The 102,600-nt window shown below is 67.4% G+C and carries 96 protein-coding genes and 2 pseudogenes (1 of these 98 running past the window's edge); 54 read left to right on the plus strand and 44 right to left on the minus strand.

The window, feature by feature from the left end; all coding sequences use genetic code 11:
* Positions 1–302 carry the 5' portion of a metalloregulator ArsR/SmtB family transcription factor gene (locus tag TSH64_RS29300; protein ID WP_109450417.1) on the minus strand. The gene continues 685 nt to the left of window position 1, outside the view, so 302 of the gene's 987 nt are visible here — the first part of the coding sequence; it begins with the start codon at positions 300–302; the stop codon falls past the left edge of the window.
* Positions 303–757: 455 nt separating this feature from the next.
* Here TSH64_RS29300 and TSH64_RS29305 point away from each other — a divergent pair, with 455 nt between their 5' ends.
* Positions 758–1,543 carry a VacJ family lipoprotein gene (locus tag TSH64_RS29305; protein ID WP_109450420.1) on the plus strand — a complete coding sequence of 262 codons (786 nt, stop codon included), beginning with the start codon at positions 758–760 and terminating at the stop codon, positions 1,541–1,543.
* 206 nt (positions 1,544–1,749) lie between these two features.
* The gene (locus tag TSH64_RS29310) at positions 1,750–2,379 is read left to right on the plus strand and encodes an ABC transporter substrate-binding protein (protein WP_109450422.1); all 630 of its coding nucleotides are present in this window, start codon (positions 1,750–1,752) and stop codon (positions 2,377–2,379) included.
* Positions 2,380–2,442: 63 nt separating this feature from the next.
* Here the strand turns inward: TSH64_RS29310 and TSH64_RS29315 are convergent, their stop codons facing one another.
* Complete coding sequence (locus TSH64_RS29315; RefSeq protein ID WP_109450425.1) at positions 2,443–3,714, minus strand: MFS transporter; 1,272 nt, start codon at positions 3,712–3,714, stop codon at positions 2,443–2,445.
* 162 nt (positions 3,715–3,876) lie between these two features.
* Here TSH64_RS29315 and TSH64_RS29320 point away from each other — a divergent pair, with 162 nt between their 5' ends.
* From TSH64_RS29320 to TSH64_RS29330, 4 genes are all read left to right on the plus strand, one after another.
* The gene (locus tag TSH64_RS29320) at positions 3,877–5,391 is read left to right on the plus strand and encodes a pentapeptide repeat-containing protein (RefSeq protein ID WP_109450426.1); all 1,515 of its coding nucleotides are present in this window, start codon (positions 3,877–3,879) and stop codon (positions 5,389–5,391) included.
* A 155-nt stretch (positions 5,392–5,546) separates the two neighbouring features.
* The gene (locus tag TSH64_RS35715) at positions 5,547–5,687 is read left to right on the plus strand and encodes a hypothetical protein (RefSeq protein ID WP_158285430.1); all 141 of its coding nucleotides are present in this window, start codon (positions 5,547–5,549) and stop codon (positions 5,685–5,687) included.
* A gap of 19 nt (positions 5,688–5,706) precedes the next feature.
* The gene (locus TSH64_RS29325) at positions 5,707–6,159 is read left to right on the plus strand and encodes a YsnF/AvaK domain-containing protein (RefSeq protein WP_109450428.1); all 453 of its coding nucleotides are present in this window, start codon (positions 5,707–5,709) and stop codon (positions 6,157–6,159) included.
* Between the two features lie 5 nt (positions 6,160–6,164).
* On the plus strand, positions 6,165–7,352 hold the full coding sequence (locus tag TSH64_RS29330; protein WP_109450430.1) for a YsnF/AvaK domain-containing protein: 1,188 nt from the start codon (positions 6,165–6,167) through the stop codon (positions 7,350–7,352).
* A gap of 92 nt (positions 7,353–7,444) precedes the next feature.
* Here TSH64_RS29330 and ettA read toward each other — a convergent pair whose 3' ends face one another.
* Positions 7,445–9,121, minus strand: coding sequence for an energy-dependent translational throttle protein EttA (gene ettA / locus TSH64_RS29335; protein WP_098740304.1), 1,677 nt, complete (start codon positions 9,119–9,121; stop codon positions 7,445–7,447).
* A 162-nt stretch (positions 9,122–9,283) separates the two neighbouring features.
* Between ettA and TSH64_RS29340 the strand changes: the two genes are divergently transcribed.
* Positions 9,284–9,763, plus strand: a complete 480-nt coding sequence (locus TSH64_RS29340) for a YaiI/YqxD family protein (RefSeq protein ID WP_109450432.1) — start codon at positions 9,284–9,286, stop codon at positions 9,761–9,763.
* A gap of 25 nt (positions 9,764–9,788) precedes the next feature.
* Here TSH64_RS29340 and TSH64_RS29345 read toward each other — a convergent pair whose 3' ends face one another.
* Positions 9,789–11,192: an FAD-linked oxidase C-terminal domain-containing protein gene (locus tag TSH64_RS29345; protein ID WP_109450434.1), complete on the minus strand. Its 1,404-nt coding sequence runs from the start codon at positions 11,190–11,192 to the stop codon at positions 9,789–9,791.
* Between the two features lie 332 nt (positions 11,193–11,524).
* Here TSH64_RS29345 and TSH64_RS29350 point away from each other — a divergent pair, with 332 nt between their 5' ends.
* The 7 genes from TSH64_RS29350 to lipA all read left to right on the plus strand — a co-directional run bounded on the left by TSH64_RS29350 (position 11,525) and on the right by lipA (position 18,934).
* Entirely contained in the window at positions 11,525–12,616 is a 1,092-nt protein-coding gene (locus TSH64_RS29350) for an NAD(+)/NADH kinase (protein WP_109450436.1), read from the plus strand.
* 32 nt (positions 12,617–12,648) lie between these two features.
* Positions 12,649–13,632: a thiamine pyrophosphate-dependent dehydrogenase E1 component subunit alpha gene (locus TSH64_RS29355; protein ID WP_098740309.1), complete on the plus strand. Its 984-nt coding sequence runs from the start codon at positions 12,649–12,651 to the stop codon at positions 13,630–13,632.
* Between the two features lie 60 nt (positions 13,633–13,692).
* Complete coding sequence (locus TSH64_RS29360) at positions 13,693–14,727, plus strand: alpha-ketoacid dehydrogenase subunit beta (RefSeq protein ID WP_109450439.1); 1,035 nt, start codon at positions 13,693–13,695, stop codon at positions 14,725–14,727.
* A gap of 121 nt (positions 14,728–14,848) precedes the next feature.
* Positions 14,849–15,973: an acetoin dehydrogenase dihydrolipoyllysine-residue acetyltransferase subunit gene (locus TSH64_RS29365; protein WP_199237695.1), complete on the plus strand. Its 1,125-nt coding sequence runs from the start codon at positions 14,849–14,851 to the stop codon at positions 15,971–15,973.
* Between the two features lie 95 nt (positions 15,974–16,068).
* Positions 16,069–16,854: a glucose 1-dehydrogenase gene (locus TSH64_RS29370; RefSeq protein ID WP_109450441.1), complete on the plus strand. Its 786-nt coding sequence runs from the start codon at positions 16,069–16,071 to the stop codon at positions 16,852–16,854.
* A 47-nt stretch (positions 16,855–16,901) separates the two neighbouring features.
* Positions 16,902–18,014, plus strand: coding sequence for a 2,3-butanediol dehydrogenase (locus TSH64_RS29375; RefSeq protein ID WP_247873209.1), 1,113 nt, complete (start codon positions 16,902–16,904; stop codon positions 18,012–18,014).
* Positions 18,014–18,934, plus strand: a complete 921-nt coding sequence (gene lipA / locus TSH64_RS29380) for a lipoyl synthase (RefSeq protein WP_109450445.1) — start codon at positions 18,014–18,016, stop codon at positions 18,932–18,934. The genes TSH64_RS29375 and lipA overlap by 1 nt, the downstream gene beginning before the upstream one ends.
* Here the strand turns inward: lipA and TSH64_RS29385 are convergent.
* From TSH64_RS29385 to zapE, 3 genes are all read right to left on the minus strand, one after another.
* Positions 18,918–19,379: a hypothetical protein gene (locus tag TSH64_RS29385; RefSeq protein WP_109450447.1), complete on the minus strand. Its 462-nt coding sequence runs from the start codon at positions 19,377–19,379 to the stop codon at positions 18,918–18,920. The genes lipA and TSH64_RS29385 overlap by 17 nt on opposite strands.
* A gap of 221 nt (positions 19,380–19,600) precedes the next feature.
* Positions 19,601–21,271 (minus strand): methyl-accepting chemotaxis protein, encoded by a 1,671-nt coding sequence (locus tag TSH64_RS29390; RefSeq protein WP_247873210.1) that lies wholly within the window; start codon positions 21,269–21,271, stop codon positions 19,601–19,603.
* A 380-nt stretch (positions 21,272–21,651) separates the two neighbouring features.
* Positions 21,652–22,824, minus strand: coding sequence for a cell division protein ZapE (zapE, locus tag TSH64_RS29395; RefSeq protein WP_109450451.1), 1,173 nt, complete (start codon positions 22,822–22,824; stop codon positions 21,652–21,654).
* Between the two features lie 255 nt (positions 22,825–23,079).
* Between zapE and TSH64_RS29400 the strand changes: the two genes are divergently transcribed.
* Positions 23,080–25,254 (plus strand): ATP-binding protein, encoded by a 2,175-nt coding sequence (locus tag TSH64_RS29400; RefSeq protein WP_109450453.1) that lies wholly within the window; start codon positions 23,080–23,082, stop codon positions 25,252–25,254.
* Between the two features lie 31 nt (positions 25,255–25,285).
* Here the strand turns inward: TSH64_RS29400 and pdxY are convergent, their stop codons facing one another.
* Positions 25,286–26,146: a pyridoxal kinase PdxY gene (gene pdxY / locus TSH64_RS29405; RefSeq protein ID WP_109450455.1), complete on the minus strand. Its 861-nt coding sequence runs from the start codon at positions 26,144–26,146 to the stop codon at positions 25,286–25,288.
* A 203-nt stretch (positions 26,147–26,349) separates the two neighbouring features.
* Here pdxY and TSH64_RS29410 point away from each other — a divergent pair, with 203 nt between their 5' ends.
* Positions 26,350–27,219: a CoA ester lyase gene (locus tag TSH64_RS29410; RefSeq protein WP_109450458.1), complete on the plus strand. Its 870-nt coding sequence runs from the start codon at positions 26,350–26,352 to the stop codon at positions 27,217–27,219.
* Between the two features lie 28 nt (positions 27,220–27,247).
* Here the strand turns inward: TSH64_RS29410 and TSH64_RS29415 are convergent, their stop codons facing one another.
* On the minus strand, positions 27,248–28,693 hold the full coding sequence (locus tag TSH64_RS29415) for a hypothetical protein (RefSeq protein ID WP_109450461.1): 1,446 nt from the start codon (positions 28,691–28,693) through the stop codon (positions 27,248–27,250).
* 33 nt (positions 28,694–28,726) lie between these two features.
* Complete coding sequence (locus TSH64_RS29420) at positions 28,727–29,122, minus strand: response regulator (RefSeq protein ID WP_109450464.1); 396 nt, start codon at positions 29,120–29,122, stop codon at positions 28,727–28,729.
* Between the two features lie 528 nt (positions 29,123–29,650).
* Between TSH64_RS29420 and TSH64_RS29425 the strand changes: the two genes are divergently transcribed.
* Entirely contained in the window at positions 29,651–29,941 is a 291-nt protein-coding gene (locus tag TSH64_RS29425; RefSeq protein ID WP_109050568.1) for a KGG domain-containing protein, read from the plus strand.
* Positions 29,942–30,046: 105 nt separating this feature from the next.
* Here TSH64_RS29425 and leuB read toward each other — a convergent pair whose 3' ends face one another.
* Together leuB and leuD are read right to left on the minus strand one after the other, a co-directional pair.
* Complete coding sequence (leuB, locus tag TSH64_RS29430; protein WP_109450466.1) at positions 30,047–31,162, minus strand: 3-isopropylmalate dehydrogenase; 1,116 nt, start codon at positions 31,160–31,162, stop codon at positions 30,047–30,049.
* Positions 31,163–31,234: 72 nt separating this feature from the next.
* Positions 31,235–31,846 carry a 3-isopropylmalate dehydratase small subunit gene (gene leuD, locus TSH64_RS29435; RefSeq protein ID WP_098740325.1) on the minus strand — a complete coding sequence of 204 codons (612 nt, stop codon included), beginning with the start codon at positions 31,844–31,846 and terminating at the stop codon, positions 31,235–31,237.
* Positions 31,847–32,221: 375 nt separating this feature from the next.
* Between leuD and TSH64_RS29440 the strand changes: the two genes are divergently transcribed.
* The 7 genes from TSH64_RS29440 to TSH64_RS29470 all read left to right on the plus strand — a co-directional run bounded on the left by TSH64_RS29440 (position 32,222) and on the right by TSH64_RS29470 (position 40,647).
* Positions 32,222–33,862: a hypothetical protein gene (locus tag TSH64_RS29440; RefSeq protein ID WP_109450468.1), complete on the plus strand. Its 1,641-nt coding sequence runs from the start codon at positions 32,222–32,224 to the stop codon at positions 33,860–33,862.
* Positions 33,863–33,948: 86 nt separating this feature from the next.
* Positions 33,949–35,007: a glycosyltransferase family 2 protein gene (locus TSH64_RS29445; protein ID WP_109450471.1), complete on the plus strand. Its 1,059-nt coding sequence runs from the start codon at positions 33,949–33,951 to the stop codon at positions 35,005–35,007.
* The gene (locus TSH64_RS29450) at positions 35,007–35,435 is read left to right on the plus strand and encodes a GtrA family protein (protein WP_109450473.1); all 429 of its coding nucleotides are present in this window, start codon (positions 35,007–35,009) and stop codon (positions 35,433–35,435) included. The genes TSH64_RS29445 and TSH64_RS29450 overlap by 1 nt, the downstream gene beginning before the upstream one ends.
* A gap of 79 nt (positions 35,436–35,514) precedes the next feature.
* Positions 35,515–36,366 (plus strand): diaminopimelate epimerase, encoded by an 852-nt coding sequence (gene dapF, locus TSH64_RS29455; RefSeq protein ID WP_109450476.1) that lies wholly within the window; start codon positions 35,515–35,517, stop codon positions 36,364–36,366.
* Positions 36,363–37,634, plus strand: coding sequence for a tRNA (N(6)-L-threonylcarbamoyladenosine(37)-C(2))-methylthiotransferase MtaB (gene mtaB, locus TSH64_RS29460; RefSeq protein WP_109450478.1), 1,272 nt, complete (start codon positions 36,363–36,365; stop codon positions 37,632–37,634). Before dapF ends, mtaB begins: the two co-directional genes overlap by 4 nt.
* A 22-nt stretch (positions 37,635–37,656) precedes the next feature.
* Positions 37,657–39,018, plus strand: a complete 1,362-nt coding sequence (ftsY, locus tag TSH64_RS29465) for a signal recognition particle-docking protein FtsY (RefSeq protein ID WP_211099170.1) — start codon at positions 37,657–37,659, stop codon at positions 39,016–39,018.
* A gap of 120 nt (positions 39,019–39,138) precedes the next feature.
* Positions 39,139–40,647: an AMP nucleosidase gene (locus tag TSH64_RS29470; protein WP_109450480.1), complete on the plus strand. Its 1,509-nt coding sequence runs from the start codon at positions 39,139–39,141 to the stop codon at positions 40,645–40,647.
* Positions 40,648–40,698: 51 nt separating this feature from the next.
* Here the strand turns inward: TSH64_RS29470 and TSH64_RS29475 are convergent, their stop codons facing one another.
* The 5 genes from TSH64_RS29475 to TSH64_RS29495 all read right to left on the minus strand — a co-directional run bounded on the left by TSH64_RS29475 (position 40,699) and on the right by TSH64_RS29495 (position 44,607).
* Entirely contained in the window at positions 40,699–41,322 is a 624-nt protein-coding gene (locus tag TSH64_RS29475) for an FMN-dependent NADH-azoreductase (RefSeq protein WP_109450482.1), read from the minus strand.
* Between the two features lie 141 nt (positions 41,323–41,463).
* Positions 41,464–42,234: a class II glutamine amidotransferase gene (locus TSH64_RS29480; protein WP_109450484.1), complete on the minus strand. Its 771-nt coding sequence runs from the start codon at positions 42,232–42,234 to the stop codon at positions 41,464–41,466.
* 114 nt (positions 42,235–42,348) lie between these two features.
* Positions 42,349–42,768, minus strand: coding sequence for an ArsC/Spx/MgsR family protein (locus tag TSH64_RS29485; protein WP_109450486.1), 420 nt, complete (start codon positions 42,766–42,768; stop codon positions 42,349–42,351).
* Between the two features lie 2 nt (positions 42,769–42,770).
* On the minus strand, positions 42,771–43,694 hold the full coding sequence (gene draG / locus TSH64_RS29490; protein WP_109450488.1) for an ADP-ribosyl-[dinitrogen reductase] hydrolase: 924 nt from the start codon (positions 43,692–43,694) through the stop codon (positions 42,771–42,773).
* Between the two features lie 76 nt (positions 43,695–43,770).
* Positions 43,771–44,607 (minus strand): NAD(+)--dinitrogen-reductase ADP-D-ribosyltransferase, encoded by an 837-nt coding sequence (locus TSH64_RS29495; RefSeq protein ID WP_247873211.1) that lies wholly within the window; start codon positions 44,605–44,607, stop codon positions 43,771–43,773.
* A 239-nt stretch (positions 44,608–44,846) separates the two neighbouring features.
* On the opposite strand from TSH64_RS29495, the gene TSH64_RS29500 reads away from it, so the two are divergent.
* From TSH64_RS29500 to TSH64_RS29520, 5 genes are all read left to right on the plus strand, one after another.
* Entirely contained in the window at positions 44,847–46,142 is a 1,296-nt protein-coding gene (locus tag TSH64_RS29500; protein WP_109450492.1) for a hypothetical protein, read from the plus strand.
* A gap of 263 nt (positions 46,143–46,405) precedes the next feature.
* Positions 46,406–47,302 carry a nitrogenase iron protein gene (nifH, locus tag TSH64_RS29505; RefSeq protein WP_063634031.1) on the plus strand — a complete coding sequence of 299 codons (897 nt, stop codon included), beginning with the start codon at positions 46,406–46,408 and terminating at the stop codon, positions 47,300–47,302.
* Between the two features lie 184 nt (positions 47,303–47,486).
* Positions 47,487–48,926, plus strand: a complete 1,440-nt coding sequence (nifD, locus tag TSH64_RS29510) for a nitrogenase molybdenum-iron protein alpha chain (RefSeq protein ID WP_109450494.1) — start codon at positions 47,487–47,489, stop codon at positions 48,924–48,926.
* Between the two features lie 31 nt (positions 48,927–48,957).
* Positions 48,958–50,517 carry a nitrogenase molybdenum-iron protein subunit beta gene (gene nifK, locus TSH64_RS29515; RefSeq protein WP_109450496.1) on the plus strand — a complete coding sequence of 520 codons (1,560 nt, stop codon included), beginning with the start codon at positions 48,958–48,960 and terminating at the stop codon, positions 50,515–50,517.
* Between the two features lie 453 nt (positions 50,518–50,970).
* A complete protein-coding gene (locus TSH64_RS29520; RefSeq protein WP_109450498.1) occupies positions 50,971–52,461 on the plus strand; it encodes a PAS domain-containing methyl-accepting chemotaxis protein in 1,491 nt (496 codons plus the stop codon).
* Positions 52,462–52,516: 55 nt separating this feature from the next.
* On the opposite strand, the gene TSH64_RS29525 is transcribed toward TSH64_RS29520, so the two are convergent.
* The gene (locus TSH64_RS29525) at positions 52,517–53,044 is read right to left on the minus strand and encodes a hypothetical protein (protein WP_109450500.1); all 528 of its coding nucleotides are present in this window, start codon (positions 53,042–53,044) and stop codon (positions 52,517–52,519) included.
* 243 nt (positions 53,045–53,287) lie between these two features.
* On the opposite strand from TSH64_RS29525, the gene nifE reads away from it, so the two are divergent.
* The 6 genes from nifE to fdxB are packed head-to-tail and all read left to right on the plus strand — an operon-like array spanning position 53,288 to position 57,574.
* Positions 53,288–54,706: a nitrogenase iron-molybdenum cofactor biosynthesis protein NifE gene (gene nifE, locus TSH64_RS29530; protein WP_109450502.1), complete on the plus strand. Its 1,419-nt coding sequence runs from the start codon at positions 53,288–53,290 to the stop codon at positions 54,704–54,706.
* A gap of 5 nt (positions 54,707–54,711) precedes the next feature.
* Positions 54,712–56,112, plus strand: coding sequence for a nitrogenase iron-molybdenum cofactor biosynthesis protein NifN (nifN, locus tag TSH64_RS29535; protein WP_109450504.1), 1,401 nt, complete (start codon positions 54,712–54,714; stop codon positions 56,110–56,112).
* Between the two features lie 38 nt (positions 56,113–56,150).
* The gene (gene nifX, locus TSH64_RS29540) at positions 56,151–56,549 is read left to right on the plus strand and encodes a nitrogen fixation protein NifX (protein ID WP_109450505.1); all 399 of its coding nucleotides are present in this window, start codon (positions 56,151–56,153) and stop codon (positions 56,547–56,549) included.
* A 2-nt stretch (positions 56,550–56,551) separates the two neighbouring features.
* Complete coding sequence (locus TSH64_RS29545) at positions 56,552–57,007, plus strand: NifX-associated nitrogen fixation protein (RefSeq protein ID WP_109450506.1); 456 nt, start codon at positions 56,552–56,554, stop codon at positions 57,005–57,007.
* Between the two features lie 16 nt (positions 57,008–57,023).
* Positions 57,024–57,224 carry a CCE_0567 family metalloprotein gene (locus TSH64_RS29550; RefSeq protein WP_012973386.1) on the plus strand — a complete coding sequence of 67 codons (201 nt, stop codon included), beginning with the start codon at positions 57,024–57,026 and terminating at the stop codon, positions 57,222–57,224.
* A gap of 56 nt (positions 57,225–57,280) precedes the next feature.
* Positions 57,281–57,574, plus strand: coding sequence for a ferredoxin III, nif-specific (gene fdxB / locus TSH64_RS29555; RefSeq protein WP_012973385.1), 294 nt, complete (start codon positions 57,281–57,283; stop codon positions 57,572–57,574).
* Between the two features lie 139 nt (positions 57,575–57,713).
* On the opposite strand, the gene TSH64_RS29560 is transcribed toward fdxB, so the two are convergent.
* The 3 genes from TSH64_RS29560 to TSH64_RS29570 form a co-directional block, all read right to left on the minus strand.
* Entirely contained in the window at positions 57,714–59,078 is a 1,365-nt protein-coding gene (locus TSH64_RS29560; RefSeq protein ID WP_109450507.1) for a glutamate--cysteine ligase, read from the minus strand.
* 48 nt (positions 59,079–59,126) lie between these two features.
* The gene (locus TSH64_RS29565; RefSeq protein ID WP_109450509.1) at positions 59,127–59,906 is read right to left on the minus strand and encodes a 16S rRNA (uracil(1498)-N(3))-methyltransferase; all 780 of its coding nucleotides are present in this window, start codon (positions 59,904–59,906) and stop codon (positions 59,127–59,129) included.
* 176 nt (positions 59,907–60,082) lie between these two features.
* Positions 60,083–60,466: a response regulator gene (locus tag TSH64_RS29570; RefSeq protein WP_247873212.1), complete on the minus strand. Its 384-nt coding sequence runs from the start codon at positions 60,464–60,466 to the stop codon at positions 60,083–60,085.
* Positions 60,467–60,686: 220 nt separating this feature from the next.
* Here TSH64_RS29570 and ubiA point away from each other — a divergent pair, with 220 nt between their 5' ends.
* Complete coding sequence (ubiA, locus tag TSH64_RS29575) at positions 60,687–61,634, plus strand: 4-hydroxybenzoate octaprenyltransferase (protein ID WP_109450513.1); 948 nt, start codon at positions 60,687–60,689, stop codon at positions 61,632–61,634.
* Positions 61,635–61,737: 103 nt separating this feature from the next.
* On the opposite strand, the gene TSH64_RS29580 is transcribed toward ubiA, so the two are convergent.
* Positions 61,738–62,583 (minus strand): CHAP domain-containing protein, encoded by an 846-nt coding sequence (locus tag TSH64_RS29580; protein WP_109450515.1) that lies wholly within the window; start codon positions 62,581–62,583, stop codon positions 61,738–61,740.
* A 142-nt stretch (positions 62,584–62,725) separates the two neighbouring features.
* Between TSH64_RS29580 and TSH64_RS29585 the strand changes: the two genes are divergently transcribed.
* Entirely contained in the window at positions 62,726–63,385 is a 660-nt protein-coding gene (locus tag TSH64_RS29585; protein WP_109450517.1) for a 50S ribosomal protein L11 methyltransferase, read from the plus strand.
* Here TSH64_RS29585 and TSH64_RS29590 read toward each other — a convergent pair.
* A complete protein-coding gene (locus TSH64_RS29590; protein WP_109450519.1) occupies positions 63,382–63,987 on the minus strand; it encodes a uracil-DNA glycosylase in 606 nt (201 codons plus the stop codon). The two genes, TSH64_RS29585 and TSH64_RS29590, sit on opposite strands and share 4 nt — an antisense overlap.
* A 141-nt stretch (positions 63,988–64,128) precedes the next feature.
* On the opposite strand from TSH64_RS29590, the gene TSH64_RS29595 reads away from it, so the two are divergent.
* Positions 64,129–64,539: a 4a-hydroxytetrahydrobiopterin dehydratase gene (locus TSH64_RS29595; RefSeq protein WP_109450521.1), complete on the plus strand. Its 411-nt coding sequence runs from the start codon at positions 64,129–64,131 to the stop codon at positions 64,537–64,539.
* A 28-nt stretch (positions 64,540–64,567) separates the two neighbouring features.
* Here TSH64_RS29595 and dgcA read toward each other — a convergent pair whose 3' ends face one another.
* The 8 genes and pseudogenes from dgcA to minC all read right to left on the minus strand — a co-directional run bounded on the left by dgcA (position 64,568) and on the right by minC (position 72,860).
* A complete protein-coding gene (gene dgcA, locus TSH64_RS29600) occupies positions 64,568–65,560 on the minus strand; it encodes an N-acetyl-D-Glu racemase DgcA (protein WP_109453145.1) in 993 nt (330 codons plus the stop codon).
* Between the two features lie 90 nt (positions 65,561–65,650).
* Positions 65,651–66,697 (minus strand): methyl-accepting chemotaxis protein, encoded by a 1,047-nt coding sequence (locus TSH64_RS29605; protein WP_109450523.1) that lies wholly within the window; start codon positions 66,695–66,697, stop codon positions 65,651–65,653.
* Positions 66,698–67,075: 378 nt separating this feature from the next.
* Positions 67,076–68,419, minus strand: coding sequence for a methyl-accepting chemotaxis protein (locus TSH64_RS29610; protein ID WP_109450525.1), 1,344 nt, complete (start codon positions 68,417–68,419; stop codon positions 67,076–67,078).
* On the minus strand, positions 68,394–68,918 hold the full coding sequence (locus TSH64_RS29615; RefSeq protein ID WP_109450527.1) for a PAS domain-containing protein: 525 nt from the start codon (positions 68,916–68,918) through the stop codon (positions 68,394–68,396). The genes TSH64_RS29610 and TSH64_RS29615 overlap by 26 nt, the downstream gene beginning before the upstream one ends.
* 230 nt (positions 68,919–69,148) lie before the next feature.
* Positions 69,149–70,534, minus strand: a complete 1,386-nt coding sequence (locus tag TSH64_RS29620; protein ID WP_109450530.1) for a CRTAC1 family protein — start codon at positions 70,532–70,534, stop codon at positions 69,149–69,151.
* 403 nt (positions 70,535–70,937) lie between these two features.
* A pseudogene (gene minE / locus TSH64_RS29625) lies at positions 70,938–71,186 on the minus strand (cell division topological specificity factor MinE); the annotation flags it as partial.
* Positions 71,183–71,998, minus strand: a complete 816-nt coding sequence (gene minD, locus TSH64_RS29630; protein ID WP_014247062.1) for a septum site-determining protein MinD — start codon at positions 71,996–71,998, stop codon at positions 71,183–71,185. The pseudogene minE and the gene minD, both read right to left, overlap by 4 nt.
* A 94-nt stretch (positions 71,999–72,092) precedes the next feature.
* Positions 72,093–72,860 carry a septum site-determining protein MinC gene (gene minC, locus TSH64_RS29635; protein ID WP_199237696.1) on the minus strand — a complete coding sequence of 256 codons (768 nt, stop codon included), beginning with the start codon at positions 72,858–72,860 and terminating at the stop codon, positions 72,093–72,095.
* An 833-nt stretch (positions 72,861–73,693) separates the two neighbouring features.
* Between minC and TSH64_RS29640 the strand changes: the two genes are divergently transcribed.
* The 10 genes from TSH64_RS29640 (at position 73,694) to TSH64_RS29685 (ending at position 83,674) form a co-directional block, all read left to right on the plus strand.
* Entirely contained in the window at positions 73,694–74,449 is a 756-nt protein-coding gene (locus tag TSH64_RS29640) for a PhoH family protein (RefSeq protein WP_109450535.1), read from the plus strand.
* A 229-nt stretch (positions 74,450–74,678) separates the two neighbouring features.
* Positions 74,679–76,877 carry a bacteriohemerythrin gene (locus TSH64_RS29645; RefSeq protein ID WP_109450537.1) on the plus strand — a complete coding sequence of 733 codons (2,199 nt, stop codon included), beginning with the start codon at positions 74,679–74,681 and terminating at the stop codon, positions 76,875–76,877.
* A gap of 88 nt (positions 76,878–76,965) precedes the next feature.
* Entirely contained in the window at positions 76,966–77,580 is a 615-nt protein-coding gene (locus tag TSH64_RS29650) for an SCO family protein (protein ID WP_109450539.1), read from the plus strand.
* Positions 77,581–77,833: 253 nt separating this feature from the next.
* Positions 77,834–78,202: an AtpZ/AtpI family protein gene (locus TSH64_RS29655; protein ID WP_098740365.1), complete on the plus strand. Its 369-nt coding sequence runs from the start codon at positions 77,834–77,836 to the stop codon at positions 78,200–78,202.
* A 12-nt stretch (positions 78,203–78,214) separates the two neighbouring features.
* Positions 78,215–78,958: a F0F1 ATP synthase subunit A gene (locus TSH64_RS29660; RefSeq protein ID WP_098740366.1), complete on the plus strand. Its 744-nt coding sequence runs from the start codon at positions 78,215–78,217 to the stop codon at positions 78,956–78,958.
* Between the two features lie 78 nt (positions 78,959–79,036).
* A complete protein-coding gene (locus tag TSH64_RS29665) occupies positions 79,037–79,261 on the plus strand; it encodes an ATP synthase subunit C family protein (protein ID WP_012973363.1) in 225 nt (74 codons plus the stop codon).
* A 93-nt stretch (positions 79,262–79,354) separates the two neighbouring features.
* Positions 79,355–80,005 carry an ATPase gene (locus tag TSH64_RS29670; RefSeq protein WP_109450541.1) on the plus strand — a complete coding sequence of 217 codons (651 nt, stop codon included), beginning with the start codon at positions 79,355–79,357 and terminating at the stop codon, positions 80,003–80,005.
* A complete protein-coding gene (locus tag TSH64_RS29675; protein WP_109450543.1) occupies positions 80,002–80,481 on the plus strand; it encodes a F0F1 ATP synthase subunit B in 480 nt (159 codons plus the stop codon). The genes TSH64_RS29670 and TSH64_RS29675 overlap by 4 nt, the downstream gene beginning before the upstream one ends.
* Positions 80,482–80,643: 162 nt before the next feature.
* Positions 80,644–81,432, plus strand: a complete 789-nt coding sequence (locus TSH64_RS29680) for a class III extradiol ring-cleavage dioxygenase (protein ID WP_109450545.1) — start codon at positions 80,644–80,646, stop codon at positions 81,430–81,432.
* Between the two features lie 238 nt (positions 81,433–81,670).
* Entirely contained in the window at positions 81,671–83,674 is a 2,004-nt protein-coding gene (locus TSH64_RS29685; protein WP_247873213.1) for a HAMP domain-containing sensor histidine kinase, read from the plus strand.
* A gap of 23 nt (positions 83,675–83,697) precedes the next feature.
* On the opposite strand, the gene TSH64_RS29690 is transcribed toward TSH64_RS29685, so the two are convergent.
* The 11 genes from TSH64_RS29690 to fdhD all read right to left on the minus strand — a co-directional run bounded on the left by TSH64_RS29690 (position 83,698) and on the right by fdhD (position 93,273).
* Positions 83,698–84,387, minus strand: a complete 690-nt coding sequence (locus TSH64_RS29690; protein ID WP_109450550.1) for a class II aldolase/adducin family protein — start codon at positions 84,385–84,387, stop codon at positions 83,698–83,700.
* Positions 84,388–84,492: 105 nt separating this feature from the next.
* Positions 84,493–85,536, minus strand: coding sequence for a formate dehydrogenase subunit gamma (locus TSH64_RS29695; RefSeq protein WP_247873214.1), 1,044 nt, complete (start codon positions 85,534–85,536; stop codon positions 84,493–84,495).
* 25 nt (positions 85,537–85,561) lie between these two features.
* Positions 85,562–85,750 (minus strand): hypothetical protein, encoded by a 189-nt coding sequence (locus TSH64_RS29700; protein ID WP_146208082.1) that lies wholly within the window; start codon positions 85,748–85,750, stop codon positions 85,562–85,564.
* Positions 85,751–85,752: 2 nt separating this feature from the next.
* Entirely contained in the window at positions 85,753–86,430 is a 678-nt protein-coding gene (gene fdh3B, locus TSH64_RS29705) for a formate dehydrogenase FDH3 subunit beta (protein ID WP_109450556.1), read from the minus strand.
* 18 nt (positions 86,431–86,448) lie between these two features.
* The gene (locus TSH64_RS29710) at positions 86,449–89,349 is read right to left on the minus strand and encodes a formate dehydrogenase subunit alpha (RefSeq protein WP_109450558.1); all 2,901 of its coding nucleotides are present in this window, start codon (positions 89,347–89,349) and stop codon (positions 86,449–86,451) included.
* Positions 89,350–89,362: 13 nt separating this feature from the next.
* A complete protein-coding gene (locus TSH64_RS36465; protein WP_247873215.1) occupies positions 89,363–89,614 on the minus strand; it encodes a formate dehydrogenase in 252 nt (83 codons plus the stop codon).
* Positions 89,615–89,631: 17 nt separating this feature from the next.
* Positions 89,632–90,258, minus strand: a complete 627-nt coding sequence (locus TSH64_RS29720; protein WP_109450560.1) for a molecular chaperone TorD family protein — start codon at positions 90,256–90,258, stop codon at positions 89,632–89,634.
* Positions 90,259–90,712: 454 nt separating this feature from the next.
* Positions 90,713–91,261, minus strand: a complete 549-nt coding sequence (locus TSH64_RS29725; RefSeq protein WP_109450562.1) for a DUF3306 domain-containing protein — start codon at positions 91,259–91,261, stop codon at positions 90,713–90,715.
* Positions 91,258–91,767, minus strand: coding sequence for a DUF3305 domain-containing protein (locus tag TSH64_RS29730; RefSeq protein ID WP_109450564.1), 510 nt, complete (start codon positions 91,765–91,767; stop codon positions 91,258–91,260). Before TSH64_RS29730 ends, TSH64_RS29725 begins: the two co-directional genes overlap by 4 nt.
* Complete coding sequence (gene mobA / locus TSH64_RS29735) at positions 91,764–92,402, minus strand: molybdenum cofactor guanylyltransferase MobA (RefSeq protein WP_109450567.1); 639 nt, start codon at positions 92,400–92,402, stop codon at positions 91,764–91,766. Before mobA ends, TSH64_RS29730 begins: the two co-directional genes overlap by 4 nt.
* A complete protein-coding gene (gene fdhD / locus TSH64_RS29740) occupies positions 92,392–93,273 on the minus strand; it encodes a formate dehydrogenase accessory sulfurtransferase FdhD (protein ID WP_109453151.1) in 882 nt (293 codons plus the stop codon). The genes mobA and fdhD overlap by 11 nt, the downstream gene beginning before the upstream one ends.
* A gap of 86 nt (positions 93,274–93,359) precedes the next feature.
* On the opposite strand from fdhD, the gene TSH64_RS29745 reads away from it, so the two are divergent.
* The 5 genes from TSH64_RS29745 to TSH64_RS29765 all read left to right on the plus strand — a co-directional run bounded on the left by TSH64_RS29745 (position 93,360) and on the right by TSH64_RS29765 (position 99,576).
* Positions 93,360–94,061 carry an ABC transporter permease gene (locus TSH64_RS29745; protein ID WP_109453153.1) on the plus strand — a complete coding sequence of 234 codons (702 nt, stop codon included), beginning with the start codon at positions 93,360–93,362 and terminating at the stop codon, positions 94,059–94,061.
* Between the two features lie 100 nt (positions 94,062–94,161).
* On the plus strand, positions 94,162–95,013 hold the full coding sequence (locus tag TSH64_RS29750; RefSeq protein ID WP_109450569.1) for a substrate-binding domain-containing protein: 852 nt from the start codon (positions 94,162–94,164) through the stop codon (positions 95,011–95,013).
* 172 nt (positions 95,014–95,185) lie between these two features.
* Positions 95,186–97,240, plus strand: a complete 2,055-nt coding sequence (locus TSH64_RS29755; RefSeq protein ID WP_109450571.1) for a 4Fe-4S dicluster domain-containing protein — start codon at positions 95,186–95,188, stop codon at positions 97,238–97,240.
* A 133-nt stretch (positions 97,241–97,373) separates the two neighbouring features.
* Entirely contained in the window at positions 97,374–98,414 is a 1,041-nt protein-coding gene (gene moaA / locus TSH64_RS29760; protein WP_109450573.1) for a GTP 3',8-cyclase MoaA, read from the plus strand.
* A gap of 49 nt (positions 98,415–98,463) precedes the next feature.
* Positions 98,464–99,576 carry a CoA transferase gene (locus TSH64_RS29765; RefSeq protein ID WP_109450575.1) on the plus strand — a complete coding sequence of 371 codons (1,113 nt, stop codon included), beginning with the start codon at positions 98,464–98,466 and terminating at the stop codon, positions 99,574–99,576.
* A gap of 3 nt (positions 99,577–99,579) precedes the next feature.
* Here the strand turns inward: TSH64_RS29765 and TSH64_RS29770 are convergent, their stop codons facing one another.
* Together TSH64_RS29770 and TSH64_RS29775 are read right to left on the minus strand one after the other, a co-directional pair.
* Complete coding sequence (locus TSH64_RS29770) at positions 99,580–100,743, minus strand: GNAT family N-acetyltransferase (protein ID WP_109450577.1); 1,164 nt, start codon at positions 100,741–100,743, stop codon at positions 99,580–99,582.
* 107 nt (positions 100,744–100,850) lie between these two features.
* Positions 100,851–101,318, minus strand: a complete 468-nt coding sequence (locus TSH64_RS29775; protein WP_098740384.1) for a RidA family protein — start codon at positions 101,316–101,318, stop codon at positions 100,851–100,853.
* Between the two features lie 367 nt (positions 101,319–101,685).
* Between TSH64_RS29775 and TSH64_RS29780 the strand changes: the two are divergent.
* Positions 101,686–102,600, plus strand: a pseudogene (locus tag TSH64_RS29780) (flagellin); the annotation flags it as partial.

The following is a 102,600-nucleotide window of genomic DNA, read 5'->3' on the forward strand; positions in this document are numbered from 1 at the left end:
AGCCGCTCCAGATCGAGGATGAGTGTGGCGTCGTCCGCGGGGATGGCGTCGACCAGGACGCGCGCCAGTTCGGCCGACTGCCCCTTCTCGGCCAGCCGGTAAAAGGCGAAGGTCCCCTCGCGGAAGCGGTCGAGCAGGCCGGCATCGCACAGGAGCTTCAGGTGGCGCGAGACGCGCGGCTGGCTCTGGCCCAGGATCTGGGTCAGTTCGGTCACCGTCAGCTCGCCGTGCGCGCAGAGTGCCAGCAGCCGCAGTCGCGTCGTTTCGGCCGCCGCCTTCAGCGTCGCAAGCAGATCGTCCATCGCCTCACGTCCGATTCGGGCCGGGAAAGGAGCCGGCCGGACGGGACACCCCGCCCCACCGGCCTGGATACAGATATAAAGATATCTTTATGCATCGTAAACCGCTTTTCGCAGCCGCTTGCATCGATGCCCGCGACAGGTCCGCGCCGGCCCGACCCGGTGCCGGCAGTCCGCGGCGGAAAGCGGCGGGATGCAAGCTCTCCCGCCGCATTGCGGCAAAGCCGACACAGTCACCGCGCCCTCTCCTGCGACAGGCTGGCGCATGCTGGTCAAAAGGCGAAGCCTGTGTTAGGTCAGGAAACGGTGGAAATTCTGCGATATCTCGCCCAATCTTCCTCCCGACCGCGTAGCCACCTTGCCAGGGTTGAGGACTCCAGCCATCGGGGTCTTCGGTTGTGGACAGGAGATGCGGCGACCCGCACCGAGTCGAGCCCACAGATAAAGAGCCGTCGCACATGAAGCTGGCCAGCCTTTCCCGCTCCCTCCTCCGTTCGGCCACCGTGGTGGCCTTCGCCCTGACGGCCACGGCCTGCGCGACCAACCCGGGCGACTCGGGTGCTGCGGATGCGGCCTACCAGGTCAGCGACCCGCTGGAGATCCCCAACCGCTTCGTCTTCGCCGCCAACGAGGCGGCGGACGTGCTGGTGATCCGCCCGGCGGCCGAGGTCTATGTGGGGGTCGTGCCCGATCCGGTGCGCGACGCCATCCACAACTTCATCGACAACCTGATGTCGCCGCTCTACATCGCCAACAACCTGTTGCAGGGCAATGTGGAGGGGGCGACGAACGCCACCGGCCGCTTCCTGACCAACACCATCCTGGGCGCCGGCGGCATCGCCGACGTCGCGTCGCAGGCGGGCATCCCGCATGCGCCGGAGGATTTCGGCCAGACGCTGGCGGTGTGGGGCGTTGGCGACGGGCCGTATCTGGTCCTGCCGCTGCTGGGTCCGTCGAACCTGCGCGACACCGCCGGCTACGCCGTCGACACCGTGGGCGACCCGATCCGCATCTGGGCCTACGCCAACGACCACAAGGGCGCCTACATGACCCGCGGCATCGTCAGCGCCGTCGACCGCCGGTCGGAGGTGCTGAAGGAGGTCGACGACCTGCGCCGCAACTCGCTGGACTTCTATGCCACCGTGCGCAGCCTGTACCAGCAGCAGCGCCGGGCGGCGATCAGCAACAACAAGGCCGGCACGACTCCGGAATTCCCGGACTTCACCACCGCGCCGAAGCCCTGATCCGTCCCTGACACCTCTTGGCCCCGTCCATCGCGACCGCCGCACGCTCCCTCCGGGAACGGGTGCGGCGACCGCGGCGGCGGGCAAACCGGCGGCCATGGATGCCGGAGCCGGGAGCGTAAGCCTCCTCCAAAAGCATCCGGCGGCAACCCAAAGGCCAGATGACCGTTGACAAAGCCCCAGCAACAGCCACTTTTCGCCCCATCATGCTGACACGCCGCCAGTTTGTCGCGTCCGCTGCCCTGCTCGCGGTGAGCGGTTGGGCCGGGCACTCTCTCATCTCTCCCGCAGCCGCGCAAACCGCGGACCAGGGGGCAAGCGCGTTCATCCAGAAGCTGGGGAACGACGCCATCGCAACCTTCTCGGACAAGAGCCTGTCGCGCGATCAGGCGATCCAGCGCTTCCGCACGCTGCTGTACGCCGGCTTCGACGTGCCGTACATCGGCCGCTGGGTGCTGGGCCGCTACTGGAACAACGCCAACGAGGCGCAGCGGACCGAATACCAGAAGCTGTTCGAACAGCTGATCGTCAACACCTATGCCGAGCGCTTCGTCGAGTATTCCGGCGAGACGTTCAAGATCGCCGGCGTCAGCCCGGCCGGTGAAGCCGACAGCATGGTGACGACGCAGATCGTCCGTCCCAACGGCCCGCCGGTGAATGTCAGCTGGCGTGTCCGCAAGGGCGGCGCCGACTACAAGATCATCGACGTGGTGGTGGAGAATGTCAGCATGGGCGTGACCCAGCGGCAGGAATTCGCCTCCGTCATCGAACAGAATGGCGGCCGCATCGACGGGTTGATCCAGGCGCTGCGCCAGAAGGTCGGCCGCACCGGCTGACCGTTCGACAGCAGTCTAACCTACCGCGAAGCCCGGCCCCTCATGGAGCCGGGCTTCGTCGTTTCAGGCCTCCGATGCGGCCTTTGCGGCGTCGGCCGATGCCATGTCGTCGTCACCGGCCTCCGCAGCACCGACATTGCGGGTCTCCGGCAGAAGCAGCGCCGCGAGCAGCAGGGCCACGCCCGCAGCCGCGGCCAGCATCAGGAAGGCGGCGCTGTAGCCCTCCCGCACCACCATCTGCCCGGCGGCGGCGGTGCTGAGCGAGGCGCCGATGCCCTGGAGGGTGGCGATTGCGCCCTGGCTGACATTGAAGCGCCCGGTCCCCTCGGTCAGGTCGGCGACCACCAGCGGGAACAGCGCACCGAACAGCCCGGCGCCGACCCCGTCCAGCAGTTGGACGCCGACGAGCCAGGCGGAATTGTCCGACAGGGTGTAGAGGACACCGCGCAGGGGCAGCACCAGGAAGGCGGCCAGCAGCAGGGGCTTGCGCCCCCAGCGGTCGGCCCTGGCGCCCACCAGCATCGCCATCGGCACCATGACCAGCTGTGCCGCGACGATGCAGAAGGACATCAGGCTGGTGCCCAGCGCCGGATCCTTCATCGCCAGCTTCTGGCCGACCAGCGGCAGCATCGCCGCATTGGCGAAATGGAAGAGGGCGGCGCATCCGCCGAAGATCAGCAGCGGCCGGCAGCTGAGGATGACGCGCAGACCGGACGGGCTCTCCCGGTCGCCGCCATGGTTGGCGCCATGGAGCCCGCGGGCGACCGCATGGTCGATGGCATTGGCGGGAATGCCGGCGGTGGCGGCGATGCTGCACAGCGCCATCGCGGTCATCAGCCAGAACACCGCGATGGGTCCGAAGGCATAGGCGGCCAGACCGGCGAGCAGGGCCGCCACCGCATTGCCGGCATGGTTGAAGGATTCGTTGCGTCCGACCCGGCGGACGAAGGCGCGCGGCCCCAGCATACCCAGCGTGATTGCCGCGATGGCCGGCGGGAAGACCGCTCCGGCGGCGCCCACCGCCGATTGCAGCACGGCGACGACGGTGAAGCTGTTCAGCCAGGGCAGGGTCAGCGAGCCCACCGTCACCAGAAGCGCTGCGACGACGATCACCGCGCGCTTGTAGCGGGTGCCGTCGACCAGCGCTCCGGCCGGCACCTGGGCTGCGATTCCCGCCAGCCCGGCGAGCGTCATCACCAGCCCGATGTCCGCCTCGTTCCAATGCTGGACGGTCAGCAGATAGATCGCCAGATAAGGGCCGAGCCCATCCCGCACGTCGGCTAGGAAGAAGTTCAGCAGATCGAGAGAACGGTCTGGTCCGGCCACGTCGGTCATCCTGCAGGGAGTCCGCCCCGGATGGAGCTGCGGCAACAGAACGCCGAACGGAGCGATTTGCTCCAGAGCATTCAGAAGCAGTGACGCGCCTGTCCGAACGGGCTATCGTTGCAGCGACTCTGCTGTCTTTCGTCATACGGTTGGATCCGGGAACCCGACGCCATGGCCGAACGCGATCCGAAAGAGATCGACGAACTCCGGACGATCATCCAGGCGCATCAGGCATGGCTGAAACGGCCGTCCAGCGGTCGGCGCGCCGACCTCAGCTTCCGCGATCTCTCGCGGCTGAATCTGGAGCGCGTGTCGCTGGCCGGCGCCAAGCTGGCCGGGGCCAACCTCAGCAACGCCCGCATGGTGAAGGCAAACCTGTCGCAGGCCGACCTGTTCGGCGCCGACATGGAGGCGGTGAACCTGACCGGCGCCGTCCTGACCGGCGCCGACCTGCGCGGCGCCAACCTGCACCGCGCCCTGCTGACCGATGCCAACCTGCGCGGTGCCGATTTCCGCGCGGGCGAGCTGGTGGACAGCAGCGGCCAGGAGGGCGGCCAAGAGGGCAGTGGCCGGACCTCCACCCGCGGCACCGGCACCACCCGGCTGACCGAAGCGAAGATGGAGCGGTCGATCCTGGCCGGCGCCAATTTCTCCGGCTGCGACCTGACCGGCGCCGATCTGAACGACGCCGACCTGACGGGCGCGGAGCTGACCTCCGCCGTGCTGATGGGCACCGATTTCTGCGGCGCCAACCTCGACGGGGCGGTGTTCGGCAACACGGTGATGGACCACGCCACCCTGACCCGCACCTTCATCCCCTTCGCCCTGCCGCCCGACGCCATCGTCCGCCCCAGCTACAGCGCGATGCCGGTCGCCGAATTCCTGGAGCTGGTGGAGCGGCACGAGCGCTGGGTCGACAGCGGCGGGGCGGAGGGGGCCCGGCTCGACCTCGACCTCGTGTCGGTGGCGGGGGCGGACCTGCATGGGCGGACGCTGGCGGCGGCCCGCCTGCGCCGCTGCCGCCTGCCGGGCGCCCGGCTGACCAAGGCCAGCCTGGAGATGGCCGAGCTGTCCTACATCGACCTCGACGAGGCCGACCTGCGCGACGCCGTGCTGCGCGGGGCCACCCTGCGCCGCGCCTATCTGGCTCACACGCTGATGAACGGGGTCGATGCCCGGCCGGTGCCGCTGGCCGGCGGCCGCGACTGGCCGGCCAATTTCGAGGGCGCCGACTTCTCCGACGCCGACCTGCGCGACTCCACCATGGGGCCGGCAATCGTGCGCGGTGCCGTGTTCAACAATGCGCTGACCGACCGCTCCGGCATCGACATCACCGGCGCCACCAGCCCCTTCCCCCCGCCCCCGCCGGAAGAACGGCGGCGGCAGAAGCGCTTCGTCCGCCCCGGCATGGTCGTCCACACCGACCATGGCAGCTTCCCCGCCCGCAACTGGTCGGTCGGCGGACTCTGCCTGCTGGCGGTCAACCAGCCCTACCAGCGCGGCCAGACCTTCCAGGCCCGCGTCGTGCTGGCCGACCAGCAGGAGGTGGCCGCCGTCGCCAACCTCGTCGTCCTGCACCGCGACGAGGAGCGCGGGCAGCTGTCCGTCCGCTTCCACCAGTATGGCGACGACCTGAAGGCGCTGCTGAAGACCGCCTTCCTGGAACACCAGAAGATGGCAGGCTGACACCGGCGGCCGTTCGGAACTCCGCCAAACAGTTTGATTGCACAGGATCGTTGATTCACCGAAACGTTCGCGGAACGATCCAACCGACCTCCTGTTTGAAGGGAGCACACCGGACGGGGACGCAACCCTCCGGTCCACCCCGGAAGGAGGCTCCCATGGCAGACGAGCAGAAGCCCAGGAAAGTTGGCGTGTATGACGGCGCCAATGGTGGAGCCGGCAGTTCCGGCATGAACTGGATGTGGATCATCATCGGACTGATCGTGGTCGCGGTCGTCCTTTATCTCCTGTTCCGCTGACCCGGCGGCACCCGCCGCCATGACGGCCGACACCGGACCGCCACCCGCCCGGCGCAGCGACGGCGGCGATGCGGTCATTCCCCTGCACGACGAGTCGGTGACCGTCGGCAAGCAGCGGGTCGAGCGAAGCCGCGTCCGCGTCACCACCCGCGTGTCCGAACGCGAGCAGATCGTCCGCGAAGCGCTGGAGCATGAGGAGGCCACCGTCACCCGCGTCCCCATCGACCGCGAGATCGACGCCCATCCCGGCATCCGCCAGGAGGGGGACGTCACGGTGATCCCGCTGGTGGAGGAGGTGCTGGTGGTGGAGCGGCGCCTGGTGCTCCGCGAAGAGCTGCACATCCGCAAGAACCGGCGGACCGTCGAGGTCGAGCAACCCGTCACCCTGCGTTCCGAAGACGCGGTGGTGGAGCGTGTGACCGCCCCGCCCTCCCCCGTCCGATCCCCCAATCAGACTTCGCCCGAGGAGTGAGACCGATGACCAAAACCATCGTTGCCCTCTACGACCACCGATCCGACGCCGAAACGGCATCCCGCGATCTGCAGGCCGCCGGTTTCGAGTCAAGCGTCATCGAAATCCTGTCGCACAGCGACCTGTCCAGCGGCGGCTGGGGCGACAGGGATCTCGGCGGCTCCCCCACCGGGACCGCCGCCGGCTCCCTGACCGGCGACAGCTCCATCGGTGCTGCGAGCGGCATGGCCCGCACCGACCTGTCCACCGGCTATGTCGCCTCGCCCAACACGGTGCCGGGCACCGGGCTCGGCATGGAAAGCGGCCTGGGCGCCGGAGCGGGCATGGGCACGATGGGGTCCGGCGGCGTCATGACCGGCAGCGGATCCGGCGGAATGCTGGCCCGGCTGACCGGCTGGGGCATCCCGAACCAGGATGCGCAGGTCTATGCCGAAGGCGTGCGCCGCGGCGGATCGTTGCTGAAACTGCGGCTGGAAGAGGAGGATGTCGACCGCGCCATGGACGTGCTGGAGCGCGGCAACGTGGTGGATGTCGAGGAACGCGGCAGCGCCTACCGCGACTCCGGCTGGGCCGGCTACGACGAAACCGCCGCTTACTACGATGACCAGTCGGCGGAGGAGGAGCGTGTGCGCTACTCGCCGGGCCGCACCGCCATCGACACCACGGGCGCCACGACGATGGGCAGCACGACAGCGGGCACTGCGGCCGGGCTGACCGGAGCCGCCGCCGCCATGCGCGACGTGAACGCCGACAGCACCCGGATCGGCAGCGCCGAACGGGAAGAGCAGATCCCGATCGTCGAGGAGCAGGTCAACATCGGCAAGCGCAGCGTCGAGCGCGGCGGCGTCCGCGTCCGAAGCTATGTCGTCGAGACGCCGGTCGAGGAACAGGTCCGTCTGCGCGACGAGACCGTCACCGTCGAGCGCCGCCCCGGCGGCCTAGTCGGGGGCAGCAGCGAGGTTCCGGCCGACGCCTTCCGCGAGCGCACCATCGAGGTGACGGAGACCGACGAGGAAGCGGTGGTCAGCAAGACCGCCCATGTCCGCGAAACCGTCGTGGTCCGCAAGGATGTCGAGGAACGCGCCCAAAGCGTCCGCGACACCGTCCGCCGCACCGAGGTGGAGATCGAGGACACGCGGGACAAGAGCACCCGCAATCCGCTCTCCGACCGGACGGACGATGTGACCCGCTGACCGGACTGACCGTTCACGGATATGGAAAAGGCCGCCCCTTCCAATCGGAGGGGCGGCCTTTTCCGTTCAGCCACCAGGATCGGCAGCCAGGATCAGCTACGCACCAGCGGCTTGTACTTGATGCGGTGCGGCTGGTCGGCGTCGGCGCCCAGGCGGCGCTTCTTGTCGACCTCGTAATCCTGGAAGTTGCCCTCGAACCATTCGACGTGGCTTTCGCCCTCGAAGGCCAGGATGTGGGTGGCGATGCGGTCGAGGAACCAGCGGTCGTGGCTGATGACCACGGCGCAGCCGGCGAAGCTCTGCAACGCGTCTTCCAGCGCCCGCAGCGTATCGACGTCGAGATCGTTGGTCGGTTCGTCGAGCAGCAGGACGTTGGCGCCGGACTTCAGCATCTTGGCGAGGTGGACGCGGTTGCGCTCACCGCCTGACAGCTGCCCGACCTTCTTCTGCTGGTCGGGACCGCGGAAGTTGAAGCTGGAGACATAGGCGCGGCTGGGCATGGTCTTCTTGCCCAGCTCGACCAGATCCAGCCCGTCGGAGATCTCCTCCCACACCGTCTTCTTGGCGTCGAGGCTGTCGCGGCTCTGGTCGACATAGCCGAGCTTCACCGTGTCGCCGACGCGGAAGGTGCCGGCATCCGGCCCGTCCTGCCCGGTGATCATGCGGAACAGCGTGGTCTTGCCGGCGCCGTTCGGGCCGATGACACCGACGATGCCGCCCGGCGGCAGCCGGAAGGACAGCCCGTCGATCAGCAGCCGGTCGCCGAAGCCCTTGGCGATGCTCTCCGCCTCGATGACGACGTTGCCGAGGCGCGGCGGCACCGGGATGACAATCCGGGTCTCGCCGGACTGCTCCTTGCCGCTTTCGGCCAGCAAGGTCTCGTAGGCGGTGATGCGCGCCTTGCTCTTGGCCTGACGGGCGCGCGGGCTCTGCCGGATCCACTCCAGTTCGGTGGCCAGCTGCTTCTGGCGCGACTCTTCCTGGCGGCCTTCCTGCTCCAGGCGCTTCTGCTTCTGCTCCAGCCAGGACGAGTAGTTGCCTTCCCACGGAATCCCCGACCCGCGGTCGAGTTCGAGGATCCAGCCGGTGACGCTGTCGAGGAAGTAGCGGTCGTGGGTGACCAGCACGACGGTGCCCTTGTAGTCCTCCAGATGCTTCTGCAGCCAAGCGACCGATTCGGCGTCGAGATGGTTGGTCGGTTCGTCGAGCAGCAGCAGGTCGGGCTTCTCGAGCAGCAGCTTGCACAGCGCGATGCGGCGCTTCTCGCCGCCCGACAGCTTGGTCACGTCGGCGTCGCCCGGCGGGCAGCGCAGCGCGTCCATGGCGATCTCGACCGTGCGGTCGATGTCCCAGGCGTCGGCCGCGTCGATCTTCTCCTGCAGCTCGCCCTGTTCGGCCAGCAGCGCGTCGAAGTCGGCGTCCGGGTCGGCCATCAGGTTCGACACTTCGTTGAAGCGGTCGAGCAGCGCCTTGGTCTCGCCCAGCGCTTCCATGACGTTCTCATGGACGTTTTTGGTCGGGTCGAGTTGCGGCTCCTGCGGCAGGTAGCCGACCTTGGCGCCCTCGGCCACCCAGGCCTCGCCGGAGTAGTCCTTGTCCAGCCCGGCCATGATCTTCATCAGGGTCGACTTACCGGAACCGTTGACGCCGAGCACGCCGATCTTCACACCCGGCAGGAACGAGAGCCAGACGTTGTCGAGAACCTTCTTGCCGCCAGGATAGACCTTGGTCAGGCCCTTCATGACATAGACATACTGGTAGGACGCCATGCGCCGCTCCGACCTTCCGAAAAAATGTGAGAATTGGCGCCGCCCCATCCCGATGGTTCTACGGCACCCTGTCGCTAGGGACTGGTTTTAGCGCATAAGGGCCTTGCATGAAACCTTGTTGAGCCACCCGGCGGGGGCCGGGCGGCGACAGGAGGAACAGGATTGGTCAGTCCCAAGGTCGAAATCTACGTCGATGCCGACGCCTGCCCGGTCAAGGCCGAGGTCTACAAGGTCGCCGGCCGCACCGGCTCCAAGGTCTGGCTGGTCGCCAACGCGCCGCTGCGCCTGCCGACGGAGTGCATGGCGGAGTTGGTGGTGGTCAGCGACGGCTTCGACGCCGCCGACAACTGGATCGCCGAGCATGCCGGTCCGACCGACGTCGTGGTGACGGCGGACATCCAGTTGGCCGACCGCTGCGTGAAACGCGACGCGGTGGTGATCGGCCCGACCGGACGCCCCTTCACGCCCGACAGCGTCGGTTCGGCACTGGCGACCCGCGCGCTGATGCAGGATCTGCGCGACATGGGCGTGGTCAGCGGCGGCAACGCCCCGATGAGCCAGCGCGACAAGTCGCAGTTCCTCCAGACGCTGGACCAGGCGGTGCAGGCGCTGAAGGCGGGGCGGCGGCCGAAGTTCCGGTGAGGGGAAGGAGGGGGCCGAGGCCCCCTTACACCCGCACCACCTTGCCCGGATTCAGCAGGTTGTCCGGATCGAAGGCCCGCTTCAGGTCGCCCATGACGTTGAACGCTTCGCCGGTTTCCTGCTCCAGGAAGGCCATCTTGCCGTAGCCGATGCCGTGCTCGCCGGTGCAGGTGCCACCCATCTCCAGCGCACGGGTCACCATCTTGTCGGCAAGGCGCTGCGCCTCGGCCAGCTCCGCCGGGTTCTCGGGGTCGAGGACATAGACGAGGTGGAAGTTGCCATCGCCGACATGTCCGACCATCGGGGCCAGCATGTTGGACCCCGCCAGATCCTGCTTGGTCTCCAGGATGCAGTCGGCAAGCCGCGAGATCGGCACGCAGACGTCGGTCGGCCAGCCCTTCGACCCCGGACGCAAGGCGAGTGCCGCGTAGTAGGCGTCGTGCCGGGCTTGCCACAGCTTCGAGCGGTCCTCCGGCCGGGTGGCCCAGGCGAACTCCATCCCGCCATGCTCGGCGGCGATGGCGGCCACCATCTCCGCCTGCTCCTTCACCCCGGCCTCGGTGCCGTGGAACTCGAAGAACAGGGTCGGGGCGACGGCGTAGTCGAGCTTGGAGTATTTGTTGACGGCGTCGATCTGCACCTCGTCCAGCAGTTCGATGCGGGCGACCGGCACGCCGACCTGAATGGTCTGGATCACCGTGTCGACGGCACCCTTGATGGTCGGGAAGGCGCAGACGGCGGACGAGATGGCTTCCGGGATGCCGTAGAGCTTCAGCGTCACCTCGGTGATGATGCCGAGCGTGCCTTCGGAACCGACGAACAGCCGGGTCAGGTCATAGCCGGCCGCCGACTTGCGCGCCCGCCCGCCGGTCTTGATGACGCGGCCGTCGGCCAGCACCACGGTCAGGCCCAGCACATTCTCGCGCATGGTGCCGTAGCGCACGGCGTTGGTGCCGCTGGCCCTGGTCGCCGACATGCCGCCCAGCGAGGCGTTGGCGCCGGGATCGATGGGGAAGAACAGGCCGGTGTCGCGCAGGTGCTCGTTCAGCTGCTTGCGGGTCACGCCGGCCTGGACGGTCACGTCCAGATCCTCCGGGCTGACGCGCAGGATCTGCTGCATGCCCGACAGGTCGATGGTGATGCCGCCGGCCAGCGCGGCGATGCCGCCTTCCAGCGAGGTGCCAGTGCCGAAGGGGATGATCGGCAGCTTGTGCTTCGCGCAGATCCTGACGATTGCGCTGACCTCTTCGGTCGAGTTGGCGAAGGCGACGCCGTCCGGCGGGAAGGGGGTGTGATAGGATTCGTCCTTGCCGTGATGCTCGCGCACCGGCAGGGAGGTGGTGAACCGGTCGCCCAGCAGAGCCGACAGCTCGGCCCGGGCCTCCTCGGTCAGGGCCGCACGCGGCCGGGTGGTGGCGATGACGGTCATGGGTGTTGTCCTCCCCGCTGGACGGTTCATTGGTATGACCAAAGGAAGCTAGAGCGGCGGACAAGTGCTTGGCAAGACGGGTGTTGCGCAACGGTGGAATGCCGGAGTGCGGCGGGATGGTTCCAATCTCACGCATGAAGCGCCACACCTGTTGCACCGGCGGCGCAACAGTCCGTGCAACAGGTGTTGCAACGCCCCACCCCGCCGCACCACCTCCAACCGTTGAAAATCAAGAAAATCCGCTAAACTGACCATCTGGCACGGCGGTTGCTCTTACTCCCTCGAACCGCGCGTCGATCAACGGCGCGCATCAGCGAGGGGGAGGCGCCATCTTGGCTCCGGTCGTCGGCATCGTCGCCAATCCGGTTTCAGCCCGCGATATCCGCCGGGTCGTCGCCAACGCCACCAGCCTGCAGATCGCCGACCGGGCGAACATCCTGCTGCGTGTGCTGGCGGCGCTGCGTGCCTGCGGCGTCCGCGACGTGCTGATGATGCCGGAGAATGGCGGCATCCGCGCCCATGTCGAGCGCGGCCTGATGCGGGCCAGGGGGAATGGCGCCTCGGGCGGCCAGGACATCTACCCTGCCCTCCACACCGTCTCCATGCCGGTCACCGGCACCGTCGCCGACACCCACCGCGCCACCGCGGAGATGCGGCGGGCCGGCGTGTCGGCTCTGGTGGTGCTGGGCGGCGACGGCACCCATCGGGCGGTGGCGGCGGAATGCGGGACGGTGCCCATCGCCGGCATCTCCACCGGCACCAACAACGCCTTCCCCGAACATCGCGAGCCGACGATCACCGGGCTCGCCACCGGGCTGGCGGTCACCGGGCGGGTGCCGCCGCACATCGCGTTTGCCGCCAACAAGCGGATCGACGTGTCGCTCGACAGCGGGGCGACCGGCGCCACCGTCACCGAGATGGCGCTGGTCGATGTCGCCCTGGTGACGGAGCGCTACATCGGCGCCCGCGCCCTGTGGCGGACCGAGAATTTCCGCGAACTCTACGTCACCTTCGCCGACCCGGAGGTGATCGGCATGTCGGCCATCGCCGGCCTGCTGGAACCCGTCGGCCGCGACGAGAGCGGCGGCCTGATGGTGCGGCTGTCGCCCAATGGCGATGGTGCCGGCGATTGCCGCAGGGGCATCACCACCCTCAACGCTCCCATCGCGCCAGGAATGATGGCCCGGGTCGGCGTCACCGACTGGCGCCGCATGCCGGCCAGCGTGGCCTTCGTGCCGGAGGTCACCGCCGGCTCGGTCGCGCTGGATGGGGAGCGCGAGCTGTCCTTCAGCGAACGCGACCGTCTGTCCCTGACGCTCCGGGACGACGCCTTCCGCACGGTCAACGTCGCCGCGGTCATGCGGCACGCCGGCCAGAACCGGCTGCTGACCGGCACCCCGGTGCCCGTCGCCGCCGCCTTCTAAACATCAAACACACTCCAGGGAGAAAACACCTCATGGCCCAGAATCCCTTCCCCCTCGGCAAGGACGAGCTGCTGAAGGCCTACCGCACCATGCGGACGATCCGCGAGTTCGAGGAGCGGCTGCACGTCGATTTCGCCAAGGGCGACATCCCCGGCTTCGTCCATCTCTATGCCGGCGAGGAGGCCTGCGCCACCGGCATCATGATGCACCTGAACGACAACGACCGCATCGCCTCCACCCACCGCGGCCACGGCCACTGCATCGCCAAGGGCGTCGATGTCCATGCGATGATGGCGGAGATCTACGGCCGCAGCACCGGCGCCTGCCGGGGCAAGGGCGGGTCGATGCACATCGCCGACCTGTCCAAGGGCATGATGGGCGCCAACGGCATCCTCGGCGCCGGCGCTCCGCTGATCTGCGGCGCGGCGCTGGCCGCCAAGGTGCGCGGCGACCGCGGCGTCGGCATCACCTTCGTCGGCGACGGCGCGTCCAACCAGGGCACCTTCCTGGAGAGCCTGAACCTCGCCGCGGTGTGGAACCTGCCGGTGGTCTTCGTGGTGGAGAACAACGGCTATGCCGAATCCACCGCGATGGAGTGGGCGGTGTCCTGCGACAGCTACGTCGACCGCGCCACCGGCTTCGGCATGCCGGGCGTCACGGTGGACGGCACCGACTTCTTCGCGGTGTACGAGGCAGCCGGCGAGATCATCCGCCGCGCCCGCGACGGCGGCGGCCCGGCGCTGCTGGAATGCAACATGGTCCGCTTCTACGGCCATTTCGAGGGCGACGCCCAGACCTACCGCGCCAAGGGCGAGCTGGAGGCGATCCGCGCGTCCCGCGATTGCCTGACCATCCTGTCGGAACGGGTGGTCGAGGCCGGGGTGATCGGCCGCGACGAGCTGCAGGCCATCGACCGCGAGGTGAACGCGCTGATCGAGGACGCCACGCGCGCCGCCAAGGCCGCCCCGCTGCCGGCGCCGGAAGACCTGCTGCGCGACGTTTACGTCGCCTACTGAGCCACGTCTACGTCGCCTACTGAGCCCATTCAAGAAACGCGAAACGCGCGGAGGAAACACATGTCCCGCAAGATCAGCATGAAGCAGGCGATCAACGAGGCCCTGGATCTGGAGATGCGCCGCGACCCCACCGTCATCGTCATGGGCGAGGACATCGTCGGCGGCACCGGCGCCCAGGGCGAGGACGACGCCTGGGGCGGCGTGCTGGGCGTCACCAAGGGTCTGTACGCCAAGCATGGCGACCGGCTGATGGACACGCCGCTGTCGGAATCCGCCTATATCGGTGCCGCCGTCGGGGCCGCCGCCTGCGGGCTGCGGCCGGTGGCGGAGTTGATGTTCCTCGACTTCATGGGCGTCTGCTTCGACCAGATCTTCAACCAGGCCGCCAAGTTCCGCTACATGTTCGGCGGCAAGGCCGAAACCCCGGTGGTGATCCGCGGCATGGTCGGCGCCGGCTTCCGCGCCGCCGCCCAGCATTCGCAGATGCTCACCCCGCTGTTCACCCACATTCCTGGCCTGAAGGTGGTCTGCCCCAGCAACGCCTATGACGCCAAGGGCCTGCTGATCCAGTCGATCCGCGACAACGATCCCGTCATCTTCTGCGAGCACAAGAATCTCTACGGCCTGGAATGCGAGGTTCCGGCCGAGAGCTACGCCATCCCCTTCGGCGAAGCGAACGTGCTGCGCGATGGTGACGACGTGACCATCGTCAGCTACGGCCTGACCGTCCACCGCGCGATGGAGGCGGCGGCGACGCTGGTGAAGGACGGCACAGAGGCCGAGGTGATCGACCTGCGCACCCTGTCGCCCATCGACTGGGACACCATCGTCGAGAGTGTGGAGCGCACCGGCCGGCTGGTGGTGGTCGACGAGGCGCACCCACGCTGCAACCTCGCCACCGACATCGCCGCCTTCGTCGGCCAGAACGCCTTCGGGGCGCTGAAGGCCGGCATCCAGATGGTCACCGCCCCGCACACCCCGGTGCCCTTCGCGCCCTCGTTGGAGGATCTGTACGTTCCCAGCGCCGACAGCATCGCCAGCGCCGTGAAGCGCACCCTGTCGCCCAAGGGCGCATCGCCGCGGATCGCGGCGTAACAGACCGGCCTCACACCACACAGCACGCACGAGCCGCCCCACCCCCCTCATTCCCGCCTCAGCGGGAGTGACGGGAGGGGTGTGCACCAAGCAAAAAAGCATTCCCAGGAGACCGAGTTCCATGTTGAACGAGCGCATCAAGCCCATCGTCATGCCGAAATGGGGCCTGTCCATGTCGGAAGGCAAGGTCACCGGCTGGCTGAAGCGGCCGGGATCCACCATCTCCATCGGCGATGAACTGCTGGAGGTCGAGACCGACAAGATCACCAATGTGGTCGAGGCGGGCGAAACCGGCGTGCTGCGCCGCGTGCTGGGCGAGCCCGGCACAGTCTACCCGGTCAAGGCGCTGATCGCCGTGCTGGCCGACCCCGACGTGCCCGACGACGACATCGATGCCTTCATCAGCGCCTATGCCGTCCCGGCCAGCGAAGACGACGGCGACGCCGAGGCCGGCCCGCAATACCACACCGCGGAAACGCCGGCCGGAACCATCCGCTATGCCAAGCGGGGCGAGACCGGGCCGACCGTCCTGCTCGTCCACGGCTTCGGCGGCGATCTCGACAACTGGCTGTTCACCATCGACGCGCTGGCGGAGAAGGCCACCGTCTACGCGCTCGACCTGCCCGGCCACGGCCAGTCGAACAAGCAGATCGCCGATCCCAGCCTGTCCGGCCTGTCGAAGGCGGTGCTGGGCTTCCTCGATGCGGTCGGGGTGGAGCGCGCCCATTTCGTCGGCCATTCGATGGGCGGGGCGGTGTCGATGCGCACGGCACTCGACGCGCCGGGGCGGGTGGCGTCGCTGTCGCTGATCGCGTCGGCCGGTTTGGGCGAGCAGATCGACCACGGCTACATCCAGGGCTTCGTTGGTGCGACATCGCGCCGCGACCTGAAACCGGTCCTGGAGACGCTGTTCGCCGACCGCGGCCTTGTCAGCCGCCAGATGGTTGACGACCTCCTGAAGTACAAGCGGCTGGACGGTGTGGACGAGGCGCTGCGGGCGCTGTCGGCCTCGCTGTTCGCCGAGGGCCGGCAGGCCAGCGTGCTCGCCTCCGGCATCGCGGATGCCAGGACGCCGACGCTGGTGGTGTGGGGCGAGGAGGACCGCGTCATCCCCGCCGATCATGCCCAGGCGCTGGCGAACACCGCCCAGGTCGCCATCCTCCCCGGCGCCGGCCACATGGTGCAGATGGAGGCGGCCGGCAAGGTGAACGCGCTGCTGAAGGACCACATCGCCAAGGCGGACTGAGGAGGCCAGCCCCCTTCCCGCCCCCTATCCCCGGTTCCCGACCCCCTCGCCACCGGCGTGCGGCTGACCGCCAGCGCGCCGGCAGGAGACCGTTCATGCCCGATCTCAAGAACAAGTGCATCATCGTCACCGGCGCCGGCCGCGGCATCGGCGCCACCATCGCCAAGGCGCTCGCCGCCGACGGTGCCAAGCTGACCATCGCCGACCGCAACGAGGCCGACGCTCAACAGGTCGCCGAAGCCATCCGTACGGCCGGCGGCAGCGCCATCGCCGTCATCGTCGATGTCCGCGACCGCGCCGCCGTCCGCCGCATGATCGACGAGACGGTGAAGGCCCATGGCCGGCTCGATGTCCTCTTCAACAATGCCGGCATCGCCCAGACCAAGCCCTTCCTCGACATCACCGAGGACGACTGGCACACGGTCAACGACGTCAACGCGCTGGGCGTGCTGATCGGCATGCAGGAAGCGATCAAGACGTTCAGGAAACAGGGCGGCGGCGGCAAGATCGTCAACACCGCCTCCATCGCCGGCAAGCAGGGCTACGAGCCGCTGGCCCATTACTCCGCCAGCAAATTCGCCGTGGTGGCATTGACCCAGGCTGCCGCCCGCGGCTTCGGCAAGGACGGCATCACCGCCAACGCCATCTGCCCCGGCGTGGTGGCGACCGAGATGTGGAAGATCATCGACCAGGGCTTCCGCGACACCGGCATCACCAAGTCGGAGAACGAGGCCTTCGACATGTTCGCCGCCGGCGCCGTGCTGGGCCGGCCGTCGCGGGCGGAAGATCTGGTCGGCGTTGCCCGCTTCCTCGCCTCGTCCGACAGCGATTTCATGACCGGCCAGTCCCTGCTGGTCGATGGCGGGATGGTGTTCGCCTGACCGCAGCAGACACTCGCCCCACAACGATAAAACCGGAGGACAACACCATGAGTGCAGCGTCGATGAAGGCCGCCGTCTGGCATGGCCGCAAGGACATCCGGGTCGAGGACGTGCCGCTGCCGGGCGCGCCGCCCGCCGGCTGGGTGCAGATCAAGGTGCATTGGTGCGGCATCTGCGGGTCCGACCTGCATGAGTATGTCGCCGGCCCGGTCTTCATCCCGGTCGACACCCCGCACCCGCTGACCGGCCTGAAGGGCCAGTGCATCCTCGGCCACGAGTTCAGCGGCGAGATCGCGGTGCTCGGCGAGGGCGTGACCGGGTTCAGCGTCGGCGACCGGGTGGCGGCCGACGCCTGCCAGCATTGCGGCGAGTGCTATTACTGCAAGCACGGCATGTACAACATCTGCGAGAAACTGGCCTTCACCGGCCTGATGAACAACGGCGCCTTCGCCAGTCTGGTCAACGTCCCGGCAGAACTGCTCTACAAGCTGCCCGACGGCTTCCCGACCGAGGCCGGCGCCCTGATCGAGCCGCTGGCGGTCGGCATGCATGCGGTGAAGAAGGCCGGCAGCATCGTCGGCGAGACGGTGGTGGTGGTCGGTGCCGGCACCATCGGGCTCTGCACCATCATGTGCGCGAAGGCGGCGGGAGCCGGGCGGATCATCGTTCTGGAGATGTCCGCCGCCCGCAAGGCCAAGGCGCTGGAGGTCGGCGCCTCCCTCGTGCTCGATCCCAAGGAGTGCGACGCGGTGGCGGAGGTCAAGGCGCTGACCGGCGGCTACGGTGCCGACGTGTCGTTCGAGTGCATCGGCCACCGCGACACCGCCAAGCTCGCCATCGACGTGATCCGCAAGGCCGGCAAGACGGTTCTGGTCGGCATCTTCGAGGAACCCAGCTCTTTCAACTTCTTCGAGATCGTCGCCACCGAGAAGCAGATCATCGGCTCGCTGGCCTACAATGGCGAGTTCGCCGACGTCATCCGCTTCATCGCCGACGGCCGGATCGACGTGCAGCCGCTGATCACCGGCCGCATCACGCTGAGCGACATCGTCAGCGGCGGCTTCGAGGAGTTGGTCGCCCACAAGGACCGCAACGTGAAGATCATCGTGCAGCCGCAAGCCGTGGCCGCGGCAGCCGAACAGCCGGAGCTTGTCCACTGATGGCCCTGCCCGCGCTGCATGCACCCCGCCCGGAACACCGGCCCGAGAAGCCGGCCTGGCTCCGCGCCCGCGCGCCCGCCGGTGCGGCGTTCGAGGACACCCGGTCGCTCGTCCGCCGCCACGGCCTGAACACGGTCTGCGAGGAGGCCGCCTGCCCCAACATCGGCGAGTGCTGGAGCAAGCGGCACGCCACGGTGATGATCCTGGGCAGCGTGTGCACGCGGGCCTGCGCCTTCTGCAACGTCGCCACCGGCCGGCCGGACGCGCTCGACCCCCACGAGCCGGACCGGCTGGCCGAGGCGGTGAGCAAGCTGGGCCTTGCCCATGTCGTCATCACCTCGGTCGACCGCGACGACCTGCCGGACGGCGGTGCCGCGCATTTCGCCCGCTGCATCCGCCGCCTGCGCGAGACCGCCCCCGCCACGACGGTGGAGGTGCTGACCCCCGATTTCCGCAACAAGCCAGGGGCGGTGGAGGCGGTCGCCGATGCCCGCCCCGACGTCTACAACCACAATCTGGAGACTGTGCCGCGGCTCTATGCCGAGGTGCGGCCGGGTGCCCGCTATTACGGCTCGCTCCGCCTGCTGGAGCGGGTGAAGGAGCGCGACCCAGGCATCTTCACCAAGTCCGGCATCATGGTCGGGCTGGGCGAGGAGCCGGCGGAGGTGTTGCAGGTGATGGACGATCTGCGGGCGGCGGGCGTCGATTTCCTGACCATCGGCCAGTATCTCCGCCCCACCCCCACCCATCACCCGGTCGCCCGCCACGTCACGCCCGAGGAATTCGAGCGCTATGCGACGGTGGCGCGGGCGAAGGGCTTCCTGATGGTGTCGGCGACGCCGCTGACCCGCTCCTCCCACCATGCCGGCCGCGATTTCGAAGAGCTGCGGCGGCGGGCGGCGGCTATTGCACCACCCTGACAGGCCCCACCTTGGACCCATCCGACTGCGGCGGCTTCATCAGTTTGCAATTGCTCACACAATAGGTCTGCATCTCCATGCGGCCGCCGCAGCTCACAAAACACTCATCGTAATCCTGGGAACAGCTGCTCAATCGGTAGCAATGAATTTCACTTTCAAAGTCCCCAATTCGCCTTTCATGCTTCGCACCTTTGGGAAGATTTTTCTTGTACTCGTAATATGCGGCATGCGCACGGGTCAGCCCTTCGGCCATGCAGGTCTGGTACCCCAATTCGACCGCGGCGTTGCACAGCTGCCTCGTCTGCTGGCATTGGGCGACGCAGCGTTTTCCGGCGTCGGTTGCCGGCATGAAAGTGGTCGTCCTCGTCTGTAAATTCGGAGTTGGGGTACAGCCGGCCATCGCGGCCGCCAGCAGGCAGCCGAGCACAACTAAACGCGTCTTCATCGTGGATGCCCCGCCCTGGAATGACGTTACCTGGCATGAACAGCCAAGCCAGAGGAAGTCATCCGTTCCCAGCGCAGGATTCGCAAAAAAGGTTTCCGGGCCGCAACAGCCACAATCCGGAGACGAAGAAAATCCGCCCGCCGGACCGGACCAACAATGATGCCGGGCCGGTTCGACGGGAGGGTTGAGGACGACGAACGTGGGTGCGGATGCGGGTACGGTCAGGCGGCGCGGACGGTGGCGATGAAGTTGCCGACCTCCGCCTTCAGCCGATCCGCCTCCTTCGCCAGCCCGTTGGCGGTGCTCAGAACCTGATCGGCGGCGGCACCGGTTTCGGTGGCGGCCCTGGTCACGCCGACGATGTTGGTGGACACCTGCTCGCTGCCGCGCGCCGCCTGGGCGACATTGTTGGAGATTTCGGAGGTCGCCGCATTCTGCTCCTCGATGGCGGCGGCGATGGCCGACGAGATTTCGCTCATCCGGCCGATGATCCCGGCGATGCCGGCCACCGCTTCCCGCGCACCGGTGGTGGCGCCCTGGATCTGCTTCACCTTCGTCTGGATCTCGTCGGTGGCCTTCGCCGTCTGGCTGGCCAGCGCCTTCACCTCGCTGGCGACGACGGCGAAGCCCTTGCCGGCCTCGCCGGCGCGGGCGGCCTCGATGGTGGCGTTCAGGGCAAGCAGGTTGGTCTGGCCAGCGATGGAATTGATGAGATCGACCACGGCGCCGATCTGGTTGGCGGTTTCGACCAGAAGCTGCATGCTGGCGTTGGTGCGGTCGGCCTCCTGCACGGCGGTTGCCGAAATGGCGCTCTGGTTCGACACCTGACGCCCGATCTCCAGGATCGAGGCGGCCAGCTCCTCGGTTGCCGCGGCGACCGTCTGCACGTTGGCGCTGGACTGTTCCGATGCCGCCGCGACGGCGGTCGCCTGCGCGGTCGACTGGGTCGCACTGGAGGACAGGCTGCCGGCAGCCCCCTGCATCTGGATGGCGGACGAGGACACATTCTGGACGATGGCGCTGACGCTGCCCTCGAACCGGTCGGCGAGTCGGCGCATCTCCGCCTTGCGCTCCGCCTCTGCGCGCGCCTTCTGTGCCTCCTGCTCGGCGGTCAGGCGCCGGACTTCGAGCGCGCTGCCTTTGAAGACATCCAGGGTGCGGGCGAGCAAGCCGACCTCGTCGCGGCGCTCCGTCCCATCGATGGCGAAATCCAGTTCGCCCTGCGACACGCGGGTCATCGCGGTGATGATGCGCGTCATCGGACGGGTGATCAGAAGCACCACGACGATCAACGACAACCCCAGCCCCAGCAGGATGCCGGCGATGGAGAGCGTCAGGACGACGCTCCGCGTCTGCTCGGTGGCGGCGCTGGCTTCCCGTATCGCCTTCTCGACACCCTTGCGGTTGATTTCGACCCGCTCGTCGATCAGTTCAGACGCCGCGCGGCGCGTCTTGGCGCCTTCGCCGGAACTGAGGGCGAACGCCTCGTCATCCTTGCCCTGAATGGTCAGGTCGATGACCTTGAGGGCGTTCTGTCGGTAGGCGTCGACCAGCGATTTGATCTTCACGCCGGTTTCGCGGCGGATGTCGCTGTCCGCGGTGAGGGCGAGGTCGGCGACGGCCTTGTCGGTCCGCGCCATCGCTTCGTTGAACATGGCGGAAAAACGCCGCATTTCATCGACGTTCTTTTCGATGATGGCGTTCTTCTCGGCCACGGTTGCCGCATTGAGATGTCGGCCGACGTCGAGAATGGTCGCGCGCCGTGCCGCCTCGACGGTCAGCGCATATTCCGAGACCCGCTGAACCAGTTCCAGACGCTGGAGCGCCGTCACGGCAATCGCCGTCATGAAGGCCAGCAGCAGAATCACCGGTGCGAGGATCTTCACGATCATCTTTTGATTGCCGAACCACCCCAACATCCACCACCCCCAAAAGCGATAATTCCGAGCGGGATCAAAACCATTCCCTCGGATTTAGGGTAGTTTTTTCACCAATCCAATCAATAGGGGGTAAACCACTTTATTATTTAAATAATGAAATGTTTATTTTCAGAGCGTAATTCATCAACTTGATGGCGAGATTTTGTCAATATATTGCCATTTTCGCGCAAATATTGTACGAGCTGACTGACAATCAAAAAGAATATTTTATTACTCTCGCAAAGAAATTCCTTCTCTTGTATCGGCAAGAGAAATACAGCCGCCTTGACCAGCCATGGAAGGACCGGGCAAGGCGGCGAACCCCGGTCGAGAGAACCGATCCGGAGCAGCGATCAGGTCAAATGCTGCCGTTGCAGGTAGTCCTCGCTCTGCATCTCCATCAGGCGGCTGACCGTGCGCTCGAACTCGAAGGCGTGGGTGCCTTCGGGATAAAGGCGTTCCGGCGGGCCCTCGGCGGCGATGACGACGTTGACCTTGTGCTCGTACAGCGCATCGATCAGCGTCATGAAGCGCTTGGCCTCGTTGCGCAGTTCGTCCTTCATCGTGGGCACATGGTCGATCAGAACCGTGTGGAAATGGGTGGCGATCGCCAGATAGTCGGCCGCCCCCAGCGGCTTGCCGCACAAATCCCAGAAATCGACCCAGGCCACGCATTTGGCGGCACGCGCGATTTCCACCCGCCGTCCCTGCACCGTGAGGCTGCAAGGCTCGCCCGCCGCACCGCCGGTCAGGTCGGAAAAGGCTTTCGCAAGGGCAGCGTCCGAGGCCGTACCCAGCGGGTGATGGTAGATCGGCACGCCCTTCAGCCGGTCCAGCCGGTAGTCGGTCGGGCCGTCCAGCGACAGGATGTCGAGCTTTTCCTTCAGCAGGGCGATGAAGGGCAGGAACAGCTCGCGCTGGAGACCGTCCTTGTACAGCATGTCGGGCGGCCAGTTGGAGGTCGCCACCACCACCACGCCCAGGTCGAACAGGTTGGTGAACAGGCGCCCCAAAATCATCGCGTCAACGATGTTGGTGACGTGGAACTCGTCGAAACAGAGCAGCCACGCCTCGTCGGCCAGCGCACGGGCCAGTTCGGGTAGCGCCTCGTCCGGGCCATCGTGCTTTCCCTTGCCCGACTGGCGATGGTCGTGGATGCGCTGGTGGATTTCCAGCATGAATTCGTGGAAATGGACGCGCCGCTTCTTGTCGACCGGGGCGGTCTCGTAGAACAGGTCCATCAGCATCGACTTGCCGCGGCCGACGCTGCCGTAGATGTACAGCCCCTGCGGTGCGGTGGAGGCGATGTCCGGCGGCGGCGGCGCGGCGCGGCGGCGGCCCAGACCGAAACGCTCCAGCCACCCTCCCCCTGCCGGCTTGTCGTCGCCGACGGGCTGCGGCTGATAGCCCTTCAACGCCTGATACAGGCTTTGGAACTTCTCCGCCGCCAGTTCCTGGTCGGGATCGGGGCGAAGAGTGCCGCTGCCGCGGCGGGCGCGGTAGAGCGAAAGCGGTCCGTCGGTCATGGGGATATGCGCGATCCGGCTGCCAAGATGGCTCCTTACCTAACGGATGGCGCCGGCTACGGCAACCGCCGACGGGAGGGAGAACAGGGCATGGCAGAGCGGCGTCCACGCTCAAAGCACGCGGCATGAACGGCGCGGCATCTGCGCGCAGTGCAAAGCCCCGCATTTCCGTCCGGTTACACTTTCTTTAAGGCGCCGGCGCGATTAAACAGGGGGGCCATCCGGCCGCAACCGCCACAGGAAATCACGACGCCGATGCCCGTTCCCGGGTCCGCCTCCCCGCCGCCACCCCGCTCCACCGCCGGTCTGGCGGGAGCGTTGCGTGGCCGGCTGGGATCGGTGCGCTTCCTGATGACCGCGTCCGGCCTCGCCTTCATCCTGGTGGTCAACACGCTGATCGGCTACGGCATCCTCCAGGGCCGTCGCGAGGCGCTGGACGCCGGTGAGCGCGCGACCCGCGATCTTGCCCGCATGCTGGAATCGCAGACGCTGCGGACGGCCTTCGCGGTGGACCAGCTGCTGCGCGACCTGTCCTTCGCGCTCGACATGCTTCCCGACGGCCCCCGCCGCGGCAGCACGGCGATCCACGACCATTTGCGCCAGCGGCGCGACACCTTCGCCGAACTGGCCGATCTGGTGGTGGTCGACGGCGACGGCTTCGCCCTGCATCATTCAGCCGAACTGCCGCTGCCGACGGTGCCGTTGTCCGACCGCTCCTATTTCACCGGGCCGCGTGACGGCGGCCGGGATCTGCATGTCAGCGCCGCCATCACCAGCCGGGTGCGGCCCGGCACGCAGATCATCCCGTTCAGCAGGCGCTGGCTGGATACCGACGGCGGCTTCCGCGGCGTGCTGGTCGCCATGGTCGATCCGACACGTCTGGCGGCGACGCTGGAATCGCGGGATATCGACCGCAAGGGCAGCGTGATCCTGGCGCTGGGGGATGGCACCATCCTGCTGGAGCGGCCGCAGGGGCCGGGTGGAAATCACGGCGGACCGGGCCGGCTGACCGACTGGCCGGCGGTGTGGACCGCGCTTGCCATCCATGACGAGACGACCATCCGCGATGCGGTCCCCGGACCCGGGGGCGACACCGACAGCCTGGTCAGCGTGCGGCGGGTGCAGGGTTATCCCTTCGTGATCGTCGCGACCCTGCCGGTGGCGGCGGCGCTGGCCGAATGGCGGCGCGACACGGCGGCCTGGACGTCCATCGGCACGGTGATGACCATCGCCATCGCCCTGCTGACCGCCTTCGTCGTACGCCAGCATGCCCGGCGGGACGAGGATCAGGCCCGGCTGGCCCGCGCCTCCCGCCGGATCCGCGGCATCCTCGAGTCCATGCTGGATGCGGTGGTGACCTTCGACACCGCCGGGCGCATCGTCACCTTCAACCGCGCGGCGGAGATGATGTTCGCCGTGCCGGAGCGGGAGATGATCGGCCAGCCGATCGAGGCGCTGATCCCCGACGCGCGCGGCGGTGCCAACGACCGCGACCTGACCGCCCTGCGCCGTGACGGCCATGCCTTCCCGGTCGGCTTCACCGTCAGCGATCTGCGGCTGGGCGGCGGGACCGGTGCGGCGCGTCCGGACGAACCGCGGATCTATGTCGGCGTCATCCGCGACATGACGCGCCGCAAGCAGCAGGAGGCGGAACTGATCGCCTCCAAGACCCAGGCGGAGCTGGCGAACCGGGCGAAGAGCGAATTCCTGGCCAACATGAGCCATGAGCTGCGCACCCCGCTGAACGCCATCATCGGCTTCGCCGAGGTGCTGGACAGCGAGTTCTTCGGCACGGTCAACGAGCGGCAGAAGTCCTGCATCACCGACATCCATGACAGCGGCCGGCACCTGCTGGACATCGTCAACGCCGTGCTGGACATGTCGAAGCTGGAAGCCGGTCAGTTCGATCTGTGCGAGGAGGCGGTGGAGGTGCATGAGGCGGTCGGCCAATGCCTGATGATGGTGCGCGACCGCGCCGCCTCCGGCGGGGTCGCCATCCACAACGAGGTGACGGCCGCCATCGCCACCCTGTGGGTCGACCGCCGTGCCTTCAAGCAGGTGATCCTGAACCTGCTGTCCAACGCGGTGAAATTCACGCCCGGCGGCGGCAGCATCACCATAACGGCCGGGATGGAGCAGGGTCGCGGCTTCGCACTGGCGGTTGCCGACACCGGGATCGGCATCCCGCCGGACTTCATGGCCGACCTGTTCCAGCCTTTCCGTCAGGCGGAGAATGCCGCCAACCGCCGGTACGAGGGCACCGGGCTGGGCCTGTCGATCTCGAAGAATTTCGTCGACCTGCATGGCGGCACGCTGACCTGCCGCAGCACGCCCGGTGCCGGCACCACGATGACGGTGCGGCTGCCGGCCGGGCGCGTGATCGAACAGCCCAGCCGCATCGGCAGCCACGATCCGGTTCCGGCGGCCTGAGGCGGTTTTGCGCAGGCGGCCTCCGGTCGCGTTATCGCAGACGCGTTGCGGAGAAGCGCCGGGACGGATCGACGAAATCGTCCTGCGCGGCGATCAGCTGAAGCTCGCGCGTGCCCATCCGCCGGGTCGTCTCGAAAATGGCGAAGATCGCCGACGCCGCCTTCTCCAGCGCATCGGCCGGATCGAAGGCGGTCAGGTAATGGGCGAGGAACAGGGCCGCCACCGCGTCGCCCGACCCGTTGGGCGGCGGGTCGAAGGTCAGGCGCGGTGTCGACACCAGCCAGGCGCCGTCGGCGCCGTCCACCAGCATCTCGATGCTGTCGGGATCGGCATCGCTGCGGGTCAGGCTGGTGACCAGGACCAGCCGCGGCCCGCGCGCCCGCAATGCCGCGGTGGCGGCCAGCGCGTCGTCCAGCGTCGCCACCTCGCGGTCGGTCAGATATTCCAGCTCGAACTGGTTCGGCGTCATCAGGTCGGCGGCGGGAACCGCATGGTCGCGGATGAACTCCGGAAGGCCGGGCCGCACGAAGAAACCGCGGCCGACGTCGCCCATCACCGGATCGCAACAGTAGATCGCCTTGGGATTGGCGGCCTTCACCCGCGCCGCCGTCTCGACGATGACCTGCCCCAACTCGACGGCGCCCATATAGCCGGACAGCACCGCATCCTGCGCCGGCAGCACGCCGCGGGCGGCGATGCCGTCGACGATGTCGGCGATGTGCTCCGCCGTGAAGACCTGCCCGGTCCAGGCGCCATAGCCGGTGTGGTTGGAGAACTGGACGGTGTTCACCGCCGTGGCGTCGATCCCCAGCCGCTGCAGCGGAAACACCGCGGCGCGGTTGCCGACATAGCCATAGGCGACGTGCGATTGGATGGTGAGGACGCTTTTCATGGCGGCAAGCGTAAGCGACGCTCCGCCGGGCGTAAAGCCGCCGACTCCGCGGTGACGGCGGAGTCGAGCATCATGGCTGCCATGCGCCGGACCATGCGTCGGACGATGAGGGAACACGGCTGTGACGGCCTGGCCCATGGACAGGGGACCGGCGCCCGTCTAATGCTGGCCCATTCCATCATCCGCAGTTCCGGGATACCGCCATGGCCACCACAGTCCGCCCCCGCCGCAGCGTGCTCTACATGCCGGGCTCGAACGCCCGCGCCCTGGAGAAGGGGCGCAGCCTCCCCGCCGACGGGCTGATTCTGGATTTGGAGGATGCGGTCACCCCGGACGCCAAGGCGGCGGCGCGCGACACCATCGCCGGCGCGCTGGCCGCCGGCGGCTATGGCGGGCGGGAACTGATCGTCCGGGTCAACGGGCTGAACACGCCCTGGGGCTATGACGATCTGCGCATGGCGGCGGCCAGCGGCGCCGATGCCGTTCTGCTGCCAAAAGTGGAGAGCGCCGACGCGGTGCGGCAGGCCGAGGCGGTTCTGCGGGCCGCCGGCGCACCGGCCGGCCAGACCATCTGGTGCATGATAGAGACACCGCTCGGCATCCTGAACGCCAAGGAGATCGCCGGCGCCTCTCCCGCCGTCGGCGGGCTTGTGCTCGGCACCTCGGACCTCGCCAAGGATCTGCACGCCGCCCACACGGCACAGCGGCTGCCGATGATCACCAGCCTGGGGCTGTGCCTGCTGGCGGCGCGGGCCTATGGGCTGGCGGTGCTGGACGGCGTGCATCTGGACCTGAACGACGACGACGGCTTCGCCGCCTCCTGCCGGCAGGGGCGCGAGTTGGGCTTCGACGGCAAGACGCTGATCCACCCGAAGACGATTGCCGCCTGCAACGCCGCCTTCGCCCCCGACGAGGAAGAGATCGCCCAGGCCCACCGCATCATCGCCGCCCATGCGGAGGCTGCCGCCGCCGGCAAGGGCGTGGTGCTGGTCGATGGCAAGCTGGTGGAGAACCTGCATGTCGAGAACGCCCGCCGGCTGGTGACGCTGGCCGAGGCGATCGGCGCGCTCTGAGGCTGGCCGAACCGTCTGACGGACAGAATCACCCATCCTCCCCATCGCGGTACAGGTCGGGCCAGTCGAAGCGGGTCATCGAGCGCGGCCGGTCCTGCGGCGGGCCGATGCGGTTTCCGGCGACCAACCTGACCCCCGATGCCCGCGCCGCCACAACCATGCTGGTGGTCGACAGCCCGGCGACGCAGATCATCAGGCCGGCGCGGTCCGCCGCGGTGACGATGCCGTTCATCTCCTCCATCAGGCGGGCTTCGGCCGAGCGGTCCGCCGGCATCGCCACGGTGATCCCGCTCAGGCCGTTGCCTGAAAGTCCGGAAAGGCTCTGCGACTTGAACTCGATCCGCATGAAGGTCCAACGGCAATAGGGCCTGACCTCATGCAACAGCTCGTTGAGCCGCCCGGTCGGCACCCCAGGCGGAAAACGCAGCAGCTCGAAGATGAGAAAGCGGCGCAGATAGTCGGGGATCGACTGGCAGATCTCCAGGAAGGGCAGCCGGGTGCGGCGGGCCGCCAGCGTTTCGAAGCAGACAGGCACCGACATCATCAGCCGCGATCTGTTGCGGAACAGCCCGTTCAGGATTTCCACGGATTCGACCAGCGCATCCGCATCGAGCCGCAGGATCTCCATGGGATCCGTCAGGGAATTCAGCGCCGCCGCCCCTTCCAGGAAGGAACCGTCGGGAAAGATCCGTACCGGCGTGCCCATATAGGTCGAGATGACCAGCTTGCCGATGTCCCAGACCGGCCGGTAACGGATGCTGAACTGGCCGGCATCCTCGGGGGAAAGCTGCAGCTGGCGCAGAACAGGCCGAACCTTGCCGCCGTCGTCAGCGTGAAAGTTTGGGCCGGACATGGCCGGAGAACCCGCGGCGCCCGAACCATCGGCCGACCGGACGGCCGCGGGGTCCGGCCGCGGCCGCGCTTCCGCCAGCAGAACCTTGGCAAAAGCATGCTCGAACTGAATTTGCCCGTCCGCCACGCCGACGGCGGTCGAGACCCGCATGTCGGCTGACCGGTCGTCACCGAGAAAAAGCTGCAGAAGTTCCTGCGCGATCCTTGCACAGACCAGGTCAGCCGCATGCCGGTCGAGCGTCGCGAACACCAGAATGAAATCGTCGCTCGCGGTTTTGAAGCGGATGTCGTTGCGGGTGAGGCAACGGTCGATGATCGCGTCCGCGGCCGCCAGAACCCGCGGGCGCAGAGCAGGCCAACCGGGGCCCAGGCGATCCCGCATCATGCCGAGATCGAGCAGGTGAACCCGGCCAGTCGAAGCGACCGCCGGCTGCATCAGCAGCCGCCATAGCCGCTGTTCCAGGGCGCGCAGCTGCTCTGCGTTCTCCAGCGGCGATGCCGGTGACGGTTTGCCGGCACTGTCGGGGCGGCCGGCAGCGGTCGGCGGAGATCCGGCTGCCCCGGCCTGGCCAATAAACCACCGGCGCAGCAGACGCCGCATGGAGGCGATCGTCCGCAACACGATACCGCAACTCCTCTCGCCGCTCCCGGCGCGTCAGAGGGTGCGCGGCGTGGGACCACCGGATCCGCGGCCGCAGAAATCGACGATGAGATCGACGTGGCTGCGCTCGATCGGCTTCGCCAGCGCGTGATCGGCGCCCATTTGCCGGGCGACCGCCAGCAAGTCCATTGCCTTGCTGCGTCCGCCGCTGGAAATGGCGATGATCTTGACCGAAGGGGACGACCGCCGCATGCGCATGATGGTTTGGAGACCATCGGCGAACGGCATCACCAGATCGCAGATCACAAGGTCCGGCAGGTTCGCCCGGAACAGGCGCATGGCCTCCTGGCCGTCCTCGGCCTCGACAACCTCCACCCCGGCTTTTTCGAGGAGGCGACGCAGCGTCAAACGCAGAGCGGGATCATCGTCAACCACAAGCACGGTTGGCATTTTCCCCTCCTGTCCACGTGAAGCCCATCCGGCATCAAATCCGTCGCCCCCATAATCAGGCCCCGATATCCATTGCCAATTTCTTAAAATAACCACCGATAATCCAAAAAATCCTGCATTTTCTTGGATTTTTCAAATAATTGCGTTAGGGAAACATTGATATTTCGGCACAAAAATACGCATCATCTACGCAAAAGAGCGGCTCATTCCCACAGAATTGCTTCCATAATTCAAAGTTATTTTTTCAATTCCAGGAAATAATTGCTTATGCTGTTTCTTGTTGTCGGCACCGCCTATGCCCGCATCATTTCGCCGCACATCATCTCAAACGCGATAAGTTTCTTGAATTGCCGTCCATGGATGAAAATGGAATGCTTCCGCGCAACTTTTCCGTAGACCGAACAGCAGGCTCCGGCAAACCGGTGCCCTCACTCCACAGGCCATAAGGACAGTTTTTATAAGTCGAAGTGGGAACCACCCTCTGGCCGATTGGTTGTCGAGTCAGCAAGGCACAGTCGGAGGTTGGTTATGGCCTCGAAAGAGAGCAATCGTACGTCGGGCCGCGGCTTCGCGTCGATGGACCCGGATCGGCAACGCCAGATCGCCAGCAAAGGCGGTGAAAGCGTACCGGCCGACAAACGCAGCTTTTCAAAGAATCCGGAACTCGCGGCGGAGGCGGGACGCAAGGGTGGGCGTAGCGTGCCCGCATCCTCGCGCAGCTTCTCCAAGAACCCGTCCCTGGCGGCCGAAGCCGGCCGCAAGGGTGGACAGGCAAGCCATGGCGGCCGCACGGCCGACCGGCCGGCCGGAGGCGATTGACCGGGGAGTTTGACGAGTTGGGTATCGTGCAGACGAAAAAGCCCCCGTCCTTGTGGACGGGGGCTTTTTCTTTCAGCGCAATCGGCAGTGCTGCCGGGTGACCGGTCAGGAGGCCACCTTGTCCAGTTCGCGCAGGATCGAGTCGCCCATCACGGTGGTGGAGCAGCGCGCCATGCCCGGGGCCATGATGTCGGACGTGCGCATGCCGCCGCCCAGCACGTTCTGGATGGCCCGCTCGATCAGCTTGGCATCCTCGTCCAGGTTGAACGAGTAGCGCAGGCACATCGCGAAGGACAGCAGCGTGGCGCAGGGGTTGGCCAGATCGCGGCCGGCGATGTCCGGGGCGGACCCGTGCACCGGCTCGTAGAGCGCCTTGCGGTTGCCGTTGGCATCCGGAGCACCGAGCGAGGCCGACGGCAGCATGCCGAGCGAGCCGGTCATCATCGCCGCCTCATCCGACAGGATGTCGCCGAACAGGTTGTCGGTGACGATCACGTCGAACTGCTTCGGGTTCTTCAGCAGCTGCATGGCGCCGTTGTCGGCGTACATGTGGCTCAGCTCGACGTCCTGGAACTCTTCCCCGTGCAGCCTGGTCACTTCCTGCCGCCACAGCAGGCCGGACTCCATGACGTTCGCCTTTTCCATCGAGCAGAGCTTGTTGCCGCGCTTGCGGGCCAGCTCGAACGCGACGCGGGCGACACGGCGGATTTCCGAGGTGGTGTAGACCTGGGTGTTGACGCCGCGGCGCTCGCCGTCGCCGATGTCGGTGATGCCGCGCGGCTCACCGAAATAGACGCCGCCGGTCAGCTCGCGGACGATCAGGATGTCCAGCCCGCGGATGACGTCGGCCTTCAGGGTCGAGGCGTCGACCAGCGCGTCGAACACCACCGCCGGGCGCAGGTTGGCGAACAGGCCCAGTTCCTTGCGCAGGGTCAGCAGGCCGGCTTCCGGACGCTTGGTGTAGTCGGTCGGGTTGTCCCACTTCGGGCCGCCGACGGCGCCCAGCATCACCGCGTCCACCGCCAGCGCCTCGGCCAGGGTGGCGTCGGACAGCGGAACGCCATGGGCGTCGATGGCCGCGCCGCCGACCAGCCCTTCGGACACGTCGAAGGTGATCTTGCGCTTGCGGTCCATCCAGTCGATGACCCGGCGAACCTGGCGCATCACCTCCGGGCCGATACCGTCGCCGGGGAGGAACAGAAGCTTCTTATTGGCGGCCATGGCGGGCGCACTCCCAAATGTCAGACGTCAAGAAGACAGAAGTTGAAGAGGATCGGGGGAGGATGGAGGCGCTCAGCCCCACATCCACGGCTGGCCCGCGCGCTGCTTGCCCTCATACCCGTCGATATGGGCCGACTGCTGCAGGGTCAGGCCGATGTCGTCCAGGCCGTTCAGCAGGCAATGCTTGCGGAAGGGGTCCAGCTCGAAGGAGATGGTGCCGCCATCCGGGCCGGTGATGGTCTGCTTCTCAAGGTCGACCGTGATGACGGCGTTCGACCCGCGCGACGCGTCGTCGAGCAGCAGGTCGACCTGCTCCTTCGGCAACTTGATCGGCAGGATGCCGTTCTTGAAACAGTTGTTGTAGAAGATGTCGGCGAAGCTGGGGGCGATGATGCAGCGGATGCCGAAATCGGCCAGCGCCCACGGCGCATGCTCGCGCGACGAGCCGCAGCCGAAATTCTCGCCCGCCACCATGATGCTGGACTTGCGATAGGCCGGCTTGTTCAGGACGAAGTCCGGGATCTCCTGCCCGTCCGGGGTGTAACGCATCTCGTCGAACAGATGCTTGCCAAGCCCCGTCCGCTTGATGGTCTTCAGGAACTGCTTCGGGATGATCATGTCGGTGTCGACGTTGATCATCGGCAGCGGCGCCGCAACGCCGGTGAGAACCGTGAACTTTTCCATCGCCAGAAATCCTGTCGCGCAAGAAAGCGCAAGCGTGCGCATGCAGAGCGTGGTGAATAGCAGACCGAACAAGCCATTGCCAGAGGAAGCTTGCCCTTTTCCCGGCACGCACTGAGCGAACAGGCATGCGCGAATGCACCGGCACGCATCATTGTTGCGCGTCAGGCAGCGTATCGGCGCGGTCAGGCCCGTTTGGGGATGCCGGAACGCAGCACCCGGATCGCAACGGGGGTCGCTGGGCGGGAATAGGGTTGAGGCTCCTGCTGTTCATCGGGCGGCGGATGGGCGACCACCCCTTGCAGTGGAGGCCCCGCCCGCCTACCAAGTCGCCCAGCCAGTCGACATGCCCACCAGAACGAAGGCCCGCCCGATCCGATGCCGACACTTGACGACGACCGCAGCGCCCGCCTGATCGGCATCGCCTTCCTGCTGCTGGCACCGCCGGCCTACGGGCTGCTGACGCTGGCCTTCGGGATGGATGCCAACTGGGACCTGCGGAATTACCACTGGTACAACGGCTACGCGATGCTGACCGGACGGATCGGGCGCGATCTGCTGGCCGCCCAGATGCCGACCTTCTACAGCCCGTTCCTGGACGTGCCCTTCTATTGGCTGGCGGCCCATCTGCCGGCGCGGGCAGCCGGATTCCTGTGGGGAACGCTTCAGGGTATCAACCTGTCGCTGCTGTATCTGCTTGCATCCTTTTCACTCCGGAACGTTCCGGCCCTGAAACGGGCGCTGATCGCAATGGCGCTTGCGGTGATGGGCGGGCTGGGCGGCGGGACGCTGGGTCTGATCGGCACCACCTTCCAGGACAATGTGGTCAGCCTGGGCGTGCTGGGTGCTGCGGCGGTCATCGCCGGCAGCCTGCCCGGCATCCTCGACGGCCGGCCGCTGCCCAGCTTCGCGCGGGTCGCTGCGGCCGGGCTGCTGGCCGGGGCGGCGATGGGGCTGAAGAACCCGACGGTGATCTATGCGGTTGGGCTGTGCCTGGGCTTCCTGGCATTGCCGGCCCGGCCGTGGCGCCGGCTGTGGCTGGCCTTCTTCTTCGGCATCGGCGTGCTGGCCGGTCTGGCGCTGGGCGGCGGCGTCTGGATGGTGCATCTGTGGCACGATTACGGGAACCCGGTCTTCCCGCACATGAACCACATCTTCAAGTCACCCTTCGCCGCGCTGTCCGACTACGTCAATGTCAGCTTCTTCCCGCCCGGCCTGTGGCAGCGGCTGCTCTTCCCCTTCGTCTTCACCGTTTCCCCCCTGACGGTGGGCGAGGTGCCGTTCTTCGACCTGCGGGTTCTGGCGCTGTTCGTCCTGGTTCCGGCCGGAGTCGTCTGCGCAGTCGCCACGGGGATGTTGGGGAAGCGGAACGACTGGCTGACGGCGGTGCCGGCGACCCGGTTCCTGCTGGCGGCGATGACCGTCACCTACGCGTTGTGGGTGGTGATGTTCTGCATCTACCGCTATCTGGTGCCGTTGGAGATGCTGGCACCGCTGGCGCTGGTGATGGCGGTCGGGCTGCTGCCGCTGGCGCGCCGGCTGCGCATCGGGCTGGCGGTGGCGCTGCTGGCCGTGGTGCAGCTGACGGTGCAGCCAGCCGACTGGGGGCGCGTCGCCTGGCCAACGGGCACCGATGCCAAGTGGGTCGAGGCGGACGTCCCGGCCATCGCGGATCCGGACGACACCATGGTGCTGATGGCCGGCTATTGGGCCATTTCGCACGTCATCCCGTCCTTCCCGGCGCGGGTCACCTTCGTGCGCATCCAGTCCAATTTCCTGCAGCCGGATTCCGTCGGCAACGGCTACCTCGCCATCCTGAAGGACAAGGTGGCCTCCCACCGCGGCCCCTTCCTGATGCTGAGCACGATTCCCGACACGCCCGGTGCCGCGAAAGCCGCGGAGCTGCTGGGCCTGCGGCTCGACCCGCAGCGCTGCCGGCCGATCCCCAACAATCTGGGGGAGACCCTGAACCTATGCGCCGTTGACCGCGAGGGCGGCAAAAGGGAGACAGTGGAATAATCGCGGCGTTTGTGCTGTTTATCGCCGCAGACAGCCCGATCTGCCGACAGCCCGACCTGTCCCGCCTCCAGCCAGAAGCCAGCGCCATGACCGTATCGACCCTCGGCCGCCCTGCCGACCGCCCCGCCCTCACCCCGGATGCCGGCGCCTCCGGAACGCCGTCGGCGGCCGCGGCTGTCGGCCCGGCTCCCACCATCGCGGTGCTGATCCCCTGCTACAACGAGGAAGCGGCGATCGGCAAGGTGGTGCAGGACTTCCGCGCGGCCCTGCCGGACGCCATCGTCTATGTCTACGACAACAACTCGAAGGACCGGACGGTGGAGGTCGCGCGCGCCGCGGGCGCCGTGGTCCGGAGCGAGCCGCTGCAGGGCAAGGGCAACGTCATGCGCCGCATGTTCGCCGACATCGAGGCGGACGTGTATGTGCTGGTCGACGGCGACGACACCTATCACGCCGCCAGCGCGCCGGAACTGGTCAAGCGCCTGTGGGACGAGCAGCTGGACATGGTCAACGGTGCGCGGGTGACGGAGATCGTCGCCGCCTATCGGCCCGGCCACCGCTTCGGCAACCTCGTGCTGACCGGCATGGTCGCCAAGATCTTCGGCAGCCGCATCGGCGACATGCTGTCGGGCTACCGGGTGTTCTCCCGCCGCTTCGTGAAGTCCTTCCCGGCGCTGGCCAGCGGTTTCGAGACCGAAACGGAGCTGACCGTCCATGCGCTGGAGCTGCGCATGCCGATCGCCGAGGTGAAGACCCCCTACAAGGACCGTCCGCCCGGGTCGCACAGCAAGCTGAACACCATCCGCGACGGCATCCGCATCCTGCGCGCCATCGTCATGCTGGTGAAGGAGGAGCGGCCCCTGCCCTTCTTCTCCGCCGCCTTCGGGCTGCTGGCCCTGCTGTCGGTGATCCTGGGCGTGCCGGTGATCGCGACATATTTCCAGACCGGGCTGGTTCCGCGCTTCCCCACCGCCCTGCTCGCCACCGGGCTGATGCTGCTGGCCTTCCTCAGCCTGACCTGCGGCCTGATCCTCGACACCGTCACCCATGGCCGCCGCGAGGCCAAGCGCATGAGCTACCTGTCGCTGCGCGCACCGGGCCACCATCGGCCGCTGGCGGCGGAGCGTGAGGACGGGCGCCGGTGATGGCATCGGTCGCGAGATTTCTGGACAGCCGGCTCGGCCGGCTGGGCGTGCAGTTCGCCAAGTTCGGCGCGGTCGGCATCATCGGGCTGGTGGTGGACACGGTCGTGCTCTACGCCGGCCTGGCGCTGGGCCTCCAGTTCTTCGCCGCCCGCGTCCCGTCCTTCTTTGCGGCGGCGACGGCGACCTGGGCGCTGAACCGCGCCTTCACCTTCCGCGGTGCGGCGGACGAGCCGCTGCATCGCCAGTGGGCAAAGTTCATCGCCGCCAACGCCATCGGCGGTGTCGTGAATTACGGCGTCTCGGTCGGGCTGGAATCGAGCGTGCAGATGGTCGCCGAACACCCGTTCCTGGCAGTGGCCGCCGGGTCCATCGCCGGCATGTTCTTCAACTTCGCGGCGTCGAAGCATCTGGTGTTCAAGGGGGCTTAGGTATCGGAAGGTGCCCGCGAATCTGCCTTGCGCGGCGCCTTATGGACTTATCCCCGCGGCTCGCCATATAACGGCGGCCATGACCCGCGAATTCCTGAAGATGCACGGCCTCGGCAACGACTTCGTCGTGATCGACGCCCGTTCCGAACCCTACCGCCCCTCGGGTGCGGAGGTGCGCGCCATCGCCGACCGCCGGCTGGGCGTCGGATGCGACCAGTTCATCGTTCTGGAGAAGACCGATGCGCCGGGCGTCGACGCCTTCATGCGCATCCGCAATGCCGACGGCAGCGAGGCCGCGGCCTGCGGCAACGCGTCGCGCTGCGTCGGTTGGCTGTTGATGGAGGAAAGCGGGCGCGACCGTGCCAGCTTCCAGACCGCTGCGGGTCTGCTGCATGCAAGCCGTGCCGACAACGGCCGCATCACCGTCGACATGGGCGCTCCCCGCCTCGATTGGGCGGCGATTCCGCTGGCCTCCCCCAGTGACACGCTGCGGGTCGAGACGGTCGAGCATGGCGGTTTCGCCGCTCCGGTCGCGGTGAACATGGGCAACCCGCACGCCGTCTTCTTCGTCGACGATGCCGAGGCGGTGCCGCTGGACGAGGTCGGCCCGGTGTTCGAGAACCACCCGGCCTTCCCCGAGCGGGCCAACATCGAGTTCGCGCAGGTGCTGTCGCCCACCGCCATCCGCATGCGGGTGTGGGAGCGCGGCGCCGGCATCACCCAGGCCTGCGGGTCGGGGTCCTGCGCCACGCTGGTCGCCGCGGTGCGCCGCGGCCTGACCGACCGCAAGGCCGACATCATCCTGGACGGCGGCACCCTGACCATCGAGTGGACCGAGGACGACCGCGTCCTGATGACCGGCCCGGTTGCGCTCGCCTACAGCGGCCGGCTGTCGGCGGAGCTGGTTTCGCCTGAACTGGTTTCGGAATGAGCGACAGCACCGACAGCACGACGCAGGCCGGCCCCGAGATCGTCACCTTCGGCTGCCGCCTGAACACCTACGAGTCCGAGGTGATGCGCAACCATGTGCGCAGCGCCGGGCTGGACGACGTGGTGATCGTCAACACCTGCGCCGTGACGTCGGAAGCCGAACGGCAGGCGCGGCAGACCATCCGCAAGTTGCGCCGCGAGCGGCCGGACGCCCGCATCGTCGTCACCGGCTGCGCCGCGCAGATCGACCCGCAACGCTTCGCGGCGATGCCGGAGGTCGATCAGGTCCTGGGCAACCAGGAAAAGCTGCAACCGGAAAGCTGGGGCCTGCCGCCGGCCGAGAAGGTGCTGGTCAACGACATCATGTCGGTCAAGGAGACCGCCGGTCACCTGATCGGTGGGTTCGAGGACCGTGCCCGCGCCTTCGTCCAGGTCCAGCAGGGCTGCGACCATCGCTGCACCTTCTGCATCATCCCCTATGGCCGTGGGCCCTCGCGCTCCGTCCCCATCGGCGGCATCGTCGAACAGGTCCAGGCGCTGGTGAAGGCCGGCTACAACGAGGTGGTGCTGTCCGGCGTCGACATCACCAGCTACGGCCCCGACCTGCCGGGCTCGCCGTCGCTGGGGCAGATGGTGCGCCGGCTGCTGGCGCTGGTGCCGGAACTGCCGCGGCTGCGCCTGTCCTCCATCGACTGCATCGAGATGGACGACGACCTCTGGCGCCTGATCGAGAACGAGCCGCGCCTGATGCCGCACCTGCACCTGTCGCTCCAGGCCGGTGACGACATGGTGCTGAAGCGGATGAAGCGCCGCCATGGCCGCGCCGATTCCATCGCCTTCTGCGAACGGGTGCGGTCGATCCGCCCCGACGTGGTGTTCGGCGCCGACTTCATCGCCGGTTTCCCGACGGAGACCGAGGAGATGTTCCAGAACACCATGCGGCTGGTGGAGGATTGCGGCCTGACCTGGCTGCATGTCTTCCCCTACAGCCCGCGCCCCGGCACGCCGGCCGCCCGCATGCCGCAGGTCGACGGCGCCGTCCGCAAGGAGCGTGCCGCCCGTCTGCGCGCCGTCGGCGAAGCGGCGGAGGCCCGCACCCTGGCAGGCCTGGTCGGCCGCACCGCCACGGTGCTGGTGGAGAAGGACGATCTGGGCCGCACCGAGCATTTCGCCGCGATCCGCCTGGGCCGGACCTTCCCGCCCGGCTCGCTGGTGCCCGCCGCCATCACCGGTATCAAGGACGGCGTGCTGACCGGCACCCCGCTCTGACCCCTCTTATAGTGGACACTCCATGATTTTCCGCTGGTTCGGCCGCAAGAAGCCCGAAGAGACCGCGCCCAAGGACGAGGCGGCAAAGGACGAATCGGTCACCCTGGAGTCGTCCACCCCCGCGCCGGAACCGGAGCCGGAAAAGGCGCCGGAGCCGCCTGCCACCGCACCCGCGCCCAAGCCGGAAACCGAACCGGTGCCGGAACTGGCGCCGGCCCCGCCGGTTGCCGCGCCGCCTCCCACCTCGCCCGCTCCCGTCATGCAGGCGCCGATCGCGCCGGCCCTGGCTCCTGCGCCGGTCGAGCCGCCGCCCGCCCCCGTTCAGGTTCCCCCTGCCCCGGTCAGCCCTGCCCAGGTTCCCCCTGCCCCGGTCCCGGAGCCGGACCCCGTTCCGGAACTGCCGCCGGCACCGGCTCCCACCCCGGCTCCGGTCGCCGCCGCCGAAGAGGCGCCGCCGACCAAGAAGGGCTGGTTCGCCAAGCTGAAGGAAGGGCTGTCCAAGTCCTCGTCCAAGCTGACCGACGGCATCACCAGCATCTTCACCAAGCGCAAGCTGGACGACGAGGCGCTGGAGGAGCTGGAGGAGCTGCTGATCACCGCCGACCTTGGCCCGGCCACCGCGGCGAAGGTGACGGCCGAGCTGGCGCGCACCCGCTTCGGCAAGGAGGTTTCGCCGGAGGAGGTCAAGACCACGCTGGCGGCCGAGGTGTCGAAAATCGTCACCCCGGTGGCCAAGCCGCTGGTGCTGGACCCGGCCTTGAAGCCGCATGTCATCCTGGTCGTCGGCGTCAACGGCACCGGCAAGACCACGACCATCGGCAAGCTGGCCCGGCAGTTCAAGGCGGAAGGCAAGAGCGTGATGCTGGCCGCCGGCGACACCTTCCGCGCCGCCGCGGTCAGCCAGCTGAAGATCTGGGGCGAGCGCACCGGCTGCCCGGTCGTCGCCCGCGACACCGGGGCGGATGCTGCCGGCCTTGCCTATGATGCGCTGGAGCGGGCGAAGGCCGAAGGCGTCGACGTGCTGCTGGTCGACACCGCCGGCCGGCTTCAGAACAAGACCGGCCTGATGGAGGAACTGCGCAAGATCGTCCGCGTCATCAAGAAGCTGGACGAGACGGCGCCGCACACCACCCTGCTGACGCTGGACGCCACCACCGGCCAGAACGCGCATAGCCAGGTCGAGATCTTCCGCGACATGGTCAACGTCAACGGCCTGATCCTGACCAAGCTGGACGGCTCCGCCCGCGGCGGCGTCCTGGTCTCGCTGGCCGAGAAGTTCAAGATTCCGGTCCACGCCATCGGCGTCGGTGAGGGCGTCTACGACCTGCGGCCGTTCGATGCCGATGCCTTCGCCAAGTCGCTGATGGGCTTGAGCGCCGACTGACCGGCGGGGGCCTCTCCGACGGGGCCTGAACGGCTCTCTATCGGCCTGAATGGGTAAGCACCGGGGGTTGGCCGAAATTCGGCCTTCCCAGCCGGTCGTTCGTACCCCATCTTTGACGACATGACTGATAAAGCCCCGTTCCAGCCCGGTTCGGCCGGGCGCTTCACCGATGCCAAAGCAGCACTGGCCTGCGTGCGCGACATTTACGAGCGCAACACCGCCTACCTGCGCGACCGCTTTTCCGCCTACACGCAGGGCGATGAGGAAGGCGGGCGGAACCGGGCCTATTACCCCTATGTCCGGCTGACCGCCGTGTCGGGGGCCGGGGTCGATACCCGGCTGTCCTACGGCTTCGTCGAGGGGGTCGGCGTCCATTCCACCACGGTGACGCGGCCCGACCTGTTCGAGCGCTATCTGCTGGAACAGTTCACGCTTCTGCTGCGCAACCACGGCGTCCCGCTGGAGGTCGGCGTCAGCGAGGAGGCGATCCCGATCCATTTCGCCTTTCCCAACGGCATGTATGTGGAAGGCGACCTGCCGCCGGACCGGCTGACCAAGCTGCCGGACCTGTTCGACCTGCCCGATCTGGCGCGGATGGACGACACCATCGTCAACGGCACCTTCGACGGCGGGCCGGACGCGGTGAAGCCGCTGGCGCTGTTCACCGCTCCCCGGGTGGATTTCTCGCTGCACCGGCTGCGCCACTACACGGCGACGGGGCCGGAGCATTTCCAGAACTTCGTCCTGTTCACCAACTACCAGTTCTATGTCGACGAGTTCATCCGGCTGTCGCGCGAGATCATGGAGCCGACCGGCGACGCCGATCTGGCGGCCTACCGCGCGCAGTATGACAGCTTCGTCGAGCCGGGCGACATCGTCACCACCAACCAGAATCTGGGTGGTTTCGCCGATGCCCCGGCGGCCAGGCTGATGCGGATGCCGCAGATGCCGGCCTACCACCTGAAACGGCCGGACGGCAACGGCATCACGCTGGTGAACATCGGCGTCGGCCCGTCGAACGCCAAGACGATCACCGACCACATCGCGGTGCTGCGCCCGCATGCCTGGCTGATGCTGGGGCACTGTGCCGGGCTGCGGCATACCCAGCGGCTGGGCGATTACGTGCTGGCGCACGGCTATGTCCGCGAGGACCATGTGCTGGACGCCGACCTGCCGCTCTGGGTGCCGGTGCCAGCCCTGGCGGAGGTTCAGCGCGCGCTGGAGACGGCGGTGGAGCGGGTAACCGGGCTGTCGGGCTTCGACCTGAAGAGCATCATGCGCACCGGCACGGTGGCGACCATCGACAACCGGAACTGGGAGTTGCGCGACCATCGCGAGCCGCTGATGCGGTTCAGCCAGAGCCGCGCCATCGCGCTGGACATGGAAAGTGCCACGATCGCCGCCAACGGCTTCCGCTTCCGCGTGCCGTATGGGACGTTGCTGTGCGTGTCGGACAAGCCGATGCATGGGCAGCTGAAACTGCCGGGGATGGCCGACCGCTTCTATCGCGAGCGGGTCGACCAGCATCTGAAGATCGGCGTGCTGGCGATGGAACTGCTGCGCGAGCACGGCATGGAAACGCTGCACTCCCGCAAGCTGCGCAGCTTGGCGGAAGTGGCGTTCCAATAACGAATGGGGGCGGGTACGAGACCCGCCCCCATCTCAGACTCAGGCCTCGCCTCAGGCAGCGGCCAGCAGGCTCTCGATTTCCTTGGTCGCGGCGGCCAGCGCCTTGTCCTTGGCTTCCTGACCCATGCTGACGCCCTCGGCGCGGATGAATGTCACGTCGGTGATGCCGAAGAAGCCGAACACCGAGCGGAGATAGGCCTCCTGGTGGTCGAGGCCGGCCAGCGCCGGGTTGGTCGAATAGACGCCGCCACGGCCCGAGGCCACGATCACGCGCTTGCCGCCGGCCAGGCCCTCGGGGCCCTTCTCGGCGTAGCGGAAGGTGCGGCCGGCCTGGGCGAGGCGGTCGATCCAGGCCTTCAGCTGGGTCGGGACGGAGAAGTTGTACATCGGCGCGCCGACCACGACGACGTCGGCGGCCAGGAACTCGTCGAGCAGGACATTGGTCAGGGCCAGCTCTTCGCGCTGACGCTCGCTCAGCCCATCGACAACGCCGAGCTTGAGGACCGGCAGCAGCTCGCCGTCGAGATGGGCCGGCGGGTTGGCGGCGACGTCGCGGGTGACGACGGTGGCGGCCGGGTCGGCCTTCACCAGGGCCTCGACGATGGAGGCGGTCAGCTGGCGGGTGACGGAGAAGGTGCCGAGCGGGCTGGAGTCGACATGCAGGATCGTGGTCATGACGGAAGGAGCCTCTTGGTTGTTGCGGCCGTCTTCTCCGGCCGGGTTCTGACGCCCAAGATGCTCCTTTGTTTTTCAGCGGTTAAGCCGGGTTCTGCGCGATAGATCGTCTCTGCCAAAGCAACAATCGGCCCGGCAGGATCAGCGCGTCACCAGCGCCCCGCTGCGGAAGACCGCCATCTGGCCCGGCTGCATCACCGTCCAGGCCTCGTCCCTGGTCAACGGCCGGGTGGCGATGACGGTGACGACGTCGTTGGGCGTCGTCTCCTGGGAGAAATCGACGCTCATGTCGGCATCGAGCAGGGTCGCGGCACCGAAGGGAGCCTTGCGGGTCAGCCAGGCGAGGTTGGTGGCGCAGTGGCACCACAGATAGCGCCCGTCGCTGAGCAGCATGTTGAAAACGCCCAGCGTTCCCAGATCGGCGGCCAGATGGCGGATCAGCTTCATCAGCCCGGTGGTCGTCTTCGGCGGCTCCGGATACTGCATGCGGATCTGGTCGAGCAGCCAGCAGAAGGCATGCTCGCTGTCGGTGCTGCCGACCGGTTCGTAGAAGGTCAGGATGCGGTCCTTGATACCCTTCAACTGGCCGTTGTGGGCGAAGGTCCACATCCGCCCCCACAGCTCGCGGGTGAAGGGGTGGGTGTTCTCCAGCGACACCCGGCCGCGGTTGGCACGGCGGATGTGCGAGATCACGGTGCAGGACTTGATCGAATAGCGGCTGACCAGCCGGGCGATCTCCGACTCTGCACTGGGGGCCGGGTCGTGGAAGGTGCGGCATCCCTTCCCCTCATAGAAGGCGATGCCCCAGCCGTCACGGTGCGGCCCGGTCTGCCCGCCGCGGCGCATCAGGCCGGCGAAGCTGAAGCAGATGTCCGTGGGCACGTTGGCGCTCATGCCCAGCAGTTCGCACATGATGTCCTCGTCTGCCGCTTGTCGTCGCCCTAGGGAGCGACAAGCTACGACAGGCCGTGCGCAAGGTCACGCGCGGACATGGCCGGAAACGGCGTGCATGTCAGGCGATTGGCCTCACGGTTTTGGACAGGGCGGCATGTCCGGCCGCAGGCACCCCTCCATCTTCCGTGCCGGGACACCGCCGCCCAACCCGATCCAGGCATCGACCCGGTCGGTCTCGAACCCGCAGTCGCGGCGGTCGCCAACCTGCATCAGCGGACGGCGGATCAGTAGCGGGCGCTCGACCATCGCGGCCAGCGCCCCGGCTTCGTCCATGCTCTCCGGCACCAGTTCGCCGTTCTTCACCGCAGGCGCGGCGCGGTTGAACCAGTCGGCGACCGGACGGTCGCCGAAGAAGGGGCGGAGCGTCTGGGGCGTCCAGGGCTCGCTCAGCAGGTCGCGGGCGACGACGCGGTGGCCGGCCTGCTCCAGCAGGGCCTTCTGCCGGGCATTGCCGCCGCAGCCGGGCTTCTCGAAAAAGATCACGTCGGCCATGGTCATGTCCTTCCGAACAGCGGCGCGCGGGCCAGCAGCGCGTCGGTTTGCTGACAGATCTCGTCATGGACCCCGCGGTCCAGCTTGCGCAGCCAGCGCGGCGGGATCGACTCCACGCCATAGGTGGCGCCGGCCAGCATGCCGGCGATGGCGCCGGTGGTGTCGGCGTCGCCGCCCTGGTTGACCGTCTCCACCACGCAGGATTCGACCGAATCGGTCTGGAAGTAATAGTGGAAGACGGTCTGCACCGTATCGACGATGAAGGCGGTCGACAGGCCGCGATAGGGTTCGAACTTGAACTGGCGATGCCTGGCGATCAGGGCGTTGGCCTCCTCCCGCGCGGCGACGATGCCGCCGCCCAGCACCAGCCGCCGCACCATCCGGCCGAGCGCGATCACCGCGGAATCGGACAGCTGGTTGCAGTGGGTGATGTGCGACTGCTCGACCGACCAGCGCTCGAAGGCGGCATCGTCGCCCAGCGTCGCCAGCGCCACCGGCAGGTTGCGCATCGCCGCCCCGTTGCCGGCATGGTATTCAGACTCCGGCTCCTCCAGCGTGCCGTTCATGATGAAGCGGCGGATGCCGCGGCGTGTCGTGTCGCCGACATCGACCGGCACCGATTTCAGCCAGATGGCGAACTCCTCGGCGGCGCGGCGGGCCTCCCATTCCGGCCCGGACAGGATGGCGCGGCCGAGATGGAGCGACATCTCGGTGTCGTCCGTCACCTGTCCGGCCGCCAGCTTCAGCCAGCCGCCGCCCTTGATGTGTTTGTGGACGCCATATTGATGGGCGATCTCGCCCTTGGTCAGGAACTCCACCGTCGCTCCCAGCGCGTCGCCGCAGGCGAGGCCGAGATAGGCGCCGAGCGCCCTGGAACGAATCTGGGGGGAGCGGATGTCAGGCGTCAGACTCGTCGGATCGGTCATGCCGTTGGGCACAGGGTCCGTCCCTTCCTGGTGCGTCCCGCGGACGGCAGGCAAGCCGCCGCCGGACGTGAGGTTGTCAGAGAAGCGACACACCCACGCGATAGTCCCCGCCGATCACCAGATATTCTCCTTCTCCCTGGAAAGGGTAGCGCGGCAGGATGTCGCGGAAGAAGACGATCTTGGGCAGCGGCACCCACGCATCGAGGATGTAGTCGCCGAACTGGCCGGCGATGTCGCGGTTGATGGAAAAGGAACACAGGTTGTTCAGCCGCAGCACCGCGGTGCGCTTGTCCGGCCGGGCAACGATGTGGTGTTCCTCGAAATCGTTGACGCCGCGGTAGAGCCGGATGTGCGAGGCCCAGTTGGGCATCGGCGCGTCGGGCCAGCCGCGGCGGATCGTCCACTGGCAGAACTCGTACAGAAGGTCGAGCTGCAGGTGGATGTTGTTGTTGTGGAAGCGGGTCGACTGCTTCTGTTCGCCATAGGCCGCCCAGGCGTCGGAGGCGAAGCGGCGGATCGGTTCGCCATGGAAGGTCGGCAGCAGGCCGAAACGGCTCTCCACCCAGCCCTTCAGAACCGCCCCTTCCGCCCGGTTGCTGTCGAACATCCAGCCTTTCAGCAGACGCAGGTAGCTGGCGCGGAAACGCCGCCTGCCATCCGGCCCTTCGGTTCCCGAGAAGTCGGGGTTCACCCCGAACACCGCCGCCATATGGCGCTGGAATATGTCGGAGGCGGTCGGCGCGTCGCGGCACTCGTCCAGCGCCTCGAACAGGGCGGCATGTTCGCTGCGGGTGGCGCCGATGCGCAGGCGCCGCGGTTCGTCATTGTAGGCTTCGCCGCACAGGGCGGCGGCCGGCACATTGACGAGGTTGGCGCGGTGGGCGCGCAACGCCAGCGGTGAATCGGGCGGCACGTTGGGCTCCTGCGTCCGGCCCATCCCATCGCTCGTCACCACCCCGTCCGCCACGCCGTTCCGCTCCGCCGCAATGTCATTACTTCTTATATGGATATTGCATAAGCCGGCGCGTGCCAAGCCTTCACCGCCGCAACCGGCACAGGCGTGTCGCCGCATGTCGCAACATTGTCCATTTGAAGCCGAACGATCCGTCCCCATACTCTGTAAAGCGACGCTTACGATCCGGCGGCACCCGCATGGCCTTCTGGCCGACCAAGTACGACGACAGCCGGCGCCGGCGCACTTCGCCGCTGCCCACCCAGACGCCTGCCGCGACGCCCGCCCCTGCCAGCCCCGTCACGCCTGCCGGCGGTCCGCCACGGGGCGTCGCGGAGGCCCGGACCGCCCTGCGGCTGGCCCAGCTTCTCCGCGGCACGATCACCCCCCTGCGCGGCGACACGGTGCTGGAAATCCTGGAGCCGCACCGGCCGCGCCTGGTGCCCAAGCCGGTCAACCCGCTGCCGGCATTGGTCGGCAAGCCGCAGGGACAGATGGTCGACGCGCTGCTGCGGCCCATCGGCCAGATCGTCACCGACGTGTTGTTGCCGGGGGTGCGCGACCACCTGATCGACCGGCTGGTGGCCGGCCGCACCGACCATGAGGACAGCCTGCCGGGCGCCGTCGACCTTGCCGAAGCGATGCGGGCGCTGGTCGGCCGGATGCGCGGCGCCGGCAAGGGCCATCTCCAGGCCGTCGTCTCCGCCATCGGCACCGATGCCCGCGCCACCGCCGACGCACTGACCAGGGACAGCCGCCCCATCGACGTGGGCGGCATCGACAGGCTGGCCCGCGCCCTGCTGCGCTTCGAGGTGCGGCGGATGGCGCTGGAGGCGCTGGGGGGTGCCAGCGCCCTGCAGGACGTCATCTATCAGTCGCGACGGCTGGCCCGCTATTCCCTGCGCCGCGCCACCGAGGCGATCGAGGGATTTGTCGCCGACCGCGGGCTGAAGACGCTGCATGCCAGCCTCGCCACCCTGGCCCAGGCCGACGGGCTGATCGTCATCGCGCTGCGCAATCTGGACGACCAGGAGGAGACGAAGGAGGAGTCCGGCCCCTTCGTCGAGCCGGCCGACCGCAAGGCGATGAACGACTGGCTGTCGGCGGCGTGGCGCCTTTCCGACACATTGTTCGATCTTGTCGGCAAGGCCGCGGCCGGCGGCGAGCTGGACGACCTGCTGTTCGCCGCCTTGCTGCGGCAACTGCGCAGCCTGCATCACTTCTGCGCCGACCTGACCCACGCCGGCCGCCCGGCGGCCGTGGACACGCTGAAGCAGCGGCTGGTCGACCGCTGTGACGCGCTGGCCCGCCTGACTGGGGAGCGTCTGGTCGAGGCGCTGCTGGCCAAGCCCGCCGATCCCGCCCTCGCCCGTCGGCTGTTGGCGCGCGGCCGTCTGCTCGCCCAGCTGCTCTATGACATGAACCGCGACGAGGCGGTGGAGGAGCTGGCGCTCCGCATCGTCGTCGCTGCCGAGGCGCTGGGCGAAGAGCGCTGAAGCGCAGGAATCGGCGGGCCCGCCCGCTTCCAAAGCTCCCCTGCCGCAAAGACCCGACAAAATGTCGGGCTTTGTCGTGTGTGTCGGGACCACGACAAAGGAAAGGGAAAGGCTTCCTGAGAAAATTATATAATAAAATCAATAGCTTATTGGATTTTCTAGCTCTGGCACGGGTCGTGCAATCCATGAAATCCGAAGCGGCCACGAACCGGCCGCACCGGATCGAAACACAGTCCCACGACCCAAGCACAGGAGCGACCCACATGGCCAAAGCGCCTCTGCGTCAGATCGCCTTTTACGGCAAGGGCGGTATCGGCAAATCCACCACATCTCAGAACACGCTGGCCGCGCTGGTCGAGCTGGATCAGAGGATCCTGATCGTCGGCTGCGACCCGAAGGCCGACTCGACCCGCCTGATCCTGCACGCAAAGGCCCAGGACACCGTCCTGCATCTGGCCGCCGAGGCCGGCTCGGTCGAGGATCTGGAGCTCGAGGACGTCCTCAAGATCGGCTACAAGAACATCAAGTGCGTCGAGTCCGGCGGTCCGGAGCCGGGGGTCGGCTGCGCCGGCCGCGGCGTCATCACCTCGATCAACTTCCTGGAAGAGAACGGCGCCTACGACGACGTGGACTATGTGTCCTACGACGTGCTGGGCGACGTGGTGTGCGGCGGCTTCGCCATGCCCATCCGCGAGAACAAGGCCCAGGAAATCTACATCGTCATGTCCGGCGAGATGATGGCGCTCTACGCCGCCAACAACATCGCCAAGGGCATTCTGAAGTACGCGCACAGCGGCGGCGTCCGTCTCGGCGGCCTGATCTGCAACGAGCGCCAGACGGACAAGGAATGGGATCTGGCCGACGCGCTGGCCAAGCGCCTGGGCTCCAAGCTGATCCACTTCGTGCCGCGCGACAACATCGTCCAACACGCCGAGCTGCGCCGCATGACGGTCATCGAGTACGCCCCGGACAGCAAGCAGGCCGGCGAATACCGCGCGCTCGCCAACAAGATCCATGCGAACTCGGGCCAGGGTTGCATCCCGACCCCGATCACCATGGAAGAGCTGGAAGAGATGCTGATGGACTTCGGCATCATGAAGACCGAGGAGCAGCAGCTCGCCGAGCTGGCCGCCAAGGAAGCGGCGAAGGCCGGCGCCTGACCCCAGGCGTAGCGACGGTTGCCTACCGGCCCCCCTGCCGTCCGCGCAGGGGGGACCGCCTGAACACTGGCCCCATCCCCAGCCCCGCACAACGCCGACCCAGCAAAGCCAGGGGCGACGGCGTGGGAGGGAGGGGCTCGGTCACGCGCTGAAGTGGCGCGAATATTCAAGCAGGAGGCCGGCTATGAGCCTGTCCGAGAACACCACGGTCGACGTCAAGAACCTCGTCAACGAAGTCCTCGAAGCCTATCCCGAAAAATCCCGCAAGCGCCGCGCCAAGCACCTGAACGTGCTGGAGGCCGAGGCCAAGGACTGCGGCGTCAAGTCGAACGTCAAGTCCATCCCCGGCGTCATGACCATCCGCGGCTGCGCCTATGCCGGCTCCAAGGGCGTGGTGTGGGGTCCGATCAAGGACATGATCCACATCTCCCACGGTCCGGTCGGCTGCGGCTACTACTCCTGGTCCGGCCGCCGCAACTACTACATCGGCGACACCGGTGTGGACAGCTGGGGCACGATGCACTTCACCTCCGACTTCCAGGAGAAGGACATCGTCTTCGGCGGCGACAAGAAGCTGCACAAGGTCATCGAGGAAATCAACGAGCTGTTCCCGCTGGTGAACGGCATCTCGATCCAGTCGGAATGCCCGATCGGCCTGATCGGCGACGACATCGAGGCTGTCGCCCGCGCCAAGTCGGCGGAAATCGGCAAGCCGGTCATCCCCGTGCGCTGCGAAGGCTTCCGCGGCGTGTCCCAGTCGCTGGGCCACCACATCGCCAACGACGCCATCCGCGACTGGGTGTTCGAGAAGACGGAACCCAAGGCCGACTTCGTCTCCACCCCCTATGACGTCACCATCATCGGCGACTACAACATCGGCGGCGACGCCTGGTCGTCCCGCATCCTCCTGGAGGAGATCGGCCTGCGCGTGATCGCCCAGTGGTCGGGCGACGGCACCATGGCCGAGCTGGAGAACACGCCGAAGGCCAAGGTCAACCTGATCCACTGCTACCGCTCGATGAACTACATCGCGCGCCACATGGAAGAGAAGTTCAACATTCCTTGGATGGAATACAACTTCTTCGGCCCGAGCCAGATCGCCGAATCCCTGCGCAAGATCGCCGCTCTCTTCGACGACAAGATCAAGGAGAACGCCGAGAAGGTCATCGCCCGTTACCAGCCGATGGTCGATGCGGTCATCGCCAAGTACAAGCCGCGGCTGGACGGCAAGAAGGTCATGATCTACGTCGGCGGCCTGCGTCCCCGCCACGTCGTCGATGCCTACCATGACCTGGGCATGGAGATCATCGGCACCGGCTACGAGTTCGCCCACAACGACGACTATCAGCGCACGCCGCACTATGTGAAGGAAGGCACGCTGATCTACGACGACGTCACCGCGTTCGAACTGGAGAAGTTCGTCGAGGCGATGCGTCCCGACCTCGTCGCGTCGGGCATCAAGGAAAAGTACGTGTTCCAGAAGATGGGCCTGCCGTTCCGCCAGATGCACAGCTGGGACTACTCCGGCCCGTACCACGGCTATGACGGTTTCGCGATCTTCGCCCGCGATATGGACCTGGCCATCAACAACCCCGTCTGGGGCGTGATGAAGGCCCCGTTCTGACCATCGGCCTCTGGAACAGGAGAATTTGAGAATGACCGACAAGCTTTCGCAGAGCGCCGACAAGGTCCTCGACCACTACACCCTCTTCCGGCAGCCCGAATATGCGGCGATGTTCGAGAAGAAGAAGACCGAGTTCGAGTACGGCCATTCGGACGAGGAAGTCGCCCGCGTGTCCGAATGGACGAAGTCCGAGGACTACAAGGCGAAGAACTTCGCCCGTGAAGCGGTCGTCATCAACCCGACCAAGGCCTGCCAGCCGATCGGCGCGATGTTCGCCGCCCAGGGCTTCGAGGGCACCCTGCCCTTCGTCCACGGCTCCCAGGGCTGCGTCGCCTATTACCGCACCCATTTGACCCGTCACTTCAAGGAGCCCAACAGCGCGGTCTCCTCGTCGATGACGGAAGACGCGGCGGTGTTCGGCGGCCTGAACAACATGATCGACGGCCTGGCGAACGCCTATGCGCTCTACAAGCCGAAGATGATCGCGGTGATGACCACCTGCATGGCCGAAGTCATCGGCGACGATCTGCAGGGCTTCATCGCCAACGCGAAGAACAAGGAAAGCGTCCCGGCCGACTTCCCGGTCCCCTACGCCCACACCCCGGCCTTCGTCGGCAGCCACATCGTCGGCTACGACAACATGATCAAGGGGATCCTGACCAACTTCTGGGGCACGTCGGAGAATTTCGACACGCCCAAGACCGAGCAGATCAACCTGATCCCGGGCTTCGACGGCTTCGCGGTCGGCAACAACCGCGAACTGAAGCGCATCGCCGGCGAGTTCGGCGTGAAGCTGCAAATCCTGTCCGACGTGTCCGACAATTTCGACACGCCGATGGATGGCGAGTACCGCATGTATGACGGCGGCACCACCATCGAGGAGACCAAGGAGGCCCTGCACGCCAAGGCCACCATCTCCATGCAGGAGTACAACACGACCCAGACCCTGCAGTTCTGCAAGGAGAAGGGCCAGGAAGTCGCCAAGTTCAACTACCCGATGGGCGTCACCGGCACCGACGAGCTGCTGCTGAAGCTCGCCGAACTGTCGGGCAAGCCGGTCCCGGCCAGCCTGAAGCTGGAGCGCGGCCGTCTGGTCGACGCCATCGCCGACAGCCACACCCACATGCACGGCAAGCGCTTCGCGGTCTACGGCGACCCGGACTTCTGCCTGGGCATGACCAAGTTCCTGCTGGAGCTGGGTGCGGAGCCGGTGCACATCCTGTCGACCTCCGGCTCCAAGAAATGGGAGAAGCAGGTCCAGAAGGTGCTGGACGCCTCGCCCTTCGGCAAGTCGGGTGCGGCCCATGGCGGCAAGGATCTGTGGCACCTGCGCTCGCTGATCTTCACCGACAAGGTGGACTACATCATCGGCAACAGCTACGGCAAGTATCTGGAGCGCGACACCAAGGTTCCGCTGATCCGCCTGACCTACCCGATCTTCGACCGCCACCACCACCACCGCTACCCGACCTGGGGCTACCAGGGCGCGCTGAACGTGCTGGTGCGGATCCTGGACCGGATCTTCGAGGACATCGACGCCAACACCAACATCGTCGGCCAGACCGACTACTCGTTCGACCTGATCCGCTGACCGGCAGGCCGCCGGCGCTTCAGCTTTCGATTTGCAGGCATCGGTTCAGCCAAACCGTCGGGCCGGGATTTCCATCCCCCAGCCCGGCGGCAACCTCCCCAGCCCGGAGAGCGTCGGCAACGGCGCGCTCCGGGTATTTTTGTCGGGAGAAGGAACACGGGAGACTGAGAAGCAGTCTTTATTTCTGGAGATTATATTGCCGCCTTGAAGTAATTTATGGTCGGTCCGCAGAACGATCAGGCTTCAAAAAGCGGATTGATTTTGCAGAGACTAAAATATATAGGGGAGAAATAGGTAAAATTGCATATATTGAGCAAAAATCACCCTTATATTCATGCTTTCACCACACCTTAGGACCAATACTAATTGACCTAATGCCGCTCCGTGCGCTTCGATTATTTACGGTCGGCTTTCGATCGTGGCGCACCGCAAACGCAAGGAAGGGGGGCGGAAATGTTCGGCTTCATTCAGACGATCTATGGCAAGGGTTCAAACAGCCACGCCCTGCTGTCCGCCTTGGACCGCTCGCTTGCCATCATCGAGTTTTCCCTGGATGGAACGATCCTGAATGCCAACCCCAATTTCCTGGCGGTGATGGGCTATTCATTGCCCGAAGTGGTCGGACGCCATCACAGGATGTTCATCGACCCGGCCGAACATGCCAGTCCCGCCTATCAGGAGTTTTGGGATCGGCTGAGACGCGGCGAGTTCCAGCGGGCGTTGTACCGGCGCATCGCCAAGAACGGTCGCGAGATTTGGATCGAGGCCACCTACAACCCCATTCTCGATGCCACCGGCCGTGCCTGCAAGATCATCAAAGTCGCCACCGACGTCACCGAACGGCAGGCGACGAACGCCGACATGCGCGGCAAGATCGATGCGATTTCGCGGTCGCAGGCGGTGATCGAATTCAATCCCGACGGCACGGTCATCACCGCCAACGAGAATTTCCTCACCGTTCTCGGCTACAGCCTGGATGAAGTCCGCGGGCGCCATCACAGCATGTTCATCGATCCGCAGGAGCGCGAGACTCCCGCCTATCGCGAATTCTGGAAAAGACTCAACAGCGGACAGTTCGAAACTGCCCAATACCGGCGCATCGGCAAGGGCGGGCGGGCTGTCTGGATTCAGGCGTCCTACAACCCGGTGTTCGACGACATGGGCCGACTGTGCAAGGTGGTTAAGTTCGCAACGGACATCACCGAACAGATCGGCATGCTGGGCCGCCTGAAGTCCCTGATCGATACCAATTTCTCGGAGATCGAACAGGCGATGACCACGGCCCACCGGCAGGCCGATACCGCCGCCGCCGCATCGTCGCAGACGCGGGTGACTGTACAGACCATCGCGGCCGGCGCGGAGGAGCTGACGGCGTCCGCCCACGAAATCGCCGACGGCATGTCCCGGTCGCAGCAGGCGGCCGATGTCGCGGTGAGCGAGACCGACAACGCCGACCGGGCCGCCACCCGACTTTCGGAAGTCGCGAAGGCGATGGGAGGCATCGTCGAACTGATCCGTTCCATCGCCGGACAGATCAACATGCTGGCCCTGAACGCGACCATCGAGGCGGCGCGGGCGGGCGAGGCCGGCAGGGGCTTCGCCGTGGTTGCCAACGAGGTCAAGAACCTGGCCAACCAGTCGGCTAACGCGACCGCCCAGATTTCCCGCGAAATCGAGGGAATGCGATCCGTCTCCGGCGATGTCGTGTCTTCCCTGTCGGCAATTCGCATAGCCATGAACAATCTGCGCGAATTCGTCGTCATGTCCGCCGGCGCCGTCGAGGAGCAGACCACCGTCACCGCGAGCATCTCCGTAAACATGCAGGGAGCATCGACCTCGGTGGCGGTGGTGGACCGGAACATCACCTCAATCTCCACCGCCTTCGCTCAGGTTGGAACCGCCATCGCCTCGACCAAGGAGGCGGCGCAAGTGCTCGCCCGCTGATCGTGCTGGCGGGCTGGCGGGCTGGCGGGCTGGCGGGCTGGCCAGCCATTTCGCCTCAACCGCCGCGAATCGCGAAGCCGACCACCCGTTCCAGTGCACGGTCGGCTGCCGCCTGCCAGCCCTCGCCGCCCAGCTCGATCGAAGCCGGCGGGAATCCGACCGACGGGGCGGCCATGCCGTCGCGGACCGGACGGGCGCGCAGCAGCAGACGGGGGCGGGCACCGCCGCTCCAGTCCTGGCGGCCTTCGAGGACGACCAGCAGGACCGGGCCATCGACCGCAAGCGGCGTCTCGGCAGGTTCGGCATCGGGCATTACCGCGCGCAGGCCGAGGCGAACCACCGCCTTGCCGTAACCGCCGGCTTTCCGGGCGACGAGATCGGCGGCGGCATCGCACAGCATCCCGGCCTCCGGTGGAACCGGGCGTTGGTCGAGGTCGAGGAACCGGCACGCGACACCGATCTCACCCCCCGGTTCCTGGGCCAGCCGGATCACCGCGCCGTCCTGTGCCGCCGCGGCGGGGACTGCCGCCAGCACCGCCACCATCGCGGCCGCATATCGCCAGCGCCTGCCGTACCGTTGCATCGTTGCTTTCCACCCGTTCGAGCCGTCCTGATACGGCCGGCCCTCCCCGCCCCCTGCGCGGCCCATCCCCTGCGCGACATGTGCGACACCCGACAAGCCCCCTGGGCGGAGCCGCCGATTGTCAGCTATCGGACAGGGTTGGAAAACCAGACAATCGTTTTTCGCCAACGACTTACCCACTGGCACGCCCCCTGCATCACGCCGATGCAGAGCCATTTCCGGCGCCAGGATGGGAGAGCGGGCATGCTCCAGGACAAGATCCAGGATGTCTTCAACGAACCGGGCTGCGCGACCAACCAGACCAAGTCGGCCAAGGAGAAGAAGAAGGGCTGCACCAAGTCGTTGAAACCGGGGGCGGCGGCCGGCGGCTGCGCCTATGACGGGGCGATGATCGTGCTCCAGCCGATTGCCGACGCCGCCCATCTGGTCCATGGCCCCATCGCCTGCCTCGGCAACAGTTGGGACAACCGCGGCTCCAAATCCTCGGGCTCGCAGCTCTACCGCACCGGCTTCACCACCGATCTGTCGGAACTGGACGTCATCGGCGGCGGCGAGAAGAAGCTCTACCGCGCCATCAAGGAAATCGTTCAGCAATACGACCCGCCGGCCGTCTTCGTCTATCAGACCTGCGTGCCCGCGATGACCGGCGACGACATCGCCGCGGTCTGCAAGTTCGCCGCGCAGAAGCTGGGCAAGCCGGTGATCCCGGTCGATGCCCCCGGCTTCGTCGGATCGAAGAATCTCGGCAACAAGCTGGCCGGCGAAGCCTTGCTCGACCACGTCATCGGCACGGTCGAGCCCGAATACACCACGCCCACCGATGTCTGCATCATCGGCGAATACAACCTCGCCGGCGAGCTGTGGCTGGTCAAGCCGCTGCTGGACGAGATCGGCATCCGCCTCTTGTCCTGCATCTCCGGCGACGGCCGCTACCGGGAGGTGGCCCAGGCCCACCGCGCCCGCGTCACCATGATGGTGTGCAGCCAGGCGCTGGTGAATGTCGGCCGCAAGATGGAGGAGCGCTACGGCATCCCCTATTTCGAGGGCTCCTTCTACGGCGTCTCCGACATGTCGGACACGCTGCGCACCATGACCCGCATGCTGGTGGAGCGCGGCGCCGACAAGAGCCTGATCGACCGCGCCGAGGGCGTGATCGCGCGGGAGGAAAGCCGGGTCTGGCGCCGGCTGGAACCCTACAAGCCGCGTTTCGACGGCAAGCGCGTCCTGCTCTTCACCGGCGGGGTCAAGAGCTGGTCGATGGTCAGCGCGCTGGAGGGCGCGGGGCTGACCATCCTCGGCACCTCCACCAAGAAATCGACCAGGGAGGACAAGGAACGCATCAAGAAGATGAAGGGCGAGGAGTTCCACCAGTGGGACGATCTGAAGCCGCGCGACATCTACAAGATGCTGGCCGACAACCGGGCCGACATCATGATGTCCGGCGGCCGGTCGCAGTTCATCTCCTTGAAGGCCAAGGTTCCCTGGCTCGACATCAACCAGGAGCGCCACCACGCCTATGCCGGTTATGACGGCATCGTCAATCTTTGCGAGGAGATCGACAAGACGCTGTCCAACCCGATCTGGCGTCAGGTCCGCCAGCCGGCACCGTGGGAGTCCGGCCCGTCCTCCGCCCTTCTGGCTTCCTCGATGGCGGCGGAGTGACGGCGATGTCCCACATCCAGCGCTTCCCCTCCGCCGCCAAGGCCGCGTCGACCAACCCGCTGAAGATGAGCCAGCCGCTGGGCGCGGCGCTGGCCTATCTCGGCGTCGACCGCTGCCTGCCGCTGTTCCATGGCTCGCAGGGCTGCACCGCCTTCGGGCTGGTGCTGCTGGTGCGCCATTTCCGCGAGGCGATCCCGCTGCAGACCACGGCGATGGATCAGGTCGCCACCATTCTCGGCGGCTACGACAATCTGGAACAGGCGATCCGCACCATCGTCGAGCGCAACAATCCCGCCATGATCGGCGTCGCCACCACCGGCGTCACCGAGACCAAGGGCGAGGACATGGGCGGGCAATACACGCTGTTCCGCCAGCGCAACCCCGACATGGCCGACACGGCGCTGGTCTTCGCCAACACTCCCGACTTCGCCGGCGGCTTCGAGGACGGCTTTGCCGCCGCGGTCACCGCCATCGTCGAGCGGCTGGTCGAACCGTCGCCGGTGCGCATCCCGACCCAGGTCAACGTGCTGGCCGGCTGCCACCTGTCGCCCGGCGACGTCGAGGAACTGCGCGACATCATCGAGGGCTTCGGCCTGTCGCCGATCTTCCTGCCCGACCTGTCGCTGTCGATGGCCGGCCGCCAGCCGTCCGACTTCACCGCCACCTCGCTGGGCGGCGTGACGGTCGATCAGATCCGCGCCATGGGCGCTTCGGCCATCACCATCGTGGTCGGCGAGCATATGCGGGTGGCCGGCAACGCGCTGGAGCTGAAGACCGACGTGCCCAGCCATTTCTTCAACCGCCTGACCGGGCTGGAGGCGACGGACAAGCTGGTCCGGCTGCTGACGGAGCTGTCGGGCAAGCCGGCGCCCGCCCGGCTGCGGCGCCAGCGCGAAAGCCTCGTCGATGCCATGCTGGACGGGCATTTCTTCTACAGCCGCAAGCGCATCGCCGTCGCGCTGGAACCCGACCTGCTCTATGCCGTCACCGGCTTCCTCGCCGACATGGGGGCCGAGGTGATCGCCGCGGTGTCGCCGACGCAGAGCCCGGTGCTGGAGCGGCTGAAGGCCGCCACCATCATGGTCGGCGACCATTCCGATGTCGAGACGCTGGCCCGCGATGCCGACCTGATCGTCTCCAACTCGCACGGGCGGCAGGGGGCGGCGCGGATCGGCGTGCCGCTGCACCGCATGGGCCTGCCGCTGTTCGACCGGCTGGGGGCTGGTCTGCGGGTGCAGGTCGGCTACCGCGGCACGCGGGAGCTGCTGTGCGAGATCGGCAACCTGTTCCTCTCCCGCGAGATGGACCACGAGAGCCATGCCCACGGGCAGGACCGGCACGGGCACGACAACCACGGGGAATCCCACGGCTGCGGAGGCGGATCATGCGGATGCAACGCCGTCTGAGCGTGGTGCAGGACCCACGTCCGACCAAAGGAGGATCGATGAAGGTCGCTTTCTGCACCCAGGACATGCAGCACGTCGATGCGCATTTCGGCTGGGCCAAGAACATCGCCGTCTACCAGGTCGACCGCCAGGGCCATGCCTTTCTGGAGACCTTCCAGTTCGGCGGTTCGATGTTCGAGGACGGCAACGAGGACAAGCTGGTGCCCAAGCTGGAGGCGCTGGCCGACGTCGCCATCCTCTATCTCTCGGCCATCGGCGCATCGGCCGCCGCCCGCGTGGTGGCGAAGAAGATCCATCCGGTGAAGGTCGAGGCCACCGACACAATCCCGGCCCTGCTCGACAAGCTGGTCCAGACGCTGAACGGCAATCCGCCGCCCTGGCTGCGCAAGGCGATGGGCGAAACGCCCGAATTCCATTTCGACGAGGAGGAGGTCTGAGTATGGCTGATGTGGCTGAATTGTCCGTCGCCGACCAGTTCGTGAAGACGCTGGTCCTGCTGTTCCGTGCCGAGGACAGCTATGGCGCCTGGGAAGGCAAGCCCGACGAGGCTCTGCTCGCCCCCTTCGTGCTCGACAAGGAGGCGCGGGCCGCCATCCCGATCATCGGCGATCCCGACCCGGACACGCTTTGGCGGCTGGAGCTGTTCTACAAGGCGGTCGGGCTGATGGTGGAGAAGCAGACCGGCCTGATGGCCTCGCCGATGATGAAGATGAGCCATGAGGGCTTCGGCCGCATGATCCTCACCACCGGGCGGCTGGTGGTGGTGTCGAAGTCGCTGCGCGACGTCCACCGCTTCGGCTTCCCCAGCATCGAAAAGCTCGCCGCCGACGGCGCCAGGCTGGTCGAGGACGCCGTGGCGCTGATCCGGGAATATCCCGACGTCGCGAACCTCTGAAGCCGGGACCACGACCATGAGCGACATCGACGCCCTGAAGGACGAGATCAAGAAGCTGAACGCCCGCGCCACCCAGAAGAAGATGGACCTGCACGACTTGTCGGAAGAGCTTCCGCAGAATTGGCAATCCATCCTGACGGTGGCGCAGGAAACCTATGACGCGTTCAAGACCCTGACCGAGAAGCGGGCGGCGCTGAAAGCGCTGGAGACGGCGTAACCCCACCATTCCCAAAGAATAGCTTAGGCGCACCCTTTCCCGAGAGGAGCATTCCCATGGCTGAGTTCCTGACCGGCACCACCCGCGGTGGTCAGAGCTGGACCCCGAAATTCGTCCAATCCATCGACCAGAAGCAGTGCATCGGCTGCGGCCGCTGCTTCAAGGTGTGCGGGCGCGGCGTGCTCGACATGATCGGCCTGACCGAGGACGGCGACATCGTCGACGCCTTCGACGACGAGGCCGAGAAGAAGATCATGACGGTCAAGGAAGCGGCCAACTGCATCGGCTGCGAAAGCTGCTCCAAGGTATGCTCGAAGAGCTGCATCACCCATGCGCCGGTGGCGGCCTAGAGTGTGATCGGTTCAAGCGGAAGCGCTTGAACCGATCATACGGAAAACCAAAAGCCTAGGGTCTGTCTGGTGCTTCGATGAGCATCTGACAGACCCTAAAAAGCTGAGGCTGACGCACGGGCGCCAGCCCCCACCCGTCTCAGTACGCGTATTCCTTGAACACGGGATCGACGCTGCCGCCCCAGGGGCCGTTGAACTTCTCCAGAAGCTCGTCGGCGGGGCTGCGGCCGGTCTCGGCGACGACCTGAAGCGTGTCGAGGAAGTGGGTCTCGTCGTCGCCCCAATTGTCGTTGCGGGCGCGGCGGGCCAGACCGTCGCGGGCAATCGCCAACATCTCCAACGCCACGTTCCGCACCGTCCCGTTGCGGAAGGTCGTGCGCAGGCCGGACCGCGGCACCTCGGCGCGCAGATGCGCGCGCTCCACCGTCGTCCAGTCCTTCACCAGATCCCAGGCGGCATCCAGCGCCACCTGATCGTAGAGCAGCCCCACCCACAGGGCCGGCAGGGCGCACAGGCTGCGCCACGGGCCGCCGTCGGCGCCACGCATCTCCAGATACTTCTTCAGCCGCGCTTCCGGAAAGGCCGTGGTGGTGTGGTCGGCCCAGTCGGTGATCAGCGGCAGCTCGCCCGGCAGCGCCGGCAGCTTGCCATCCATGAAATCGCGGAAGGACTGGCCGGCCGCATCGATATAGGTGCCGTCGCGGTAGACGAAGTACATCGGCGTGTCGAGCAGATAGTCGACATAGCGCTCGAAACCGAAGCCGTCCTCGAACACGAAGGGAATGTCGCCGGTACGGTCCGCGTCGGTGTCGGTCCAGATGTGGCTGCGGAAGCTCTGGAAGCCGTTCGGCTTGCCCTCGGTGAAAGGGGACATGGCGAACAGGGCGGTGGCGATGGGCTGGAGGGCCAGCGACACGCGGAACTTCTTCACCATGTCGGCTTCGGAGGCGAAGTCGAGGTTCACCTGCACGGTGCAGGTCCGCGTCATCATGTCGAGGCCGAGCGAGCCGACCTTCGGCATGTAGTCGCGCATGATCTTGTAGCGGCCCTTCGGCATCCAGGGGATGTCGTCGCGCGTCCATTTCGGCTGGAAGCCCAGCCCCATCATGGCGATGCCCAGCTCGCTCCCGACCTCCTTCACCTGGCGCAGGTGGCGGTGCACCTCGGCGCAGGTCTGGTGCAGGGTCTCCAGCGGGGCGCCGGACAGCTCGACCTGCCCGCCGGGCTCCAGCGTGATGTTGGCCATGTCCTGGACCAACGCGATGATGTTGCCCTTCTCCTCCACCGGCTGCCAGCCGAAGCGGGTCATGCGGGTCAGCAGTTCGCGGATGCCGTCCGGCCCGTCATAGGGCAGCGGCCGCAGGTCGGAGGTGCGGTAGGCGAATTTCTCGTGCTCGGTCCCGATGCGCCAGTCGGGTGCCGGCTTGCAGCCGGATTCGAGATAGGCCGCAAGCTGGCGGCGGTCGGTGATGGGTTCGCCGCGCGTTGTCGGGGGTGCGGACATGAAGTCTCTCGCGGGAAGTGGACGGAGGTTCGGCCGGGTGACGGCCGGTTATGGGATCGGCGCGCGGAAAGGCGGACGCCGGTCGCTTCCCCCGGCAGTCCAATCCCCGGCCAAGGACTGCCAGCAAGCCAACGCCGCCACCACCGCCGTGTCGGCCCGCAGAATGCGCGGACCCAATCCCACCGGAACAACAAAGGGAAGTTTGGCGAGTTCGTCAAGTTCCGACTGGTCGAAGCCGCCCTCCGGCCCGACCAGCAAGGCGGCCGGCCCGGGCAGCGCATCGCGCAGCACCTCGGCCACCGGACGGGCGGACCCGGCCTCCGCGCACAGATAGAGCCTGCGGTCGGCCGGCCAGCCGGCCAGCGCGCGGTCCAGCGGCACCGCCTCGCCCATCTCCGGCACGCTGAGGCGCTCGCACTGCTCGGCCGCCTCCACCGCGTTGGCGCGCAGCCGGTCGAGGTTGACGCGGTTGGGATCGGTTCGCCGGGTGAAGACCGGCCACAGGCGGGACACCCCCATCTCCGTCGCCTTCTCCGCGACGAAGTCGATGCGGCCCTTCTTCAGCGGCGCGAACAATAGCCACAGGTCCGGGGTGGTGTCCTGCTCCCGCCGCTGCTCGGCCACGGTCAGCGAGCACCAGCCCTTGCCGAAGCCGTCGATGACCGCCCGCCATTCGCCGTCGCGGCCGTTGAACACCGCAACGGAGTCGCCGCGGTCCAGCCGCAGGACATGGCGGAGGAAATGGGCGCGCTCATGGTCGAGCCCGACCGACTGGCCTTCGGCCAGCGGGCTGTCGACATACAGGCGGGTCTTGATCGGGTCGGCCATGGCATTCGTCTCCGCGGGGCGGTGGAGACTATAAAGCGGATCGCGTGAAACCGGACGAGATTTGACGCGCGAGGCAGCCCTTCAAATACAGCGCCAAAGGTTCATGCGCTTCACGGTAGACGCACCGAGGCTTCGGACGGGGGCGCCACGTGCCGAACCCGGTCCGGAGGCCGGCGTCAGCCGACGGCGATCAGGGAGTCGATCTGCCGGCGCAGGTCGTTGGGCTGGACCGGCTTGTGCAGGATGCGGATTTGCTCAGCCTTGGCCGCGGCCATCAGTTCGGCCCCGGTGTCGCCGGTCAGGATGATCGCAGGCACGGTGACGCCACAGGCCTCCCGCACCGCCCGCACGGCGGTGATGCCGGACCAGCCGTCGCGCAGCCGGTAGTCAGACAGGATCACGTTGGGCAGTGGGCAGCCGGGCAGCTTCGCCAGGACGGTTTCCACATCCTCGGCGGCAAGCACCTGATAGCCCCAGGTGTCCAGCATGATCTCCATCCCGGCCAGAATGATCGACTCGTCGTCGATGACGACGGCGAAACGGTCCGGTGTTGTGCTCATGTCCATTTACGATTGCAGGCCGCTGAGGTTATGACAAAGAAACAGTATTGGCACGATTTTGACGGGCGCAAGATCACAGGCTGCAATTTTCCATGGCTTGAGCTCGGGTGATTTGCCGCACCGCGCTTGCCGCACGGAGGCCAGCCCGATACCTTCCCCGTCATCCACGCCCTGATTGGCTGGTCAGACATCCTCATAGCACAGCGGAACCGCTGCCGTCATGCCCACTGCCTCCACCGGCCCCACTCTGCCCGAGTCCGGCTTCACCGACATCCGCCAGGACGGCTGGATCGCGCGGAAGCTCCCGCCCCGCGTGCGCCCTTATGTCACACTGGCGCGACTCGACCGTCCCATCGGGACATGGCTTCTGCTGTTCCCCTGCTGGTGGAGCGTGGCGCTGGCCATGCCGCAGCCCTTCCGTGACTGGCCGACGCTGCTCTGGCTGATGGCGCTGTTCGGCGTCGGCGCGGTGCTGATGCGCGGCGCCGGCTGTACCGTCAACGACATCCTCGACCGCAAGTTCGACGCGATGGTGGAGCGCACCCGCTCACGCCCGATCCCGTCGGGTCAGGTGTCGGTGCGTCAGGCCCTGGCCTTCCTCGCCGCCCAGCTTCTGGTGTCGCTGCTGATCCTGGTCCAGCTGGGCACGACGGCCATCGGGCTGGGGGTGCTGTCGCTACTGCTGGTCTTCACCTACCCGCTGATGAAGCGCATCACCTGGTGGCCGCAGGCTTTCCTGGGGCTGACCTTCAACTGGGGCGCCCTGATGGGCTGGGCCACGGTTCAGAACGACGTCGGCTGGCCGGCCTTGGCGCTCTATGTGACGGGCGTCGCCTGGACGCTGGGCTATGACACCATCTACGCCCATCAGGACAAGGAGGACGATGCTCGCATCGGCGTGAAGTCCACCGCGCTGCGCCTGGGCGACCAGAGCAAGATCTGGATCTATGGCTTCTACACCCTGACCTATGTCGGCATCGGCATCGCCGGGCGTCTGGCGGGCCTGGGCGGGCTGTTCCTGCCGGTGCTGTCGCTGGCGGCCCTGCAGCTGGCCTGGCAGGTCGCGACCTGGCGGCCGGACGATCAGGGCGATTGCCTGGACAAGTTCAAGTCCAACCGCTGGTTCGGCTGGCTGGTGCTGGCGGCAATCCTGGCGGGGAAGATTTAAGCGGGCATTGTGGGAGGGTGTCGGCTTCGATGCCCGAACCTCCGCACAAACGAAAAGGGCGGAGCCAAGCCCCGCCCTTCCTGAAAACCTGATGCTATGCCGCTCAGCGTTCGCTGGTGTCGGCCAGCTGGGCGACGGCGTTGCCGGAGCCGGGCTTGCGGCCGGGAGCGACGGTGCGGTGGCTGCCGGGACCGGAAAGCTCGGCGACCGTGACTGGGGCGGACTGCGCACCGGACGGCTTGCGCGACGGCAGCACCGCGACGTCGATGCGCTGCGGCTTCTGCGGCGTCTGGGAGGCGACGGCGGTCGTGGCAAGGCTCTGCGGCTTGCGGCCGGGGACCGAGACGCTGAGGTTCTTCTGCGGGTGCAGGGAGGCTTCCATCATGCGCGGGCCGTTGGCCTTGGCACGGCCACGCGGGCTGCTGGCGAAGCCCTGGTCCATGCCGCGGTCGCCGGCATCCAGCATCCGGCCGCCGCGCGGGGCGTCGGACTCGCCTTCCGGCAGGATGAAGCCGTAGGCGGCGTAGACGCGCAGACCCATCTGGTCGGTCGGCTCGTGCCAGACGCGGACCGCGGACCAGTCGTTGTTGCGGGACACGTCGACCACCCGCATGCCGCGGCGAAGCCCGTCGCCGTCGATCCAGCTGTGATCGACCTCGATGGTGCGGCGGTCGATCACCGCGCTGACCAGCGAGACGTGGCCGCGGCGCATGTGGCCGGTGCGCTTGAAGACGAGGACGGAGCCGATGGCGGGGCGGTGTTCGCGGTCATACTGGCCGGCGGCGTGATCCCACCAGGTCCAGGCGTCGCCGCGTATGGTGAAGTCGGAGATGGAGCGGACCGTCCGAACGCAATCGCCGTCTTGTGCGGCCGCCGTCGACACGGTAAGGGGGCTCAGCGCGATCAAAGCCGCAAACGAAAGGCCGATGGCGGTTCCCCTCTGCCGCATGACTCCCCCAATCCCTCTGTTTTCCCCTGGTGGAAACGGGTAACACGGGTTCGCAGCTGTGTCTACACCGTTTGAATTATGTAACATTGATAAGCCACCGCCAGCCTTCCTCCCAACAGCGGAGCCCCTTGGGAAACCTCGTATGAACAATGCATCTCCGCCAGATTTCGTCCGCGATAACACGACGCTGACGACCACGCCGCTGTTGCCGGAAATCCAGCTTCATCTTGCCACCGAAGTCACTCCACTCTGGCAGGCGACCGAGGAGACCTTGGCCGCCACGAATTTGCCACCGCCATACTGGGCTTTCGCTTGGCCCGGGGGACAGGCTGTGGCGCGGCTGGTGCTCGACCGGCCGGAGCTGGTTGCCGGCAGGTCGGTGCTCGATTTTGCCGCAGGCACCGGGCTGGTCGGCATCGCCGCGATGAAGGCGGGGGCGGCGCGGGTGCAGTCCTGCGACATCGACCGCTTCTCGCTGGCCGCCATCGCGTTGAACGCCGAGGCCAACGGGGTGGAGGTCAAGCCGGTCAGCGCCGATCTGGTCGGCCGGCCGTTGCCGGGCATCGAGGTGGTCCTGGCCGGCGACGTCTGTTACGAGCGGCCGATGGCGGAGCGCGTCACCGCATGGCTGCGCGAGATCGCCGCCACCGGCACGCTGGTGCTGCTGGGCGATCCCGGCCGCGCCTATTTCCCGGGGAGCGGCGTCGAGAAGCTGGCGACCTACACCGTTCCGACCTCGCTGGAGCTGGAGGACCGGGAGGCGCGCGAAACCGCCATCTGGCGCCTGTTGCCTGACGCCTAGCGGTTGAGACGCGACACGGCCAGCCGCAGGTCGGCCAGGAAGGTCGGCTGCTCCACCAGCTGGCCGCGCAGCAGGTAGCTGGGGTGGAAGGTCGGCACCACCTCCACCCCGTCCAGCAGGCGGCAGGGCAGCACAGTGCCGCGCAGCTGCAGGATGCCGTTCTCCCCGGTCAGCGCCCAGGTGGGGGTCCGGCCGAGCGCCACGATCACCGACGGGCGATAGTCGGCCAGGGTGGCGCGCAGATGCTCGATCTCGCCGGCGAACTCGGCCAGCAGCCGGTCCGACGTGCCGAAGGCGCCCCAGCTTTCGTCGATCTCCCGCCCCTCCTTGCGGGCGCGGGCGCGCGAGGAGAAGAAGTGTCCCACCTTGTTGCCGGGCGGCTGGTAGCGGAAGACGTTGGCGACGAGACATTCCGCCCGTTCGATGCCGACGGCGGCCAGCGATTCGTCCAGCAGCTTGCCGCTGCGCCCGACGAAGGGGGTGCCCTGCCGCGCCTCCTCCGCCCCCGGCGCCTCGCCGACGATGGCGAGCCGCGGCCCGTCCACCGGCTTGGTCGGATACTGGTAGTCGGCGAAGGGCATGTCGGTGCGCAGGTCTGTCATCGGATCGGTTCCAAAAGTGCATCGCGAGAATTCAAGGCAGGGCACCGGACTTGCCGAAGCACCGCCCGGAACCCAAGCTTCTAGCCGGTACGCTTCTAGCGCAGACCACCAGCCAAGGCCACCAACAGGGGAGAGACCGGGATGACACCTCAGGCGCCGACGACGCAGGAACTGGCAGCGAAGACCTGCGAACCCTGCCGCGGTGGGATACCGCCGATGGACCGCGCGATGGCCGAGTCCTATCTGGTGCAGGTGCCGGGCTGGGTCCTGAAGGAAGGCCCCGACCGCATCGAGCGCGACTTCCGCTTCCCCGACTTCGTCCAGGCCCAGGCCTTCGCCAATCAGGTGGGCGACCTGTGCGAGGCGGAAGGCCACCATGCGGAGATCCATTACGGATGGGGCCACTGCTCCGTCGCCTTCTGGACCCACAAGATCAAGGGCCTGCACGAGAACGACTTCGTCATGGCGGCGAAGGTGAACGGGCTGGCCGACGCGCCCTATGTGCCGGCATCGGTGGGGACCCCGCCGCCGCCCTATGTGCAGGGGGCGTGAGGAGCACAGGTGGGGGCAAGGCCTTGCCCTACCCCCACAGCTCCGCCGACGGCGGCTGCACCACCGCGCCGTCATATACCAGCCCCGGCTCGCGGTCGCGGGCGAGCAGCAGCGGGCCGTCGAGGTCGACATAGCGCGCCCCCTGCCCCACCAGCATGGCCGGCGCCATCGCCAGCGACGTCGCCACCATGCAGCCGACCATCACCTCGAAGCCCATGGCATGGGCGGCAGCGGTCATCGCCAGCGCCTCGGTCAGGCCGCCGGTCTTGTCCAGCTTGACGTTCACCACCCGGTAGAGCCCGCGCAGGCGCTCCAGCGACTCCAACCCGTGGCAGGATTCGTCGGCGCCAAGCGGCACCGGGCAATCGACCCCGCGCAACGCCTCGTCCTGGCCGGCGGGCAGCGGCTGCTCGATCATCTCGACGCCCAGCCCGGCGAGCACCGGGGCGAAGCGATGCAGTTGGTCCAGCGTCCAGCCCTCGTTGGCGTCGACCACCAGCCGGGCGGCGGGAGCGGCCGCGCGGACGGCGGCGACACGGTTGAGATCGCCCTCCCCCGTCAGCTTCATCTTCAGCAGCGGATGCCGTGGCGCCCGCTCCCGCGCCGCGGCGGCCATCGCGGCGGGCGCGTCGACGCTCAGCGTGTAGCAGGTGACGAGCGGCCCCGGCGGCCGGGACAACCCGGCGAGCGTCCAGGCCGGCACGCCGCTGCGCTTGGCCTCCAGGTCCCACAGCGCGCAATCCAGCGCGTTGCGGGCGGCACCCGGCGGCATCAGCCGGCCCAGCGACCGGCGGTCGAGGCCGCCGGCGACGGCATCGGCCATCGCCTCCAGCGCGGCGGCGACCCCGTCGACGCTTTCGCCATAGCGGGCGTAAGGCACGCATTCACCGCGGCCGCGGTGGGGACCGTCGGTCACCTGCGCCACCACCACCGCGGCTTCAGTCTTGGCCCCGCGCGAGATGCGGAAGGCGCCGCGGATGGGAAAACTCTCCCGGTGGACGGTCAGCTGTTGGGCGGACATGCTCTGCAACCCCGAAACGGAACAGGGCCGGGAGTGTATCCCGGCCCCGTTCCATAAGGCGACAGGCTTGACGCGCAAGGGCTGGCGGCTTCAGCGCTCCTGAACGATGACGCCGTACCAGCCCAGCCCCTTGTAGGTCTCGTAACCCGGTGTCAGGGCGTAGCCAACCAGACGGTTCTTGTCGTCGATGTAATGGCCCATGGTGCCGGCGGCGCGGCGCAGCGGCACCGTCTCGGTCAGCATGCCGCGGCCGTCGGACGACGCGATGACGCGATGGCAGGCGTCGAGCAGCAGGCACCGCGACTTCTCGCGCTCGCCGGCTTCCAGCCGCACGCCCTCGACCACCGCGGCGGCCTGCGGCTCCCAGTCGAAGAAGATGCCGAGCACGCCGATGGCATCGCTGTCCGCCTCGCCGTCGCGCCGGATGGCGGTGGCATAGGTGGCGACGACGCGGTCGTCCAGGCTGCGGTTGCGGGCGACGTCGCCGACGGTGAACTCGCCGCCGTTGCGGGTGGCCAGCGCCTGGCGGAACCACGGCTCGTCCGACACGTTGGCGCCGCGCGCACCGGGATAGCGGTCGGGCCGGCCGTTGGCGATGACGGTGCCGTTGCGGTCGGCGATCCAGAGGTCGAGATAGACGGTGTAGGATTCCAGGATCACGCCCAGCCGGCGCGAGGCATGGCGGCGCGCCTCCTCCGTCGGATCGGCGGCGCAATCGACCACCGCGCTGTCGGTCGCCCACCAGCGAACGTCGCAGGACCGCTCATACAGGTTGCGGTCGATGATCTCGATCATGTTGAGCGACAGGTCGGCCAGCCGCTTGCCGTGCATCTCCTGCACCATGGCGCTGCCGGTGGTGGTCAGGTGATCGACGCGGGCGACGATTTCCGACCGCAGCTCCTTGGTGATGCTGTTGACCTGGGTCGAGATCTCCGACACCTCGTTGGCGACGACGGCGAAGCCGCGTCCGGCGTCGCCAGCCCGTGCCGCCTCGATCAGGGCGTTCATGGCCAGCATCTTGGTGCGCCGGGTGATGTCCTCGATCAAGGACACCTTCTTCGACGCAACATCCAGCACGCCACGCGACAGCTCGAACAGATCGGTGCCCGCCATGCTCATCGTCTTGTCCCCCGTCATGACCGTCCCTGCAGTCTCCAAATCAAAAGCCGTGCCAACGGTCACCGGCGCTCCGCAAACGGCCCACCTCCCCGGATTCCGCGGCACTTGGCCGCAGCGGACAGTCGGTCACCCGTCTCATCAGGGTTAGCGTACGGTTAAGCTGCTGAAACAGCAGGCATACTGGCGTCGGGTTGCGCAACAGGTTGCAAACTTGCCATAGGCGCGGCAGTCTTGTTGCGGAGACGTAACACGAATTCGCCACGAATTCGCAACAAAAATTCTTATTCACACTGCCAGACGCCAGATCAATTCCGCATTGCAAAAAGGCCGTCCACATCCTGTGCACATTCGCCGTGCAGTCGATGCGGCGCGCGCCGATGCAACGCGCCACCCTCCTCAGGCGACGCGGTGCATCTCGTCCAGGAAAAGCTGGACTTCCCGGGTCAGGCGGTCCGCCTCCGCGGCCATCCGCCCGGATGCCGCGAACACCTCGTGCGCGGTGCTGCTGGTGCGGCCGGCGGCGTCGGTGACGTCGCGGATGTCGTCGGACACGGCACGGGTGCCGGCGGCGGCCTGCTCCATGTTCACGACGATCTCGCGCACGGCGGAGCCCTGCTGCTCGATCCCGGCACTGATGCCGGCGGCGATCCGGTTGATCGACTGGATGGTGTGGCCGATGCCGACGATGGAGGTCACCGCCTCGTCGGTGGAGGACTGGATGGCGGAGATCTGCGCAGCGATGTCGCCGGTGGCCTTGGCGGTCTGATCGGCCAGCCGTTTCACTTCCTGCGCCACCACGGCAAAGCCCTTGCCCGCCTCGCCGGCACGTGCCGCCTCGATGGTCGCGTTCAGGGCCAGCAGGTTGGTCTGGCTGGCGATGTCGTTGATCAGGGTGACGACGTCGCCCACCGTGCGCGCCGCACCGGATAGCGTGCCGACCAGCGCGTTGGACCGCTCGGCCTCGCCGACCGCGGTCTCGGCGACGCGGGCGACATCGCCGATCTGACGGGAGATGTCGGCGATGGAGGCGGACAGCTCCTCCGTCGCGGCGGCGACGCTGCCGACATTGCTGCCGGTCTGCGCGGCGGAGGCCGCGACCGACGACGCCTTGCCGGTCGCCTGGGTCGCATCCGTCTCCATGGTCCGGGCGGAGATCTCCAGCCGGTGTGCGGTGTCGGCAACCTCGCTGCACACGCTCTGGATCTGGCCTTCGAAACGCTGGGTCACGCCGGCGAAGCCGGCAACCTTCAGCGAGATGCTCTCCGTCGCCGCATTGATGGTGCGGCTGGCGTGCAGGAAGCCGCCCTGCATGCCGCGCAGCACGATGCGGCGGAAATACTTGTGCTCCGACACCGCATGCATGGAGGCGGTCGCCTCGCGCACGAAGGCGTCGGTGCGATCGATGGCGTCGTTGGTGGCGTGCATCAGCTCGCCCAGCGCCCCGCCCTCGCGGATGCCGATCACCCGCGCCTCGAAATCGCCGGCGGCGACGGCACGGTTCACCCGCGTCAGCCGGTCGACCGCCGCGCCGGCCCGGCGCAGGAACAGCAGCGCCCCGCCCAGCGCCGCCAGACCGGCCACCGCCAGACCGGCGCGCAGAGCCAGGCCGCCCATCCCCAGCAGATCGGCAGCCAGCAGCGCCGCCAGAGCCACGCCAGCCAGCACGGCCAGCCCGCCGGCCCGCGCCAGCGACGATGGCCCGGAAGAGGACGGCTTAGAGGGAGAAGACGAATTCGTCATACCCGATCCCCTTCTCCGCCAGCAGAGCGAGGACGGCGGCGAAGCCAGCCTCCATCCCCTGCTTGCGGTCGGCATGGCTGTTCTCGATGTCCAGAAGCTGGCGGTAGAGCGGGATGACCTTGTCCAGCGCCGCCCGCTCCGGCACCCGGCGGGAGGAGTGGTAGCCGATCACCCGCCCTTCGGCGTCGAAACTGGGCGTGACATGGGCGAAGACCCAGTAATGGTCGCCGTTGCGGGCACGGTTGACCACATAGGCGAAGATCTCCTTCCCCGCCGCCAGCGTGTCCCACAGCAGCTTGAAGACGCAGCGCGGCATATCGGGATGGCGGACGATGGAATGGGGCGCCCCCATCAGGTCGGCCTCGTCATAGCCGGCGACCCGCTGGAACACCCGGTTCGCGTAGGTGATCCGCCCCTTCAGGTCGGTTTTGGAAACGATGACTTCATCCGGGTCGAAGAAGCGTTCCACCCCTGTCAGGGGGACGTCGCGTCGTGCCATGTGCCTTCCGGTCTCCCGCTTCCCAAACCCGCACGGTCCCAAGCGCCCGATTGCAGCAGGTTTCGGCGGCAGGAACGGAATATGTCCGGATCGGCATGCCGCACGATATCCCGCAATACGGGAGCCGCAACGAAATGCACTCTAATGTGACGGAAGGCGACAGGAAAGACCCTACCCATTGCGAGGCCGAAATATTTGGGTGACCATCATCCGACCGGATGAGGGGCCGGTCATTCCGGCGGGTAAGGGATGGTCAGCAGCCGGTCGGCCGGCGGGTTGTCCACCGTCACCACGGTGCCGTCGGGCCAGCGCACCTCGACCTGCTCCACCTCGTGCAGTGGCCCCAGCCCGAAATGGGCGACCGGTTCGCCCTGGCACAGATAGCCGGACCCGGCGCAGACCGCCCGGCGCTGGCGCCGCCCGCCGGCGGTCAGGATGACGACCGCACCACGGGCCGGAGCGCCGAAGGGGGTCAGCGGCTGGACGCGCAGCCAGCCGTTGTGGGAGGCCGCCGGGCGGTAGACCGACAGCGGCTGCCCGCCCCCATCCTGGACGCCATGGCTGTTGCCATGCGCCAGAACCAGCTCCAGGCGGCCGTCGCCGTCGATGTCGGCCGCGACCGCGCCGGTGCCCAGACCTTTCGGCTCGGCGGCGTCGCCAAGCTCCAGCTCCTGCCACTGGTCGTTGCGCCAGCCGAACAGGCGGTTGGGCTCGCCATGGGCGTGGAAGAACAGCTCCTCATAGCCGTCATTGTCGAAATCGGCGGCGACGACGGTGAAGATGCGGCCGGGCATCGACAGGTCGGCGCCGGCCGATTCGACGAAGGCGCCGCCCATGCGCTGATGGAAATGGCGCTGCGCCCCGTCCCAGGTGCCGACGACCAGATCGAACAGCCCGTCGCCATCGACATCCAGTGCCGCGACCGCACGGCCGGACGGGCGCGAATCGGCGATGCCGCGCTCCTCGGCGATTTCCTCGAAATTGCCGTCGCCCAGGTTGCGGAACAGCTGGTTGGGGCCGCCGTCGTTGACCGTCACCACATCCATATGGTCGGACACGATGGGCAGGACCGTGACGCCGCGCGCGGCACCGATGGAGTCGAGCCCCGCCTCCTCCGCGCCATCCTCCAGCCGGCCGCGCCGGGTCAGTTCGTACAGGCGCAGGGGACCGCCGTCGGTCGCCACCAGGAAGCCGTAGCGGCCATGGCCCCAGCGGTCGACCGCCGCCACCGCACCCGCAGCGGTGTGGTTGGCCGCCGCAGTATTCTCCGCCTGCGCGAACAGGTCGAGCCAATGCTTGCCGAAGCAGGCGAACAGCCGGTCGGCCATGTCCTTGGCTCCGGTGGCGCGGTCGGAATTGACGATGTACAGCTCCTCCCGCCCGTCGCCGTCGATGTCGGCGGCGGCCAGCCCCAGCGCCGGGCCGGCGGGATCGGCGAGCAGCGGGTTGGCGATGTCGACCAGCCGGCCGTCGACCCATTTCAGGACGAGGTTGGCGGAACGGTAGCCGGCCACGACCAGCTCGAAGGCGCCGTCGCCGTCGATGTCCGTGACCGCAATCCCGTTCGACGGCCGCGGCGGGTTCTCTGCGATCAGCGACGAGCAATCGAGGAACATCGGCACCCTCTTGTCCCGTGGTCGGTCCACTCCGTCGCCCATTGGTCCGCTCAAGGAAGGCTGTCCAGGACAGACCTTTGGAGCCATTGGGCTTTCGTGCGGTGTATCCCTGTTGATACCCCGTCCCCGGCCGGCCGTAAACCCGGACGGAGGAACAGGGACGGCCTATGTCCGATGCCGCATCCCGACACCGCGGCGGACGGCGTCAGGGCCGGAACGAAAAACCCCTCCGGCGCTAAGGACGCCGGAGGGGTTTGAACCGTTGGAACGACGGTTTGGCTCAGATGCGCTTCTTCGCGCCGCCATTGCCGACGGCGCCGCCAGCCGGGCGCTTGGCCGCGCCAACGTCGTTGCCGGCCGACTTCTCCGCCGTCTTGGCCGCTGCGGCGGCCTTGGCCTGCTCGCGCGCCGGCAGCTCGATGTTGACCTCCAGCGTCGAGCAGTCGCCGCCGCGGTCCAGCTTCACCTCGACCTTGTTCTCGTCGATGTTGACGTATTTGGCGATGACCGCCAGCAGTTCCTGCTGGAGCATCGGCAGATAGTCGGGGCCGCTGCGCCCGGCGCGCTCGTGCGCCATGACGATCTGCAGACGCTCCTTGGCCTGGACGGCCGACGCGCGGGGTGCCGCGCGGAAGAAGTTGAAGATGCTCATGCGCTCCTCCGCAGGAGCCGGCTGAACAGGCCCTTCTTCTGGGGGGTGACGAAACGGTGCTCGATGTCCTCGCCCAGGAAGCGGCCGACCGCGTCCGAATAGGCCAGGCCGGCGTTGGAAACCTCGTCCAGGATCACCGGCATGCCGACGTTGGAGGCGCGCAGCACCGCCTGGCTTTCCGGAATGACGCCGAGCAGCGGGATCGCCAGGATCTCCAGCACGTCGTCGACCTTCAGCATCTCGCCCTTCTCGACGCGTTCCGGGTCGTAGCGGGTCAGCAGCAGCTGCTGCGTCACCGGCTCCAGCCCCTGCTCCGCCCGGCGGGAGCGCGAGTTCAGCACGCCCAGGATGCGGTCGCTGTCGCGCACCGACGAGACTTCCGGGTTGGTGACGATGATCGCATGGTCGGCGAAATAGAGCGACATCAGGGCGCCGCGCTCGATGCCGGCCGGGCTGTCACAGAGGATGTAGTCGAAATCCTTCGACAGCTCGTTCAGCACCTTCTCCACGCCCTCGCGGGTCAGCGCGTCCTTGTCGCGCGTCTGCGAGGTCGGGAGGATGTAGAGATTCTCGATCCGCTTGTCCTTGATCAGCGCCTGGTTCAGCTTCGCTTCGCCGTTGATGACGTTGATGAAGTCGAAGACCACCCGGCGTTCGCAACCCATCACCAGATCCAGGTTGCGCAGGCCAACGTCGAAATCGATGACGACCGTCTTGAAGCCGCGAAGCGCCAGCCCGGTTGCGAAGGCCGCGGACGAGGTCGTCTTGCCGACACCGCCCTTGCCGGAGGTCATGACGATGATCTTGCTCAACGGAGCCTCTCCCATAATCCCAAAGTTGCCGTCACCGATACCAGACACCGCCCGAAGATTGCCGCCTTCGGACAAGATTCCGTCGCCACAGTCCTCAGCCGGTCTTCAGCAGATCCATGCTGAGGACGCCGTCGCGCAGGAAAACCTGCACGGCTTTCTTATAAAAGTCACTGCCGATGTCTTCGCTGACGCGATAATTGCCTGCGACCGATAGCACCTCGGCCTCCAGGCTGTGGCAGAAGATGCGGGCGTTGGTGTCGCCGGAGAAACCGGCCAGCGCCCGGCCGCGCAGCGCGCCATAGACATGGATGTTGCCGTCGGCCAGCAGCTCCGCTCCCGGAGAGACGGAGCTGGTGACGATCAGGTCGGTCTTCTCGGCATAGACCCGCATGCCGGAACGCACCGGCTCCGTCACCACCAGGGTCGGACGGTGGACCACCTCGATCAGCACCTGCGGTGCCGCGATCGGGGCCTGCTGGTCCGGCTGGCGCGGATCGGGGGCCTTCACCACCTCTTCCAGCTTGGCGGCGCGGCCCGACGGCATCGGCGTCAGCCCGACGGCCATCGCCGCCTCGCGCACCGGCTGCGGCCCGCCCTGGAAGCCGACCGGCAGCAGATGCAGCGCCTGCACCTGCGCCACGAAAGCGCCCAGATCGAAGACGACGGACTCCGGCAGGTCGTCGAAATCCAGGACGACCGGCGCGTTGTGGAAGAAATTGGGCGCCTGGCGCACCTTGACGTTCAGCTGGGTGAAGAAATTCGGCGATGTCGGGGCGAAAACCTTCAGCACCATCATGGTGAAGGAGTTGCCACGCAACTGGAACGGCACATCCCGTTCGGCGACCTGACTGGCGCTGCTCACCGTAGCCTTCCCGTTCGTTCCTGCCGTCCCGTGCCGTGCATCCGGTTCGCCGCATCCGGCCAACCCGAGTACCCGGTCCCAACCCAGAACCACTGTCGCGCAGCCCCGGCATCGAGCCAGCCAATCAGCGCCTTCTAGCCGTCCACACCGGTCGGATTCAAGAGATTCCCCGCCGTCAGGGGTGACAATCCGAAGCCATGCCGCCGCCTGCCCTTCGGCAAACGCCCGCCGTCTCCGGCCATCGACGGCCACGACGTCCGGAGACGTCAGGCACGACGACCTGAGATCGCAGCCCTCCCGCGAGCGAGACAGGCCAGGGTTGCAACATGCCTTTCGATTTCCCCCGTGGTCGACCATAGTAATGAAAGCCCGCGGCAGCGGCAAAGCCTTTCGGCCGCCTCAGTCGGAAGGCTAAGCCACCGGCCCGGCCGGCTCGGCGGAAAGGGTTACCAAGCCCGCTCTGGCGGCTTTCCTGCGGCACCCACACCACATCTGGTATGAATATTTTGCGTCGGCCGCAATTTTGCCTGACGCGCCGCGTTATGACCGGTACAGTCAGGTTGCGTGGCTTCCAACGACGACGAGGTTCTTTTGCACCTTGCTTCGCCTCCAGAGCACCTCCCCCGTCGGCCCGGACCCGCATGTCCGGTTCCGGCATGTTGCGATCCGACATGTTGCGATCCGGCAGGGGGCCCGGCGGCAGCCCCCGGCGAAGCACTCATCAGCACCCAGCCATGCGACCGGTCGAGCCTCCCCCTGCGGGAGGCTTTTTTGTGCCCAGACGTCTTGCTTGCGGAAATCGGCTCCACCCCCACCATTCGAGGAGATGCGACATGGCCAAGCGTTCGAGCAAAGGCATCGCTGCGGCGGGCGACTCCACCGTTCACCCGCTCTTCCCCGGTATGAACGCCCCCGCCGCCTTCGGCTGGGACCCGCTCGGTGGGAGCGAGGATCGCCGCGACCAGAGCTATCTCCGCAAGGTGAAGCCGCAGAACCCCAACCAGCAGCTTCTGATGGACGCCATCAAGACGCACAATCTGGTTGTGGCGCTGGGACCGGCGGGGACCGGCAAGACCTATATCGCCATCTCGTCGGCGGTGGAGGCCCTGGAATCGGGCAGCGTCGACCGCATCGTCCTGTCCCGCCCGGCCATCGAGGCGGGTGAGAGCATCGGCTACCTGCCGGGCGACATGCACGAGAAGATGGCGCCCTTCCTGCGCCCGCTTTACGACGCGCTGACCGACCGGCTGGGCTCCAAGCGGCTGCGCACCATGATGGCCGACGGCACCATCGAGATCGCCCCGGTCGGCTTCATGCGCGGCCGCACCCTGAACAACGCCTTCGTGGTGATCGACGAGGCGCAGAACTGCACCTATGCCCAGATCAAGATGCTGCTGACCCGGCTGGGCTGGCATTCCACCATGGTTGTGACCGGCGACCCCGACCAGACCGACCTGCTGGACAACCTGTCCGGGCTGGCCGACATCGCCCGCCGGCTGGAGGCGGTGGAGGGCATCGCCGTCGCCCGGCTGACCGAAAAGGACATCGTCCGCCATCCGCTGGTCGCCAGCATGCTGACCGTGCTCTGATCAGGAAAAATTCACCGGCAGGTTGCGCGGGAGGGGCGTTCGCCGCGTCTCCCGCGGACCGCGGCGTTTCGGTTCGTCGGACACACCCTGCTATGGTTGCAATTATGACATTTCGTTGAACAGACCGTAGGATACACGAACAATAGGCCTTGACCTTCGGCGGCGGCGCGGCAAAAGTCCCGAAAAATTTGGGGATATCGCCGTTTCGTTGCCGGAAGGGACCGCAGCCGTGACCGTTGCCTTGTTCGAACGCATCAGCATCAAGGGCAAGATCGCCCTGATCCTGGCCGCAGCCGGCCTTGGGCTGGCCCTGATCGCCGCGGTCAGCCTGATGAGCCTGCGGGCCGAGATGATGGCCGACCGCCAGGACAAGACCCGCAACGTCGTCGAGGTCGCCCACAGCCTGATCGCCCATTTCGAGGCGCAGGAGCGCGCAGGATCCCTGCCCCGCGCCCAGGCCGAGGCGCAGGCCAAGGCGGCGCTGAAGTCCCTGCGGCACGATGGCGGGGAGTATTTCTTCATCACCGACCTCGCCCCGCGCATGATCATGCACCCGATCAAGCCGGAGCTGGACGGCACCGACGTGTCGCGCAACGCCGATCCCAACGGCAAGCTGCTGTTCCAGGAGTTCGTCCGGGTGGTGAAGGCCGACGGCGCCGGATTCGTCGACTATCTCTGGCCGAAGCCGGGGTCGGCGCAGCCGGTGGCGAAGCTGTCCTATGTCAAGGGCTTCGCCCCCTGGGGCTGGCTGATCGGCTCCGGCATCTACATCGACGACGTCGACGTTGCGTTCCGCGAGGCCGCGCTGCGGCTGGCCGGAACCGGGCTGCTGATCGGGCTGGCCGCCGTGCTGCTGGCCCTGCTGGTCAGCCGGGCCATCGTCCGGCCGCTGGACGGGTTGGGGCGCGTCATGCAGGATCTGGCCGGCGGCGACAGCGCGGTCGCGGTTCCCGGGCTGGGCCGCGGCGACGAGATCGGCGCAATGGCCCGCACCGTCGAGATCTTCCGCGTCCAGCAGATCGACCTCGCCCGTCACTGGGACCGGCAGAAGATCGAGCACCGGGTCACCGAGCAGCGCGCCGGCGCCCTGAAACGGCTGACCGACCGCTTCGACGCCACCATCGCCGAGACGATTCGCACCGTCGGCGCCGCCGTCGCCACGCTGGAAACCACCGCCCGCGCCCTGTCCGCCACCGCCGACCGCAACCGGCGCGAGGCGACCTCCGTCGCCAGCGCCTCGCAGCAGGCCTCCAGCAGCGTGCAGACCGTCGCCTCGGCGGCCGAGCAGCTGACCGGCTCGATCGCGGTGATCGGCGAGCAGATGGTGACCTCCTCGACCATCTCCACCCAGGCGGTGGAGGCGTCGCACCGGGCGGGCGAGCGGATCGACGGGCTGGGCCAGGCCGCCCAGAAGATCGGCGAGGTGGCCGACCTCATCGCCGGGATCGCCGGGCAGACCAACCTGTTGGCGCTGAACGCCACCATCGAAGCTGCCCGCGCCGGCGAGATGGGCAAGGGATTCGCCGTGGTGGCGGGCGAGGTGAAGACCCTGGCCAACCAGACCGCCAAGGCCACCGAGGAGATCGCTCGCCACATCGCTGACGTGCAGGAGGCCACGCGCGCCGCGGTGACGGCGATCCGCGAGATCGGCTCCATCGTCGCCCGCAGCGACGAGATCGGCACCTCCATCGCCGCCGCCGTCCAGCAGCAGGGTGCCGCTACCGGCGAGATCGCCCGCAGCGCCGGCGAGGCGGCGGAGGGCACCCGCCAGGTCTCCACCAGCATCGACGCCGTGTCCGACGCCGCCCGAGAGACCGAACGGTCGGCCGACGCCCTGCTCGATGCCGCGGGCGGGCTGTCGCGGCAGGCGCAGGGGCTGCGCGGCATGGTCGATTCCTTCCTGGTCAATGTCGGGGCGATCAACGCCGCCCCGCTCGCCGATCTGCACAACACACCGTCCGGTGGAAACTCGGAAGGGTCCGCCATCTTCATGCCCTGGACCGATGCCCTTGCGGTGGGCGAGGAGGGCATCGACACCGACCATATGATCCTGATCGCCTTGATGAACGAGGCGGCATCGCTGGCCGGGCAGGCCGGCCGGAGCGGCGGCGACCGCCGGGCGGCGGCCCGGGCGCTGGGCGAGGCCATCGGCCGGCTGCTTGCCTACACCGCCCTGCATTTCGAGCAGGAGGAGCGGCTGATGGACCGGTGCGGCTACCCCGATGCCAGGGCCCACAAGGCGCAGCACGAGGCGCTGCGTGCCCGCGCCGATGGCCTGCGCCGCCGCCTGGACGCCGGCGACTCCGTGGCGGACGAATTGCTGGCGCTGGTGCGCGAATGGCTGTTCGAGCACATCCAGCGCGCCGACAAGCGCATCGGCGAGCATCTGGCGGCTCAGGGCGAAACTGTCGCGGCCCGTGCGGCCTGACCGGCACGGGCGTTGCGCGACGATGTGACCTCACCTCTTGACCTCACCTCTTGACCTGGGCGGCGGGCAGCCCCATTCCTGACGGACCATGAAGACACGTCTCCTGCGCATCGCCGCCGCCTCCGTCCTCGCCATCGCCGTGTCCGCCGGGATCGCCTGGTGGCAGGTGCGCAGCGCCACGACCACGGTGGAAAGCGGCACGAAGTCCGCCGTTCCCATCGGCGGTCCCTTCACCCTGACCGACCATCAGGGCAAGACGGTCACCGACGCCGACTTCCGCGGCAAGTATATGCTGATCTATTTCGGCTATACCTATTGTCCCGACGTCTGCCCGACCGAACTGGGGGTGATGACCCAGGCGCTCGACCAGCTGGGGCCGAAAGCGGAGCAGGTCCGGCCGGTTTTCATCACAATCGACCCGGACCGCGACACTGTGGCGCACATGAAGGACTATGTGGCGCTGTTCCACCCGCGGATGGTCGGGCTGACCGGCACGCCGGAGCAGGTGCGGGACGCCGCGCGCGCCTACCGCGTCTATTATGCCAAGGCACCGCAAAAGGACGGAAAAGCGGACGAGTACCTGATGGATCACTCCAGCTTTATTTACCTGATGGGCCCGGACGGCAAATTCGTCGGGGTGTATCCGGGCGGCACCGGCGCCGACAGGATCGTGCAGGATCTGTCGGGGCGCATCGCGGGCTGATGGGGGGCGGACCGGCCGCGGACCGGGTGAAAAGCGGCGAAAAAACCCTGAAAAGCGGTCATACCACCGGGTTTTTTCGCATGCTGGAGCGGGACAACGCGCCGCAGCGCGGCAAAAACGATGACTTTTCCGCTCTTTTCTATTCTTTTCAATGACTTACACCACAGGTTTTGCGACTTGACAGGGTAACGCCCCGCCCGTATGGTCTCGCCGCTTTCGCATGGCTGCGAGCCAAGCGTGATTGAGAGGCGGAATGACCGACAAATCGCCCCCCGATCCCTTGGATGACCTCGAAGCCCGGTTGCGGAAGGCGCGTGAGGGACAGCGCGGCTGGTCGGGCGGACCCGGTAGTAAATACCACCGTCCGCCGCAGGGCGCTCTCGGCACCGCCTGGCGCATCGGGACGGAGTTGGTTGCCGCCATGATCGTCGGCGTCGGCGGCGGGCTTCTGCTCGATCGCTGGCTCGGCACCGCGCCCTGGGGACTGATCGTCATGTTCTTCCTGGGGGCTGCGGCGGGAGTGCTGAACGTCTACCGGGCCGTCACCGGCTTCGGCATCGCCGCCGGCTACCGCCGGCCCCCTGGGGACGACAACGAGCGCCAAGACGGCGACGCACACTGAGCGAGGACGACCTTGGATCCGCTGCACCAGTTCCAAATCAACCCGTTGTTCCAGATCGTGCTCGGCGGCTACGACGTGTCCTTCACGAACTCGGCCTTCTTCATGGTCGTGGCCGTGGCGGCGATCTACGCCCTGCTGGTCATGGGCGTGGCGAACAAGTCGATGGTTCCGGGCCGCCTGCAGTCGCTGGCCGAGATGTTCTACGAGTTCGTCGCGAACCTGGTGCGCGACAACGCCGGCCACGACGCCAAGCCCTATTTCCCGTTCGTGTTCTCGATCTTCATGTTCGTGCTGATCGGCAACATGATCGGCATGATCCCGTACACCTTCACCTTCACCAGCCACATCATCGTGACCTTCGCGCTGGCGGCGACGGTGTTCGTGTTCGTGACCATCCTGGCCCTGCTGAAGCACGGCCTGCACTTCTTCTCCTTCTTCATGCCGCATGGCGCTCCGATCGCGCTCGCCCCGATCCTCATCCCGATCGAGGTGATCTCCTACGTGATGCGCCCCGTCAGCCTCTCGATCCGACTGTTCGCCAACATGATGGCCGGTCACACGATGCTGAAGGTCTTTGCCGGCTTCACGGTTATGATGATCAGCGGTCTCGGCGCGCTGGGTTTCGTCACTGGCCTCATCCCGCTGGCGATCAACGTCGCCCTGACCGGTTTCGAGTTCCTGGTGGCTTTCCTGCAAGCCTACGTCTTCTCGATCCTGACCTGCCTGTACATCCGCGACGCCCTGGAACTGCACTAAGCAGCGCCTGACAGTCGTCGGACCTGAGTCCACCAACAGTTCCAACAAGTTCACCCTTACCTAGAGGAAGAGAGTACTATGGATCCTCAAGCCGCCAAGTTCATCGGTGCCGGTCTTGCCGTTATCGCCCTCGCCGGTGTCGGCCTGGGTATCGGCAACATCTTCTCGACGCTGATCGGCTCGATCGCCCGCAACCCGGCCGTCCAGCCGAAGGTCTTCCCGATCGGCATTCTGGGCTTCGCGCTGACGGAAGCCGTCGCGCTGTTCGCCCTGCTGATCGCCTTCCTGATCCTGTTCGCCTAAGGCCAGAGCGGCTTTCAAAAAAACAGCTCTGACGCGGCGCCGGGCTTCTTCATCGAAGTTTCGGCGCCGCTCCTTTGCCTAGGGGGACCGATCATGCCGAACCTGTTGGCCAAAGGCCGGCTGGCCCGCTGGTCGGGCGTGGCGGGCGCTTCGCTCGCTACCCTCACCACGATGGCCGGCACCGTCCTGGCGGCCGCGGCGGAGCACGCTCCGAACGCGGCGCACGGCGGCGAGCACGCTTCCGGCGGCCTGCCGCAGCTCAATCCCGCCAATTTCCCGACCCAGATCTTCTGGCTGGCTCTGACCTTCGGCGTTCTCTACTACCTCATGTCCAAGAAGGCGCTCCCGCGCGTGGCCGAGGTTCTGGAAGCGCGTCAGGAGCGCATCTCGCGCGATCTGGCGAAGGCCGCCCAGCTGAAGGAAGAGGCCGAGGCCATCCTGGCCCAGGTCGAGAAGTCCCTCGCCGGCGCCCGCGCCGAGGCCCAGGGCGTCATCGCCCAGGCCGCCGCCGGGATCGAGGCGAACAACCAGGCCCGTCAGGCCCAGTTGAACGCCGACATCGCCGAACGCCTGCGCACCGCCGAGGCCTCCATCGCCGCGGCGAAGGAACAGGCCCTGGCCAACATCCGCGCCGAGTCGACCGGCATCGTCCGCGACATCACCGGCCGTCTGGCCGGCGTCGACGTCGATCAGGCCCAGGCGGACGCCGCCGTCGCGGCCGTGCTTGAGGAGCGCCGGGGATGAACGCACCTGAATTTTGGGTCTTCGTCGCCTTCGTCATCTTCGTGGCCCTGGTCTGGAAGAAGGCGTCCGCCGCCATTGGCACCGCGCTGGACGGCCGCGCCGAGCGCATCCGTTCCGAACTGGACGAGGCCGAGCGTCTCCACAAGGACGCCCAAGCCCTGCTGAACGGCTACCAGAGCCGTCTGGCCGACGCCAAGAAGGAAGCGGAGGCCGTTCTGGCCCACGCCCGTGAGGAAGCCGCCCGTCTGCAGTCCCAGGCCGGTTCCGACCTGGAGGCGTCGCTGAAGCGTCGCGAGGCCCAGGCCATGGACCGCATCGCCCAGGCGGAAGCCGCGGCGCTGGCCGAGGTCCGCAACCTGACGGTCGACGTCGCCATCGGCGCCAGCAAGCGCGTCCTGGCCGGCGGCCTGTCCCCGGCCCAGGCCGACAAGCTGATCGAGCAGTCGATCGGCGAGTTGCCGAAGCACCTGCACTGATCGGTAAGCCTGCCCAGTTCCATCGCAACGATTGTTGCGGCGCGAGCAACGGACTTTGGAAAAACCCCGGCCTTGGCGCCGGGGTTTTTCTTTGGTCGAATGGAACGGTTCCGCCCTTCGCCAACGCCCTCTCCCATCGCCCGGCCGGAGTTCCGTTCACCGATGTCCGACACCGCCCCCTTCCCCTCCGTCTTCGTGTCCCACGGCGCGCCCACGCTGATCCTTGAGAACAGCGCCGGCCGCGACTTCCTCGCCGGGCTGGGCCGCAAGCTCGGCCGGCCGAGCGCCATCCTGGCGGTGTCGGCCCACTGGACCACCCGGGTTCCGGCGGTCAGCGGGGCGACGGCGCCGGAGACCATCCACGATTTCTACGGCTTCCCGGACGAGCTTTACCGCATGCGCTACGCCGCTCCCGGCGCTCCGGCGCTGGCCGGCCGGGTGGCGGAGATGACCGGTGCCGTGGTCGACCCGTCGCAGGGGCTCGACCATGGCGCCTGGGTGCCGCTGATGCTGATGTATCCGGAGGCCGACATCCCGGTGGCGCAACTGTCGGTGATGCCCTACCGCAGCGCCGCCGACCACATCGCGCTCGGCCGCCTGCTGGAGCCGCTGCGGCGTGACGGCGTCCTGATCCTCGCCAGCGGCGGTGCGGTGCACAATCTACGGGAATTCCGCTTCGGCGGCACCGGTGCCGCCCCCTGGGCCACCGGCTTCGCCGGCTGGCTGGACCGGGCTCTCGAGGCCGGCGACGCCGATGCCGTTGGCAATTGGCTGGACGCCAGCCCCGACGCCCGCCGCGCCCACCCGACCGACGAGCATTTCCTGCCGCTGCCGGTGGCCCTGGGCGCCGCCGGGCCGCGGCCGAAGACCGAACGGCTGCATACCGGCTTCGAACATGGCAGCCTGGGCATGCACGCCTACGCCTTCACCGGCGGGGAAGCCGACGCCTAAGCCGACGCAGAGGCCGATGCCGCCTGACCTTTGGCGGTACTCCGTCGCACACTTGTCTGTTTGCCTGGGGGGATAGCCAAGCTACAATCCGCGCGCGTGGCGACCGGCCCGCTCAATCATCGTCTCAATGGTTGTGGCCGGTCGGATGCGGAAATCGTCAGGCACAGCGCGAGCGGGAGTCGGTGTGAAGCGGAACGGCATTCTGTCCCGGAGCGGCCGCCGGACCCGATTCCGCGACATGACCGTGTCGGCGCGGGTGGGCGCTGGCTTCGGCATCGCCCTCGGGCTGGTGGTCCTGCTGGCCCTGGTTGGGCTCGGCTGGTTCTATGCGGTGTCGCGCGACATCGGTGCCTTTTCCGGCCGTGCCGACCTGTCGCAGGTGGCGGCCGACGCCGACGTCAGCCTGCGCGACTTGGAAGTCGCGGTGCGCGACCATCTGACTTACGGCGACGACCAGAGCCTTCTCGACGCCTCCTGGCGGCACGACACGCTGCGCGACCGGCTCGACGCCCTGTCCAAGACCGTGGTCGAAACCGCGGACCGCCAGGGCATCGACAAGGCCCGCGCCGCGCTGGAGGATTACTGGGCGGCGGTGCAGAAGCTGATTGCGCTGCGCAGCGACCGCAACGGCCAGATGACCGGCGTTCTGGAACCGCTGGTCGCGGAAACCCGCCGCAAGCTGGACCAGCTCAAGAATGCCGGCGGCGTCGATTCGACCGCTCTCGCCAGCGATGCCGCCATCGCCACCCTGCTGATGCAGGAGCATCTGACCCGCTACGTCGACCGCCGCGATCCGCAGGATGCGGAGGCGATGCGGTCCCAGCTTGCCGCCGCCCGTGACCGGCTGGCGGAGATGAACCGTTACCTCTGGGTTCCCGGCACCAAGCAGTCGATCGACGAGGTCACCGCCCTGCTGGCGAAGGCGGGCGGCGTTCTGTCCGCCATCGAAGGCTCGGTGGTCGAGGAGGACAATCTGCGCGCCGAGGCGATGGCCGCCAACGCCGCCGGCATCGCCGCCAATCTGGGCGAGATCCGCCGCCGGGCGGAGGCCGGCACCCAGGCGCTGCGCGGATCGCTGACCAGCGGCCTGTCGGGCTACACCAGCGTCGCGCTGTGGATCGGCGGGCTGGTCCTGCTGGCCGGCATCGCCGCGCTGTGGCTGGTCCAGCGCAGCGTCGCCGGTCCGGTGAGGACGATGGCGACCGCAGTGACGGCGCTGGCCGCCGGCCGCACCGACCTGACGCTGCCGGCGCTGACCGGGCAGGACGAGATCGCCACCATGGCCCGCGCGGTGGAAGCCCTGCGCGGCACCGCCGAGGACACCGAGCGCGAGCGCCGCGAGGCGGAGATCGAGCACACCCGCCTGCTGCGCGAAAAGGCGATGGCCGATGCCGCCAGCCGGGCCAAGAGCGATTTCCTCGTCAACATGGGCCATGAGCTGCACGGTCCGCTGACCGAGATCGTCAATGCCAGCCAAGCGCTGATGACCGACCTGCACCGGCTGGGTGTCGACGAGCTGGCGACCGACGTCGAGCACATCCAGTGGACCGGCGAGCAGCTGACCGGCCTGGTCGACGCCATCCTCGACTATGCAAAGGTCGAAGCCGGGGCGATGGATGTCTGCCTGCAGGATTTCGACGTCAACCGGCTGCTGACCGAGGCGCGCGAGCGGTCGATGCCGGCCGCCGACCTCTACGGCAATGCACTGGAGCTGTCGGCGCCAGCCGCGCTCGGCCAGATGCATTCGGATTTCACCAAGGTGCGGCAGACGCTGCTGAACCTGCTGGACAACGCCTGCAAGTTCACCCAGGACGGCACCGTCACCCTGTCGGCCGAGCGGATGGAGCGCGACGGCGCCCGCTGGTACCGCTTCATCGTCGCCGACACCGGCCGCGGCTTCGCGACCGCGCAGACCGGCAGGCTGTTCCAACCCTTCGTCCAGGGCGCCGGCAACGGAGCCGTGGCCACCCGCGGCCAAGGCAAGCCGCGCGGCGCCGGGCTGGGACTGACGCTGGTCGGCCATTACACCGCCATGCTGGGCGGCGACATCGAGGTGGCGAGCGAGCCCGGCCAGGGCACCCGCATCGCCATCGCCCTGCCCGCCGTTTATGAACCGCCGGCCGAAGAGCGCCCGCTCCAGGTCGAGGCGGTCGGCAATGCCAAGCCGCTGCTGCGGGTCGCGGCACTCAAGCCGGCCGGGCATCTTGCCACCAGCACCTCGATGACGCAGATCGGCCCATAAGGCCGAAGGATCGGAGCAACTGGTCAGATACGCGGGCGCGCCGTGTCCTCGGGCGCGTCGTCGTCGTCGATGGGCTGGCCGTATTTCATCCGCCGCATCTTCTCCGCCACCCGTGCGATCTCGTCGGGCGGCAGGATCACCGGCTCGCCGAACTGCTGGGCGTAGAGATACTGGCGGGCCAGCGTCTCGACCTCGACCGCGAGCGCCAGGGCTCCCGCCACGCTGTTTCCCAGCACGATAATGCCGTGATTGGCCAGCAGGCAGGCAAGCCGCCCCTCCAGCGCCGCCAGGGCATGATCCGACAGCTCCTGCGTGCCGAAGGTGGCGTAGGGCGCGCAGCGGATCGAATCGCCGCCGGCCAGCGCCACCATGTAATGGAAGGACGGGATGCCGCGGCCATGCACCGCAAGCGCGGTGGCAAAGGCCGGATGGGCGTGGAGGACGACCGTCACGTCCGGCCGCGCCCGCAGGATGTCGCGATGGATGCGCCACTCCGACGAGGGCCGGCGGCCGCCGAGGTAAGTGCCGTCGAAGCCCATCTCGACGACGTCGGCCGGAGTCATCGTCTCATAGGGCATGCTGGTCGGCGTGACCAGGAAGCCGCCGTCGATCCGGTGCGACAGGTTGCCCGACATGCCCTGGTTGATGCCCAGCCGGTTCATGGCGAGGCAGCCGTCGATGACGGCCTGACGGTCGGAAAGGTTGCTGGTCATGGCGGGCGCATCCGGAATGGCGGGAGCGCCCAAGGGGCCATGGAGTGCAGGCAGGGTCAAGGGGGAGCGGAGGGACAGGTCGGACGCATCCCCCCGCCCTTGCCCCTACTCCGCCGGTGTCCCGTGGCGATGGGCGTGGCGCACCTTCTCGCCGGTCACGTCCTCGACCCACAGGGAATGGTGCTCCCGCGCCCATTGCAGTTCGACCTGCCCGTCGCCCATGGCGTCGAAGGCGCCTTCCATGCCGATGGAGCCGATGTAGATGTGCGCCAGGATGATGGCGATCATGATCACGGCAATCGCGGCATGGGCCAGTTGGTAGAGCTGCATCTCCTCCAGCGTGGCGAAGCTGAAGGGGAAGATCAGCTGCACGCCGGTGAAGCCCAGCGCCGCACCGCCGACCACGGTGGACCAGAAGATGACCTTCTGGCCGCCGTTGAACTTGTGCGCCGGCGGGTGGACGCCCTTGGAGAACAGGCCGCCCGCCTTCAGGAACCAAGTCAGGTCATGACGCGACGGGATGTTGTGGTGCGCCCACATCACGAAGATCAGCGCCACCCCCAGGATGAAGGCGAATCCTAAGAAATTGTGCGCCAGCTTGCCGTAATGGCTGAGCGCCGCGAAGGGCTCCGGCCCGATCAGCGGCAGCAGCGTGTGCCGACCGTACAGCAGGTTCAGCCCGGAAATCGCGAGCACAACGAAGCTGCCGGCGGTCATCCAATGCACGCCGCGCTCGAAGGCGTTGAAGCGCTGGATGGTGCGGCCGGTCTTCTCGCCGTCGATGCGGATGCGGCCGCGGACCAGGAAGAACAGAGCCAGCAGGGCCAGGATGCCGCCAAGCACCCAGGACCCGTACTGGCTGAGCGGACCGTTGCGCACCGCGCGCCACGCCTCGCCTTCCGACTGGATCAGCACGCCGGCCTGCTTGTTGGGAATGGAGACGCTGCCCTGCTCGCCGAGGCGGATGGCGTGCCAGCTGTCGCCGCGGTCTTGACCGGGAATCTGGGTCGGCACCATCGGCCCGTCGCGGTCGACCTGCTGCTCCGCCGCCGGTCCGCCGATCCGGACGCTGGACTGGGCGGCGGCCGGCAGTGCGAGACCGCCGGCAAGACCGACCCCGAGCAGCAGAGCGGCGACAGCCGTCTTCATGCGATGACCTTCCATCGGACGCTCCCTATCGCACACCCTGATAGGCGGTGCGCTGTTGCAGCGCCCGCACCTGCTCGGCGGTCAGCGGCGTGTCGGCCGCGCCCTGATAGACGCCCTTGTCCAGATGGACCGGGCGCGGCGCCCCGTCCTCCTGGCAGCCGGCCAGCAGGACGACGGAGCCGAACGCCAGCACAGCGGCCCGGATGACGGTCACCGTCACAGCCCCTGCTTCTGCACAGGCAGGCCGCCGGCCGGACCGCCGGTGCCCTGGAACAGCGAACCGCCGGGCTGGCCGCGCTCCTGACCCAACTTGGTCTGGTAGGCGGCGCTCCAGCCCCAGGCGCCGGAACCGAAGCCGCGGGCGGCGACACGCTCGCGGTAGATATCCGACACCTTGTCGGCATCGCCGGCCAGCAGCGCCTTGGTCGAGCACATCTCGGCGCAGAGCGGCAGCTTGCCCTCGGCCAGACGGTTGCGGCCGTACTTCTTGAATTCGGCCTCCGAATTGTCGGGCTCGGGACCGCCGGAGCAGAAGGTGCACTTGTCCATCTTGCCGCGGGTGCCGAAGTTCCCGGCCTGCGGGTACTGCGGCGCGCCGAACGGGCAGGCGTAGAAGCAATAGCCGCAGCCGATGCACAGATCCTTGTTGTGCAGGACCACGCCTTCGTCGGTCTGATAGAAGCAATCGACCGGGCAGACCGCCTTGCAGGGCGCGTCGGAGCAATGCATGCAGGCGACCGAGATCGTCCGCTCCCCCGGCTTGCCGTCGTTGATGGTCACGACACGGCGGCGGTTGATGCCCCAGGGGATCTCGTGCTCGTTCTTGCAGGCGGTGACGCAGGCGTTGCACTCGATGCAGCGCTCGGCGTCGCACAGGAATTTCATCCGGGCCATGGTTCAAACTCCTGCGCGTCAGGCCGCCTGGATGCGGCAAAGGGTGGTCTTGGTTTCCTGCATCTGCGTCACCGAATCGTAGCCGTAGGTGGTCGCCGTGTTGGCGGCCTCGCCCAGCACGATCGGGTCGGCACCGGCCGGGTATTTGGAGCGCAGGTCCTGCCCCTGGTACACGCCGCCGAAATGGAAGGGCATGAAGGCGACGCCGCGGCCGACACGCTCGGTCACCATCGCCTTGACCTTCACCTTGCCCTTTTCCGGGCCTTCGACCCAGACCAGCTGGCCGTCCTTGACGCCGGCATTGTTGGCGTCGAACGGGTTGATCTCGACGAACATGTCCTGCTGCAGCTCGGCCAGCCAGGGGTTGGAGCGCGTCTCGTCGCCGCCGCCCTCATACTCGACCAGACGGCCGGAGGTGAGGATGATCGGGTATTCCTTCGACACGTCGCGGTCCTGGATGGACTTGTAGAGCGTCGGCACGCGCCAGGACTTGGTGTCCTTGTAGGTCGGATAGCTGGCGACCAGATCGCGGCGCGGGGTGTAGAGCGGCTCGCGGTGGATCGGAACCGGGTCCGGGAAGTTCCAGGCGACGCAGCGGGCCTTGGCGTTGCCCGGCGGGTTCAGGCCGTGCTTGATCGCCACGCGCTGGATGCCGCCGGACAGGTCGGTGGTCCAGGACACCGCACCGATCTTGTCGCCGCCGATCTTCTGGATGACCGCCAGCTCCTCCGGCGTCAGGTCCGCGTCGAAGCCCAGCTTCTGGAGCATCGCCATGGTGACTTCCGGATAGCCGTCCTTGATCTCCGACCCTTCCGGATAGGAGCCCTCGGCCAGCAGCGTCACGCCGTTGCGCTCGACGCCGAAGCGGGCGCGGAAGGCGCCGCCGCCCTCGGCCACCGGCAGCGAGGTGTCATAGAGGTTGGCGGAGCCCGGATGCTTCATCTCCGGCGTGCCCCAGCACGGCCAGGGCAGGCCGAAATAATCGCCGTCGCACGGGCCGCCGACGGCGCGCAGCGTCGTCTTGTCGAAGGTGCCCTGATGCTGCATGTGCAGCTTGAGGCGCTCCGGCGACTGGCCGGTGTAGCCGACCGACCACATGCCGCGGTTCCATTCGCGGGTGATGTCCTCGACCGACGGCTCGTTGCCGTTGACCTTCACATTCTTGACCAGATCCGCCGCGAAGCCGAACTTCTTGGCGAAGAGATACATGATCTCGTGGTCGGTCTTCGATTCGAACAGCGGCTCCATGATCTTGTCGCGCCACTGGACCGAGCGGTTCGACGCGGTGGCGGAGCCGGAGGTCTCGAACTGGGTCGCCGCCGGCAGCAGGTAGAAGTTGTCCTTGCGGTCGGGCAGCACCGCCGTCATCGTCGGGTAGGGATCGACGACGACCAGCAGCTCCAGCTTCTCCATCGCCTTCTTCATGTCGGGCAGACGGACCTGGCTGTTCGGCGCATGGCCCCAGAAGACCATGCCCTTTACCGGGTTCGGCTGGTCCAGATTCTCCTTGGCCTCCAGCACGCCGTCGAACCAGCGCGACACCGGGATGCCGGTGCTCTCCATCAGCGCCTTGGAGCCGAAGCGCTTCAGGATGCTGTCGTACGGGAGATCCCAGACGCGCGCCCAGTGGCGCCACGCGCCCTCGGCCAAGCCGTAATAGCCGGGCAGGCTGTCCGAGGTGACGCCGAAGTCGGTCGCACCCTGGACGTTGTCGTGGCCACGGAAGATGTTGGTGCCGCCGCCCGAGACGCCGACATTGCCCAGCGCCAGCTGAAGCACGCAATAGGCGCGGGTGTTGTTGTTGCCGATGTGGTGCTGGGTGCCGCCCATGCACCAGACCAGCGTGCCCGGACGGTTGGAGGCCAGCGTGCGGGCGACGCGGTGCAGCTGCGAACCCGGAACGCCGGTGACGCGCTCCACCTCTTCCGGCGTCCATTTGGCGACCTCGGCGCGGATGTCGTCGAAGCCGTAGACGCGCTTGGCGATGTAGTCCTTGTCCTCCCAGCCGTTCTGGAGGACGTGCCAGAGGATGCCCCAGACCAGCGCCACGTCGGTGCCGGGACGGAAGCGGATATATTCGTTGGCGTGGGCGGCGGTGCGGGTGAAGCGCGGATCGGCGACGATCAGCGGGGCGGCGTTCTGCTCCTTCGCCTTCAGCACATGCATCATGGCGACGGGGTGCGCCTCGGCGGCATTCGAGCCGATGAAGAACAGCGCCTTCGACTTCTGGATGTCGTTGTAGCTGTTCGTCATGGCGCCGTAGCCCCAGACGTTCGCCACGCCGGCCACGGTGGTGGAGTGGCAGATGCGCGCCTGATGGTCGACGTTGTTGGTGCCCCAGAGTGCGGCGAACTTGCGGAACAGATAGGCCTGCTCGTTGCTGTGCTTGGCCGAGCCGAGCCAGAACACCGAATCCGGGCCGGACTGCTCGCGGATCGCCAGTAGCTTGGAACCGACCTCCTCGATGGCCTGGTCCCAGCTGATCCGGGTCCACTTGCCGTCGACCATCTTCATCGGATAGCGCAGGCGGCGCTCGCCATGGGCATGCTCGCGCACCGAGGCGCCCTTGGCGCAGTGCGAACCGAGGTTGATCGGGCTGTCGAAACCGGGCTCCTGCCCGATCCAGACGCCGTTCTGCACCTCGGCCACCACGGTGCAGCCGACCGAGCAGTGGGTGCAGACCGACTTGACCTGCTTGACCGGCGCACCGGCGACAGCCGCAGCGGTGGCGGCATCGGCTTTCTTCACCATGCCGAAGGGCATGGCGGAGGCCAGCGCGGCACCGCCGGCGGCGATGCCGGACGTGCGCAGGAAGGCGCGGCGGTCGACGGTTACGCCGGTGGCGGTGGCCAGCGTCTGGGTCAGGGTACGGGCGAGATGGCGGCCGCCGGAGGTGGCCGAGCTTTTCTTGATGAGCATCGGGGCGTTCCTCTTAGAAGCGGCTGACTTCGTAGACCTTCCGGACATGGTCGGTCTCGCGGTAGCCCGTGGAGGTCGTCTCTGCCGGCGCGGCCTCGGCCGTTCCGCCGGTGGCGGTCACGCCGGCCGCGACGGCGCCCAGCGCGCCGACACCGAGCCCGGCGGCGCGGAACAGGTCGCGCCGGGCGAGACCCTTGTCCGTGCCCTGCGTATCCTTGCCCTGTTTGACTGCTTCATCCGTGGCTTTGACCGCGTTCCGCGTCATGGCTTCGCTCCTCACCTTTACGCCGCAAGGTCGAAGGCGCGCGCCTCGACCGCCAGAAAACTCCGTCCGACCGCACCGACCGCCCGATAGAAGCGGGCCGACGGCGAGGTCTCCAAATCCGCAAAGAACCGCCCGGCCCAGGAGCCGACGTGACGGTCGAAAAAGGCCCGCTGCCCGTCGAGACCGACGGTGTCGCCGTCCTCCGGCGCGAACTCGCCGCCGATCAGGCCGGCCATCATCTCGCACAAGGCGGCGATGTGGTCTTCCGGCTCCGTCACGCCGTCGGCCCGCGCGATGCCCAGCCGCGCCATGGCGACGCGCAGCTCAGCCAAAGGCTTCTCGTTCAGGAAACCGGTCAGGTAGAAGGATCCGTAGGGGGTGCGCTCGCTGCCGCCGACGCCGATGAAGAGGGTGGTGAACTCTTCCTCCACCGCCGCCGGGTCACTGTCGCGTGCCGCTTCGGCCAGACGGTCGAGGGCCGCGCCGAACTCGCCGCCCTCTCCCGCCAGCCCGCCCAGCGCGGTCAGGAACGCCGCATCGGGCGGGCGCGCGAGCAGGCGCGCCAGCAGGGCATAGACCTGCGCGCGGAACAGTTCTTCCTCCGCCACCGCGGGGGGGACGATGTGATCGACGGCGCTGGACACGTGCCGCAAACTCCTCCCGGAAACGCAAGACAGGGGCGTCGGCGTCCGCGGTCCTACCGCGCGCCGTTCCTGGAACCGACCCTTGCACCCCTTTTGATGCACCTGCGAAAAGCTGTTGCCTTACAGTGGCTTAGCAATCCACAGACTGACAATAGAAGGACTGAACCTATCCTTTTGTCAACCAAGGACGCGCCCGGAAGTGGGAACAAATGAATCTTTGTCGAGGCGCTATGCTTGCGGCAACAGAGCGCCCCTTTGTTTTGAGGGGGTCTGTGCCGGCGCGACGATCCGTCGCATTCCGGGAGTGAATTTGCGAGGGAGATTGGCGGTCGGGGACATGCCCCCTCTCCCCCCTGGGGAGAGGGTCGGGGTGAGGGGGAGGCGTGGCGTGGAAAAATGGGGATGTGGGGACCGCGCACGGATCGAGAAGATCTCGCCGTGCGTCCCCCTCACCCTAACCCTCTCCCCGGGGGGGAGAGGGAATTGGCGGTTGGGAAGTGAGGGTATCGCTTACCTCGGCAACCTCGGCGTCAGTCGCGGGCGGAGCCTCAAGGACGCCCTCCGCCTCCTCGTCCAGCGTGTCGAGGAAGCCCTTGCCGACGCGGTAGAGGGTCTTCACCGGCACCCCGCCGCTGAACAGGCTGGCGTAATCGTCGGCGTAGTCCTTCAGCCCGTCGTCGTTGGCGTAGATCGGGTCGGAGGTCCACAGCTTGCGCATGGCCTGGCGGTGCAGATCCTCCGGCACCTCGGCCCGCAGGAAGGGGGTGAAGTCGGACTCGCCGGTCAGGTCCTCGACCGGCGGCAGATCCTTCAGCGGATCGTCGGCCTCGGCGTCCGGCTGGACGGTGCCGGCCGCGCCGTCCTCCGATAGGGCAACGGGAAGCTCCGCATCCTCCTCCACCGGCGGAACAACGGCCGGCGGCACCTCCACCGGGGCCGGCTCCGGCCTGACCGCCGTGCGTTTCAGGCGCGACCAGCGCGACAGGAAGGCTTCGTCGCTCACCGCCGCCCCTCCTCCTTCTCGAAGTGGCGCTTGCGCTCGCGCTTGTGGAAGGGGACGTCGACATGGTGCTGCTCGACGAAGTCGCGGACCAGCGCGATCACCTCCGCCGGCATCGGCACCGTCTCCACCACATCGGCCCCGATCTGGTACCCCTCCCCTTCATGGGCCGACGCCGTGACCGTGAAGGGCACCAACTCCTCTCCGTCCCCGCCGGGACGCATCACCACCCACAGGCGCGGCGGGTCCTGCGACAGGTTCAGGCGGTAGCCCTCGGTGTCGGTGCGGAACAGTTCCAGCGTCAGGGTGGCGGCGTGGCTGTGGCTCCAGCCCTCCCCCTCCATCAGCAGGCGGCAGGGCGGCTCGACCGGGCCGGCGCCGGGGATGACCGAAACCGGGCGCCAGCTCCAGTCGACCCAGGCGGTGACGCCGCGGCGGCGCTCCACCACGATGCCCAGTGGCATGGTCTCGATGCGTTCCAGGGCTTGGGTGAGGGGCTTGTCCGTCATGACGCATGTCCCGACGCCAGCAGGCGTTCCGCCTCGGCCAGATCCTCCGGCCGGTTGGTGTTGAAGAAGGGATCGACAGGATCGATGGCGAAATCGGCGACTGCCAGCCGGTAGCGGGTGGTCCAGGCATCGACCTTGCGCATACCCTCCTCCACCATGGCGCGGCGCAGGTCGCCGGCCAGACGGATCGGCCACAGCCCGAAGACCGGATGGTCCTGCCCGCCCGACCGGGCACAGGCGAGGTCGGCGCCCTCATGCTCCAGCGCCGCCACCATGCGGGTGACGAGGTCGCGCGGGATGAAAGGCGCGTCGGTGGCGAAGCTGGCGACCCAGGCGACGCCGGGGGCGGTGCCGCGCATCCACTCCATGCCGGTCAGTACGCCGGCGAGCGGGCCGGCATAACCCTCCACCACATCGGCGGCGACCGGCAAATGGAGATGGGCGAAGCGCGCCGGGTCGCCGTTGGCGTTCAGCACCAGCGGCCCGACCTGCGGCCGGACGGTGGCGACGATGCGCTCCAGGATGCTGCGGTCGCCCAGCGGGCGCAGGCACTTGTCGCCGCCGCCCATCCGGCGCGACAGGCCACCGGCCAGCAGAACGCCGCCAATGTCGGGATGAGTTGAGTTAGTCGTCATCGCGGCTTCCCTTGCGTCCATGCCGGCGATCTTCGTCGTCGGCTCCCGCGGCATCGGTATCGAACACCAGCCGGTCGGTGCCGGCCAGCGCGATGAAACGCCTGCCCTTGGCCCGGCCGACCAGCGTCAGGTTGGCCTGCCGCGCCAGCTGCACGCCCCAGGCGGTGAAGCCGGAGCGGGAGACCAGGATCGGAATGCCCATCTGCACCGTCTTGATGACCATCTCGGAGGTCAGGCGGCCGGTGGTGTAGAAAATCTTGTCCGAAGCGGAAATGCCGTTCAGGTGCATGTAGCCGGCAACCTTGTCCACCGCATTGTGCCGGCCGACATCCTCCATGTAGACCAGCGGCCGGTCCTCCTGGCACAGCACGCTGCCATGGATGGCGCCGGCCTCCAGATAGAGGCTGGGCTGCAGGTTGATCTGCTTGGACAGCGCATAGATCCACGAGGTGCGGAGACGCACATCGGCCGGCAGGCTGACGGCCTCGAAGGTCTCCATCACGTCGCCGAAGGCCGTGCCCTGGGCGCAGCCGGAGGTCAGCGTCTTCTTCTTCAGCTTGGACTCGTAATCGGTCGCACGTTCGGTGCGGACGACGACGGTGTCGGTCTCCTCGTCCACGTCGATGCCGGTGATGCGGTCGTCCCGCCGCAGCATGTTCTGGTTCAGCAGATAGCCGACGGCCAGACAGTCGGGATAGTCGCCGATCGTCATCATGGTGACGATCTCCTGGCCGTTCAGGTACAGGGTCAGCGGCCGCTCGACCGTCACGGCGGTCTCGATCCCGCGGCCGTCCTGGTCCAGGCCGCGGACACGCTCGGTCAGCTTGGGATTCGCCGGGTCCGGCGCTATGGTGAAGGTCTTCAGGCTCATGGTCGGGCTCATGCGCGCGAGTGTGGGCGAGCGGCGTCCGTCGGACAAGCCCTCGCCGAAATGATTCGAACAGTGATTTGGACTTCATGCAGGATTTTTCCCAAGCCCTGGCCGTGGCTTTTTCCATGATCCTGTCGATGGACGACGCGCTGATGCGGATCATCGGCCTGTCCTTGCGGGTCAGCCTGTCCGCCGTCGCCATCGCCACGCTGATCGGCCTGCCGCTGGGGGCTGCCGTCGCGGCGCTCAGCTTTCCCGGCCGCCGCGCCGTCGCCGTCGCGCTGAACACCATGATGGGGCTGCCGCCGGTGGTGGTCGGGCTGGTGGTCTATCTGCTGCTGTCGCGCTCCGGCCCGTTCGGGGTGCTGGGGCTGCTTTTCACGCCGACAGCGATGATCGTCGCCCAGACGGTGATGATCGTGCCCATCGTCGCGTCGCTCGCCCGCCAGACGGTGGAGGATCTGCTGGTCGAATATGACGATTTGCTGCGCGTCACCGGAGCGAGCCCCTTGAGGCGCCTGACCACCCTGCTGGCGGAGGCACGCTGGAGCCTCGTCACCACCGTGCTGGCCGGTTTCGGCCGCGCCTCGGCGGAGGTCGGGGCGGTGATGATCGTCGGCGGCAACATCGAGCAGGTCACCCGCGTCATGACCACCGCCATCGCGCTGGAGACCAGCAAGGGCGACCTGCCGATGGCGCTGGGGCTGGGGCTGGTGCTGATGACCCTGTCGCTGGCGGTGAACCTCACCGCATCGCTGCTGAAGGAGACGGCGGCCCGACCGGCCTGAGGCCCTGCCCTGGATTGGAAAAGATCGGCCGAGCCTTTGCACCCGCGTCCAGACTGCGCTATGTCAGCGAAGCAACAACGATGCGGGGGGAATTGTAAGAATGCTGCGCCGTTCATTCGTGCTGGGCTTTGCCGCCGCCGTGACCGTGGCCGGTCTGGTCCAGGTCGCCACCCCGTCGGCAGCATCGGCCGCCGACCGCTTCATCACCGTGGCCTCCACCACCTCGACCGAGGATTCCGGCCTGTTCAGCTCGCTCCTGCCTAAATTCACCGCCAAGACCGGCATCGAGGTGCGGGTCGTCGCCAAGGGAACCGGCCAAGCCATCGACCTCGCCAAGCGCGGCGACGCCGACGTGCTGTTCGTCCACCACAAGCCGTCGGAGGACAAATTCGTCGCCGAGGGCTTCGCCACCGTGCGCAAGCCGGTGATGTACAACGACTTCGTCATCGTCGGCCCGTCCAGCGACCCGGCCGGCGTCAAGGGCAGCAAGGATGTCGCCCAGTCGCTGTCGAAGATTGCCGGGGCCAAGGCGCCCTTCGTCTCGCGCGGCGACGACAGCGGCACGCATAAGGCCGAACTGTCCTTGTGGAAGACCGCCAACCTCGACCCGGCCAAGGCGGATGGCGGCTGGTACCGCTCCATCGGCCAGGGCATGGGCCCGACGCTGAACACCGCCGCCGCGATGAACGGCTATGCCCTGACCGACCGCGGAACCTGGCTGAACTTCAAGAACCGCGGCCCGCTGACGGTTCTGGTCGAGGGCGACAAGCGCCTGTTCAACCAGTATGGCGTGATGCTGGTCAACCCGGCCAAGTTCGCCCACGTCAAGGCGGCCGACGGCCAGGCCTTCGTCGACTGGCTGGTCTCCGCCGAAGGGCAGAAGGCCATCGCCGACTACCAGATCAACGGCGAGCAGCTGTTCTTCCCGAACGCCAACGAACCGGGGGCGTAAGGAGCGGCGGGTTCCTGCGATCCTGCCGTCCGGAAGGGTCGCGGGAACCGTCCAGCCAGCGTTTGTCCGGATCGCCCCTGACAAGATTCCCATTCCCATTGCCCTGCATTCCCCCATATGAGTGTCCTCAGGCCAGGGGCGTCAGCCCCAAGCGACAGGAGTTTTGGGGACGATGAAGATCGGCGAACGGACGGTGCTCGTCTGCGATTGTGCGCACAGCATCGCGCTGGACGGGACGGCGCTGGGCAAGGCTTGCGGCGAGGGCGGCACCCCCACCGTGCACACCCAGCTCTGCCGGGCGCAGCTCGACCGTTTCGAGGCGGCGGTCGCCGCCGGCCAGCCGCTGCTGGTCGCCTGCACCCAGGAAGCACCGCTGTTTGCCGAGATCGCGGCGGAAGTAGCACCCGACACCTCCCTGACCTTCACCAACATCCGCGAGCGCGCCGGCTGGTCGGACGAGGGTGCCCAGGCGCTGCCGAAGATCGCGGGCCTGCTGGCCGAGGCTGCCCTGCCGATCCCGGCCACCGGTGCGCTGACCCTGACCTCCCAGGGCACCTGCCTGGTCTATGGCAACGACGAGCGCGCCATCGAGGCCGGCCGGGAACTGGCCAAGCGGTTGGACGTCACTGTTCTGCTGACCAGTGCCAGGGACATCCCGCCGCCGCCGGTGATGGACGCGGCGATCTTCCGCGGCCGCATCCGCAGCGCCCGCGGCTGGGTCGGCGCCTTCGAGATCGTGGTGGACGACTACGCCCCGGCCCTGCCCTCCTCCCGCGGTGCACTGGGGTTCGAGCCGGTGCGGCAGGGGGCGTCGGCCCGCTGCGACCTGATCCTCGATTTGACCGGCGGCACGCCGCTGTTCCCCGACCACAAGCGCCGCGACGGCTATCTGCGGCCCGATCCCAACAGCCCGGCACAGGTCGCCAAGGCGCTGCTGGACATCGCCGATCTGGTCGGCGAGTTCGAGAAGCCGCGCTTCGTCGACTTCAAGGCCGATCTCTGCGCCCATTCGCGCAGCCGCAAGACCGGCTGCACCCGCTGCCTCGATGTCTGCCCGACCGGGGCGATCACGCCGAACGGCGACCATGTCGCCATCGATCCGCATGTCTGCGCCGGCTGCGGATCCTGCGCCGCGGTCTGCCCGACCGGCGCCGCGACCTACGCCCTGCCGCCGGCCGCGACCGTCTATGAGAGGCTGCGCACGCTGCTGGCCACCTACCGCAAGGCCGGCGGCGCAGCGCCCGCACTGCTGATCCACGATCCGCGCCATGGCGATGCGCTGGTCGGCATGATGGCGCGGCATGGCCGCGGCCTGCCGGCCCGCGTGCTGCCCTTCGCGCTGAACGAGGTGACGCAGGTCGGCTTCGACCTGTTCGCCCTGGCGCTGGCCTATGGCTGCACCCATGTCCGCCTGCTGACCGGACCGGAGAACGACGGCGAGACCGCCGGCCTCGCCTCGCAGATCGGACTGGCGGAGGCCGCCTTCAGCGGCCTCGGCTACGGCTCCGGCCGGGTGGCGGTGATCGACGCCGCCGATCCCGACGCGGTGGCGGACGAGCTGTGGGCCCTGCCGGCCGACGCGGTCGAGGCGGGGATGTTCCTGCCGATGGGGCCGAAGCGCACGGTCACCATGCTGGCGCTGCGCCATCTGCACAAGACCGCTCCGGCCCCGGTGGAGGTTCTGCCGCTGCCGCCGGGCGCGCCCTTCGGCCGGGTTTCGGTGGCTGTCGAAGGCTGCACACTGTGCCTGTCCTGCGTCGGGGCCTGCCCGACCGGGGCGCTGCTCGACAATGCCGACAAGCCGATGCTGTCCTTCGCCCAGGACGCCTGCGTGCAGTGCGGCCTGTGCAAGACCACCTGCCCGGAGAAGGTCATCTCCCTGGTGCCGGAGATCGACTTCCGAGACCAGGCCCGCGGTGCCGCCGTGGTGAAGGAGGAGGAACCCTTCTGCTGCGTGTCCTGCGGCAAGCCCTTCGCCACCAGATCCTCCATCGAGAAGATCGTGACGACGCTGGCGGGCAAGCACTGGATGTTCGCCACGCCGGAGGCCGCCAACCGCATCCGCATGTGCGAGGACTGCCGCGTCCGCGACCAGTTCGAGCGCGGCAACGAGCCCTTCGCCCTGGGTCAGCGGCCGGTGCCGCGCACCACCGACGACGACCTGCGCGAACGCGAGGAAGCCGAGCGGACGGCACAACCGGCGGCGGTGCGGCAAAAGCTGATGTGACGCCGAGACCTCTTGATCGCCGTCAAAGTCGGCATACCGTGATGTGGAATACGCTCCCGTCACCGTTGCACATGGTGCGTGTGACGAACATATACTGTGGTGGCCCGTCAGCGGCTGCCCCTGGAGTCCAGCGATGACCAAGCTCGTGTCCGAAACCTCGCCGTCAGGCGCCCTCGCTCCGCTGGTCGATCCGTTCGGCCGCAAGGTGGAGTATCTGCGCGTGTCGGTGACCGACCGCTGCGACCTTCGCTGCGTCTACTGCATGGCCGAGGACATGAGCTTCCTGCCGAAGGCGGAGGTGCTGACGCTGGAGGAGCTGGACCGGCTGTGCAGCGCCTTCGTCAAGCTGGGCACGCGCAAGCTGCGGCTGACCGGCGGCGAACCGCTGGTGCGGCGCGACGTGATGCGGCTGATCCATGCGCTGGGCCGCCACATCAAGTCGGGCGACCTGGACGAGCTGACGCTGACCACCAACGGTACCATGCTGTTCAAGCACGCCGCCGGGCTGTATGAGGCCGGCGTGCGGCGGATCAACGTGTCGCTGGACACGCTCGATCCGCACAAGTTCCAGGCCATCACCCGCTGGGGCAAGCTGGACAAGATCCTGGGCGGCATCCAGGCGGCCAAGGAAGCCGGGCTGAAGATCAAGATCAACACGGTGGCGCTGAAGGGCGTCAACGACGACGAGATCCACCGCATGGTGGCCTGGTGCGGCGAGCAGGGCTTCGACCTGACCTTCATCGAGGTGATGCCGATGGGCGACATCGGCGAGGGTGCCCGGCTCGACCAGTATTGGCCGCTGACCATGCTGAAGGCCGAGCTGCAGACGCGCTGGACCCTGACCGAGAGCGACCACCGCACCGGCGGCCCCGCCCGCTATGTCCGGGTGGAGGAGACCGGCCAGCGCGTCGGCTTCATCACCCCGCTGACCCATAACTTCTGCGAAAGCTGCAACCGCGTGCGGCTGACCTGCACCGGCACGCTCTATATGTGCCTCGGCCAGGAGGACGCCGCCGACCTGCGCACCCCGCTGCGCGTCAGCGACGAGGACGGCCCGCTGATCGACGCGGTGCGCGAAGCGATCACCCGCAAGCCCAAGGGCCACGACTTCATCATCGACCGCCGCCACCAGGGTCCGGCCGTCGGGCGGCACATGAGCGTCACCGGGGGGTAAGGCACCGCCTCACGCGCTTTCCGATCGGCAACCAAGAGCGAGCACCGCCATGCCCCTGCCCTTCCTGACCGGACTGCGCGTCATCGACCTCGGGCAATATCTGCCCGGCCCCTATGCGGCACAGCTTCTCGGCGACCTGGGCGCCACGGTGGTGAAGGTGGAGCCGCCGGGGGGCGACCCGCTGCGCCGGCTCGGCCCCGCCGACAGCGACGGCACCACCGCCGCCTACAAGCTGCTGAATGCCGGCAAGACAATCCTCCGCATCGACCTGAAGTCGGCCGAGGGACGCGCGGCGCTGGAAGGGCTGCTGGCGAAGGCCGACGCGCTGATCGAAAGCTATCGGCCGGGCGTGATGGACAAGCTGGGGCTTGGGCGGGAAAGGTTGCGGGAGATCAACCCGCGGTTGGTCCATGCCAGCCTGTCGGGCTGGGGCTATGACGGCCCCTATGCGGCGCGGGCCGGGCACGACCTGAACTACATGGCGGTCGGCGGCGGGTTGGACGCCTCCGGACTGCCGGACCGGCCGGTGATCAGCTATCTGCCGGTCGCCGATTTCGCCTCGGCCCAGCAGACGGCGCTGGCGGTGGCCGGCGCGCTGCTGGGGCGGGAGCGGACGGGACAGGGCTGTTTCCTCGACCTGTCGATCATGGAGTCGGTGCTGGGCTGGCAGGGCATGACCCTGACCGCGGCGGCGCGCGGCACTCTGCCGAAGCGCGGCGAGGCGCTGCTGTCGGGCGGCGCCGCCTGCTACCGCATCTACCGCACCGCCGACGGCCGCTTCGTCACCCTGTCGGCGCTGGAGGCCAAGTTCTGGCAGGGCTTCTGCGAGGCGGTCGGCCGTCCCGACTGGATCGCCCGCCAGGACGATCCCCTGCCCCAGACCGCCCTGACGGCGGAACTGGAGGCGCTGTTCGCCGGCCGGACGCTGGCGGACTGGAAGGCCCTGCTCGATCCGGTCGATTGCTGTTTCGAGGCCCTGCCGGACCTGACGGAGGTCCACGACCATCCGCACATCGCCGCCCGCGGGCAGGTGCGCGTCTCGGCCGGCCCGGAGCCGCTGGTGGAGACGCTGATGGGACTGCGGGTCGACGGCGCCCCGCCGCCGTCCCGCGCGCCTTTGCGGGAAAGCGACGCCGCGGCGGTGCTGGCCGGCTGGGAATAGGCCTCAGCCCTCCCGACGGTAGGGCGACAGTTCCTCGTCCAGCGCGTCGATCTCCGCCTCCACCGCCGGACGTTCCTGCTTGAGATAGCGGTCCACCGCACGGCGGAAGCCAGGGTCGGCGATCCAATGCGCGCTGTAGGTCGGCACCGGCAGATAGCCGCGCTGGATCTTGTGCTCGCCCTGCGCACCGGCCTCGACCCGCGCCAGCCCGCGCTCGATGGCGAAATCCAGGGCACGATAATAGCACGCCTCGAAATGCAGGAAGCGGTAGCTCCCGTCGGAGCCCCAGTTGCGGCCGTATAGCGCATCGTCGCCCAGCAGGTTCAGCGCGCCGGCCACCCACTCCCCGCCATCCTCGCACATCACCAGAACCACCCGGTCGGCCATGGTCCGGCCCAGCAGGTCGAAGAAGCGGCGGTTGAGATAGCCGCCGCCCCATTTGCGGTCGGCGGTCTCCAGATAGAAGCGGTGGAAGGCATCCCAATGCTCCGGCTTCAGGTCGTCGCCGGTCAGGGTGTGCAGCCGCACGCTGCTTTCGGCGACCTCGCGCCGCTCCTTGCGGATCGCCTTGCGCTTGCGGGAGTTCAACGCCTCCAGGAACTCGTCGAAGCTGCCATAGCCGCGGTTGTGCCAGTGGTATTGCACGCCAAGCCGTTGCAGCCACCCGGCCGTGCCCAGCCGGTCCCAATCGGCCCGCTCCGGGAAGGTGACGTGGGCGGAGGAAACGCCATAGCGCTCCGTCACCTGCTCCAGCGCCGCGACCAGCGCATCGGCGACGGCCTCGGACCGCGGCCCGGGCACCACCAGCAGCCGCGGACCCGGCACCGGGGTGAAGGGAACCGCCACCTGCAGCTTCGGGTAATAGCTGCCGCCCGCCCGCTCGAAGGCATTGGCCCAGGCGTGGTCGAACACATACTCGCCGTAGGAATGGCTTTTCAGATAGGCAGGCACCGCGCCCACCATGCGGCCGGCCCCGTCATAGGCGGCGAGATGGCTGGGCTGCCAGCCGGATTTGCCGCACGCCGACCCCGATTCCTCCAGCGCCAGGAGGAAAGCGTGGGAAAGGAACGGGTTGCCGGGACCGGCGCAGGCGTCCCAGCCCTGCTGGTCCGCCTCGTCGATCCCGGTCAGAACCTTGACGGTGATGGCATCGTTGCCGTCGGGCATGCCTGCGTCTCCTTGAACAATGGCAAGGAGGTAGGCTTCATGCCGCGATACAGCAAGGCACCGCCGCCGTCCTGACCACCGCCCCGGCGCCCATCGGGCCGCTGCCGTCAGGCCACCTCGATGATCGCATCGACCTCGACCGCGACATTGCCGGGCAGAGACGGGGCGCCGACCGCGGCGCGGGCGTGCTGGCCGGCCTCGCCGAAGACGTCGCGCATCAGCTCCGACGCGCCGTTGATGACCAGCGGATGGTCGTGGAAGTCGGGGCCGGAGTTGACGAAGCCGCCCAGCCGCAGCACGCGGGTGACGCGGTCAAGGTCGCCGCCCAGCGCGGCCTTGGCCTGGGCCAGGATGTTCAGCGCGCACAGGCGCGCGGCGTCCTTGCCCTGCTCCACCGTGAAGTCCTGGCCGACCTTGCCGACGAACTTGCGCTCGCCGTTCCAGACCGTCACCTGGCCCGAGATGTAGAGGGTGTTGCCCGAACGGGTGTAGGGCACATAGGCGGCCACCGGGGCGGCGGCCTGCGGCAACTCAATGCCCAACTCCGCCAGGCGTGCGTCGATCCGACCGGTCATGATGCTTCTCCCTTCCCTGCTTTGGCCCATGAAAAGGCCATGCGTTCGATGATTGGGACGTGGTTTGGAGCCCGACCATAGCCCTTGCCGGCGGAGCAGTGGGAAGATTCTTGCCGCCCGGCATCCCGGCAGAACCGTCCGTCATCGGCAAAAGATTCCGGGAAAGTTTTTCGGACGCCCGGCCCGAACCTTTGGGCCCAACCCTGCCCTTTTTGCCGACCTATTTTTATTCCATAGCAAATTCAGCCACTTATGGCACATCCGGGCAGTTGGCACGGCGCTTGAAAGAGTGGTGTCAGGAAAACGCACGTTGCCTCGCCGGTCAAATGACCAGGGGCGGGGACAGCCTCAGAAGGAGACTAGGACCATGGCCGGAAATGTGACCCTGACCGCTTCGATGCGCACCAACCTGCTGCAGCTGCAAAGCACGCAGGCCGGTATCGACAAGAAGCAGAACATCCTGTCGACGGGCAACAAGATCAATTCGGCTCTCGATGGTCCCACCTCCTTCTTCTCGGCCAAGGGCCTGAACCAGCGCGCCGGCGACCTGTCCTCGCTGAAGGACGCGATGGGCCAGTCGATCAGCACGATCCAGGCCGCCGACAAGGGCCTGACCTCGATCGACTCGCTGGTCGACCAGGCCAAGGGCCTGACCACCGCCGCCTATGCAGCGCTCGGCAACGACGCCGCCTCCGTCGCCTCCCGCAAGGCGCTGGCCACCCAGTTCAACACGCTGAAGGACCAGATCGACAAGCTGGCCGCCGACAGCGGCTATCAGGGCAAGAACCTGATCAACGGCAACGGCATGAGCATGGACAGCACCAGCGCGTCCCGTGCCGCCGTGAACAGCATGACCGGTGTCGACAACGCCCGCGTCACCAACGTCATCTCGGCCGACACCTACTCGATCCGCGTCAAGGGCGACGGCTCGATCGAAGGCAAGACCGCCGACATCTCCAAGACCGAGAACGCGCACGGCTTCATCGGCCTGAAGCTGTCGGGCACGATGTCGGGCTCGCTGGGCAGCTTCTCCGACGTCCAGATCGAGGTGCGCGGCGCCAACGGCCGTTCCCGCGACTTCATCGTGTCGGATGGCGACGAGAGCCGCACGATCTCCTACTTCGACAACACCCAGACCATCGAAGCGAAGCTGACGACGGCCGCCAAGACCGGTTCGGCGCAGGTGTCGACGGTGAATGTCGGCGGGACCATCGAAGAAGGCGACATCTTCACCATCACGGTGGAAGGCCAGTCCTTCAGCTACACCGCCACCAAGGGCGAC

It is taken from the genome of Azospirillum sp. TSH64, assembly GCF_003116035.1.
GTDB lineage: Bacteria > Pseudomonadota > Alphaproteobacteria > Azospirillales > Azospirillaceae > Azospirillum.

Coding starts and splice junctions, on each gene's coding strand:
- TSH64_RS29305 (WP_109450420.1), top strand. CDS start 758: ATGAAGCTGGCCAGCCTTTCCCGCTCCCTCCTCCGTTCGGCCACCGTG.
- TSH64_RS29310 (WP_109450422.1), top strand. CDS start 1,750: ATGCTGACACGCCGCCAGTTTGTCGCGTCCGCTGCCCTGCTCGCGGTG.
- TSH64_RS29315 (WP_109450425.1), bottom strand. CDS start 3,714: ATGACCGACGTGGCCGGACCAGACCGTTCTCTCGATCTGCTGAACTTC.
- TSH64_RS29320 (WP_109450426.1), top strand. CDS start 3,877: ATGGCCGAACGCGATCCGAAAGAGATCGACGAACTCCGGACGATCATC.
- TSH64_RS35715 (WP_158285430.1), top strand. CDS start 5,547: ATGGCAGACGAGCAGAAGCCCAGGAAAGTTGGCGTGTATGACGGCGCC.
- TSH64_RS29325 (WP_109450428.1), top strand. CDS start 5,707: ATGACGGCCGACACCGGACCGCCACCCGCCCGGCGCAGCGACGGCGGC.
- TSH64_RS29330 (WP_109450430.1), top strand. CDS start 6,165: ATGACCAAAACCATCGTTGCCCTCTACGACCACCGATCCGACGCCGAA.
- ettA (WP_098740304.1), bottom strand. CDS start 9,121: ATGGCGTCCTACCAGTATGTCTATGTCATGAAGGGCCTGACCAAGGTC.
- TSH64_RS29345 (WP_109450434.1), bottom strand. CDS start 11,192: ATGACCGTCATCGCCACCACCCGGCCGCGTGCGGCCCTGACCGAGGAG.
- TSH64_RS29355 (WP_098740309.1), top strand. CDS start 12,649: ATGGCCCAGAATCCCTTCCCCCTCGGCAAGGACGAGCTGCTGAAGGCC.
- TSH64_RS29360 (WP_109450439.1), top strand. CDS start 13,693: ATGTCCCGCAAGATCAGCATGAAGCAGGCGATCAACGAGGCCCTGGAT.
- TSH64_RS29365 (WP_199237695.1), top strand. CDS start 14,849: ATGTTGAACGAGCGCATCAAGCCCATCGTCATGCCGAAATGGGGCCTG.
- TSH64_RS29370 (WP_109450441.1), top strand. CDS start 16,069: ATGCCCGATCTCAAGAACAAGTGCATCATCGTCACCGGCGCCGGCCGC.
- TSH64_RS29375 (WP_247873209.1), top strand. CDS start 16,902: ATGAGTGCAGCGTCGATGAAGGCCGCCGTCTGGCATGGCCGCAAGGAC.
- lipA (WP_109450445.1), top strand. CDS start 18,014: ATGGCCCTGCCCGCGCTGCATGCACCCCGCCCGGAACACCGGCCCGAG.
- TSH64_RS29385 (WP_109450447.1), bottom strand. CDS start 19,379: ATGAAGACGCGTTTAGTTGTGCTCGGCTGCCTGCTGGCGGCCGCGATG.
- TSH64_RS29390 (WP_247873210.1), bottom strand. CDS start 21,271: ATGATCGTGAAGATCCTCGCACCGGTGATTCTGCTGCTGGCCTTCATG.
- zapE (WP_109450451.1), bottom strand. CDS start 22,824: ATGACCGACGGACCGCTTTCGCTCTACCGCGCCCGCCGCGGCAGCGGC.
- TSH64_RS29400 (WP_109450453.1), top strand. CDS start 23,080: ATGCCCGTTCCCGGGTCCGCCTCCCCGCCGCCACCCCGCTCCACCGCC.
- pdxY (WP_109450455.1), bottom strand. CDS start 26,146: ATGAAAAGCGTCCTCACCATCCAATCGCACGTCGCCTATGGCTATGTC.
- TSH64_RS29410 (WP_109450458.1), top strand. CDS start 26,350: ATGGCCACCACAGTCCGCCCCCGCCGCAGCGTGCTCTACATGCCGGGC.
- TSH64_RS29420 (WP_109450464.1), bottom strand. CDS start 29,122: ATGCCAACCGTGCTTGTGGTTGACGATGATCCCGCTCTGCGTTTGACG.
- TSH64_RS29425 (WP_109050568.1), top strand. CDS start 29,651: ATGGCCTCGAAAGAGAGCAATCGTACGTCGGGCCGCGGCTTCGCGTCG.
- leuB (WP_109450466.1), bottom strand. CDS start 31,162: ATGGCCGCCAATAAGAAGCTTCTGTTCCTCCCCGGCGACGGTATCGGC.
- leuD (WP_098740325.1), bottom strand. CDS start 31,846: ATGGAAAAGTTCACGGTTCTCACCGGCGTTGCGGCGCCGCTGCCGATG.
- TSH64_RS29440 (WP_109450468.1), top strand. CDS start 32,222: ATGCCGACACTTGACGACGACCGCAGCGCCCGCCTGATCGGCATCGCC.
- TSH64_RS29445 (WP_109450471.1), top strand. CDS start 33,949: ATGACCGTATCGACCCTCGGCCGCCCTGCCGACCGCCCCGCCCTCACC.
- TSH64_RS29450 (WP_109450473.1), top strand. CDS start 35,007: ATGGCATCGGTCGCGAGATTTCTGGACAGCCGGCTCGGCCGGCTGGGC.
- dapF (WP_109450476.1), top strand. CDS start 35,515: ATGACCCGCGAATTCCTGAAGATGCACGGCCTCGGCAACGACTTCGTC.
- mtaB (WP_109450478.1), top strand. CDS start 36,363: ATGAGCGACAGCACCGACAGCACGACGCAGGCCGGCCCCGAGATCGTC.
- ftsY (WP_211099170.1), top strand. CDS start 37,657: ATGATTTTCCGCTGGTTCGGCCGCAAGAAGCCCGAAGAGACCGCGCCC.
- TSH64_RS29470 (WP_109450480.1), top strand. CDS start 39,139: ATGACTGATAAAGCCCCGTTCCAGCCCGGTTCGGCCGGGCGCTTCACC.
- TSH64_RS29475 (WP_109450482.1), bottom strand. CDS start 41,322: ATGACCACGATCCTGCATGTCGACTCCAGCCCGCTCGGCACCTTCTCC.
- TSH64_RS29480 (WP_109450484.1), bottom strand. CDS start 42,234: ATGTGCGAACTGCTGGGCATGAGCGCCAACGTGCCCACGGACATCTGC.
- TSH64_RS29485 (WP_109450486.1), bottom strand. CDS start 42,768: ATGGCCGACGTGATCTTTTTCGAGAAGCCCGGCTGCGGCGGCAATGCC.
- draG (WP_109450488.1), bottom strand. CDS start 43,694: ATGACCGATCCGACGAGTCTGACGCCTGACATCCGCTCCCCCCAGATT.
- TSH64_RS29500 (WP_109450492.1), top strand. CDS start 44,847: ATGGCCTTCTGGCCGACCAAGTACGACGACAGCCGGCGCCGGCGCACT.
- nifH (WP_063634031.1), top strand. CDS start 46,406: ATGGCCAAAGCGCCTCTGCGTCAGATCGCCTTTTACGGCAAGGGCGGT.
- nifD (WP_109450494.1), top strand. CDS start 47,487: ATGAGCCTGTCCGAGAACACCACGGTCGACGTCAAGAACCTCGTCAAC.
- nifK (WP_109450496.1), top strand. CDS start 48,958: ATGACCGACAAGCTTTCGCAGAGCGCCGACAAGGTCCTCGACCACTAC.
- TSH64_RS29520 (WP_109450498.1), top strand. CDS start 50,971: ATGTTCGGCTTCATTCAGACGATCTATGGCAAGGGTTCAAACAGCCAC.
- TSH64_RS29525 (WP_109450500.1), bottom strand. CDS start 53,044: ATGCAACGGTACGGCAGGCGCTGGCGATATGCGGCCGCGATGGTGGCG.
- nifE (WP_109450502.1), top strand. CDS start 53,288: ATGCTCCAGGACAAGATCCAGGATGTCTTCAACGAACCGGGCTGCGCG.
- nifN (WP_109450504.1), top strand. CDS start 54,712: ATGTCCCACATCCAGCGCTTCCCCTCCGCCGCCAAGGCCGCGTCGACC.
- nifX (WP_109450505.1), top strand. CDS start 56,151: ATGAAGGTCGCTTTCTGCACCCAGGACATGCAGCACGTCGATGCGCAT.
- TSH64_RS29545 (WP_109450506.1), top strand. CDS start 56,552: ATGGCTGATGTGGCTGAATTGTCCGTCGCCGACCAGTTCGTGAAGACG.
- TSH64_RS29550 (WP_012973386.1), top strand. CDS start 57,024: ATGAGCGACATCGACGCCCTGAAGGACGAGATCAAGAAGCTGAACGCC.
- fdxB (WP_012973385.1), top strand. CDS start 57,281: ATGGCTGAGTTCCTGACCGGCACCACCCGCGGTGGTCAGAGCTGGACC.
- TSH64_RS29560 (WP_109450507.1), bottom strand. CDS start 59,078: ATGTCCGCACCCCCGACAACGCGCGGCGAACCCATCACCGACCGCCGC.
- TSH64_RS29565 (WP_109450509.1), bottom strand. CDS start 59,906: ATGGCCGACCCGATCAAGACCCGCCTGTATGTCGACAGCCCGCTGGCC.
- TSH64_RS29570 (WP_247873212.1), bottom strand. CDS start 60,466: ATGAGCACAACACCGGACCGTTTCGCCGTCGTCATCGACGACGAGTCG.
- ubiA (WP_109450513.1), top strand. CDS start 60,687: ATGCCCACTGCCTCCACCGGCCCCACTCTGCCCGAGTCCGGCTTCACC.
- TSH64_RS29580 (WP_109450515.1), bottom strand. CDS start 62,583: ATGCGGCAGAGGGGAACCGCCATCGGCCTTTCGTTTGCGGCTTTGATC.
- TSH64_RS29585 (WP_109450517.1), top strand. CDS start 62,726: ATGAACAATGCATCTCCGCCAGATTTCGTCCGCGATAACACGACGCTG.
- TSH64_RS29590 (WP_109450519.1), bottom strand. CDS start 63,987: ATGACAGACCTGCGCACCGACATGCCCTTCGCCGACTACCAGTATCCG.
- TSH64_RS29595 (WP_109450521.1), top strand. CDS start 64,129: ATGACACCTCAGGCGCCGACGACGCAGGAACTGGCAGCGAAGACCTGC.
- dgcA (WP_109453145.1), bottom strand. CDS start 65,560: ATGTCCGCCCAACAGCTGACCGTCCACCGGGAGAGTTTTCCCATCCGC.
- TSH64_RS29605 (WP_109450523.1), bottom strand. CDS start 66,697: ATGACGGGGGACAAGACGATGAGCATGGCGGGCACCGATCTGTTCGAG.
- TSH64_RS29610 (WP_109450525.1), bottom strand. CDS start 68,419: ATGACGAATTCGTCTTCTCCCTCTAAGCCGTCCTCTTCCGGGCCATCG.
- TSH64_RS29615 (WP_109450527.1), bottom strand. CDS start 68,918: ATGGCACGACGCGACGTCCCCCTGACAGGGGTGGAACGCTTCTTCGAC.
- TSH64_RS29620 (WP_109450530.1), bottom strand. CDS start 70,534: ATGTTCCTCGATTGCTCGTCGCTGATCGCAGAGAACCCGCCGCGGCCG.
- TSH64_RS29640 (WP_109450535.1), top strand. CDS start 73,694: ATGGCCAAGCGTTCGAGCAAAGGCATCGCTGCGGCGGGCGACTCCACC.
- TSH64_RS29650 (WP_109450539.1), top strand. CDS start 76,966: ATGAAGACACGTCTCCTGCGCATCGCCGCCGCCTCCGTCCTCGCCATC.
- TSH64_RS29655 (WP_098740365.1), top strand. CDS start 77,834: ATGACCGACAAATCGCCCCCCGATCCCTTGGATGACCTCGAAGCCCGG.
- TSH64_RS29665 (WP_012973363.1), top strand. CDS start 79,037: ATGGATCCTCAAGCCGCCAAGTTCATCGGTGCCGGTCTTGCCGTTATC.
- TSH64_RS29670 (WP_109450541.1), top strand. CDS start 79,355: ATGCCGAACCTGTTGGCCAAAGGCCGGCTGGCCCGCTGGTCGGGCGTG.
- TSH64_RS29675 (WP_109450543.1), top strand. CDS start 80,002: ATGAACGCACCTGAATTTTGGGTCTTCGTCGCCTTCGTCATCTTCGTG.
- TSH64_RS29680 (WP_109450545.1), top strand. CDS start 80,644: ATGTCCGACACCGCCCCCTTCCCCTCCGTCTTCGTGTCCCACGGCGCG.
- TSH64_RS29685 (WP_247873213.1), top strand. CDS start 81,671: ATGACCGTGTCGGCGCGGGTGGGCGCTGGCTTCGGCATCGCCCTCGGG.
- TSH64_RS29690 (WP_109450550.1), bottom strand. CDS start 84,387: ATGACCAGCAACCTTTCCGACCGTCAGGCCGTCATCGACGGCTGCCTC.
- TSH64_RS29695 (WP_247873214.1), bottom strand. CDS start 85,536: ATGAAGACGGCTGTCGCCGCTCTGCTGCTCGGGGTCGGTCTTGCCGGC.
- fdh3B (WP_109450556.1), bottom strand. CDS start 86,430: ATGGCCCGGATGAAATTCCTGTGCGACGCCGAGCGCTGCATCGAGTGC.
- TSH64_RS29710 (WP_109450558.1), bottom strand. CDS start 89,349: ATGCTCATCAAGAAAAGCTCGGCCACCTCCGGCGGCCGCCATCTCGCC.
- TSH64_RS36465 (WP_247873215.1), bottom strand. CDS start 89,614: ATGACGCGGAACGCGGTCAAAGCCACGGATGAAGCAGTCAAACAGGGC.
- TSH64_RS29730 (WP_109450564.1), bottom strand. CDS start 91,767: ATGACGGACAAGCCCCTCACCCAAGCCCTGGAACGCATCGAGACCATG.
- mobA (WP_109450567.1), bottom strand. CDS start 92,402: ATGACGACTAACTCAACTCATCCCGACATTGGCGGCGTTCTGCTGGCC.
- fdhD (WP_109453151.1), bottom strand. CDS start 93,273: ATGAGCCTGAAGACCTTCACCATAGCGCCGGACCCGGCGAATCCCAAG.
- TSH64_RS29745 (WP_109453153.1), top strand. CDS start 93,360: ATGCAGGATTTTTCCCAAGCCCTGGCCGTGGCTTTTTCCATGATCCTG.
- TSH64_RS29750 (WP_109450569.1), top strand. CDS start 94,162: ATGCTGCGCCGTTCATTCGTGCTGGGCTTTGCCGCCGCCGTGACCGTG.
- TSH64_RS29755 (WP_109450571.1), top strand. CDS start 95,186: ATGAAGATCGGCGAACGGACGGTGCTCGTCTGCGATTGTGCGCACAGC.
- moaA (WP_109450573.1), top strand. CDS start 97,374: ATGACCAAGCTCGTGTCCGAAACCTCGCCGTCAGGCGCCCTCGCTCCG.
- TSH64_RS29765 (WP_109450575.1), top strand. CDS start 98,464: ATGCCCCTGCCCTTCCTGACCGGACTGCGCGTCATCGACCTCGGGCAA.
- TSH64_RS29770 (WP_109450577.1), bottom strand. CDS start 100,743: ATGCCCGACGGCAACGATGCCATCACCGTCAAGGTTCTGACCGGGATC.
- TSH64_RS29775 (WP_098740384.1), bottom strand. CDS start 101,318: ATGACCGGTCGGATCGACGCACGCCTGGCGGAGTTGGGCATTGAGTTG.